Source organism: Brevibacterium sp. 50QC2O2, from assembly GCF_024580675.1.
Classification (GTDB): Bacteria; Actinomycetota; Actinomycetes; order Actinomycetales; family Brevibacteriaceae; genus Brevibacterium; species Brevibacterium moorei.
This window is the reverse complement of record NZ_JANIJZ010000002.1, coordinates 171,131-285,763: the sequence shown is the minus strand read 5'-3', so window position 1 is coordinate 285,763 and position 114,633 is coordinate 171,131. Positions and strand designations below refer to the sequence as shown.

Below are 114,633 nucleotides of genomic sequence, written 5' to 3'. Positions count from 1 at the left end.
GGCTACCTGCCCCAGCGCCTGGACCATCTCGACGATGATGCGACCCTGCTCCAAACCGTGCGGGCTGCGGCCCCGAGGGCCACGGAGCACCGCCTGCGTGCGGGCTTGGCGCGCTTCCTGTTCCGCGGTAACACGGTGCAACGGCGCGTCGGCGACCTGTCCGGCGGGGAGCGCTTCCGCATCGCGCTGGCGACCTTGCTCTTGGCCGATCCGCCCTGCCGGCTGTTGGTGCTGGACGAGCCGAGCAACAACCTCGACCTGCGCAGTGTCGATGAGCTGGTCTCGGCGCTAAGCGATTATCGCGGCGGACTCATCGTCGTCAGCCATGATGAGCACTTCCTGGACAGGCTGGGCATCGACACCCGGATCACCATGGACGAAGCCGGACTGTCGCTCCGGTGATCAGGGGCGCCACGGCCTCACCGGAACGTCACGGGTGATCCGTTGCGCGCATCGGCCCAGTTGTCGATCCCACAGTCGACGGCGAACCGGTCGATCTCCCGCAGTTCCGCTTCTGTGAAGTCGAGGTGGTCCAGCGCGTCGAGGTTCTCCTCCAGCTGGGCCACGCTCGAGGCCCCGGCGACCAGGCTGGTCACGCGCGGGTCGCGCAGTGCCCAGGACAGTGCCAGTTGGGCCAGTGACTGGCCGCGTCCGGCTGCGATGTCGTGCAGGCCCTGCAGGCGAGCGCGCACCTCGTCTGTCAGCCAGTCGGGGTTGAGCGTGCCCCCTTGGGCTGCGCGGGCGCCGTCCGGGATGCCGCCGATGTACTTGTCGGTCAGCATGCCCTGGGCCAGCGGGCTGAAGCCGATGATGCCGAAGCCCTCATCGGCGGCCGCGTCGACCAGTCCCTCGGCTTCAATCCAGCGGTTGAACATCGAATAGGAGGGCTGGTGGATCGTCAGGGGTGTGCCCAGCCCGCGCAGCAGCCCGGCCATGGTGCGGCTGTCCTGGGGAGAGTAGGAGGAGATGCCGACGTAGTGGGCGCGGCCGGAGCGCACGATGTGGTCCAGCGCGGCGGCTGTCTCCTCCAGCGGGGTGTCCGGGTCGGGCCGGTGATGGTAGAAGATGTCGACTGCGTCCAGTCCCATGCGCTCGAGCGAGCGGTCCAGGCTGGATACGAGGTATTTGCGGCTGCCGCCGATCCCGAAGGGGCCGGGCCCCATGGTCCAGCCGGCCTTGGTGGAGATCACCAGCTCATCGCGGTGCGCGGCCAGATCCTGTTTGAGGATCCTGCCGAGGTTCGCCTCCGCGGCACCCGCCGGCGGGCCATAGTTGTTGGCCAGGTCCAGATGGAAGACACCGCGGTCGAAGGCCGCGAGCACGATCTCCCGTTGCGTCTGGATGCTGCGGTCATCGCCGAAGCGCTGCCAGAGTCCCAGGGACAGGCCGGGCAACTGCAGGCCACTGCGGCCCGAACGGCGGACGGGAATGTGTGCATAACGGTCTGCTGCCGGCTGATAGCTCATGCTGCGATCCTATAGCCTGAGACGATCTGTGGCATCCGATCGAGCCGTAGCCGCGACCCGTGCCGCATACACCTCTGCGCCCCCGGCAGGACTCGAACCCGCGACACATGGGGTAGAAACCCACTGCTCTATCCACTGAGCTACGGAGGCCAAGAACCCGCGGAAACCGCAGGTCCAGGACTAGGTTACCCTGTGGGGCCCGGGGTTTCACCTCGGGCCCCACAGGTGCCGATCATCCCCGGTGGGCGTCCAGGCGTTCGGCCAGCGCGGCCTCGACCCGTTCCACCTTGCCGGTGATCTCCCCGGTGTGGCCGGGACGGATATCGGCCTTCATGACCAGGGAAACGCGCGGACCGTAGGCGGCAACGGCCTGCGTCGCGGCCTTGACCACGGCGAAGACCTCGTCCCACTCCCCTTCGACCGTAGTGAACATCGAGGACGTTTCGTTGGGCAGGCCGGAGGCCCGCACGACCTCCAGGGCGGCGGCGACGGCATCGTGGACCGACCCGCTACCCGAGGGGTCTTCCCCTCCCGAGGGCGAAACCGAAAAGGCCAGGAGCACGTCTCAGCCCTCCACCTTGATCACCAGCGCGTCGCCCTGACCGCCGCCACCGCACAGCGCCGCCACACCCAGGCCACCGCCGCGGCGTTTCAGTTCGTGGGCCAGGGTCAACACGATGCGCGCACCCGAGGCCCCGATCGGGTGCCCCAGGGCGATCGCCCCGCCATTGACGTTGACCCGTTCGGCGTCGATGCCCAGGTCCTGCATACTGGCCAGTCCCACCTGGGCGAAGGCCTCGTTGATCTCGTACAGGTCGAAGGAGTCCGCCGCCACGCCCTCACGCGCCGCGGCCTGCTTGATCGCCTGCGACGGCTGGTGCTGCAGAGTCGAATCCGGCCCCGCCGTCCAGGCGTGGGAGCGGATCTCGGCCAGGATCGGCAGACCGGCTGCGACTGCCTTGTCCTTGTTCATCACGACCACGGCTGCCGCCCCGTCGGAGATCGGTGACGCATTGCCCGCGGTGATCGTGCCGTCGGGCCTGAACGACGGCCGCAGACCCGCCAGGGACTCCGCAGTGGAATCCGGGCGGACACCCTCGTCCCGGTCGACGACGACCTCGCCCTTGCGGGTCCTGATCGTCACGGGCACGACCTCGTCGACCAGGCGGCCCGCCTCCCAGGCGGCACCGGCCCGCTGATGCGAGCGTGCGGCGAACTCATCCTGTGCCAGGCGGGAGAACTCCACGTCCCCGGCGTTCGCGTCCTCGGTCAGCGCACCCATCGCCTGGTCGGTGAAGGCGTCCCACAGCCCGTCGTAGTCCATGTGGTCGCGCAGCGGCACCGTGCCGTATTTGTAACCCTGACGGGACTTCTCCAGCATGTGCGGGGCATTCGTCATCGACTCCTGCCCGCCGGCGACCACCACATCGTATTCGCCGGCGCGCACCAACATCGCCGCGTGCGTGATCGTGTTGATGCCGGAGAGGCACAGTTTGTTCAGGGTTACCGCGGGCACGTTCATCGGAATACCGGCTTTGGCAGCCGCCTGACGCCCGGGCCCCTGACTCAACCCGGCCTGCAGCACCTGGCCCATGAGCACGTACTCGACGGCTTCGGGGTCCACGCCCGCTTTGTCAAGGGCGCCCTTGATGGCGATTGCGCCCAGGTCGACGGCGGACAGGCCGGACAGTCCGCCCAGCAGCTTTCCCTGCGGGGTACGGGCGCCCGCGACGATCACGGCTTCGGCCATATGTTCACTCCTGTTCTCCGGTCGCGGACCGGCTGCGGTCAACGACGTTGTCAATGCATTTCGGCGCGATCGAACGAGCATGCCGGCCGGGTTCGGGTGGCACCCACGGACCGTGTGACCACGCTCGCCCAGCTTAATGCACTTCCACCATCCCGGCGCCCTCCCCCACCTCCGTGGGACACGACCCGACGAATGATGGAGGTCCCAGCAATCCTCAACTTCACTCACTAGAGTTAACGGCGAAGCCAGGCCCAGACACACTAGGAGCGAACGTGACACCCCCCGAAGAGTTCCGCACGTCGATGCGCGGTTATGAGAAGAACGAGGTCGATTCCCGCATCGCGCAATTGCGCGGTGAGATCGACTCCCTGCGCAAGGCGCTGACGGATGCGCGCAGCCAGGTCATCACGGCCGATCGCGCCAAACTCCAGATCGCAGGGGAACTCTCGGAGGCCAAGGCCCAGCTGAAGAAGGCCGCGGAGTCCTCCCCGGAGTCGCAGGGTGCACCCGGCAGCCGGATCGACCATCTGCTCAAGATCGCCGAGTCGCAGGCGAGGGAGACCCTCGCCCAGGCCACCGCGGATGCGGAGACGATCCGCAACAAGGCCCGCGCGGACGCCGCCAGTTCGCGTGCGCGGATGCGCACGGAGTCCAATGACACCCTGAATTCGGCGCGCAACGAAGCCGAAGCGATCAAACAGGCCGCCGAACTGCGCGCCAAGGAGACCACAACCGCCGCGCAGACGAAGGCGGAGGAACTGGTGGCCGCGGCACAGCGCAAGGCGGCACAGCTGCGCAGCGAGGTCGAGCAGGAGGCCTCGCAGTCCCGTGAGGCGCTCAAACGGGAGCTGTCCACGACCAGGGCGGACGCCCAGAAGGAAGTCGCCGATCTGCGCACCACGGCCAAGACGGAGGCCCAGCAGTTGCGCGCCTCCGCCGCCGAGGAGTCCCAGAAGGTCAGGTCCGAAGCCGAGGCCGCTGCCAGGAAGGTCACCGAACAGGCCGAGGCCAAGGCGAAAGAACTCACCACTCGAGCAGAGAAGACGGCCGAGGAAGCCCAGCAGCGCGCCGACGCACTGGACGTCGAGCTGGCCAACCGGCGCCAGGCGCACGAAAAGGACGAACAGGCCCGCTTCGCCAAGGCGGCACAGGACAACGACCGGCTGACGAACGAGGCCAAAGCGCGTGCCGCCGAAGCGGACGAGGCCGCCACGCAGGCCGCCGCCAGGGCCGAGGCCATCCGCAAGGAGGCGCTGGACAAGGCCGACCAGATCATCGCCGATGGGAAGAAGCGCTCCCAGGAGCTCATCTCCGAGGCCCGCGCCACTGCCGAGGCGACCATTGAGGAGTCCTCGGCGGAGGCCAAGCGCAATGTCTCAGCCGCCCAGGCCCAGGTCGATCTGTTGACCAAACAGCGGCGCACCATCACAGCACAGCTCGAGCAGTTGCGCTCCATGTTCGCAGCCCCCGGGCTGTTCGACGATATCGACCTGGCCGAGGACAAGTCCGATCAGGTCAAGGCCGCGGCCTTCCCGACCGAGCGCATCGCCTCGGGTGAGGAACTCGATCAGCTCAAGGCACAGGAAGCGCCCAAGGGCGCTGCGGCACGCCCCAAGGACGCTCCCAATACCCCGTCGCCTGCCCGGGGCACCGGCGGAGTCAAGGCGAAGGGGCGTCTGCAGTCCGACGGTGGTAGCGCCAAGGACGCGGCGGCTTCCGGCGATACCGAGGCCAAACAGCCCCAGACGAAGCCCCAGGAGCAAACCGACGCACCCACCGAGTCGTTGCCCCGGAACAACAATCGGAACCGCTAAGGTCCGGGCTCTCCGAACCCGGTTCCGGCTTCAATGCCCGTCACCGCCTGCGGTGGCGGGCGTTGAAGCACGAGGTGTGCCAGTGTCTGCGGTGGGCCAGCCCGACTCCCACGCCGAATTCGTCCTCGGAACGCCAGGCCACCGTGTGGGGTGTACCCGCCGGCAAGTCCTGATTGCACCCGGGGCAGGTGTAGACCTTCCCCGATGAGTTCCCCCGTACCGACTGGACCACCCATTCGCCGTCGGGGCCCTCGACCACATGACGGATCGAATTGAGTGAGATACCCAGTTCATGGGTCTCCCTTTGCCATTTGTTCTTTCTACGCGAGTTCGAGGATCGAGGCATGTCCCCTATTTTGTCATGCGGTAGAGTGGTCTGCCGTGCGTTTGGTTGTAGCGAAGTGCTCAGTTGATTATTCCGGCCGCCTGGCCGCCCATCTCCCCGCCGCGGATCGGGTCCTCATGCTCAAGGCGGACGGTTCGGTCCTGGTTCACTCCGACGGCGGCTCGTACAAGCCGCTGAACTGGATGAGCCCGCCGGCAACCGTGCGGGTCAGCGAACCGGACGCGGAACAGGCCGCCGCCGGCGCACAGGAGATCTGGCAGGTCGAGCACAAGAAGACCGGTGACAGACTGGTCATCACGATCTTCGCCGTCCATACGGACACCAGTTACGATCTCGGGGTGGATCCGGGTTTGATCAAGGACGGCGTCGAGGCCCATCTGCAGGAATTGCTGGCCGAGCACATCGAAACGCTGGGCACCGGTTTCGCAACCGTGCGCCGCGAGTACATGACGGCGATCGGACCCGTCGACATCCTGGCCAGGGACTCCGCAGGCGGCGCAGTGGCGGTGGAGATCAAGCGGCGGGGCGAAATCGACGGGGTCGAACAACTGACGCGCTACCTGGAACTGATGAACCGCGATCCGCTCCTGGCGCCGGTCGCCGGCGTCTTCGCTGCGCAGGAAATCAAACCGCAGGCGCGCACACTGGCCGAGGACCGGGGCATCCGGTGCGTGGTGCTGGACTACGATGCGCTGCGCGGGATGGACGACCCGGAGACCCGTCTCTTCTGAGGAGCCGGGCCCACGCCCCCACCTGGGCTCTCCTCGGCCGGGGTCAGACCGTGCTCGGCTCAGTCGATGTCGAGTACGGTCGCACGCTCGATGCGCTCGATGTCGGCACCCAGGGATTTGAGCTTGTCCACGAAGAACTCATAGCCGCGGTCGATATGGCTGACCCCGGAGATCTCCGATACCCCGGTGGCGGCCAGGCCGGCAATCGCCAATGCCGCACCGGCCCGAATGTCCGAGGCCTCCACCTCGGCACCGGAGAGTTCGGGAACCCCCGTGATGAGCGCATGATTACCGTCGACGGATACCTGTGCGCCCAGCCGGGCCAGCTCGTTGACGAACCGCCAGCGCGCCTCGAACAGGTTCTCGGTGACGTATCCCTCACCATCGGCGACCGCGTTGAGCGCGATCGCGAAGGGTTGAAGGTCGGTGGGGAATCCAGGATAGGGCAGGGTGGAGATGCGCACACTGTGTGGGCGCGTCGGTCCGGTGACCCGGAAGCCACCGCCCACGGCCTCGACCCGTTCGACCACGGCACCGGCAGTTTCGAGTTTCTCGAAGACATGCGGCAACAGTTCGGTACCAGCGCCATGGACCTCGATCGAACCACCGGTGATAACGGCGGCGAAGGCCCACGAACCCGCCACGATCCGGTCCCCCACACAACGATGGGTCACCGGGTGCAGTTCGGAGACCCCTGAGATGGTCAGCTGGGACGTGCCGATCCCCCGGATATCCGCGCCCATTTCGACGAGCATCGTGCAGATATCGACGATTTCGGGTTCTTTGGCCGCATTGTCCAGCACGGTGGTGCCATCGGCCAGCACCGCCGCCATCACCAGGTTCTCCGTTGCTCCGACCGAGGGGAAATCAAGGTGAAAGTGCGTACCGTGCAGGCCATGGGGTGCTGCCGCGACGAAGTAGCCGTGATCCAGGTGGACCTCGGCGCCCATCTCCTTCAGGCCCGCTTCATGCAGATCGAGCCCGCGCGAACCGATCGCGTCGCCGCCGGGCAGGGCGACCTGGGCCCGCCCCATCCGGCCCACCAGGGGGCCCAGCACGGAGATCGAGGCGCGCATCGCACGGACCAATTCGTAGTCCGCCCTGATCCCAGGTGCCGCGGGGACGTCGATGGAGACCTCACCGGCCTGCGCATCGTAGTCGATCGTGCAGCCCAGGCGCTCGAGCAGACGGACCATGATTGTCACGTCCAGAATCGCCGGGACGTTGACGATGGTCGAGCGGCCGGGGGCCAGCAGGGTGGCGGCCATCAGCTTGAGCACGCTGTTCTTCGCACCGCGGACCTCGACCACGCCGTTCAGCCGGCAGGGCCCCGTCAACCGGAGGACCTCCATTTAAGTAAACCGTCCCATCGAATGATTGAGTCCAGGTGGCGCGGATTCCAGCCACGAGGAGAACGCCGCCAGTGGTTCACCGGCGATTGCGCAGGAAAACGTGCGGGGCGCTCCGGCGAAACCACCGGAGACGATATCGACCACGATTGCCCCGGGCTGCAGGCTCGGCTCCTCCGTCGGCTCGGGCGCGCGGCGCGCGGCGATCTCGATATCAGCGCGCGGCAGGGTCAGAGCGGGCTTGGTGTACAGCCCGAACAGTGGGAACCACTGAAAGGACTCGACGCCGAGTACGGCGAAGCCCAAACGCCAACGTGGGCGGGATTTCTCCGCGCCCACGTGCATGGTGCATTCCACAGCGCCGGGCCTTCGTGAGAGGGCCCGGCGCCGGGAAATGAGAACGGCGACGTAGACCGCTACCAGCCCTACCAACGAGAGCAGAATAATCAGTAGGTACGTAGGGTTCACGTCGCGCGCTCTTCTTATTTGATCAGCTCGGCGGAGTCCGCGGCCACCGTGACATCGTCACGGTTGACGGACAGGAAGCCTCCGTCCGAATGGACCTTCACCACATCGCCTGAGGGAGTGGTGATCGTGACCTCGCCGGGGGCCAGAACGCCCAGCACGGGCTCGTGCCCCGACAGGATGCCGATCGAACCGTCCACGGTCTTCGCCGACACCCGGGTCGCTTCGCCCGACCAAACGGCGGCGTGTGCTGCGGCCACGGTGACGTTGAGAGCCATGGATCAGTTCTCCTTCTGCAGCTCGTCGTAGTTGCGCAGAACGTCTTCGATCGGACCCACATTGAAGAAGCACTGTTCCGGAATGTGGTCGTAATCGCCGTTGCAGATGCCGTTGAAGCCGTCGATGGTGTCCTTGATGGAAACCGTCGAGCCCTCGACGCCGGTGAACTGGAGAGCGGTGTAGGTGTTCTGCGACAGGAACTGCTCGATGCGACGGGCACGGTGCACGGTGACTTTGTCCTCTTCGGACAGTTCGTCGACACCGAGGATCGCGATGATGTCCTGCAGTTCCTTGTTCTTCTGCAGGATCTGCTTGACCCTGACCGCGCAGTCGTAGTGGGCCTGGCCCACGTACAGCGGATCGAGGATGCGCGAGGTCGACGTCAGCGGGTCCACGGCCGGGTACAGACCACGCGATGCGATATCGCGGTTGAGCTCGGTCGTCGCGTCCAGGTGGGCGAAGGTCGTCGCCGGAGCCGGGTCGGTGTAGTCGTCGGCGGGAACGTAGATCGCCTGCATCGAGGTGATCGAGTGACCACGCGTCGACGTGATCCGCTCCTGCAGAACGCCCATCTCATCGGCCAGCGTCGGCTGGTAACCCACGGCCGAGGGCATCCGGCCCAGCAGCGTCGAAACCTCGGAGCCGGCCTGGGTGAACCGGAAGATGTTGTCGATGAACAACAACACGTCCTGGTTCTGGACATCGCGGAAGTACTCCGCCATGGTCAGACCGGTCAGGGCGATGCGCAGACGGGTGCCCGGCGGCTCATCCATCTGGCCGAAGACCAGTGCGGTCTTGTCCAGCACGCCCGACTCGTCCATTTCCATGATCAGGTCGTTGCCCTCACGGGTCCGCTCGCCGACGCCGGCGAACACGGAGACACCGCCGTGGTCCTGGGCCACACGGGTGATCATTTCCTGGATCAGCACGGTCTTGCCGACGCCGGCGCCGCCGAACAGGCCGATCTTACCGCCCTGCACGTACGGTGTCAGCAGGTCGATGACCTTGATGCCCGTTTCGAACATCTGGGTCTTCGACTCCAGCTGGTCGAAGTTGGGCGCCTCGCGGTGGATGGACCAACGCTCGGTGATCTCGTACGGTTCGTCGATCATCGAATCGTTGAGCACGTCACCGGTGACGTTGAAGACCTTGCCCTTGGTGACATCGCCGACCGGCACCGAGATGGGTGCACCGGAGTCGACGACCTCCTGGCCGCGGACGAGGCCGTCGGTCGGCTGCAGGGAGATGGCACGGACGATGCCGTTGCCCAGCTGCAGTTCCACCTCGAAGGTGATCTTACGCGTGCCCTCGGCCAGGTCCACGTGCGTGGTCAGGGCGTTGTAGATCGAGGGAACCGCGTCGAGCGGGAACTCGATATCAACGACCGGGCCGATAACACGGGAGATCCGACCAATGGTCCCTTGGACCTGGGGGGTTTCCGAAGTTGTGGCAGTCATGTCTACTTTCTTTTCTGCTCTCTGTTACAAGCTCACTCAGTCGGCGACCCCGGACGAGGCCAGCGCATCGGCACCGCCCACGATCTCGGAGATCTCCGCCGTGATTTCCGCCTGACGCGCGTTGTTGGCCAGTCGGGTGTACGTCTTGATCAGCTCATCCGCATTGTCCACGGCGGTGTTCATGGCCTGCTGACGCGCAGCCTGCTCGCTCGCCGAGGCGTTGAGCAGTGCGGCCAGAATACGCGATTCGATGTACTTCGGCAGCAGTGCGTCCAGCACGGCCTCCGAACTCGGCTCGAATTCGTAGAGGGGGAACACCTCGCCGCCGGCCGCCGGTGCCTGATTGCCCGGAGCCTCGGGGGCGTCCACGACCTCCAGCGGCAGCAGCCGCAGGTATTCCGGGTCGTAGGCCACGCTCGACTTGAAGCGGGTGAAGACCAGGTAGAGCTCATCGACGCCGCCGCCGGCGCTGCCTGCTTCGAAAGAACCGAGCAGCGTCTGGCCGATCTCGCGGGCGTCCTCGTAGGTCGGGGTTTCGGAGATCCCGGTCCACGAGCGCTCGATGGCACGGTCGCGGAACGTATAGTAGGTCTCCGGCTTCCGGCCGACGGTGTACAGCTTGACCTGCTTCCCCTCGGCCTGCAGCAACTCGACGAGTTCCTCGGCCTGCTTGATCACATTCGAGGAGTAGGCGCCGGCGAAACCACGGTCGGGACCCATGACGACGACAGCCGCGCTACGGACATCTTCGCGTTCCGTCGTCAACACGTGGTCGACATTCGACAGGGTCGCAACCGCCGACACCGCGCGGGTCAGGGCCTGTGCGTAGGGCGTTGAGCCCTTGACCCGCGCGATCGCCTTCTGGATCCGGGACGCAGCAATGAGCTCCATCGCCTTGAAGATCTTCCGCAAGGACGATGTGGAGCTGATCTTCGCTTTGAAGACCCTCTGCTGAGCACCCATGGAGTATTCCTTTCCTTAAGCGTCGTCGGGCAGCGCTCAGCGCTGCTTGACGATCTTCTCCTGTACGACCTCGTCCGAATCCGCGGCGTCGTGCGCCTCGGTTCCGGCTTGGACGCCAGTGGAGGATCCGGCCTGGAACTCCTTCTTGAAGTCCGTCACCGCGGTCTTGAGCTGGTCGATCAGATCACCGGACAGCTTGTCCTTGAGATCGCGGATGGTCTCCAGCAGATCCGTCTTGCGCTCCAGGTAGGCATGGAATTCCGCCTCGAAGCGCAGCACGTCGTCGACCGCCACGTCATCCAGGTAGCCTTCCGAACCGGCCCACACGGACACGGTCTGCTTCTCGGCGGGCATCGGGGTGAACTGACCCTGCTTGAGCAGTTCCATCAGACGGGCACCGCGTTCCAGCTGCTGCTTGGTCGCCGGGTCCAGATCGGATGCGAACATCGCGAAGGCCTCGAGCGAACGGTACTGGGCCAGCGAGATCTTCAGCGTGCCGGACACACCGCGCAGCGGCTTGGTCTGGGCCGAACCACCAACACGCGAAACCGAGACGCCCACGTCGACCGCGGGACGCTGGTTGGCGTTGAACAGGTCCGACTGCAGGAAGATCTGGCCGTCGGTGATGGAGATGACGTTGGTGGGGATGAACGCACCCACGTCGTTCGCCTTCGTCTCGATGATCGGCAGACCGGTCATCGAACCGCCACCCAGTTCGTCCGACAGCTTCGCGCAGCGTTCCAGCAGGCGGGAGTGCAGGTAGAAGACGTCGCCGGGGTACGCCTCACGGCCCGGCGGGCGACGCAGCAGCAGTGAAATGGCGCGGTAGGCCTCGGCCTGCTTGGACAGATCGTCGAAGACGATGAGGACGTGCTTGCCCTCGTACATCCAGTGCTGGCCGATCGCGGAGCCCGCGTAGGGCGCCAGGTACTTGAAACCGGCGGGGTCGGAGGCCGGGGAGGCGACGATGGTCGTGTACTCCATTGCGCCGGCCTCTTCGAGGTCGCGCTTCACGGAGGCGATCGTCGAGCCCTTCTGACCACAGGCGACGTAGATGCAGCGGACCTGTTTCTTCGGATCGCCCGACTCCCAGTTGGCCTTCTGGTTGATGATCGTGTCGAGCGCGATGGCGGTCTTACCCGTCTTGCGGTCGCCGATGATCAGCTGACGCTGACCACGGCCGATCGGAATCATCGCGTCGATGGCCTTCAGACCCGTCTGCAGCGGTTCCTTGACCTCTTTACGGCTCATCACGTTGGGAGCCTGCAGCTCCAGCTCGCGATGTCCCTCGGCGACGATCTCGCCGAGTCCGTCGATCGGGGCACCCAGCGGGTCCACGACGCGGCCCAGGAAGTTGTCGCCGACCGGCACGGAGAGCACTTCCCCGGTACGGTAGACTTCCTGCTCCTCCGCGATCGTCGAGAACTCACCCAGCACGACGACGCCGATCTCGCGTTCGTCGAGGTTCTGGGCCAGACCCAGCGTCCCGTCCTGGAAGCGCAGCAGCTCATTGGCCATTGCGCCGGGCAGACCGGAAACGGTGGCAATACCGTCACCGGCGGTGACGACCTTGCCGACCTCTGTCTTGTCTGCGGCCTGCGGCGAGTACGTGTCCACGAACTTGCCCAGGGCGTCCCGGATCTCCTCCGGGCGAATTGTCAGTTCCGCCATTGCGGTTTCCCTGCTTCCTTTACGTGTGTTGCGTGCGACCGTACGCGCGGCCGCGGATCAGCGTCTATTACGTGCGGTATCAGCTGGCCAGACGGCGTTTCAGTTCGGCCAAGCGGTCCTGGATCGTCGAGCTGATGACCTCGTCGCCCACCTGGACCCGCACGCCGCCGACCACGGTCGGATCGACCTTGACGTTGAGTGCGAGTTCACGACCGTAGGACTTGCCCAGTGCCGCGGCAAGCTTCTCGGCCTGGCCCGCGTCCAGCGGTTTGGCAACGGTGACATCGGCGACCGAACGGGCCTGTCGGGCCGCCAGCACCGCGCTGTACGATTCGAGGACCTCCACCACGCGTTTGCCGCGCGGGTGGGCCACCGCCTGCTTGACCAGGCTCAGCGACTCGGGGGCCACCTTGCCGGCCAGCAGGGCATCCAACAGGCCGAACTTGGCGTCGAGCCCCGCGGTCGATTCCACCGCGCGATCCAGGTCGTGGTCCGCGGCGAGCAGCCGGGTGAAGCGGAAGACCTCTTCTTCCACGGTACCCAGCGCACCCCGTGCCTGCGCCGAGGCGGCCAGGCACGTGATACCGGACTGTTCCAAACCGGTCAGCAGGTCCTGCGCGCGCACCCAGCGCAGTGCAACGATCTGCTTCGCCAGGCCAAGCGCGTCTGCCGTGACAACGGAGGAGAACAACGAGTCCAACAGACCGTTCTTCGCGTCCACCGTCAGCGCGGCGTCGGCCAGAGAACGACGCAGCGCGTAGTTCTCCGCCAGCACGCCCACAATGCCCAGCAGATCCTGGCCCAGAGCTGCGGGGTCGCCCGCTTCGATCCGGGCCGAGGCCTGCTCAAGCGCCGTGGTCAGAGAGTTCCTGCTTGACTGCAACATCACTCATCACCGGAGACCTTCGCCGGAGTCTGGGCATCCAGATCGGCGATGAAACGATCGACGACGGCAGCCGACTTGGCATCGTCTGCCAAGGACTCGCCGACGATCTTGCTGGCGAGATCCGTGGCCAGAGTGCCGACCTCACTGCGGAGTGAAACCAGTGCGGCCTGACGCTCGGCCTCGATCTGGGCCTTGGCGTTCTCGGTGATACGATCGGCTTCCGCGCTCGCGCGGTCCTTGAGTTCCGCACGGATCTTCTCACCGTCGGCGCGGGCCTCTTCGCGCAGTCGCGCGGCTTCGGCCCGTCCTTCGTTGAGCTGCTGCTGGTACTCCTGGAGAGCGGCATCGGCCTCTGCCTGAACCTTCTCCGCCTTTTCAATTCCACCCTGAATGCGCGCTGCGCGTTCGTCCAGGGTCTTCTTGAACGAGGGAATGACGAACTTCCACACGATCAAGAAAAGGACGATGAAGATTACCGCACTCCAGACGATGTCGTAGACGGCGGGAATCAGCGGGTTCTGCGCTTCTTCCGCGGCCAAAATCATCGGAGTCATTTACGGTTTGTCCTAACTCTTATTACGGCAGGAAGAAGGGGGTGGCGATGCCGATCAGAGCCAGGGCTTCAATCAGGGCGATACCGATGAACATGAGGCCGCGCAGCTGGCCGGCCATTTCGGGCTGGCGGGCGGTGCCCTCGATGGTCTTACCGATGACGAGGCCGACACCGATGCCGGGGCCGATGGCCGCGAGGCCGTAGCCAACGGTCGAAAGCGAACCGTTCACTGCTGCTTCAGCGAGAATATCCACGTTGGATGTTTCCTTTCGGTTTGGACTCCGGAGGCTTACCGGAGCGAGTAACGTCGAGCGTTACAGATCTATGGGCCGGACCTTGTCCGACGGCTGACCGGGGTCGCATGGACCCGCGGGGTCAGTGCTCGTCGGAGATGGCCTGGTTGATGTAGACGGCGGCGAGCAGGGCGAAGATGTACGCCTGCAGGACCGCGATCAGAATTTCGAGGAGGGTGACGAAGAATCCGCCCAGGATGGTGACGACGCCGAAGACCTTGAAGCCCATCGAGGCGTCGAAGAAGAAGAACCAGGTCGCCGAGAAGCACAGCACCAACAGCAGGTGGCCGACGATCATGTTGCACAGCAGTCGCAGCGTCAGCGTGAAGGGCTGGATGACGAACTTGGTGAGGAACTCGATCGGGATCATCAGCACGTGCAGCGGCCACGGCACACCGGGCAGGATCAGGGAGTCCTTCAGATAGCCGCCCAGGCCCTTCGCCTGGATACCGGCGATGTGGTAGGTGAAGTACACGACCAGGGCCAGCACCAGCGGCACGCCGATGACCGAGGCGCCGGAGATGTTGAGGAACGGAATGAAGCCGGTGACGTTCAGCCCGAGGACCATGAAGAAGATGGTGGCGATGACGGGAAGGAACTTCTCCCCGTTCTTCTTGCCCATCGTGTCCTGCGCGATACCGACGCGCACGAAGTCCCAGAGCATTTCCATGCAGGACTGGAAGCGTCCGGGGACCAGCTTCATCTTGCGCGTGCCCAGGAACAGCAACAGCCCGATGGCGATGGCACCGACCAAACGGACCAGACCGACGCGGTTGAGCTCGAAGGGGGTACCGGTGAACAGTACGCCGCCGGGGAAGAACTCACTGATGGCCGGCGCATGGAACTCCGCCAGAACTGTCATATTGCTCGCGATCGACAAATCCACTTTACGGTTAATCTCCCGGTATCAGGCCCGTCGACTTCGACGTGGCGGGCCTTGGTGGCACCCGACCGCGGTCACCCGCGGGAGGTGGTATGGCTGGTGCGTATGCGGATCTCCGCTACACACCGTAGAAACTCTACCAATTTACATGTTGAGTTCACAACTTCTTCTCAACACTTGGATGAGGTGACCCTGCTCTCAGTGGGCGTCCCGCCCCGCCTCGGGATCGACATAGGGAACACGGGCCTTGAGCATGGTGAGGACTTCCAACACGGTGGTCAGCAGGACCGCGGCGATGATGGTGAAGAAGGCGACGGGCCCGGACAGCCACTGTGCGTCCTTGATCGCCCAGATCATGATCATCAGGATGAACGCCTTGACGATGAAGGCCAGACCCAGCAGGCCTCCCAGGATTCCCACGTCCAGGTCACGTCCGAAGTACATGATGACGACGCTGAGCAGCAGGAACACTGCGGCGATTCCCGCGCCGATCCCGGCTCCGGCCAATCCACGGGAACCGGCGAACAGGCCGCCCAGGGCCAGTGAGACCACGGCCACGACGACCTCGATGAGGACGGCGCGCAACACCAGGGTACGCAGCACCGCACGCCAGCGTGACTGGACTTCGGTTTCGTTCTTCGGCATTCTCAGGAGTCCTTTCGGGCCAGGGCGCGTGCCACGCGCCTGCGCCGCAATAACGGGTAGAAGGTCAACAGCAGCGTCGCCAACAGGGCTATCACCAGTCCGGCGACCACATATCGTACGTCGAACAGCAGGAAGGCGACGCAGCCATAGGCGACCACGGCGGTCCACAGGTACATGATGAGCACGGCATGGGCATGGCTGTGCCCCAATCGCAGCATTCTGTGGTGCAGATGTTTGGCGTCGGCGGTGAATGGTGACTTGCCCGCCGCCATCCGGCGCACCACCGCCAACAGCAGATCGATCAGCGGCAGCGCCATCACCGCCAGCGGAAGCAGGATCGGCAGATAGGTCGGCAGCGCCCTGGTACTGGCCAGCGCGGCAGGGTCCACCTGCCCGGTGACCCTGATCGTCGAAGCCGCGAGCAACAGGCCGATGAGCATCGAGCCAGAGTCCCCCATGAAGATTCGCGAGGGATTGAAGTTGTGGGGAAGGAAGCCGATGCACGCGCCGATCAGCACGGAGATGATGAGCGAGGCGAGGTTGGCGTAGCTGTCCACCGCCGTGGCCCTGGCCAGCATGTACGAGTACACGAAGAATGCCGAACCGCCGATCGTCACCACCCCGGCGGCCAGTCCATCGAGCCCGTCGACGAAGTTCACCGCGTTGATCGTCACAAGGACCACGAGCACGGTCAGCACCAGGGACATCCTGCTCGACCCGATGATCACCGAGTTGAAGGGAATGGACAGCAGTGCCACCCCATTGAGCGCCATGAAGCCCGCGGCAATGGTCTGACCGGCCAGTTTGGTCAACCAGTGCAGGTCCCAGATGTCGTCGATGACGCCCAACAGGCACAACAGTGCTGCCGCGCCGGCGACACCGATAACGGGTCCCGGAGCTTCGAACAGGTCCTCCAGGAAGGGCGTGCAGCTGGCCATCAGCAGGCCCACCATCACACCGCAGAAGATCGCCACCCCGCCCAGTCTGGGCGTCGGCACGGAGTGGACGTCGCGGGCGCGCAGCGCCGCGAAGATCTGCCCGCGTTCGGCGACCCGCCTGACCATCGGGGTGACGAGATAGGAGACGATCGCCGAGACGAAGACGATGAACAGATATGCGCGCACGGATCAGCTGTGGTCGAGATCGAGCAGCTCGGGCACGATGGCCTTGAGCGCATCGTAGGAAATCGGGCCGGTGCGCACAATGCGCGGAGGGACGGCGGTCATGTCGACGATCGTCGAGGATCCCTGGCCGGCCACGGGTCCGGCATCCAGGTAGAGCGAGACCTTGTCCCCCAGCATCTCCTGGGCCCGTCCGATTTCCTCGGCGGCGGGATCACCCGAGGTATTGGCCGAGGACACCGCCAATGGTCCCGTTTTGGCCAGCAGTTCGAGGGTTAGTTCGTGGTCGGGCATGCGCAGCGCCACGGTCCCGTGGGTCTCGCCGAGGTCCCACTGCAGGGCGGGCTGGGCATTGCAGATGATCGTCAGGGCGCCCGGCCAGAATTCCTCGGCCAGGGCGATCGTCTGTTCGGTCAGGCCCTCTGTCAGCGCGTAGAGCGTATCGACCGATGGCACCAGCACGGGCGGGGGCATATCGCGGCCGCGGCCCTTGGCCAGCAGCAGATCCCGCACCCCGGCCGGCGAGAAGGCGTCTGCCGCGATTCCGTAGACGGTATCCGTCGGGACAACCAGCAGTTCCTCATCGCGGACGGTGCGCACGGCCTCGCTCAGGACCAGGTCGCGGATATCATCGTTGCGCAAATCGTAAGTGCGCGCCACAGCTATACATCCTCCAGTCGTGTGCCGGGCGTCCCTCCGGCGTCCACTGTGTTGTGGGCACCGCGCCTCCCGGATCGCCGCTCAGACCGGGGCGCACCCGGTCGTGAAACGGCTCCTCCCAGTGTAGTCGGCATGCGTGGTCACCTGGACGAAGCCCGCCGAAACGTAGGCATCCGCCACTGCCCTGGCCTGTTCCTCTGCGTGTTCCATCGCGAAAAACCCGCCGGGGCGCAGCAGTGTGCGCGCACGCGGAATCAACCGCAGGGGGAAGTCCAGGCCGTCCTCGCCCCCGCCGAACAGCGCCAGGGCCGGATCGCTCGCAGCGACCTCGGCGGTGACCCTGCCTGCCGGCACATAGGGTGGATTGGACACGACTGCGTCGAAGGGTCCACCCGCGTAGGTCAGCGCATCCCCGGCCACGATCTCGACAGAGGAGTCCCCCATGCCCTCGAACGCGGCCGCCAGATTGCGCCGCGTGTACTCCAGGGCCGCGGGCGAAAGCTCCACCGCGGTCACCGCCGCGGCCTCGAGTTCGCCGGCCAGTGCTAACGCGATCGCCCCACTGCCCGCACACAGATCGGCGATCGCAGGGGATGCCAGATGTTCCCCGGCACACCAGTCGAGGACCGCCTGGACCAGCAGTTCCGTCTCCGGGCGTGGGATGAAGACCCCCGGGCCGACCGTGAGTTCCGAATAGCGGAAGGGCGCGGTGCCGACAATGTACTGCACGGGTTCACCATGCTCCCGACGGCCCAGATAGCCGGTGAACGCGGTCACCACGGGATCGGGGACCGGTTCGCCCAGGAGACGGGCGCGGTCCAGGCCGCGCCCGTCACGGTCCCAGGCGTGCGCCAGCAGCAGCCGTGCATCGGCGGGTCCGGACGGGTGCCCGGCAGCGGCCAGGCGTTCGGCTCCGGCGGCCAGCAGTGTGCCGACGTCCACGCTCAGCCGATCGATTCCAGCCGCGCGGCGCGTTCGGACGCGCGCAGGGATTCCACGACCTCGTCCAAGCGCCCGTCGAGCACCTGATCGAGGTTGTAGGCCTTATAACCCGTCCGGTGGTCGGTGATCCGATTCTCCGGGAAGTTATAAGTCCGGATCCGCTCCGAGCGATCCACCGTACGGACCTGTGAGCGCCGCTGGTCGTTCGCCGCGGCGGCCGCCTCCTCCGCCTGTTTGGCCAGCAGACGGGCCCGCAGGATGCGCAGCGCCGCCTCCTTGTTCTGCAACTGGGACTTCTCGTTCTGGCAGCTGGCCACAATCCCCGTGGGCAGGTGGGTGATGCGCACGGCGGAGTCCGTCGTGTTCACCGACTGCCCGCCGGGTCCAGAGGACCGGTAGACGTCGACGCGCAGATCGTTCGGATCGATCTGCACCTCATCGGGTTCGTCCACTTCGGGGAACACCAGCACCCCGGCCGCCGAGGTGTGGATCCGGCCCTGCGATTCCGTCACCGGAACGCGCTGCACCCGGTGAACGCCGCCCTCGTACTTCGTCCAGCCGTAGACCCCGCCGTCCTTGGACTTCACGGCCAGCTGGATGTCCTTGTACCCGCCGAGCGCGGATTCGGTCGAATCGAGCACCTCGGTCGACCAGCCGCGGTGCTCGGCCCAGCGCTGGTACATCCGCACCAGGTCGCCGGCGAACAGGGCGGATTCCTCTCCGCCCTCACCCGCCTTGACCTCGATGATCGCGTCGCGCGCATCATCGGGATCGCGCGGGACCAACAGATCGCGCAGGTGCGCGAGCAGCCGCTCCGACTCCTCTGCCAGGGCCTCGGCCTCCGCGGCGAACGCCGGATCCTCGGCGGCCAGTTCCCTGGCCGCCTCGATATCGTCGTCCACCGCGTGCAGCCGATGATAGGTCTTGGCGATCTGGTCCAGTTCGGCATACCGCCTGCTGAGCTTGCGGGCCCGGCCGGCATTGGCGTGCACGGCCGGGTCGGCGAGCTCCGATTCGATCCGGGAGTGTTCGTCCAGCAATGACCGGACACTGGTCTCCAGGGATTCGAGATCGCCCTGCCCGGTGCTCATCAGTCGTCCGTCGCCGACTTCGGCAGCGGCGTCGTCTTCTGTACCTGCAGCAGGAATTCGGCGTTGGAGCCGGTTTCCTTGAGCTTCGAGATGAGCAGTTCGATGGCCTGCTGCTGTTCCAGTCCGGACAGCAGGCGGCGCAGCTGCCACATCACCTTGGTCTCGGTGGGCGTCATGAGGTTTTCCTCGCGGCGGGTCCCGGAACCGTTGACGTCGATGGCGGGGAAGATGCGCTTATCGGCCAGCTGGCGCGACAGGCGCAGTTCCATATTGCCGGTGCCCTTGAACTCCTCGAAGATGACCTCGTCCATCTTCGACCCGGTCTCCACCAGTGCGGTCGCCAGGATCGTCAGAGAACCGCCGCCTTCGATATTGCGCGCTGCGCCGAAGAACTTCTTGGGCGGGTAGAGCGCATTGGCATCCACGCCACCGGAAAGGATCCGGCCCGAGGCCGGCTGGGCCAGGTTGTAGGCGCGGCCCAGGCGGGTCAGGTTGTCCAGCAGCACGACGACGTCCTTGCCCATCTCCACCAGGCGCTTGGCCCGCTCGATGGCCAGTTCGGCGATGGTCGTGTGGTCGTCGGCCGGCCGGTCGAAGGTCGAGGCGATGACCTCGCCCTTGACGGCCCGCTGCATGTCGGTGACCTCTTCGGGGCGTTCGTCGACGAGCACGACCATCAGGTGGACCTCGGGATTGTTCGAGGTGATCGCATTGGCGATCTGCTGCATGATGGTGGTCTTGCCGGCCTTGGGCGGGGCGACGATCAGACCGCGCTGCCCCTTGCCGATCGGGGACACCAGATCGATCAGCCGGGTGCTCAAACCCTTCGAGGTGGTCTCCAGGCGCAGCCGCTCCTGCGGGTACAGCGGAGTCAGCTTGCCGAATTCCACGCGGCGCTTGGCGTCTTCGGGATTGAGTCCGTTGACGCTGTCCAGGCGCACCAGGGCGTCGAACTTCTCCCGCTTGCCGCTGCGTTCGCCCTCGCGGGCCTGGCGGATCGCGCCGACGATCGCATCGCCCTTGCGCAGTCCATTGCGCTTGACCATGTTCGCCGAGACGTAGACGTCACCGGAGCCGGGCAGGTAGCCCGAGGTGCGCAGGAACGCGTAGTTGTCGTGCACGTCGAGGATGCCGCCGACGGGGATGAGCACGTCATCGGGCCGGATGTCCTCATCGCCGCGCTCGCGGCGGTTACCGCGCTTGCGATCGTTGCGGCCCCGGTTGCGTCCGCGGCGATCGTCGTCGCGGTCGTTGTTGTGCCCGTTGCCGCGCTCATTGCGGTCCCCACGGTCGTTGCGGTCTCCGCGCTCATTGCGGTCATTGTCCCGGCGATTGCGGCCGTTGCCGCGCTCGTGGCGGTTGCGCGGCGCTTCCTCGGCGGGCTTGTCGGCCTCGGCCTGCGCGGCTTCCTGCTTCGCGGGCTCGGTCTTGGCCTCCTGGCGCCCTGCATCCTCGCGGCGGTCGCGGCCGTTGCGGCTGCGCGAACGGCGGCCACGCTGCGTGTCCTCGGTGGGCTGGGCGGGCTCTGCCGGGGCTTCGGATTCGGCCACGGCTGCGGGCGCGGCTGCGGCGGCCGGAGCCTCCTTGGCCGACTGCCGGGGCTTGCGCGCGCGGGTCGGCGCTCCCTCGACGGGTTCGGCGTCGGACTGCGGCTGTGCGGCCTCGGCCTGAGCCGGCTTGCGCTCGGCCCGCTTCGGGGCGGCCTGCTTGGCGGGTGCCTGCGCCGCCGGAGCGGAGGTCTGCTGGGGCTTGGCGCCGGAATTGGCAACCTGGATCGCGGCGATGAGTTCGCCCTTGCGCAGGCGGCGGTATCCCTTGATGCCGAGGCCGGCGGCGATTTCCTGCAGCTGCGGCAGGCGCAGCCCGGTCAGGCTGCCCGTGGGCGCGGATTCGGCATGAGTAGCTTCTGTCACGAAGGTTTCCTTCTCCCTCGTAGGCCGTCGCCCGCAACATATGGCCGGGCACGGCGGTGGACTCCACGCGTAATGCGTGATTGTGAGAATGGTTTGGAACATGGGTCATGTTCGAAACGCTAAGAGAAGTTCCCGTACGCCGGGCGAAAGTACCGTGGCAGAAACAACGGGGCTTGAAAGGGCTCATCCGTAGATCTTCGACGGGAACGCTATAAGTTTAACGCCTCTTGCGCCGAATAGGCGAATCGCGGTCATCACAGGTGCCTGTGATGACCGCGATCCCATACACACGACCGCCCGAGCTCAGGCCCGCGGGCCCACACTCAGTGCGGTGGCCTCGACTCCGGCCTGGCTGATTCCCACCGGCAGGAACTGCGCGGTGTCCCCCGAGAGCACGGTGACGACCTGCTCGAACAGGTCCTCCTGATCACCCAACACCGCCACCGTGGGTCCGGCCCCGGAGATCACTGCTGCCAGCCCGGCCGAGCGCAGTGCGTCGACCCGTTCCAGGGAGCGGGCCATCGCCGGCCGCCGGTAGTTCTGGTGGAGCCGGTCGACGGTCGCCTCGAACAGCAACGCAGGATCATTGCCGATCGCATGGACGAACAGACCCGCCACCGCGGAATTCGCTGCGGCGTCCGCATGCGGGACCGTGGTGGGGATGAGCGAGCGGGCAACTGCCGTGTCGAGCCGCTCGGCCGGCACGATGAGCACCGTCGAGACATCCTCGTGCACGGGGATCGACACCGATTGCGGCGCCCGATGAGAATCGATGAAGCTGATCGTCACCCCTCCGAACAGAGCAGGTGCGGCGTTGTCCGGGTGGCCCTCGAACTTCGTCGCCCAGGCCAGGCGCGCGGCAGCGCCCAGCTCCCCCAGTCCGCAGCCCTGCAACAGGGAATCCGCGACGGTGATGCCCGCTACGACTGCCGCCGCGGACGATCCCATTCCGCGCGACTGCGGGATCCGGTTGCGGCACTCCAGACTCAGCCGGGCTGCAGCGTCCAGGCCCCGCGAGGCCATGACCTCGCCGGCGACCCGGTGGATCAGGTGTGAGGTGTCGGTGGGCAACTGGCCCTCCCCCTCGCCGCGCACCCGCACCGCTTCGCGCGGGTCGATCGGCTCCGGGTGCAGGGTCGCCGATACCTCATCGCACAGGTCCAGTGCCAGGCCGAAGCTGTCGTAGCCGGCGCCCAGGTTGGCCGAGGTGGCCGGGACCCTAACCTGGACGCGCTGCGCCGCAGAGCCCACCCGCTGTGTTTTCATGGCGTCCTCCACGTGCCGTCCTACAGACCCTCGATACGAAGCACCGAGAGCACTCCGTTGACGGCGTCGAGTCCCCGCAGGGCGTCCACCGTCGCGGCCAGGGCGGACTCCCGCGCCGAGTGCGTGGCGATGACCAGCTTCGCCGCGTGCAGGTCCTCCGGGGTCCCCGGCTCGGTCAGGCGGGTCTGCTGGACCAGTTCGATCGACACGTCGTGGGCCGCGAACACCTCGGTGATCCGCGAGAGCACACCGGGCCGGTCCGCCACGTCGAGCGTGATCTGATAGTGGGTGGTGATCTCGCCGATGTCCAGCACCGGCAGGATCCTGCCCTCACCGTGCTCGTACATTCCGCGACCGCCCAACACCTTGCGGCGGGCCACGGACACGATATCGCCGAGCACCGCCGAGGCGGTCGGGGCACCGCCGGCACCCTGGCCGTAGAACATCAGCTGCCCGGCCGCCTCGGCCTCGACGAAGACCGCGTTGAAGGCCCCGCCCACCTGGGCCAGGGCGTGATCGGCCGGGATCACCGCCGGGTAGACGCGGGCCGATACGCCCTGTGTGCCATCGGCCGCCACGATGCGCTCGCAGATGGCCAGCAATTTGATGGTGAAGCCCTGGGCCGCCGCGGTAGCGATCATATCCGGGGTGATCGAGCTGATGCCCTCGACGGGCACCTGATCGATCGACACCGGGGTGTCGAAGGCCAGTGAGGCCAGGATGGCTGCCTTGGCGGCTGCATCGTGTCCTTCGATGTCGGCGGTCGGGTCGGCCTCGGCGAAACCCAGCTCCTGGGCGGTGGACAGGGCGTGGGAGAAGTCCCACCCCTCCTTCTCCATCTGGTCGAGAATGTAATTCGTCGTGCCGTTGACGATCCCCATGACCTTCGTGATCTCATCGCCGGCCAGCGAATCGCCGACCGGGCGGATGATCGGAATGGCACCGGCGACCGCGGCCTCGTGTTCCAGACGCACCCCGGCATCATCCGCTGCTGCCATGAGCTCCGCGTAGTGTGCGGCCAGCAGGGCCTTGTTCGCCGTGACCACCGAGGCGCCGGCGGACAGGGCCTTGAGGATCAGCGTCTTGGCCGGTTCCATCCCGCCCATCAGTTCCACCACGATGTCGGCACCGGCGATCGCGGATTCCGCATCGGTGGTCAGCAGCTCCCGGGGCAGTCCGGGGCGCTCGGCAGCGAGATCGCGCACGACCACGGCGCTCAGTTCCAGCTGGGCTCCGATCCGCGAACCGATGGCCGTGCGGCGGTTGAGCAGCCGGGTCGCGACCTCGGTGCCGACGACACCACAGCCGAGCAGGGTGACCTTGAGCGGATCAGTTGTCATGGATTGCATTCCTCATTCCGGGATCGGCTGCGAACAGCTGCACATAGGTTTCCGGTTCCAGCACCCACTGGACGCCGTCGGGGGCCACTCCGAGGATTCCCGGACGCAGCGCCATATTGTAGTTCGAGGCCAGTGGTCGGCAGTACGCTCCGGTGCCGGGGACCGCCACCAGATCGCCGGCACGCACATCGGCCGGAAGGTATTCATCGCGTACGACGATGTCCCCGGATTCGCAGTGCTTGCCGACGACGCGCACTACGACCGGCTGTGCCGCAGAGGCACGCGATGCGAGAGTGCACGAATAGTCCGCGTCGTAGAGCGCTGTGCGGACATTGTCGCTCATTCCCCCGTCGACCGACACATACGTCCGGATGCCGGTATCCGTGGTCACCGGTTTGACCGTGCCGACTGTGTAGAGCGTGCACACGGCCGGGCCGATGATGGACCGGCCGGGTTCGAAGGACACCACGGGCAGATCCGTCTGCGCCTCCGCGCACACCCGGGAGATCACCGCAGCCAACTGCTCGGCCATCTGCGCGGTGGGGATCGGGGTGTCCTGAGAGGTGTAGCGCATCCCGAAGCCACCGCCCAGATCGATCTCCGGCACACCGACCCCGTGAGTGCTCTGCACCTCGGCGCGCAGCTGCGCGATCCGGGCTGCGGCGATTTCGAAACCGGCCTTGTCGAAGATCTGTGAGCCGATGTGGCTGTGGAAGCCCAACAACTCGAGGTTGTCGGCCGCCACGATCCGGGCCGCGGCCTCGTGCGCGGCCCCGGTGGTCAATGACAGCCCGAACTTCTGGTCCTCGTGGGCAGTCGCGATGAAGTCGTGCGTATGCGCCTCGACGCCCACCGTTACGCGCACCATCACCCGGGCGCGGACTCCCCTGGCCGCCGCCAGTCGGTCGACCCGGTCGATCTCGGCCAAGCTGTCGACTACGATGCGCCCGATCCCCCAGTCCAGGGCCAGGGCGATCTCGGCGTCGGATTTGTTGTTCCCGTGCAGTCCCACGCCCGCCGGATCGACCCCTGCAGCTCTGGCCGTCAGCAGTTCACCGTAGGAACAGCAGTCGATGCCCATGCCCGATTCCGCCACCCAACCGGCGATCTTGGTCGTCAACAGGGCCTTGCCCGCGTAATACGAACGAGCCGAGGTGCCGATCGCGGCGAACGCGGCGGCGAAGTCCGCAACGAAACCCCGCGCACGCTCCTGCAGGTCCTCGATGTCGAGCAGGTACAGCGGGGAGCCGTACTGTGCGGCCAGTTCGTCGACCCGGTGCCCTGCGATCCGCAGGACTCCATCGGCTCCCTTCACCGCGTGCCGGGACCACAGTGAGGGCATCAGGGCGTTGACGTCATCGGGATAGGGCAGCCACACGGGCGAGGGCCCGGCGTGCATAACACCGGAGATATGAGCGGGCATGGGGGTTCCTTCTGCACGGGGCCCGGACCCCGGCCGCCGGGGCCGGGGAACCGGATTACATGTGGTCGGGGGCGCTGACGCCCAACAGGTCCAGGCCATTGGCCAGCACCTGTGCCGTCGCCCGGTCGAGTACCAGGCGCGAGGCGTGGGTCGCAGTGATCTGCTCATCCTCGCGGGGGGTGACACGGCAGGCGTCGTACCATTTGTGGAAGTTCCCGGCCAGGGCCTCGAGGTAGCGGGCGATGCGGTGGGGTTCGCGCAGTTCCGCGGCCTGGGCCACGACTCGCGGGAAATCGGCCAGAGCGGCCAGCAGCACCGCTTCGCTCGGATCGTTCAGTGTTTCCGCTGCGAAATCGGCGGCGTCGATACCCGCGGCCACTGCCTTGCGCTCGACACTCTTGGCACGGGCGTGGGCGTACTGCACGTAGTACACGGGATTGTCGTTGCTGGCAGAGCGCAGGACCTCGGGATCCAATGTCAGCGGGGAATCCGCCGGAATGCGCGCCAGCGAATACCGCAGCGCGTCCTTGCCCAGCCACTGGACCATATCCCGCAACTCGATGATATTGCCCGCGCGCTTGGACAGCTTGGCCCCGTTGACGCTGATCAGCTGGCCGATCAGGATCTCGATGTTCTTCTCCGGATCGTCTCCGGCGGCCTCCACAATCGCCTTGAGGCGTCCCACGTAGCCGTGGTGATCGGCCCCGAGCAGGTAGACGGCCCGGTCGAAACCGCGATCGCGCTTGTTGAGGTAGTAGGCCGCGTCCGCTGCGAAGTAGGTGGGAGCGCCGTCGCCGCGGATCAGCACGCGGTCCTTGTCATCGCCGAAAGTGGTCGTGCGCAACCACACGGCGCCGTCCTTGTCGTAGACATGCCCCTGCGCCCGGAGCCGGGCCACGGCGTCCTGCAGGGCGCCTGATTCGTGCAGGGTGGTCTCGGAGAACCACACGTCGAAGGCCACATCGAAGTCCCGCAGAGTGGCCTGGATGTCGGCCAGCTGCACCCGGTAGGCCTCGGCACGGACCTCGGCGTGAATCGCGTCCTCGTCCGCTGTGGCGTATTCCGGATGGGCGCGCAGCAGTTCATCGGCGATGTCCTGGATATAGGCGCCCGGATAGCCGCCCTCGGGAACCTCGCGGCCGTGCATGCGCGCCAGGACCGAATTCGTGAAGGTGTCCATCTGGGAACCGGCGTCGTTGATGTAGTACTCGCTGGTGGTCTGGGCCCCTGCCGCGCGCAGAGTCCTGGCGATCGCATCGCCCAGCGCGGCCCAGCGGGTGTGCCCGATGTGCAGGGGCCCGGTGGGGTTGGCCGAGACGAATTCCATGTTGATCTTCTGTCCGGCCAGGCTCTCGCCATGTCCGTAGCCGTCGCCGGCTGCGACGATGTCGGCGGCGAGCTTGCCGGCAGCACCCGCGGAGACGGTGATGTTGAGGAATCCGGGACCGGCGACGTCCACCCGCTCGACGCCGGGGACGCCACCGAGGATGTCGGCCAGCCGCTGGGCGAGTTCGCGCGGGTTCAGCCCTGCCTTCTTCGCCGTCTGCAGTGCGACGTTCGTCGCCCAATCGCCGTGTTCGCGGTTCTTCGGTCGTTCGACGACCAGTTTGGCCGGGACCTCGATCGGGGTTTCCAGCGTGGGATTGAGGTCAGAGATGGCCGCGACGATGGCGGTTTTGAGTTCTTCCGGAGTCACAACACCCTAGGGTATTACCTGGAGTGCGCGCAGGTCTATTCCCACCCGGGGAAGTGTCCGTATCCGGAGATGCAGAAGTCCCCCGGAACTGTGTTCCGGGGGACTTCTATCACTGTGCCCGCGAAAGGATTCGAACCTTCGACTTTCTGCTCCGGAGGCAGACGCTCTATCCACTGAGCTACGCGGGCAACAACCAGACCAGTGTATCCATAAGGTCCGGCCGATGGCAAATCGAGTCAGTGACCCTTGATGTCCTTACGTGCGGGGACGTACTCCCAGTGCCAGGGCTCATGGCTGTTGCGCTGCGCCCAATCCGGATTCTCCCAGCCATATTCCGCGGCGTGCTTCTGCAGCCAGTCCCACTGTGCGCCCGATTTGTCTGGCACGCCCCCCGCCATATCGAGGGCGATCCCCCAACCGTGCAGGGAGGTGCCGGCCTTGGCCGCGAATCCGGGCTTGCGCTGGGCCACCGAGATCTGCGATTCCAGGGACCGGTAGGAGTCGGTGATCTTCATCGACTTACCCGTGTCCTTCTTGTACGCCGCGTTCATCCGGGCGAAGGACACCGCCGCGTCGGCGCGCAGCTTGTGCCCACCCACGCCGATCTTGCACAGCCAGTCGGCGGGCAGCTGCCCATTGGTGACCTGCTGGCCGGCCGGCACCTTCCCTGAGCATCCGGGCAGTGTCTTCTTGACGACCAGCCGGGATGCGGCCTCCGCCTTCGAACCGCTCTTGCCGACGATCGAACCACTGCGATCCACTGCGCCGCCCGCCGTGCTGCCCTCATTCGAACCGGCATCCACCGCCTCGGCCTTGAGCGTGATCGTGTCGGCGCCCTTGGCGGCCTCCGCCACCCGGTCGACGGTCGTGACCGTCTCCGGTTCCTTCAGGCCGCCGCCGGTGAGCACCACCGCGGCAAGGGCCGCGCCGGCCACCACGACGGTGCCGGCTGAGGCGACGCCGATCCGCTTGCGCCGCTTGAGGCGGCGCACCAGTGACCCATCGGAACCCCGGAAACCCGGCCGATCGGCCACGGTGGCACGGACGATCTGCACATCCTCCGCCGCAGGGGACGCCTCCGTTGAAAACGATGCTGGCACCCCGGCATCCTGCGCCTGGCGCTGCTTACGAAGGTCACGCCTGCGCACGATCGGCGAATCGTCCACCTCAGTTACTCCAAACCTCGACACGGCACCCGAACCAGCGGCGCCACACAACTTTATAACGGTAGCATAACGGTTCTTCCCGTCATTGTCACCGGATTGTTATCGACACCATCAATTCACCCTCGGCCGCTGCATCACATCGTGGACTTCGCCCACCAGTTCCTCCAGCACGTCCTCGAGGAACAGCACGCCCACGGCGCGGTGATCGGCGTCGAGCACCCGGCCCACGTGATTGCCCTCGGCCCGCATCTGATCGAGGCCGTCCTCGATCTCGTCCGCGGCCCGCAGCGTCACCAGTGAACGGAAGCGCTTGTTCTGCACCGGAGCCCGGTAGAGCTCCGCGGTATCGGCGTAGAGCACGTCCTTGATATGCAGATATGACACGGGGTCACCGGTCTCATCGACCTCGATATAACGTGAGAAGCCCGTTTGGGCGACCAACCGTTCGATGTCCGCCGGGGTCACCCCGACGTTGATCGCCACCACCTGATCCATCGGAACCATGACCTCGGCGACGGTTTTATCCGAGAACTCCAGGGCGCCCTGCAACAGTCCCATATCGTCGCGCAACAGCCCCTCTGCCTGCGATTCGGCGACGATGGCCTGCACCTCCTCGACGGTATAGGCGGCGTTGACCTCATCCTTGGGCTCGATGCGCATCAGGTGCAGAACCAGGTTCGCGAAACCGTTCAACGGTGTGATCACGAAGCTGAACACACGTGACAGGAACACCAGCGGCGGTGCCAAGACCATCGCGGCCCGCCCGGCCATGGCCAGGGAGATGTTCTTCGGGACCATCTCTCCGACCACCACGTGCAGATACGTCACAACCGCCAGCGCCAGCACGAAGGCGATGACCCCCGAGGCGGCGTCCGGCAGGCCCAGCATGTGCAGCGGCCCCTCCAGGAGATGATGGATCGCGGGTTCGGCGACGTTGCCCAGGAGCAGCGAACACACCGTCACGCCCAGCTGGCAGATCGCCAGCATCGCCGAGACGTGCTCCATCGCGTGCAGGGCGATGCGCGCGGACTTCTTGCCGTCCTCGGCAGCCGGTTCGATCTGTGAGCGCTTGGCGGATACGATGCCGAATTCCGCCGCGACGAAGAACGCGTTGCCCAGCAGCAGAACAACCAGCCAGATCAGACCCCACCAGTCGTTCATGCCGGCTCCCCCGTCGTCGTGGCGCGGGCGGCGGAATCGAATTCGCGTGCCCGCTGTGAGTAGTCCGGGATCAGCCGCAGCCGCTCGATCCGATGGCCGTGCATCCGCTCGACGACGAACCGTCCATCGGGAATCGGCACGACGTCGCCCACTTCGGGAATGCGCCCGCACAGCAGCAGCACGTATCCCGCGACGGTCTCGTAGTCCGGATCCTCGGGGATGTCCATGCCGACCAGCGGGCCGACCTCGTCGGGACGCAGCCCGCCGGGCACCAGCCAGGAGCCGTCTCTGGCAGGGCGCGGGCGGACCCGCAGACGATCGTGCTCATCGGCGACCTCGCCCACGAGTTCCTCGACCACGTCCTCCAGGGTGACGACTCCCGCCGTGCCCCCGTACTCGTCGATCACCACGGCCATCTGATTGCCCCGGGCGCGCAGACGGCGCAACAGCGGGTCCAGCGCCATGGTCTCCGGGACCTCGGCCACCGCGGTCAGCAGACCACCGGCGAAGGCCTCGGCCCTGTGTTCCAGCGGCACCGCCAGAGCCTGTTTGACGTGAACCACGCCCACGATATCGTCGCGGCTGTCGACGATGACGGGGAAACGGGAGAAACCGGTCTGCCGCGCCACTTCGATCACCTCGGCTGCCGTGGCGCCCTTCTCCACCGTCACCATACGGGTGCGCGGGGTCATCACGTCCTCCGCCGTGCGCTCGGAGAAGCTCAGCGTGCGGGTGACCAGGTCCGCAGTCTGTTCGTCGAGCGTGCCCTCCTGGGCCGAATGGCGCACGAGTGCGGTGAGCTCATCGGCCGACCTGCCCGCAGAGGACTCCTCCTGCGGCTCGATCCCCATCGCGGCCAGGATCTTGTTGGCCGTGCCGTTGAGGGTCGCGATGACCGGCTTGAAGGCGACGGCGAACCAGTACTGCAATGGCACGGCCAACTGCCCGGCGCGCAGCGGCGCGGAGATGGCCATGTTCTTCGGTACCAGCTCGCCGATGACCATCGAGAGGACCGTGGAGACCGCCAGCGCGATGAACAGTGCCACGCCGTCGGCCAGTGCGTCGGGGACCGGCAGCAGTTCCAGCAGCGGCGCCAGGATCTTGCCCAGCGACGGCTCCATCAGATAGCCGGTCAGCAGGGTTGTGATGGTGATGCCGACCTGGGCCGCGGACAGCTGGGTCGACAGGTGGTGCATGCCCAGTTCAAGGTATTTCGAGCCCTTGAGACCGCGGGCCACCGCGTCGTCGACGGTGTGCTTGTCCAGTGTTAAAAGGGCGAATTCCCCGGCGACGAACACACCGGTGCCCAGAATCAGGATGAGGGCGAGTCCGAGATAGAGCCATTCCATCAGGCGGCTCTCAATCGACGTTCGCGAAGGACTGGGGTGAGGACCCCGGAATTATGTGGGTTGTGTGTTGGGCCGGCCGCAAGCCGGCCGCGACTGTCACTCGACATAGCGTTAGTGTAACCGACGCCGCGGCCCGCTTCCAGACGGCTGCACAGCTACCAGCCCTGGGACACCGGCCGGCCCTCTTCATAGCCGGCGGCCGTCTGCACACCCACCACTGCGCGCTGGGCGAACTGCACGAGGTCCGCCGCACCCGCATAGGTGCACGATGAGCGGACTCCCGCGGTGATCTCGTCGAGCAGGTCCTCGACACCGGCCCTGGCCGGATCAATGGGCATGCGCCCGGTCGAGATGCCCTCCTCGAACAGTCCCTTGCGGGCCCGGTCGAACGGGGATTCGTCCCTGGTCCGATTGGCCACCGCCCTGGCCGAGGCCATGCCGTAGCTCTCCTTGTAGCGGTGTCCCTGCGCATCGACGAACAGATCGCCGGGGCTCTCCAGGGTGCCGGCGAACCAGGATCCGACCATCACCTGGGAGGCACCTGCCGCCAGGGCCAGGGCGATATCGCGGGGGAACCGCACGCCACCGTCGGCCCAGACGTGCCCACCGCATTCGGCGGCTGCCGCCGCGCATTCGGCGACTGCGGAGAACTGCGGGCGACCCACCGCCGTCATCATCCGGGTCGTGCACATGGCACCGGGACCCACCCCGACCTTGACGATGTCGGCACCGGCGCCGAGCAGATCGCGCACCCCGTCCGCGGTGACGACGTTGCCCGCCACGATCGGCACGCCCAGGTCTGCGCCGGATACCCGGCGCAGCGCATCGAGCATCTTCTCCTGATGACCGTGCGCGGTGTCGACGACCAGGGTCGAGGCACCATCGGCGACCAGGGCAGCCGCGTGGGCGGCCACGTCCCCGTTGACCCCCACCGCCGCGGCCACCCGCAATCTGCCCGAGGCGTCGACATTGGGCCGGTAAACCGCGGCGCGCAGCAGTGAGGTCGGGGTCAGTGCGCCCTGCAGCCGTCCCACTTCGTCGACCACCGGAGCGAAGTCGACCCGGGCCTCGGTCAGCGCATCGAAACCACGCCGGCAGGAGTCCCTGTCGCCCACGCGCAGATCGGCGGCGGATATCAGGTGGGCGGGCTCGCTCATCACCGCGGAGACAGAGCGGAAGCGTTCGACCCCATTCAGCTCGGCTTCGGCCAACACGCCCAGCACCCTGTGCGCATCGTCGACGACGACCACATGCCCATGCGCACGCTTGGACATCAGGTGCAGTGCGGAGAGCACCGTGTCATCGGGGCCCACCACCACGGGGGTTTCGAACAGTGGGTGAGCGCTGCGGACGCGCTCGATGGTCGCTGCGGCCACCGAGCGCGGCAGATCCTGTGGCAGCACGGCCAGGGCTCCCCTGCGCGCCAGGGTCTCCGCCATCCGGCGCCCGGTCACCGAGGTCATATTCGCCGCGACCACCGGGGTCGACCCGCCCGTCGGATCGGCCGGGCTCAGATCCACTTCGAACCGAGAGGACACGGCAGAGCGACAGGGAATCAGGAACACATCGTTGTAGGTCAGATCATGGTCCGGCCGTTCGGTCGAGAATCGCATGCCGCCCATTATCGTCCCCGTGGTGTGTGCATCCGCCATCCGGGTTAGGCTATTGGCTAGGCTAGTAGTAGACGAAACCCATCAGACACTAGGAAGAGGGCGAATACCGCCGTGTCCGAAACGCACATCGCCGAATCGGTCGAGGATTTTGGCTCGAACGAATGGCTGGTCGAAGAGCTCTTCGACAAGTACCAGCAGGACAAGAATTCAGTCGACCCCAAGTGGTGGCCGTACTTCGAGAAGTTCGCCGCAGAAGACCGGGCAGCGGCTCCCGCCGCCTCCGGGCCCGACGCACAGCCGGCGGCCCCGGCCGCTGCCCAGCCGGCACCGGCCCGCGGCGTCGATCCCTCGGTCCAGGTCAGCGAGACCCGCAAGGCCGAGTCCAAGTCGGCGGCCTCGGCGAAGAAGCGCTCCACCGCTCCCGAGCCGGCCCCCAGCACCGAGGACGTCGCCGATGTCGTCACCAAGCTGCGCGGCCCGGCCAAGGCGCTGGCCACGAACATGGACGAGTCGCTGACTCTGCCGACGGCCACCAGCGTCCGCGCCCTCCCGGCCAAGGCGCTCATCGACAACCGCATCGTCATCAATTCGCACCTCAAGCGCACGCGCGGCGGCAAGGTGTCCTTCACGCACATCATCGCCTTCGCGGTGATCCGTGCGCTCAAGGAATTCCCCAGCCAGAACGTCTACTACGACGTGCGCGACGGCAAGCCCGTGGTGGTGGCCCCGGGCCACGTCAACTTGGGCATCGCAATCGACGTGCCGAAGAAGGACGGCAGCCGCGCCCTGTTGGTGCCGAACGTCAAGAAGGCCGAGACCCTGAGCTTCAAGGGCTTCGTCGACGCCTACGACGACCTGGTGGCCCGCGGCCGCGACGGAAAGCTGGGCGCAGCCGACTTCGCCGGGACCACCGTGTCCCTGACCAATCCCGGCGGGATCGGCACCGTCCACTCGATGCCACGACTGACCAAGGGCCAGGGCTGCATCATCGGTGTGGGCGCGCTGAACTACCCTGCGGAATTCCAGGGCTCCAGCCAGGAGACCATCAACCGGCTGGGCGTCTCGAAGGTCCTGACACTGACCTCGACGTACGACCACCGGGTCATCCAGGGTGCCGGCTCCGGCGAATTCCTCAAGCTGGTCCACGAATTCCTGCTGGGCAAGGGCGGCTTCTACGACGACATCTTCGCCTCCCTGCGCCTGCCCTACGAACCGGTTCGTTGGGTGCCCGACGTCGATGCTGACGACCAGGACGATGTGTCCAAGGTCGCACGCGTGATCGAACTGATCGACGCCTACCGCAACCGCGGCCATCTGATGGCCAATGTCGATCCGCTGGTGTACAAGCAGCGCACGCACCCGGACCTGGACATCACCACGCACGGGCTGACCCTGTGGGACCTGGAGCGCACCTTCCCCACCGGCGGTCTGGGCGGGAAGTCCACGATGCCGCTGCGCGACATCCTGGGTCTGCTGCGCGACTCCTACTGCCGCAACACCGGCATCGAGTACATGCACATCGCCGATCCGGAACAGCGGGCCTGGTTCCAGGCCAAGCTGGAGGTCCCCCACGCCGAACTCACCCGCGTCGAGCAGGGCCACATCCTGGGCCGGCTGAACGCGGCGGAGGCCTTCGAGACCTTCCTGCAGACGAAGTACATCGGGCAGAAGCGCTTCTCCCTGGAGGGCGGCGAGTCCGCCATCGTACTGCTCGACGAGGTGCTGAACCTGGCAGCCGACTCCGGAATGGTCGAGGTCACGATCGGGATGGCCCACCGTGGCCGCCTCAATGTGCTGACCAATATCGCCGGGAAGAGCTACGGGCAGATCTTCCGCGAGTTCGACGGCATGCTCGACCCCGACAGCTTCCAGGGCTCCGGCGACGTGAAGTACCACCTGGGCACCCACGGTTCCTTCACCTCGCCCGAGGGCAACACGACCGAGGTCTACGTCGCAGCCAACCCCAGCCACCTGGAGACCGTCGACCCGGTACTCGAGGGCATCGCACGGGCCAAGCAGGACCGTCACGACCTGGGCGAGGAGGGTTTCACCGTCCTGCCCGTGCTGGTCCACGGCGATGCGGCATTCGCGGGGCAGGGCGTCGTCTACGAGACTCTGAACCTCTCCGAGCTGCGCGGATACCGCACCGGCGGCACGATCCACCTGATCATCAACAACCAGGTGGGCTTCACCACTCCCCCGGCGTCGGCCCGGTCCTCCTTCTACTCCACCGACGTGGCCAAGTCGATCGGCGCGCCGATCATCCACGTCAACGGAGACGATCCCGAAGCCGTGTTCCGCGCAGCGCAGCTGGCCTTCGCGTACCGTCAGGAATTCAACCGCGACGTCGTCATCGACATGGTCTGCTACCGCCGCCGCGGCCACAATGAGGGCGACGATCCGTCGATGACCCAGCCGGTCATGTACTCCCTCATCGAGGCCAAGCAGTCGGTCCGCAAGCTGTACACGGAATCCCTGGTGGGCCGCAAGTGCATCACCCCGGAAGAGGCACAGGAAACGGTTAAGGACTACCAGTCCAAACTCGAAGCCGCCTTCACGGAGACCAAGGAGGCCGAGAAGGCCGCCGGCGACCCCGACTTCGCACTGCCCTCGCCCGAGGTCACGGATCTGGAGGCGGACAACGACTTCCCGACCGCAGTGTCCAAGGAGGTCATCGAACACATCGGCGACGCCTTCATGAACGTCCCGACCGGCTTCACCGTCCACAAGAAGCTGCGCAGCCTCCTGGAGAAGCGTCACGAGATGACCCGCTCCGGCGGCATCGACTGGGGCTTCGCGGAACTGCTGGCCTTCGGCTCACTGCTGATGGAGGGCGTGCCCGTCCGCCTGGCCGGACAGGATTCGCGCCGTGGCACCTTCACCCAGCGCCACTCGGTCCTGATCGATCACGTCAACGGCAATGAGTGGACCCCGCTGTCCAACCTCAGTGACGACCAGGCGAAGTTCTGGGTCTACGATTCGCTGCTGAGCGAATACGCGGCCATGGGCTTCGAATACGGCTACGCGGTGGAGAACACCGAGGCGCTGGTGGCCTGGGAGGCCCAGTTCGGCGACTTCAGCCAGGGTGCCCAGTCCGTCATCGACGAGTTCATCTCCTCCTCCGAGCAGAAGTGGGACCAGCGCTCCGGCCTGGTGCTGCTGCTGCCCCACGGTTTCGAGGGCCAGGGCGCCGACCACTCCTCGGCTCGCATCGAGCGCTACCTGCAGCTGTGCGCCGAGTCGAATATGACCGTCGCCCTGCCGTCCTCCGGCGCCAGCCACTTCCACCTGCTGCGCCGCCACGCGCACTCCAAGGTCAAGCGCCCGCTCATCGTCTTCACGCCGAAGTCGATGTTGCGTCTGAAGGCCGCGGCCACCCAGGTCGAGGACTTCACCACCGGCCGGTTCGAGCCCGTCATCGCGGACACCACTGTGGACGCCGCCAAGGTCGACCGGGTGCTGTTCGTCTCCGGCAAGCTGTACTGGGACCTGGTCGCCAAGCGGCAGAAGTCCGGGGACCAGACCACCGCGATCGTGCGCGTCGAGCAGCTCTATCCACTCGACGAGGACGCGATCGCCGCGACCCTGAGCCGCTACCCGGCGTCCGCAGAGCTGGTCTGGACGCAGGAGGAGCCGGAGAACCAGGGGGCTTGGCCGTTCATGCAGGCCCACCTCCCGCAGCTGCTGAACGGCCGTGCGATCCGCGTGGTCTCGCGCGCCGCCTCGGCTGCTCCGGCCACCGGCCTGAAGAAGGTCCACGAGGCCGAACAGGCCGATGTCATCGAGCGGGCCTTCGCACGGTGACCAGCCGTACGCACACCGCGATCGTCGTGGCCGGGGACGCGCTCGTCGCCGGCCACGGGGACGGTCGCGGCCTGGGATGGACCGGCCGCATCGCCGCCCGTACCCTGCCCTCGCTACCGGGTGCCCAGTTCTACTCGCTCGGCATCCACGGCGAGGACACGCAGACCTTCGCAGCCCGGGTGCTGCCCGAGGCCAAGCTGCGCTTCTCCGAGGAGACCGAGAATCGCCTGGTGCTGGCCCCCGGTTGGTTCGATGCGGTGGCCGGCATGTCCGCGGCCCGTTCGCGGCTGAATCTGGCCAACGTCCTCGACGCGGCGCTGTCGCTTGAGGTCTCGACCTTCGTGGTGGGCCCCACCCCGACGATCGATCAGGATCTCAACCGGCGGATCGGGGAGTTGAGCGCCAGCTTCTCCGATGTCGCCCTGCGACGTGGTGTGCCCTATGTCGACGCCTTCACACCTTTGCAGACGCATCCGGTGTGGCAACGCGAGCTGGCCGCCTCGCGGGACGGTCTGCCCTCCCAGGAGGGTTATGGTCTGATCGCCTGGCTGGTCCTGCACCGCGGCTGGTACGACTGGCTGGGCGTCACCGATGTACTGGGCGATAACTGACCATCCCCGGGTGACGAACGCCTCATTGACCACTTCCGAGTGGCTAAACGGCGGGTCCGTATGCGAACATTGTCAAGCAGAGCAAGGAGGAGAACACAATGAGCAAGCGCGCACGTAAGCGTCGTGACCGCAAGCGCGGTGGTGCGAACCACGGCAAGCGTCCCAACGCATGATCGTCCCAGGACGATAGACGAAGAGCCCGGTTCGGAGGATTTCCCTTCGAACCGGGCTCTTGCGTTGCACTCCAGGTCTGTCCGAGTCCCTCAGTACGACTCGTGGCCGACCCGTGTGACCACGGTCGTCCGCGTGTGGCCGGCAGTGCGTTCCACCAGGATCTGCCGTTGTATGCGTTCGCGCAGACCCGCCGGGGCCTGTTCGTCGCGACACGAGCGACGCACGAGTTCCTTCAGTGCCGCCTCGATCGAGTATTCGCGCATACAGCCCGGGCATTCCGCCAGGTGTTTGCCGATGGCACTCAGGGCCTCCTGGTCCAGCTCGCCGTCAAGGTAATGGTAGATGCGTTCCAAGGACACAGCGCGCTGCGCTTCGCAGCACCCACTCGCGGCGGGTGCGACCTCTTCCCTCTTCACTTCTTCTTCACCTCCGTATCCTTCTTCACGAATCCCCGCTGGGCGGCGTAGTCGGCCAGCATGTCCCGCAATTGCCTACGGCCCCGATGCAGCCGGGACATGACCGTACCGATCGGGGTGTCCATCACCTGTGCGATCTCCTTGTACGGCATGCCCTCGACATCTGCGTAGTAGACCACCATCCGGAAGTCCTCCGGCAGCTGGGACAGCGCCCGCTTCACATCGGAATCCGGGAGATGGTCCAGGGCCTCCAGCTCGGCCGAGCGGCCGTCGGAGGAGGAATGCCCCTGGGCGCGCGCGATCTGCCAGTCCTCGATGTTCTCGCCCGAGGACTCCTGCGGCTGTCGCTGCTTCTTGCGGTAGGTGTTGATGAACGTATTCGTCAGGATCCGGTACAGCCATGCCTTGAGGTTCGTCCCCGGCGTGTACTGGTGGAAGGCGGCGTATGCCTTGGCGTAGGCCTCCTGCACCAGGTCCTCGGCATCCGCCGGGTTGCGCGTCATGCGCAGGGCGGCGGCGTAGAGCTGGTTGACGTATTCGAGCGCATCGCGTTCGAACCTGGCCGAGCGTTCCTCATCGGTCTCGTCTGTCTGCGTCACTTTAGTCATTACCGTCAATGGTACTTCCGGTGTCGCCGCGCCCCCACGCGACCGGGTCGGGCTCTTCACCATATATTCGACCACTTCCCCTCACTGGCCTGCCGATTCCGTGCCCTGGCGTCTGCGGCCCCGGGCTCACACCGGTGCAACGGAGTACGGCGGCGGCTTATTCCAGGACCACCACGAGCGTCGCAGTGATATGCGACCCGGCGCGATCGCAGCACGCCCACTATGCTGGAGGGAGTCCAGGTGCGCTAAACCACCGTGTCCGTCGAAGGGATCAACCGTGTCACTCATCCGGCTCCTCGCCCGCCCCATGCTCGCCTCCGCGTTCGTCGCCAACGGCATCGCACGTCTGCGCCGGCCCCAGAACGCCGCACAGGCCGCCGCGCCCGTCCTCCGCCTGTTCGAAGACCGCCTGCCCAAGGCGGTTGACGCCACCCTGGTCGCCCGCAGCACCGGCGCCGCTCAGATCCTCGCAGGTTCGCTCCTGGCCGTCGGCCGGGCTCCGCGCACCTCCGCGGCGATCCTGGTCGGCACCTACGCCTTCGACCTGATCGGCGAACGTCTCGCCGCACCCGAGGACCGCCGCGCCGACGGCGGTCTGGTGGTCAAGACCTCGCTGCTGGGCGGCGCCCTGTTGGCCTCCGTCGACACCGCGGGACGGCCCGGACTCGCCTGGCGGGCGCAGAATGCTGCCGGCCACCTGCGCCGCGAGGTCGAGGCCGCCGGGGCGAAGACCCTGGACAAACTGGGAGTCCAGAACTGAACCCCGCCGCCTGGCCGGCGCCGCAGCATCCGGCTCCCGTCGTCGCCACTGTCGCCGTTCCCGGCTCGAAGTCGCTGAGCAACCGGTACCTGGTGCTGGCTGCTTTGGCCACGGGTCCGTCGGTTCTCGACGGACTGTTGCACAGCCGTGATACGGCGCTGATGATCGGTGCGTTGCGAGCCCTGGGCGCACGGATCGAGACAGACGATTCCGGGCGCGTGCGGGTCGAACCGATCCGGCCGCTCGACTCCGCCGGCGAACCCGTGCATGTGGAGTGCGGGCTGGCCGGCACCGTGATGCGCTTCGTCCCGCCCCTGGCCGCAGTACTGGGCATCCCCGCGGTATTCGACGGCGACCCCGCTGCCCGGACGCGTCCGATGGACACCGTCGCAGACGCCCTGCGCCAGCTGGGCTGCGCCGTCACAGGTGATGCGCTCCCCCTCGAGGTGATCCCACCGGACACCGCCGAATCCACAGCTGCTCCCGTGCACGTGCGCATCGACGCTTCGGCGTCCAGCCAGTTCGTCTCTGGTCTGCTGTTGGCCGGCGGCGCGCTGCCGACCGGTCTGATCATCGAACACACCGGCGCGACCGTACCATCGCGACCCCATATCGACATGACGGTCGAGGTGCTGCGTGCCGCCGGGGTCGCAGTGACCGAACCTCTGGACCACACGTGGCATGTGGCCCCCGGCCGCCCCCGGGGTCTGCAGGTCACGGTCGAACCCGACCTGTCGAATGCAGCGACCTTCTTGGCCGCGGCGCTCATCACCTCCGGTACGGTGACGGTGCCCGCCTGGCCGGACCACACCACACAGGCAGGGGACGCCATTCGTTCGATCGCCGAGGCCTTCGGCGGCTCCTGGGAACTCACCCCGGCCGGTTTGAGTGTGATGGGACCCGACAGGCTGCGTCCGGTCGACCTCGACCTGTCCGCGGTCGGTGAACTGACCCCTGTGGTCGCCGCCGTCGCCGCACAGGTCGAGGGCACAAGCCGGCTCACCGGCATCGGGCACCTGCGTGGCCATGAGACCGATCGGCTGGCGGCCCTGGCGCGGGAATTGACGAAGACGGGCGTCGATGTCGTCGAACAGCCCGCCGGGCTGACGATCACCGGACCGCCTTCACACGGCACCCGATGGGACACCTACGCCGACCACCGCATGGTGATGGCCGGGGCGCTCCTGGCCCTGTTGGTTCCCGAAACGGTGATCGCCGATCCTGGCACCGTCGCCAAGACGCTGCCGGAGTTCACCGAGCTGTGGTCGGCCATGGTGGGCAGATGAGCCGTCGGTACACGAACTTCACAGAGGACGACTACCGGGCCCGCCCGAACCGCCATGGCTCGCGCCCGCGGACCAAGGACCGGCCCCGCTTCGCCGACGCACTGGCCGCCGTCGTCGTCGCGGTCGATCGGGGTAGGTACCGCGCACGCCTGCTCACGCCGGAGCACGGCGGCAGCCGGACCGGGCCCGTCGGTCCCGGAAACCTGCGAGCCGGTGCCGCGCTGACCTGTGTGCGGGCCTCGGCGCTGCGGCGCAACGCGATCGTCCCCGGCGATGTGGTCAGGGTCGTCGGCGACACCTCGGGACGTCCGGACACACTGGCGCGGATCGTGCTGGTCGAACCGCGCGCGACCGTGCTACGACGCAGCGCGGACGATTCCGATGACAGTGAACGTGTCATCGTCGCCAATGCCGATCAGCTCGTCATCGTCACGGCAACCGCCGATCCCGAGCCCAGTGACGGGCTGATCGACCGGGCGCTGGCGGCGGCCTTCGACGCCGGCATCACCCCGATACTGGCCGTCACGAAGACCGACCTGAAGCCCGCCGACGAACTCACCGCCAGATTCTCCCAGACCGGTGCCGATATCATCGAGTGCGGACTCGACGCACAGGGGCTGCCGCGCGTGGACGAACTGCGCACGCGGCTGACCGGCCACCTGAGCGTGTTGCTGGGCCATTCCGGTGTCGGCAAGTCCACCCTGATGAACCGCTTGGTGCCCGATGTGGATCGAGCCACGGGCGCGGTCAACGACGTCACGGGCAGGGGCCGACACACCTCTTCGTCCGCGCTGGCCAGTCCCCTGCCCGGCGGCGGATGGGTCATCGACACCCCCGGTGTACGGTCCTTCGGACTCGCCCACGTCGACCCCGACAATGTGCTGGCGGCCTTCACCGAACTGGTCCCGGCCACGGCAGGCTGTCCCCGCGGCTGCACGCATTTGGCAGACGCACCGGGCTGTGCCCTTGACGAGTGGGTAGCCCAGGGCAGAGCGGGCGTCGCCGGAGTCGCCCGGTTGGCCTCGCTGCGCCGTCTCCTGGCGAACCTCGCGCCGGCCCAATGGGATCGACCCCGCAACTGAGTCCGCCGGGCTCGCTAGAGTTGGGGGTATGACAGATCTCGCATTGGCCCTCGAACTCGCACAGCGGGCCGACCGGCTGACCCTGCCCGCATTCCGGGCCCATGACTTCCACACCCAGACCAAACCCGACCTGACTCCGGTGACGGATGTGGACCGGGCCGTCGAGGCGATGATCCGCGGGGTGCTCGAACAGGAGCGGCCGGCCGATTCCGTCCTGGGAGAGGAGTACGGTGCCAGGGGCACCGCCAGTCGACGCTGGATCGTCGATCCGATCGATGGGACCAAGAACTTCGTGCGTGGCGTACCGGCCTACGCCACCCTCATCGCGCTCTACGACGGCGACACACCCCTGGTGGGCGTCGTGTCCGCTCCCGCACTGGGCCGGCGCTGGTTCGCTGCCCGTGGCCAGGGTGCCTTCCTCAGCCTCGACGGCGGCGCCCCCCAGCCCATCCACGTCTCCGGTGTCGCATCCCTGGCCGATGCGTCCCTGTCGTATTCATCGCTTGGCGGCTGGGCAGAACTCGGCCGCAGGGAGAACTTCTTGTCCCTGTGCGACGCCATATGGCGAACCAGGGCCTTCGGGGACTTCTGGTCGTATATGTTGGTCGCCGAGGGGGCAGTCGACCTGGCGTGCGAACCCGACCTGGAGCTCTACGATATGGCCGCACTGGTCCCGATCGTGTTGGAGGCCGGTGGCCGCTTCACGAATCTGCAGGGTTTCCCCGGCCCCGTGGGCCCAGGCGCCCTGGCCAGCAATGGGAAACTGCACGACGACGTTTTGGAGATGATCTAGGTGCCCGATATCAACGCCTCGCCCCTGTGGATGGACTTGGCCCGCTCGGCCGGACTGGTCGGGCCCGACGGAACGGTGGGCGAAACGGTGTTCGGGCAGATGACCCAGCTGGCAGCGGCCAGCTCGGCGGTCAATCTGGGACAGGGGGCTCCTGGTACCAACCCACCGGAGTTCCTCCTCGAGGCCGCTGCGCTGGCATCTCGCGCTGGTGCCAATCAGTATCCGCCCGGGCAGGGCCAGCCCGCCTTGCTGGAAGCGGTCTCCGCCCAGCGCGCCCGCGACTTCGGGCTCGCAGTCGACCCCGCGCAGGTGCTGGTCACCCTGGGCGTCACGGAGGCGATCACGGCGACGGTCCTGGCCCTGGTGCCCCGGGGTGGGACAGTGGTGACCTTCGAACCGTTCTACGATTCCTATGCTGCGGCGACCGAACTGGCCGGCGCCACTTTGCGCACGGTCCCCATCCGCTTCGCCGGAGAGTCCGGATTCGCGCCGGACTGGGACGCCTTCGCCGAGGCGACCGCGGCAGGGGTCGATGCCGTCATCGTCAACAGCCCGCACAATCCCACGGGCTTCGTCTTCTCGCCCGAGGATCTGCTGCGCATCCACGCGGCAGCGCAGGCCCACGACTTCTGGGTCATCACCGATGAGGTCTACGAACACCTGGCCTTCGCGCCCAACCGGCACGTTCCTCTGGCCGCCCTGGTCCCCGACTCACAGCGAATCATCAGCACCAGCTCGGCCGGGAAGACATTCAATATCACCGGGTGGAAGATCGGGTGGGTGGTCGCCCCTGGACCGGTCCGTCTGGCCATCCAGACGGTCAAGCAGTTCCTGACCTTCACCGCGAATCCCGCCTATCAACTGGCAGTCGCCCAGGCCCTGGTCGACGACCGCGGGTTCATCGCGGAAAACCACGATTCGCTGCTCGAACGCGCGCACCGACTCGCCACGGCTCTGCGCGCAGTGCCCGGACTGCGGGTGAGCACACCACAGGGCGGGTACTTCATCATCGCCGACTTCTCCGGGCTCACGGACGATGACGCCTTTACGATCAATGAGCGGCTCAGCCGTGAGTTCGGCTTTACCGGAATCCCCGTGGCAGGGCTGTGCCGGGCTGGTTCTCCTGCGGCAACCGAGTTCCGCAGCGCGATCCGCTATTCGTACTGCAAGTCACCTGCCGATGTCGCGCTGGCAGTGGAGCGCATCGGCGAGCTGGCCGCCCACGGGTTCTAGAACCGCCTCGCGCCGGATCCTCACAACGCTAAGAGAGCCGGGGCCTGCGAGTTTTCACACGTCGCAGGCCCCGGCTCTCTTAGCGCTATCAGTCGTTCAGAGCTGCGTTCAGGCCTTGGCGGCCTCAATGTCGATGCTGATCTTGACCTTGTCGCCGACCAGCAGGTCGCCGCCGGGCAGGACCACGTCGAAGCTCAGTCCGAAGTCCTTGCGGTTGATGGTGGCCGAGGCCTCGAAGCCGGCGACCGGGGTCTCCCCGCCTGTGCTCACACCGTTGAAGGAGGCTGCGAACTCCACCGACTTCGCCACGCCGCGGATGGTCAGGTCGCCGACGAGCACGAAGTCCTCACCGTCGAAGTCCTTGATCTGGGTGGCGGCGAAGGTCATCTCCGGGTATTCCTCGGCCAGGAAGAAGTCGCCGGACTTCAGGTGGCCGTCGCGCTGTTCGTTCTTGGTGTTGACCGAGTCGATCTTCGCGCTGGCGGTGATCGTGGTGTCCTCGAACTGCTCGCCGATCTCGATGGTGCCGGCGATGTCCTCGAACTCGCCGCGGACCTTGGACACGCCGGAGTGGCGGACCGAGAAGCCGAAGCTCGAGTGGACCGGGTCAATGTTCCAGGTGCCGGCGGTCAGGTTGGTGGGAAGTGCAGTCATGGTGTGCCTCCATTGCGTGGTTGCTTTGTTGTTGTACGTTCAACTACTTTAGTTCACTTTTTAACAATGTCAACCCCTCGTACGCGTCCACTCTATGACGTGCAGCACTCCGAGTGCACAACCACGCGACACCCGCGGACATAAAAAGGCCCCCACCAGGTGAAACACCTGATGGGGGCCTATCTCCGTGGCGGGGGCAGGATTTGAACCTACGACCTCCGGGTTATGAGCCCGGCGAGCTACCGAACTGCTCCACCCCGCGGCAACTCATACAACTATAGTCGCCACAGAGCCAAGCGGCAAATCGGTGCCCGCCGGTCCCCTTGCCGTTACTTCTTGGCCTCGGCCTCCGCCTTCTGAGCGGCGTCGATCGCGGCCTGCAGACGCTTCTGCGCCTGACCGTACTTCGCCCAGTCACCCGCCTTCATCGCAGCGTCGGAGTCCTCCATCGCCTGCTTGGCGTCCTTGAGCGCCTTGTTCAGCGAGGGGCTGCGGTCCGTCTTCGCGTCTCCGGACTTATCGCCGCCCGAACCATTCGAAGAACCGGAGTCCTCATCCTGCTTGTCCGTTCCGGCATCGCCGGCATCGGCGCCCGAGTTGCCGCCGAACACCTGATTCAGCGCCTCATCGAGGGTTGCGGCGAAGCCGATCTTGTCACCGAATGCCACGATCACCCGCTGCAGCTTGGGATACGACGTCTGTCCGGAGGAGCGCACGTAGACCGGCTGCACGTACAACAGGCCATCGGCCACCGGCAGAGTCAACAGGTTGCCGCTCTGGACCGTCGAATCGTTACCGCGCCGCAGGGCCAGCAGGGCCTCCTGCACCGTGGGATCGGTGTTGAAGTTGTTCTGCGCCTGTCCGGGGCCGGGGAACGTGGTGTTGCGTGGCAGCTGCAGCAGGCGCAGCTTGCCGTAGGTCTCCGCAGGCTTACCCGCCGTCGAACCCGCATCCGCATCCGCTGCCAGGAAGCCGGTCAGGTTGTTACGACTCTGTCCCTCGGTCTGGCGTGGGATGAACGTCGAGGTCAACGAGAACGCGGCCTGGTCCTGACCGGGCATCTTCATCGTCAGGTAATACGGCGGCTGGGGCGAATTGCCCTGGCTGTCCGCCGTCGGATCCACCGGGTTCGACCAGAAGTCCTGTCGGGTGTAGAACGAGGCCGCATCTGCCACGTGGTACTGCGAGAGCAGCGAACGCTGCACCTTGAACAGATCCTCCGGATAGCGGACGTGGCTCATCAAATCCCCGGACATGTCCGACAGCGGCTTGAGCATACCGGGGAAGACCTTCTGCCAGGTCTGCAGCACCGGGTCCTTGTCATCCCAGGCGTAGAGGTCGACCGAGCCGTCATAGGCGTCGACCGTGGCCTTGACCGAGTTGCGGATGTAGTTGACCTTCTCATCCGGCAGTGCCTGCACCGTGTTGCCGCTGCGCTGAGTCACCGAGTCCCGAGTCGCGTCCCCCAGGGTTTCGGGCTTGGAGTACGGGTACGAGGCACTGGTCGTGTAGCCGTCGACGATCCACTTGATCCGACCGTCAATGACCGCAGGGTACGGGTCGCCGTCGACTTCGAGGAAGGGCGCTACCTTCTCCACGCGTTCACGCGGAGCACGGTCGTAGAGGATCTGCGAATCCGGGTTCAGCGCATCGGAGAGGACGATCTGTTCATCCTGGAACTTGATCGCGTAGAGCAGTCGGTTGAACAGATTGCCCACCTTGGGGCCTCCGTCGCCCTTGAACGTGTTGTAGACCTGGCCGTCTCCCTCGTCGGAGGGATAGTCGATTTCGCGCGGGTCGGCATCGTCGGGCGCACCGACGATCGAATAGGTCGGCGAGCTCTCACCGAAGTACACGCGCTCCTCGTAGTCACCCAGGATTCCCTTGGGCGGGATGTTCGACTCCATGAAGACCGGCTGCCCGTCGTTGCCCTGCTTATTGCCATAGGCCGACACGACGCCGAAACCATGGGTGTAGACCACACGCTGGTTCAGCCAGGACGAGTCACTCTGCGAGTTCGCGTTGAGTTCGCGCACCGCGATGACCGAATCGTGGGTCTGCCCGTCGATGTGATAGCGATCCACATCGAGCTGCTCGGGGAAGGAGTAGAACGGCCGCTGCTGCTGCAGCTGCCGGAAGGTATCCGAGACCAGATTCGGGTCGAGCAGGCGGATCGAGGCCGCCGTCTCCGCATCCGAGGCCAGAGCACCGGAGGCCGCCGTGGTCTTGGGCTCATAGGACTTCACGTCCACATCGGCGATCCCATAGGCGGAGCGCGTCGCATCGATATTGCGCTGGATGTACTCGCGCTCGAGGTTGGACTCGGACGGCTGGACCTTGAACTGCTGAACCGCCGCGGGCAGACCGAGGACGGCCACCCCGCCGAGCACGAGCAGCATCACCACGGACACGATCGACAGCCGCCACACGGGACGGAATGCGTTGACCGCCAGCAGCAGGGCCACCACGGCGGCTGCAACGGAGACGATGAGCAGCGCCGGCAGGGTGATGTTGACCGCCGAATAGGTCGCACCGGTGACCAGGCCGGAATCATCCATCAGTGCCGAGAAGCGCCCCAGGAACAGACGGGCCGCCTGGCTCAGCAGCAGCAGGGCCGCGCTGATCGCCAACTGAACCTTCGCGGCTCGAGTCAGGGTCAGGCCCTTCGTCTCCGCGGGCCGGATCCCGCCCATCAGGTAGTGGGCGATGAGGCCGGCGATCACGGTCAGCAGCAGGGCGGTGCCCAGGAAGTTCACCGCGGTCTGCAGGACCGGCAGGGTGAACACGTAGAATCCGAGGTCCAGCCCGAACTGCGGATCGTCCTTCCCGAAGGGTGTGCGGTGGACGAACTCCAGCGCCTGCTTCCACGACGGGGCCAGCGCCAGACCGCCGAGCAGGCCGACCACCACGGGCACGACGATGGTCAAGCCCTTGCGCAGCGGCTCGATGGCCTCACGATAGCGATCCAGGTTCTCCTGCCGCGGCGTCGTCGGCGCATATACGGGCCGGTATCGGTGGGCCAGGAACAGCGGCAACCACACGGCCACACCCAGCAGCACGAACCCGATGAGGAACAACACGATCCGACTGATCCACTGGGTGCCGAACACCGACAGAGAACCCAACTGGTTGAACCACAGGCCCTCCGTGTAGACCTGCGAGAACGCGACGAACAGGACTAGCAGGACGACCACCGCGATGATCGTCAGGATCAGCGGCGATGGCCTGCCGCGGCGGGTGGCGCCGGCGCTGGCCGGGCGGGGTGGCGACTGTGACACGGGGTGATTCTCCTCGTCCCTGGGTAATTCCGGTTACCCCGGAACCGCCGGGGCCACGGCGACGCGTCGAACACGCGCCGGAAGCTCTTCTGTTACATCAATTCGTCCCGCAGGCCGGCAGGCCGTTGGTCCTGCCGGCCGCGATCTTCTCCACCGAAGCCCGCGCCGACTTCAGATCGTCGATGCGCACGACGTGCAGATCCGTCTGGGCTGCGGCCTCGAGGACCTCGGCGCAGTTGTCCCGCGGTGCCAGGAAGTACTCGTTGCCGGCGGCCGCTGCGGCCGCGACCTTCTGTCTGGCCCCACCGATCGGTTGGACGGTGCCGTCGGCCGTGATCGCGCCAGTGCCCGCGATCGGCTTACCGCCGGTCAGATCACCGGGGGTCAGCGCGTCGATGATCGTCAGCGCGAAGATCGTTCCGGCCGATGGCCCGCCCACGCCCTCGACGTTGTACTTCACCGTGACAGGAAAGTCGTACTTCTGCCCCAACACGATGCCCAGGGCGAACTTCCCGTCCGTCTGCGTCGGCCTGATCGTCACCGTCTTCTTCGTCTTGCCGCGCTGGATGGTCAGATCGACGGGGCGGCCCTTGGCGACCCGGGTCTGGACGGTTTTGGCTCCGGCGTTATCCCCGGACACCTGACTGGAATCGATTTTGAGAATGCGGTCATCCGGCCGCAGTGTGCCGTCGGCCGGGCTGCCGGGGGTCACCTGCGCTACTGCGAGTGCCGAGCCGAAATCGACGCCCAGTTCGGTCAACGCGGCCGCCGTCGCCAGATCCTGCGAGGATGCCATCTCCGCGGTGTTCGCGGTATCGACCTCTTCGGCAGTGGTCGTCAGGGGGTAGTAGGCCTCCTTGGGCAGGACCGTGTCGTGCCCGGCGATGACCGATTGCACGGCCTGGGATGCGTTGACCCGGCGTCCCGGCCCGCCGACCACACCGACTGTGAGCATGTCGAGTTGCCCCGACAGCGGATACGTCTTCATCCCCGTGATGCTCAGCAGTGGGGTGTGATCGCCCTCGCCGGTGCCACCCAGGGTGTTAAACACCGGGCCTGGCTTCTGAATCATGTAGGGGACGGGGACGACCAGTGCACAGATGATGAGCAGATAGGTCAGTACACCCGGCAGAGACGACTTCCCCGTCGCCCCCTTTCTCCCGCTGTGACCCGTCTGATCTGCTGAAAGACTCACGTTGTGCCTATCCCGTCCTGAACATCCGCCGCGCCCGTAGGGCGCCCCTGTAGTCTAATCCACCAAGGCACACTGCACGAATCCCCCGGTTGCGCACAGGGGATGTTTCGCCGTGAACGAAATACCCGGTGCACCGGCGCCGGAACGGAAGGAATCGCCAGGACGACTCGTTACCCTTGAGGAATCGAGGAAACTCCGTACCAGCCATCCGGAAGGGGCCAGCATGACCGACCGCAACGAGGATAAAGACCGTCCCGACGACGAGAACAATCCGTTCGGTGACATGTTCGCGATGTTCTTCGGCCCCGACGGCAAGCCCGCGGGTCAGATGCCCGGAGGAATGCCCCTCGATCCGGCCATGCTGGGCGGCTTCATGCAGAACCTGCAGAACATGATGGGGGCCCAGGCGGGTCCCGACACCGTGATCCGAGCCGCCACGGGTCACATCCCGACGCCGGACCCGACTGTCAGCACCGAGCAGACCAAATTGGTCGAGGAGGCGTTCCGCCTGGCCGAACTCTGGCTGGGCCAGGTCATCGACTCCCCCGCGACTTCGTTCAACGGCCGGGCATTCAACCGGCGGACCTGGGTCGAGCAGACCGCCGCCGGCTGGTTGGAGCTGACCGATGCGGTGAAGACGAACATGACCTCGGCCCTGACCCGATCGCTGGGCGCCCAGGTGCCCGAGGAGATGCGCGGGTTCCTCGCCGGTGCCCAGCAGATCTTCGGCTCGATGGGTGCCCAGATGTTCGCAACGCAGCTGGGACAGGCCCTGGGCAACCTCTCCGGCAGCGTTCTCACGGGGACCGAATACGGGCTGCCGGTGACCGCCGACGGGGCCCCGGCCCTGATCGCCGTCAACCTGCCGGGCGCTGCCGCCTCCATGGGCGTCGACGACGAGCAGCTGCGGCTCTATCTCGCCGTGATGGAGCTGGCACACATCTGGCTGTATTCCCGCGCCCCGTACCTGGCCGGTCATATCAGCACGGTCCTGGCGAAGTACGCCTCCAACATCGAAGTCGATTTGGACGGGCTGCAGAATCTGGCCGGCGACATCGACCCGGGGAACTTCGACCCGGCGAAGATCCAGGAGATCAGCGAGCAGATCGGCGGGAACCTGTTCCGCCCCCAGGACAATCCGGCACAGCGCGATGCCCTGGAAAGCCTTGACGTCCTGCTGTCGACGATTGCGGGTTGGGTCGAGGTCGTGACCTATGAAGCGTGCAAGGACCTGCCACAGCGGGACCTGCTGCGGGCCGGCATCCGGGAGCGCCTGTCGATGACCAGCACCGCGGACCAGGCCTTCGAAGACCTGTTGGGGCTCAGGCTGCAGCCAACGCGCATCAAGGACGCCTCCACCCTGTTCGGCTATCTGCAGCAGACAGAGGGCGCGGCAGCCCGCGACGCCGTCTTCACCCACCTGGACGATCTACCCCAGCAAGCGGACCTCGACGACCCACTGGGCTACCGCGAGCGCCGCACGGCCGGCTGGGAGGGGGATGCGGACTTCGACGCCGCGCTCTACCGGCTCCTCGACGAGGAGGGCGGCGGCGAGGGCAGGGCGAAGTGACCCTCCCACCCGGAGGGAATGCCACGGCCTGGGCTCGGATCGCCGCCTTGCTGCGGCGGGCCGATCCCGCCATGAGTGAACCCGGGCACGCTCACAGAATCGCCGGTTTCATCGACCGGACCGGGGATGCCAGCGGGGTCAGGGCCAATCCGGTCCACGTCACCGCCAGCTGCCTGGTCGTCTCCCCCGACTTCGACCGGGTCCTGTTGACCCTGCACCGCAAGGCCCGACAGTGGTTGCAGTTCGGCGGACACCTGGAGGCCGGCGATGCCTCCGTGCTCGAGGCCGCCGTGCGCGAGGCCCGGGAGGAGTCCGGAGTACAGGGCCTGGAACCCGCGGTGGACCTCCCGGTGTCCGCGAGCATCCACGAATTGCCCGCGTCCTTCGGCACCTGTCGGATACACGCCGACATCATGTACGCCGCGGTTCTCGATCCCGCCGAACCGATCGCGGCCTCCCCGGAATCCCTGGAGATCGGGTGGCACCGGCTCGATGCACTACCGGAGGAGACCGCACCCGACATCGTCCGCCGCCTGCCGGGGATACTCCCCCGGATCCGCTCCGCGCTGGGCCGCTCCGGCACTTCCTGAGCCGTTCACGACCCCGTTGCGAACGACATGCCCGCGCTGAAGCCCTCCAGATACGTCTGCGCTTCCCCGGTCCGCGGATAGCGGGCGGTCAACTCCTTGAAACGCGCCGAGTGGTCCGCCTGGCGCAAGTGGGCGAGTTCGTGGACCAGCACGGAGTCCAGCACCCAGTCGGGAACCTCGCGCAACATGTTGGACACCCGGATCGCCCCGGTCGCCGGTGTCGTCGAGGCGAACCGGCTGCGCTGATTTTCGACCCACACGACGCTGGCCGGGGCTATGCCATCAGCGAAATAGCACGTGTTCAGCTCCAGCGTCCGCTCCCACAGCTGGGCGTCCGACTGCCGTGGCCGGCCCCGCCGTTTCTCCAAACGGGTGATGAGTTCGGCTATCTGCCCCAGATTCCCCTCGGGCCGCCAGCGCTGGGGAACCGCCAGCACCCAGGATCCCGGGGCCCCGGTCAGGGAGATCGTTTTGCGCCGGCGCGCCGACCTGCGGATCTCGATGTCGCCGGCCTCCAACAATGCGCGCACCTCAGTGGTATCCATGGCATCGAATCTACCCTCGGGCACCGACACATCCCCATTCCCGGGCTCCTTTATCACACAAGCACAGCCGCACCCGGCTTGACGCGCCGGTGTGTCTGGCAATAGTTTTGATGTGCGGGCTGCACAATGCCCGGCGGCCGTGGACAAGGGGAAGGTCCGTGGACGCCCTGGGTGCGGTCCGAACAAACGGAACGGGCGTCGCCCGGGTCGACGCCATCGACTCGGTCGGCGCCCGCATCCGTTCCCCCACCCGGCCGGCGCGGTGCGCGTGCCTTTCCGCGACCGTGCGTCACCTTGTCCACAGATTTCACCCCTTCCCTTCCCCTGCCGTGGACCAGACCGTACCGTTGTGCACACGGAGGTCACCATGTATCGAACATTCACATCCCTTCCACTGGTTTGGATCGATGAGAACAGCATGCAGATCGGGAGCGAAGATCCCGTCTACGTCGATGGGCTCAGCGCTGCAGACGTGGAACTGATCAACCGGCTGAGGTTGGGCCTGGGCACCGCGGAACTGGATGCCGCCGTGTCCAGGGCGGGAATGGACGCGGACCGAGCGGCCATGCTCCTGGGCCTGCTGGACCAGGCGGGTGCCCTGGTCCCGGCGGAGTCAGCACCCGGCGACCCGGCAGGACAACACGTGCAGGCACTGGCTGCGGCCACCGGCCACGACCCAGCGGCCCTGGACCGGGAACTGGCCGCGACACGTATCGACATCGTCGGTCCCCTGGCCGAATCACTGGCCCCGGTACTGCGCAGGGCCGGGCTCGACGCGCACGCGCTCAGTGGAGAGCCGACGGGCCCGAATCGGGAACAGGTGGTCGTGCTCACCTCCTTCCTGGCCGCAGACCTGTTGAGCGCCGCGGCCCTGGTGGAGCAGGACATTGCGCACCTGCACGTGGTGTTCGGCGAGGCCAGCACCAGAATCGGACACATCATCCGCGCGGGTCGGACACCATGCTCGGGTTGCCTGGTCGAAGCGGCCATGGACTCCGACGATTCCTGGTTCGAGTCCTGGAGGGCCCTGCGCACCTCCAGCTGGCGGGCCGACCAGCTCGACCCCGTCCTGCACGACCTCGGCGCGGCGCACCTGGCCGGCCATCTGAGAGCGGCTCTGCTGGGGCTCAAGCCCGCGGACACCGGACTGCGCCTGAGCCTGCCGTTGGGCCAGGCGGAGGACGTCACTGTCGGCTTCTCCCCATCCTGCCCATGCCGCATCCCATTGGCAGTGCCCACCCGTCCCCCAGCCGGCTGAGCCGTGATCCCGACCTCAGCCGGCGAGCACCTCCAACAGGCGCGTGCCGTAGCGCTCGAGTTTGACCGGTCCGATCCCTGGGACCAGGGCGAGCTCCCGTTGCGCGGTCGGCCGCAATCGTGCGATCAGTTCGAGGGTCGACTCGGTGCACACCATGTATGCGGGAACCCGCTCCACCTCCGCCTGCTCCGCGCGCCATGCCACCAACCGGTCGAACACGGCCCGGTCCACCGGGCCCGCACACTCCTCGCACCGACCCAGTGCCTTCTGTGCCGGGGTGTCGAGCACCCGATTGCAGTTCGTACACCGGAGTTCGCGCCGGGCCCGCGGCCTCGGCGCCGGTGCTGTGTGCCCGGTTGAACCGGGCCCTGGCACACGGGTCTCCTGGACGAACCGCGAGGGCCTGCGCCGGTTGACCTGGCTGCGTTGACGCGCCAGCGACCAGCTGAGCTCGACCTCGTCCCTGGCGCGGGTCAGCGCCACGTAGAACAACCGCCGTTCCTCCGCGATCTGCCCCGGACTCCGGGCATAGGAGATCGGCAGAAGCCCCTCGGAGAGCCCCACCAGGTATACGACCGGCCATTCGAGTCCCTTCGCAGCGTGGACGCTGGCCAGGGTCACGCCGTCCACGGCCGGTGCGAACTGGTGTTCCCTACGATCGTCGAGTTCCACGACGAAAGCGCTCAGCGGCACCGGCAATTCGTGTTCGGCCTGCATCTCGTCCGCCAGGTCGACCAGTGCGCTCAACGACTCCCAGCGTTCGCGCACCCGTCCCCCGGCCGTCGGCGCGCTCGTGGTCCATCCGACGCCGGCCACCAGCTCGCGCACGGCCTCCGACAGGGGTGTGGTGCCGGGGACGCTGCGCTGGTTGGCGCGCAGCACGGCGATCGCCTCCTTGACCTCGCGCCTGGCGAAGAAGCGCTCGCCGCCGCGCAGCACATAGGAGATGCCGCGGCGGCTCAGCGCTTCCTCGAAGGCCCGACTCTGGCCGTTGGTGCGGAAGAGCACCGCGATGTCCCCGGCCCGCCGGCCCGCCGCGATCTGGCCGGCGACGGCCTCCGCCACGCCCATCGCCTCGGCTTCGTCATCGGGATATTCCGTGTACCGCACGGGCCCGCCACCGGAGCGCACCGGCTGCAGCACCAGGGGTTTACGGCCGGTGTGTGCCAGGATGCGATTGGCAGCCGCCACGATCGGCGGGCACGAGCGGTAGTTGCGCACCAGGGAGACGGTCCGCACGTTCTCCAGGCGATTGGGCAGGCCCAAGAGGAATCCATCGCGCGCCCCCGCGAAACTGTAGATCGTCTGAGCCGGATCGCCGACCACGCACAGTGAGTCGCGCCGGCCCAGCCAGCGCATCAGCAGATCGAACTGCAGGGGCGAGACGTCCTGGAACTCGTCGACGACGAAGTGGCGGTACTGTTGGTGGATTTCCGCCGCGATGTCCTCGCGGGTGCCCAGAATCCCATCGAGGACCAGCAACACGTCTTCGAAGTCCAGCAGGCGTCCACGCGATTTCAACTCGCCGTATGCCGTCATGATGCGCACCATGGCCGCAGCGTCGATTCCCTCCGGCAGTTCCCGGTGCCCGGCCTGTGCAGCGTATTCCTCCACACCAATCAGGCTGACCGCGGCGAATTCGATCTCCGCTGCGACATCGCGCACCGTCTCACGTTCGACCTCGAACCCGGATTCGGCCATCGCCCTGGCGACCGGCCCCGCTTTAGCGGTGATGAGCTGGGGGAAGTCCCCCTCCGCGAACCTCGGCCAGAAGTAGCGCAACTGCCGCAGGGCCGCCGAATGGAAGGTCCGCGCCTGCACCATCGGCACTCCCAGGCCCCGCAGGCGCGAGCGCATCTCCCCGGCCGCCTTGGCCGTGAAGGTCAGTGCGAGGACGTGTCGGGGGTCGATACCTCCTGTGGCCGCCCCATAGGCGATCCGGTGGGTCATCGCCCGCGTCTTACCGGTTCCGGCGCCCGCGTGGACTACCAGGGGCCCGCCGGTGTGCGTGGCGACCTGCGCCTGTTCGGCGTCGAGACCGGCCAGCAGGGCATCGGGGTCCAGCCCCTCAGTGGGCGCGTGCCCCTGCGTCACCGATCACCAGCCAGCCAGGACTCGATGATCTGGCCGGCGATCGACACGGTGCCGGGCAGTCGCATAGTGCCAGCGGCGCGTTCGGCCAGTAGTTCCTTCCGCGTCACCCACCGCAGTCCGGCCATCTCATCGCGGTCGGGACGCGCGTCACGGGACTCCGCCGTGGCGAAGAAACCCAGCATGAGAGAGGAGGGGAAGGGCCACGGCTGGCTGCCGACGTACACAGGGGAATGACAGACCACGGAGGCCTCCTCGAACACCTCGCGCACAACCGCGCGCTCCAGCGTCTCACCGGGTTCGACGAAACCGGCGAGCAGGCTGTAGCGGTTTGGCTCCCAGAGTGCGTTGTTTCCCAGCAGCAATCGTTCGACCCCGGCCGAGTCCGTGTGCACGACGGCCATGATGACCGCAGGGTCGGTCCGTGGGAAGTGTTCGGATCCGGTGGTCGGGTCCCGCCTGACCCAGCCTCCCGCGACCGGTGTGGTGGGCAATCCGTTGCGCGGGGAGTGGGTGTGCGACATATGCCAGTTGTTCACTGCGACCAGTGCGCACGCCAGGCCCACATCCAGGTCGCTCAGTTCCTCCGCCAGACTGCCCAGGTCGACCCAGTGGGGCCGCACCGAGTGCAACCCGGATGCCGGGGCGTCGAGCATGTCCTCGGCATCCAGGGAGTGATGGACGTCCAGATGGGCGTCCAGCGCGTCCCGGCCCGCCTGATCGAGGCCGATGCCCACGTAGTCCACTCCCTGGTCCAGACCCAGGTAGATGCGGGTGCCTGTAATGGTCGAGGCTTGGGCCAGATACTCGTCGGGGCCCATCGTGCACAGACTACCGGCGGCGACCAGCAGGTAGCCGTGGTCGGCGAAGACCAGCCGGGTCGTGTCACGGGCGAGAACATCGGCTAAGTCCCCATCGGTTCCACGGGCGGTGTGATTGCGAGCGGCCAGATGCCGACCCAGGCTGGCCGGCTGCAGTGGTTCGGCTTTCATGTCCCCCACGATACCGCCGGAATCGACAACACACCCGCCGGGCACCAGGGCACAGCGGAGCCGGTGTCGTAGATTGGTGGGGTGGATAACCTGCCCCTGCATATGGCCGCCGCCGCCTCGCATCTGGTCGACGGACTCTCTCCGACCCAGTTCAGCGTGCTGGACGGAACCGATCGTCTGCGCGTGCTCGTGGGCGACGGGGACCGCTTCGTGCTCGCCTCCCTACTCGATCCGACGGACGCCCTCGAAGCCCAGACCGAACAGGTCGCGGCCGCGGTACTGCGCACGATCCTGCCGTCCGACTCCCCGGCCTTCCCGGAGACTCTGGCGGCACAGGATCTTAAGCCCGGCATCTGGTCGCTCGACCGGGAATACGAGTTGCGCATCACCCGCCCGCTGCCGGGGACTCCACTGTCGACTGCGGCATTCACCGAGCACCCGGGCCTGGTCGACTCACTGGCGCGATTCCTGGCCCGCCTGCATACCGCGGATGTCGCCGCCGTCGCCGATGCCGGCCTACCGACCCGGGAACCCCTGGAGGTCCGCGATTCGCTGTTGGCCGAGCTGGACCGTGGTGCCCAGACCGGGAAGGTCCCCGGTGCCTTGCTGCAGCGCTGGGAGGAGACTTTGGAGACCGCGGCCGTCTGGCACTTCCTACCGGCGGTACTCCACGGCGATTTGGGCATCGACGCTCTGCGGACCACGGGTGATGACCTGGTGGCGGTGACCGATTTGGCCCGGGTCCGGGTGGGCGATCCGGCCCATGATCTGGCCGGCGTGGCGGACCTGATGTCGACCGAGGACTTCATCCGACTGCTCGACGTGTATCTGGCCGAACGCCGGATGGATGACCCGTACCTGGTGGAACGGGTCGGCTTGGTCTCCGAAATGGGAGTGTTGGGCCTGTTGCTGGCCTGTGCCGACGCCGATGACGCCGAAGGAGTTGACGAGGCCGTCGAACTGCTGCGCTCGCTGGCCGAACTGCCGGAGGACGCGCCCGAGCCGGGCCCGGGCGTCACCGCCGACTCCTCCGCGGCCGAGGCCGCGGAGGAGTCCGAGACCGGTGTCATCGACCGGCCGTCATCCGTTCGAGCAACAGATCGGGATCCGGCAGGTCCGCAGGCCTGACGATCCGGTTGTCGCCCAGATAGAAGAACGTCGCGGTGACCGGCCGGCCGGCGAACCTCGGCATCGCCTCCACCGCCCGGGCGTAGACGGCCAGCTGCACGGCTCTGGCCTGGAGTTCTGCTCCCGTGACCGAGCTGCCCGTCTTCCAGTCCACGACCTCGAAACCGGTCTCCGTGGGGAAGACCGCGTCGATCTTGCCGGGAATGCGCATCTGTGCTCCGGCTTCGCCCAGGATGAGCTCGAACGGCAGTTCCACTGCGACGGGGACCCTGGAGGCGAATTCGCTGGCCAGGAATGTCCGCTGCAGCCGGGTGAAACGATCCTGCAGCGCAGCGGGCAGGGATTTGCGGGACTGCGGGTCCTCGAAGTCCTGCAGCGTGGCCTGTCCGAAGTAGTTCTCCACCCAGGCGTGGAACGCGGTTCCCAGCGCCGCCTGCGGCACGGGGCCGGTTGGCATGGGGCGGATCAGTTCGGCGGCGAAGGCCTCAGGGTCCTGCGCATAGCGCACTGCCGCGGTGGCCGAGAGCCGACCGGGCAATCGGGTGGGGTCGAGCGCGTTCGCCCGCTGCGCCAGCAGGTCGGCTGCAATATAGGCCAGATGTCCAGGGGCATCGGGGCCCCCGCCGCCGTGCGGGGCGCTGCGAACCAGTTCGCCCAGCTCCAGTTCCCCGGCGCTGCGGTAGACCCGCGCCTTGTGTGACCGGATCCGCAGGAGTGCGCGGTCCTGCGGGGTCGGCCACTCATAGGACTCTGCGCGTTCGGGCGCCTCTTCGTCATTGCCCGGCAGAACGGGATCGTCCCAGCCCAGCGCCGTGGCGGCATCGTAGACGTAGGGCGAGAGTTCATTGGCCCTGGTCCGCCCGGAGAACGTCGCGGCGCCCAGCCACAGTGAGCGCTGGGCCCGGGTGACAGCCACATAGGCCAGCCTGCGTTCCTCGGTTTCATGATGGTCCTCCAGGGCGTCGGCGAACCGTTCTCTGAGGGCCTTGAGGTCCTTGCTCGCACCGGCGCTTAGGTCCATGGCGGGAAATGAGGCGGCGTCCCCGCGCAGCGGGTAGGGCAGGGCCTCGGCCTGCAGCCAGCCCGTTTTGGTCCGCAGTGTGGTCGGTAGGTCGCCCACCACCATATGGGGAATCGCGACATGGTCGAATTCCAGACCCTTGGACTTGTGGATCGTCATGATGATCACCGCCCCCGATTCCTTGTCGAGCACCTCGTCCGGTTCGTCCAGGCCACCCGTCTGCGCCGCCAGTTCGAGCCAGGACAGATAGCCGGCCAGATCGGTCCCCGGCTGGTCGGCCAGCAGATTCGCCGCGGATGCCGTGAACACATCGAGTGCCACCAGATGTGGTGCAGCACGCTCGGGGCCCAGTGCCCTGGCCTCCGCTTCGATGCCCAGTCCGTGGACGATCTCCCGGATCAGGGCCGGTACCGGGACCCGCCTGGCGCGCAACCGGCGCAGGGACACCGCCAACCGTCCGATACGGGAGGCCGCCGCGTCCGACAGACCCGAGCGTTCGATGTCGGAGCGCAGGGTACCGCGCCCTGCGGGATCGGCCAGTTCGTCGATCACCTCGACCACGCCGAGCGCGGCCGCCGCCTCATCATCGGGATACGCCTGTGCCAGGCGGTCGGCTCTGGCCCGCCGCAGCCGTTCGAGGGCGGCGATATCGGCAGGGCCCAGACGACACACCGTCCCGGTCAGCAGGCGCATCGCCTCACCGCCGGCTGTCGGGTCGGCGATCACCGTCAACGCGGCGAAGACGTCGCGGACGAACGGGTCCTCCAGGGCGCCTGCCCTGCCCACGATGTGGGTGGGAACACCGCGGGCCGTGGCAGCCGCCGCGACTTCGAACATGTGGGCGCTCTTGCGACACAAAACGGCCCGTGAGCCGCTCCGCCCTATGAGCCAGTCCAGCAGCTGGGCCATCTGATCGCTGCCCACTCCCGGCACGGCCGCCCCGGTGGTCAGGGCCTGCTCGACGGTTCCCGTCTTCCAAGTGGCCAGTGGGCCGGGCAGGCCCTGCGCATCCGGCTGGTCGGGGGCGCGCAGTTCGCCGCCGGAGCCCCGGTTGGGGATCCGCGATGAGATCTCATTGGCCACCGCGAGCACACTGCTCGGATTGCGCCAGCTGATGCTCAGACTCCGCACCCTGGCGCGGGTGCCGGGCAGGCCGAATTCGACGGGGAATTCGTCGATGTTCGACGCCGAGGCCCCGCGCCAGCCGTAAATGGCCTGCCGGGGATCGCCCACGGCCGTCACCGGCAGACCGCCGAAGAGTTGCTTCAACAGCCGCACCTGCGTATCCGAGGTGTCCTGGTATTCGTCGAGCAGCACCACCTGCCAGCGAGCGCGTTCGGCGGCGTGGGCCTGCGGGTCCGCATCCATGATCCGGCAGGCGAACGCCACCTGATCGGAGAACTCCATGCCCGCTGCCGCCCGCTTGGCCAGGCGGAAGCGTTCGACCAGGCGGGCCAGCAGGAGTTTCTCCCGGAGCTTCTCCAGGATGTCCGCCGCGCCGTAGTCGCACAGCAGGTCGACCAAGGCGTCGAGCCGCGAGCGCTCAGGGTCGGGGCCCAGGCCCGCGCCCATGAGTTCGTCCAACCGGATGGCATATGCTTCCTTGGCCTCTGCCGGAATCCGTTTGCGGGCGACTGCCCTGGCCACGTCCACGTCGGCGAAATAACGCCGATAGCAGGCATAGATGTAGTCCTCGAGTTCCGCAGCGTCCACCAGGTGTTCCGACATCTGGGCGGACAGGGCACGCACTTTGGCGATCAGGCCGGCCCTGGCCGCTCCCGCCGGAACCTCCGCGGTACTCGCCCGATCGATCACGCGCCCTGCCAGTTGGATCGCGGAGGCGTCGTCGAGGACCCGGGTGTCCTCCTCGATGCCCAGTGCCATACCGTATTCGCCCACCAGCGCGGCGGCATAGGAATTGTAGGTCTGCACTGTGGGCACATCGAGGCCGACGAGTTCGTCATCACGACCCGACTCCCCCACCGCCAGGCGGAATTCCCACAGGTTGTCGCGGATCTTGGCGGCCAGTTCCGCCACCGCCTTCCGAGTGAAGGTCAGGCCCAGAATCGCATCTGCCGGGACCAGGCCGTTGGCGACGAGGAACAGCACGCGCTGGCTGATCACCGTGGTCTTGCCGGAGCCGGCACCAGCGATGACCACGCTCGGCTCCAGCGGGGATTCGATGATGGCGATCTGTTCTGCGGTGGGCGGGTCGATCGCGTCGGCCGGATCCCGTCGGGAGTTGAGAATCTCCACCAGGTCCAGGGCCGAATAACGGATCCTCCCGTGCGCCGGGTGGTCGTAGCCCCCGTGTCCGCTGTTCATTCGTCTTCTCCTCCCGCATAGGCCGGGCACGATGAGCGCACGGGGCAACCCGCGCAGGTCTGGCGCGAGGGGCTCGCGGTGAACACCGGCGAGCGCATCCCGCGCGCAGTGGCGGCGACCAGCGCCCCGGCCCAGCCCGGATCGTCCGTATCGGCCAGCGCCGGCTGTGGTCTGACGTTCGCGGGCACCCCGCGACTGAGCGTGTCCGAATAGCGCAGGAACACGAGTTCACCGCCCCCGGGCACAGCACTGTCCAGATCGGCCTGGGCCCCCTCGTCGGTGAATGTCACACGGTGGCCGGGGGTGTCCAGGGCCGCTTGATAGGTGGCCAGCTGCGGATTCACCCTGGCCTCGGCGACTGTGGGCTTGCGCTTGCCGGTCTTGAAGTCGACCACGTAGAGCCGACCGGCCGAGTCCTTCTCCAAGCGGTCGATCCTTCCGCGGATGACCCATGGCCCGTCTTCGGAATCGCGGGTGTCCTCGGCGCTGACCGCGCCCTCCACGCCCACCAGGGTGTACCCGTCCGGCGCGCGCCCTGAGATGTAGTCCTGCAGATGGTCGAGCATCTCCAGGCCCGTGGCGTATTCGCGGTCGCGCTCCCATTCGGAGGGGTAGTCCAGTTCGGCGAAGCGCCGGTCGAAGGATTCGCGCATGTGCAGCAGGCCACCGCGCGGAAATTCCTCCGCGATAGCGTGGATGATGGTCCCGAGGTGCTGAGCCCTGGTGTCGCTGCTCTGCCCACCGTGGCGGGTGAGCAACCAGCGCAGTCCGCAGGTGTGGAACAGTTCGACCGTCGATGGACTGATCCGGGCTATCTGGCCGGGCTCCAGCAATGGGTCACGACGGCTGAGCTCCTGCCAGTCCAACCAGCCGGCCGGATCGGCGTCCGCCACACCCGCCGCCGCCAGCGACTTCAACAGAACTGCCCAGCGGCCCTCCTCTTGACCGGTCGCTGCGGCTTCGAAGGCGTAACGGGCCAGGGCCGCGGTTTCCATCAGCGTCAGCGGTTCACTCCACGCCGGGTCCCAGGCGATGGGTTGGGCCGTAGCCCACTCCGGGTCCCCGGTGGCAGCGGGCGCGCCCACCTGGGGCTCCTCCGTCACGCCGTCCGGTTCCGCCCCGGCGGTGCTCTGTCCGGCCGGGTCGTTTTCGGCTGCGTCGTTTTCGGCTGCGTCGGTCCCGCTGTCGCGGGGACCGCGCGGCAGGTCCCCGCCGGCCTCCCTGTGGCGGGCCAGGGCGGCCTGTGCCGTGCGGAAGAACACACCCGGTTGGGCATCCCCGTCGTCGACGGCCAGCAGGACCAGTTCGTCGCGGGCCCGGGAGAAGGCACACAGGGCCAGGCGGGCCTCATCGGCGATCGTGGCGCGGCGCCGCGCCCGGTAGGCCTGTTCCGCCGCTTGTTCCGGGGCGATCCCGCGGAGCACATCGAGGAGGTCCTCGGCGGAGAAGATGGAGCCTCGGACCCGCGGGTTGGGCCAAACCCCGTCCTCCAGGTCGACTACGACGACCCGGGAGAAATCGGTATGGGCGACCTGCGCTGCCGCTGCCACCGCGACATGGTCCGCTTCCGCGCGTTTGGCCAGGGAGTCCTGGGCGAAGCGCTGTTCGAGTACATCATCGGCGAACCCGCGGGCGTCCAGCGCCCCGCGCTCGCTGAACTTCTCGGCCAGTGTCATCAACCGCAGGACCGCATCGAGCCTGTCGTGGGAGGCGTCCGCTGGATCGCGCAGGGCGGCGGCGCGCCAGGCCCTGTCCACCCGGGCCGCGCGCCATATCGCCCACAGCGCGGTGTGCGGATCGTGGCCGCGGTGCTTGGCCGCTGCCCGCAGCATGCGATCGACCTGGCGCAGCGGAGCGGGTAGTTCGGCCTCGGGGAGTTCGCGCAGGGCGCGGACCAGCAGCGGCTCGGCTCGGATGGGGGCAGTCGGGGCCCCGGGCCGGAGGGGATCTTCGACCGGCGCCGGACCCGCCTCCGCTGCGCCGCCGTCCGGGAGCTCCGATTCCACAAGCGGCTGATTTCCCAGCCGCGCCAGGGCCGCCAACAACTCCCGGTTGAGACCGCGCAGGGCGATCGCATCGAGGCCGGCGTAGACGCCGGTGAGCAGTTCCGTGATGACCGCGTCCAGGGCCCCAGGATCGGATCGATCCGCCCGCAGGATGCGCAGCAGGGGTGCTGTGGCGGGGTCGACGCCCAGGGCCAGGTCAGCGCCCGCCACGGGGATCCCCAAGTATCCCAGTTCCGCTTCGAGTGCCCGTGCCGTCCCCGAGGTCCGGGTCAGCACGGCCATCTCCGTCCATTCCACGCCCTCGTCGCGCTGCCAGGAGCGCAACCGGGCCGCCACGATCCGGCCGAGTTCCGCTGACGACTCCGCCGTGGCCGTGTACACCCGGGAGTCCCCGCCCGGCAGCATGCCGGCACTGCGCGGAATGTGACCGAGTTCCAGGCGGGTCGACACGCGGCGGGCCAGGTCGTCGCCGACCGTTCGCACACCGCCGGCCCCACGTACCCCGGCGGCGGCCTCGTCGAGCACGTGCGGAACCGTGTGAAAGGGGTTCCCCGGCCGGGTGAAGGCGTCGAGCAGGTCCCCACCCGCACCGCGGAACCCCTGCGAGGCGGAGTCGGGCGAGGCCAGCAGACACAGGCGCACGCCCAGGGCCGCCAGTGTCGTCAACATCCGCAGCGCAGCATCCGGCACGTCCTGCCCCCCGTCGATGACGATCGTGCGCGGCAGGATCTCCGCGGAGAAGGTGGGAGCCGAACCGGCCCGCACGCCCGCCTCTGCCTGGTCCTGGAGGACCCAGCGGGCCTGTTCGAACACTTCTGCAGTGTCCACTCCGCCGAATCCGGGCACCGCCAGCAGGTCCTCGTAGTCCTGCATGATTCGGGCCACACAGTCCCATTCGGGTCGGCCGTGGGTGAGGGCCGCCTGCTCCACCGCGTCCGGGGTGAAGCCCCTGCCCATGAGTTCGTTGAGCACTTCGCGCAATTGGTTGCGGAACGCAGTGGTCCCCCGCACTTCCGGGGTGAAACGCTCCGGCCAGGCCGGCGGCCGGGACAATCCCGAATCGTAACCCGCCAATAGACCCGCGAGCAGATTGTCCTGGTCCGGTCCGCTGATGAACTTCATCGCCGAACCGTCGCGCACTGCCGCCTGGGCACTGACCAGGCCGAAGGCGAAGGAGTGGACACTGCGCGCGGCCGGACCGGTCCGGGGCGCTGGTGCACAGGCACCCGGGGCAGCCACCGGAGCCGGTCCCAAGGTGTCGCGCAGGGCCGCGGCGGCATCGCGGTTGGGCGTGAGCACCAGTACCTCGTCCGGATTGTGGGCCGCGGCCAGCAGTCCCGCGAACAGGGATCCGACGACCGTGCTCTTGCCCGTGCCGGGGGCTCCGATCACGCAGGCGTGCCGCCCGGCGAGCAGGTCGGCCAGGCAGGCCTGTGCCACCGCATCCAGACCGGTGGGTCCCGCACTGGGTTCCACCGGGGGGTCCTGGGGACTCGGCTGGGCCGGGCTGAAGGGTAATGGGTCCATGCGCCCATTCAATCACCGAGGGCTGACACGGCCCGATCGGCTGACTCCGGCTGCCCTGCCGCACGCCGGTTTTCGACCATCGGGATCCCGGGCCACCGGTTGCGCTGGCGGCGAAAACCCTGCGTAGCCGAGCACGGCGGGGAATGCCAAGGCCGGCCCGGCGCTTAGGCTTGGAGACAACAGCGACCGTTTTCTACACCGGTGGAGGTATGAGGAACATGGAGATCAAGATCGGCGTACGCCAGAGCAACCGTGAGCTGGCGCTCGACTCGCAGCTGACGGCCGACGAGCTCGCGACCAAGGTCGATGGGGCGCTCAAGGACGGCACCACCCTGGTGCTCGAGGATGCCAAGGGCCGCAAGGTCATCGTGCCGGCGGCCGCCCTGGCCTATGTCGAGGTCGGCGCGGAGACCCCCGGCCGGGTGGGCTTCGGCATCTGAGGCGTTCCGTCCGACGCGGAGGCGGTGGGTACGATGGCCGATCGGCCGCCGTACCCACCGCCTCCGCATTTCCGGCTCAGGCGGTCAGCCCCAGGACCGACATGCGCCGTGAGTGATTGCTCATGATGTGCTGGCTGAGTTCCGTGGCCGCTGCCGATTCCGTCGGGAAGACGCCGGGCAATTCGCGCACGCGGCGCAGGGATTCGGCCACCAGCTTGCGGCCCCACAGGGCCAGCCTGCTGGAAAGGACCTGATCGGCCGCGACTGCGGCGCCCAGGCGGGAGGCCAGATATTCTACCGGACGTGTATCATCTAAGACGGCGGTGGCGACTGCACGGCTGTCGGCATCCAACTGGTCCAGAGCGGCCCGGGCGAAGTCTTTGAGAATCTCATCGTAGACATAGCCCTTCATCAGGCTCTCGTACCAGTCGGTGGGCTTCGTCCGCTCCATGAATGCGGCGAAGGACGGCCGGGCCGCCTCCATCAGTGTGACGGAGTCTCCTCCGAGCTCGGTGATGCGGGCGTCAAGATCCTCGAAATGTGCAAGGCACCACCCGGCCATGCGGGCCAGATCCACGGTGTCACGGACGTCGGGGGCGAACTGGGCGTCGGTGGCCAGACGTTCGAAGGCGGCCAATTCGCTATAGGCCAGGGTCGCGAGCGTCTCGATACCCTGCCGGGGCGGCTGTTGATCAGACATGCCCCCTAGCCTATCCGCCGGATGACTACGTGCGTGCTCCCACGGGTACGCACCTTGAGGAGTGAACGTGACAGATATCGACAACGACGCATCCGCGCCCATCGGCACGGAGGACGTCTTCGCCGCGGACACCGCGCAGCTTGACGAGCAGTCCGCACAGGCCACCCCGGCCGAACCGACATTCGCCGACCTCGGAGTCGCAGGGCCCATCGTCGCGGCCCTGGCTGAGGCCGGCAAGGAACACCCGTTCCCCATCCAGTCCCTGACCCTGCCGGTGGCCCTGACCGGAGCCGACATCATCGGCCAGGCCAAGACCGGCACGGGCAAGACCCTGGGCTTCGGCATCCCCCTGCTGCAGCGGGTCATCGCCCAGGGCGAGCCCGATGCGCCCACCGGTGCGCAGCGGATTCCGCAGGCGCTCGTGGTCGTGCCGACCCGCGAGCTGGCCAAGCAGGTCGCCGAGGACCTCGTCGAGGCCTCGACGAAGCGCGATCTGCACGTTGTGACGATCTACGGCGGCAAGGACTTCGAACCGCAGATCGAGGCCATCAAGGCCGGCGCCGACGTGGTCGTCGGCACCCCCGGCCGGCTGTTGGACCTCTACGGCAGGCGGATCCTGCGCCTGGACGGAGTGGCCACCGCGGTCTTCGACGAAGCCGACGAGATGCTCGACCTGGGCTTCCTGCCCGATGTCGAACGAATCGTCGCAGCGCTTCCCACGAACCGCCAGACCATGTTGTTCTCGGCCACGATGCCCGGCCAGGTCATCGCCCTGGCCCGGCGCTATATGAGCCACCCGACCCATATCCGCGCCCACGATGCCGGCGATACGACGCAGACGGGCAAGAACACCAAGCAGCTGGTCTACCGGGCCCATGCGATGGACAAATCGGAAATGGTCGCGCGCATTCTGCAGGCCACCGGCCGTGGCCGGACCATCATCTTCGCCCGCACCAAGCGCACCGCCGACCGGCTGGGAGAGGAACTGCGCGATCGCGGTTTCAACGCCCGCCCCCTGCACGGGGATCTGAACCAGCAGATGCGTGAGAAAGCACTCAAGCAGTTCCGCGAGGGCCAGGTCGATGTGCTGGTGGCCACCGATGTCGCCGCACGCGGCATCGACGTCGACGACGTGACCCACGTCATCAACTACCAGTGCCCCGATGACGACAAGACCTATGTCCACCGGATCGGACGGACGGGCCGGGCCGGACACTCAGGCGTCGCGGTGACGCTGGTCGACTGGGACGATGTGCCCCGTTGGAAGCTCATCAACCGCGAGTTGGGGCTCGACCTCGAGGAACCGGTGGAGACCTACTCCACCTCGCCGCACCTGTATGCGGATCTGAACATCCCGGAGGGCACGAAGGGCCGGCTCAAGCGGCAGCGCCCGACGGCCGGGCAGGACGCCGAATCCGGTGCCGGCCACTCCCGCAGGCGCGAGGGCGGTTCGCACGGCTCCCGGCGCTCGCGCGGATCGGACTCCCGGCGCAGGCGCCCCGCAGGGGATGCGAAGACCGCAGGGGACGCCCCGGCCGCCGACGGGGAACAGTCGGCCGCGCCGAAGAAGCGCAGGCGTCGTCGCACCCACGGTGGCAAGTCCGGTGAGCAGGCCGCAGCCAACTGACCGTCCGAAGTCTTGAGAATGCCGCCGTGCACACGAGGTCGTCCTCGTGTGCACGGCGGCATTCTCGCGTTGTGGCCCGGGGTCCCGGCTCAGCGGGGCAGGACCAGGTCAGTGCCCCTGCCGGCCTCGGCGATGCGCATGAGCATGTCACGGGCCGTGGTGTGTTCGGCCAGCCGGTTCGGCTTGCCCGCCCCGTGGTAGTCCGAGGAGCCCGTGATGATCAGGCCGTGCTCCCCCGCCAACCGGCGCAGCCGCTGGCGGGCGGCCGGCGGATTGTCCCGGTGGTCGACCTCGATCCCGTCAAGGCCCGCGGCGATCAGCTCGCCGAAGGCACGATCGGGCACCACCCGGCCACGTGCGGCTGCCAGGGGGTGGGCGAAGACGGCGACTCCCCCGGCATCGTGGATCAGGCCGATGGCCTCGAGCGGATCGATCGCCTCGAGGGGGACGTGGTATTTCGAACCGCCGCCCAACAGCCCGGCGAAGGCCTCTGACCGGGTGGCCACGGCGCCGATGCGCACCAGCGCGTCCGCAATGTGCGGCCGTCCCAGGGTCGCATGTTCACCGGCCAACTCCAACAGGCCGTCCCAGGTGATCGGATAGTCCTCGGCGATCCTCTCGACCATGATGCGGGTGCGTTCCTCCCTGGCCCTGCGGGCGTGCCCGATCACCGCGGTCAGTTCGGCTCCGGCGGGTTCGTGCAGATAGCACAGCATGTGCACCGTCACCCCCTGGTATCGGGTGGAGACCTCGACGCCGCGCAGCAGGCCAACGCCGAGGTCCCCGGCGGCGGCCAGGGCCTCACCCCAGCCGGCCGTGGTGTCGTGGTCGCTCAGCCCGATGACATCGACGCCGGAGTCCACGGCATCTTCCATGAGTTCTGTTGGGGATTGGGTGCCGTCGGAGAAGCGGGAGTGCGTGTGGGTATCGACGATCATGCTGACATTGTATGGCGCCCAGCCGCCTCCGGGCGGCAGCTGCGGCGGAGCCGGGCCGGCGGCTGTGGCGCGTCGAACCCCCGAACCCGGGGTCGCCCGGCGGTCGCGGGCCCTAGACTGGGATATATGAGTGAGTCAGTATCCCAAGAGTCGAATCCCGAATCAGTCCAGGACATCGCAGACCGCGTGAACAACCGGTCGCGCCGCCCGCAGTCCCAAGCGTTCCGCGACTTCATCGCCACCGGCTGGTCACGCCCGGAGAACGATCCGGAGCCCTTGGGTGCGGCGTCCTACACCCCGGCCCGGCGCGCCGCGGTATCCGCAGCCTTCCCAGGCGAGCGCATCGTCGTGCCGGCCGGCGGCTACCGGGTCCGCAACAACGACTGCGACTACAAGTTCCGCGCCCATTCGGCCTTCATCCACTTGACGGGCCTGGAGATGGATGCGGAGCCCGACGCGGTGCTCGTCATGGAGCCGAATGATCACGGCCACGACGCCACTTTGTTCTTCGCCCCACGCGCCGGCGCGGACACCGAGGAGTTCTTCTCCGATTCGCGCTATGGCGAATACTGGGTGGGACCGCGGGAGGACCTGGAGTCCATGCAGCGCCTGACCGGAATCCCCTGCCGCAATATCGCAGAGGCCCCCGATGCGATGACCAAGGACCTGGGCGCGATCTCCGTGCGCGTGGTTCGCGAGGCCGATGCGCAGATCACGGAATCGATCGATGTGGCGCGCACCCAGGTGCAGGCCGATCTGGTCGCGGCCGCAGCAGGCGACGACGAACTGGCCCAGGGCCTGTCCGAGCTGCGCCTGCTCAAGGACGAACACGAAATCGCCCAGATCCGCCAGGCCATCGACATCACGCGCGCCGGTTTCGACAATGTGATCGAGCGCCTCCCCCAGGCGATCGGCCATCGGCGCGGCGAGCGCGTCATCGAGGCGGCCTTCGACCTGGCCAGCAAGGTTGAGGGCAACGGCGTCGGCTACGACACGATCGCGGCCTCGGGCAACCACGCCTGCACCCTGCACTGGGTGAAGAACACCGGCAAGGTCACGCCAGGCGATCTGGTGCTCATCGACGCCGGTGCCGAAGCCGATTCCCTCTACACCGCCGACATCACCCGCACCCTGCCGGTCGACGGGCACTTCACCGAGGCACAGGCGAAGGTCTACGACGCCGTGCTCGAGGCATCCCGGGCGGCCTTCGCGAAGGCCGCAGAACACGTCGACCACCCGGTGCGCTTCGGCGAGATCCACGACGCGGCGATGAACGTCATCGCACACAAGCTCGAGGAATTCGGAATGCTGCCGGTCAGCGCCGAGGAATCGCTGTCTGCGACCGGTCAGCAGCACCGCCGCTGGATGGTCCACGGCACCAGCCACCACCTGGGCCTGGACGTCCACGACTGCGCGCAGGCCAGGGCCGAGATGTACACCGACGGCGTGCTGGAGCCCGGCATGGTCTTCACGATCGAGCCCGGCCTGTACTTCAAGGCCGAGGACGAACTGGTGCCCGATGAGTTCAAGGGCATCGGGGTGCGCATCGAGGACGATGTGCTGGTGACCGCGGACGGCGTCGAATCCCTGTCCGCCGGCTTCCCGAAGACCCGCGCCGAGGTCGAGGCCTGGGTCCAGGGCAAGTAGGCCACAGCCTGGCACACAGCACGGCGGCCCGGAACCGAATCGGTTCCGGGCCGCTTGTCATCTCCGTGCCCGGCGCGCGATGTGACGCGCCCAGAGCAGCTCGAGCAGCCACAGAACGGCGTACAGGATCAGGCTGTAGGCGCACAGGGGAAGTCCGAAGAACACCAGCGCCTCCACCCCTTGTGCGACGAAGCCCTCCGCCGAGTTCCGAAACGAGAGGGATCCGCAGAGAAAGGCCAGCGCCAGGTGGAGGATGACCGCCAGGACGAGGAAGGCCACCTCGCCGGCGCGGCGCAGGAACGTCACGATCACCGATGCGACGATGGCCGGGACGAAGCTCACCGCAGTGTAGAAGACGGCGTATCGCGCAGGCTGGTGGACATCGGTGCCCGGCTGTATATACGCGAGCCAGACGAGGATCCCCGGTACGAGGAACGACCAACAACGGGCAAGGGAGAGCGCGCGAAGCGCGATGGGCTTGTCCACGCGGCCTCCTTCCCCTTCGCTTCGGTACATACTGTACCCATGGACACCCCACTTCTGTTCCCCGGCCGTTCGGTCGCCTCACTGACCGATGTCTCCCTGGGCCACTGGGCCGCCGCGTCCGGATCGACAGGCTCGACCGTCATCCTGCCCGCACCCGGCACCACGGCCGGCGTCGATGTGCGCGGTGGGGGTCCGGCCGTCCACGAGTCCGCGATCCTGGCACCCGGCACCCTGTCCTATGGAGCCGATGCGATCCTGCTCACCGGCGGTTCGGCCTTCGGCCTGGCCGCGGCCCGCGGAGTCCAGGACGTGCTGGCCGAATCCGGGGTCGGCTCTCCCGTGCCCGGCGGCATCACGGTGCCGATCGTGCCGGCCGCTGCGATCTTCGACCTGGGACGCGCCGCCACACCCACCGAACCGCCGGGTCTGGCAGCGGGCGCCGCGGCCGCCCGCGCCGCCCTGACGGCCCGTCGCACCACAGCCGGCGATACCACTGTGTTGGGTGAGGCGGGATCGGTGGGCGCCGGCCTCGGGGCCTGGTGTGACCGTGGTCTGTACCGTGGCGGTCTGGGGCATGCGCTCATCACCCTGGGCGAGGTCCAGGTGGCGGCACTGGTCGTGGCCAATCCGTCCGGTGGACTGCTCGATGCCCGTGGCGAGCTCAACGCCGCGGGTGTGCTGGCCGATTTCGGAATCGGCCTGCCCCGCCTGACCGGCACCGAACGCGCGGCGCTCGCCGCCGAACGGGAGCGGCGGCAGCGGAGTGCACCTGCCGATTCCCCACGCAATACGACGATCGCCTGCATTGTGACGAATGCGCGCCTGGACACCGCCGAGGCGACCCGCCTGGCCGCTACGGCTCACGCCGGGCTGGCCAGGGCGGTCCGGCCCTCGCACACCCTGTTCGACGGGGATACCGTCTTCGCCCTGGCCTGCGGGACGCAGGAGCTGCCCGAGGATTCCCCACGGGACCTGGCACTGACTGCGCTGGGGGCGGCGGGAGCCGATGCGCTGTCCACTGCGATCGTCGACGCGGTGCTCAGGGTGCCCGCCGCCGGCGCTGTGACGGATCCCACCGCGCCCCGACCGCTGGCCTCGTTCGCCCCGGACCTTGCCGCAGCCTGGGCCGGATTGCGGAATTGATCACGTTCCGCCGACTCGCCCGTTCGGTAGGCTAGGGACGTGAGTGGAACCGGAAATCGAGTCTTCGTAGCCCGCCTGGCGGGCACCGGCGTATTCGACCCCGTAGGCGACCAGGTGGGCCGGGTGCGCGATGTCGTGGTGGTCTTCCGCGCCTCCATCAGACAGCCGCCCAAGGCCATCGGCATCGTCGTCGAGGTCCCGGGGCGCAGGCGGGTCTTCGTGCCGATCGGACGGGTGACCAATATCGACCCCGGCGGCGTGCAGATCACCGGTCTGGTCAACATGCGCAGGTTCCAGCAGCGCAATTCGGAGACCCTGGTGCTCGGCGATCTGCTCGACCGCAGGCTCAAACTGCGCGAGGACGGCACCTGGGTGCAGGTCGAGGACGTCGCGATCGAATTGCAGCGCAATCGCGAATGGGAGGTCTCGCGCCTGTTCGTGCGGCGCCCGTCGGTCAAACGGACCTTCGGCTTCCGGCACCGCGGCGAGACCCTGCAGGTCGACTGGTCCGATGTCGACCACCCCAAAGAGGACTTGAAACAGGAGGCCACGCAGTTCATCCAGGCCTATGAGGACGCGAAGCCGGCCGACCTGGCCGATATCCTCACGGAGATGCCGGTCAAGCGCAGGCTGGAGATCGCCAGGGAACTGGGCGACGAACGCCTTGCAGACGTGCTCGAGGAACTCCCGGAGACCACCAGTATCGAGATCGTGGGCGCTCTGGACATGGAGCGCGCTGCCGACGTGCTCGAGGCGATGGATCCCGACGACGCCGCAGACCTGCTGGGTGAGCTCTCCGATGAGCGCGCCGAGGAGCTGCTCTCGGCGATGGAGCCGGAGGACGCCAAGGACGTGCGCACCCTGCTGTCCTACGACGAGGACACCGCCGGCGGCCTGATGACCACCGAGCCGGTGATCCTGGCCCCCGAGACCACGGTGGCCGAGGCTCTGGCCCACGTCCGCCGTGAGGAACTGCCTGCGGCCCTGGCCGGCGCCGTGTTCGTGTGTAGGCAGCCCCTGGAACCGCCCACGGGCAAGTACCTGGGCATGGTGCACATCCAGAAGCTGCTGCGGGTGCCACCACAGGAGGCGATCGGAGAGATCATCGACGATGAGATCGACCCCCTGCGGACCGAGGCCTCGATCGCGGAGGTCAGCCATACCCTGGCCGCCTACGACCTGGTTTCGATCCCGGTGGTCGACGACACGGACCATTTGGTCGGGGTCATCACCGTCGACGATGTGCTTGACGAACTGCTGCCGGAGGACTGGCGGGCCCACCGCCACGACGATCACGACGATCCGGAGGACCCGGTGACGCGACAGGAGGTGCCACATGGCCGAGGATGAGCGGAAGGCCGCGCAGCCCAACTCCCTGGACACCCCGCGTTCCAAGGGCCGGGGGCTGCCCCGACTGTCGGTCAACCCCGATATGTTCGGCCGCATCGCCGAGGCGATCGCCCGTTTCATGGGCACACCCGCCTTCCTGTTCTGGATGACGGTGATCTGCGCGGTGTGGCTGGGCTGGAATTCGCTGGCGCCCGAGGAATGGCAGTTCGATCCGCGGGCCATGAACTTCACCCTGCTGACCCTCATCCTGTCCCTCCAGGCGTCCTATGCGGCCCCTCTGCTGCTGCTGGCCGACAACCGCTCGGCCGACCGGGACCGGATCGAATTCGAAAACGACCGGCGCCGCGACGAGCGCCACCTGGCCGATACCGAGTACCTGATGCGCGAGATGTCGTCCCTGCGCATCGCCATGCGGGACATGGCCGGCCGTGATTTCATCCGCTCCGAGCTGCGCGATCTGCTCGAGGAGATCGAGACGACCCACCAGGAGACCGTGACCACCCTGACGCGCGAATACGAGGAGCGCATCACCCGTCTGGTCGATCAGCGCACCGGACTGGCCGATGCCCTGACGGCTTCCGGCGGGGACCCGGACCGGGTCATCGCCGACGTAGATGCGGCCGCCGCAGCGGCCGAACTGGAGGACCACGGTGACTCCTGAACCGGCCCGGGGACCTGTTCCCCACAGCGAGGCGCCCAGCGCAGAGGATCTGCACGCGGCCCTGTCCCGCGTCATCGACCCCGAGCTGCGTCGTGACATCGTCAGCCTGGGCATGGTCGCCTCCGCCGAGGTCGACGAGGCGGGTACCGCGCACGTCGAGGTCCTGCTCACCGTCCCCGGGTGCCCGCTGAAGGACACGATCAGCCGGGACGTCCACACCGAATTGGCAGAGCTGCCCGGCCTGGCCGAGGTGGACCTGAAGCTGGGGGTGATGAGCGCCGAACAGCGCAAGGGGCTGCGCGAGAAACTGCGCGCCCCCGGTGGTAAACGCCTCGTTCCCTTCACCCAGCCGGACTCCCTGACCCGCGTCTACGCGATCGCCTCGGGCAAGGGCGGGGTCGGCAAGTCATCCCTGACTGCGAACCTGGCCGCTGCCATGGCTGCCGACGGATTGCGGGTGGGCGTGGTCGACGCCGACATCCACGGGTTCTCGATTCCCGGGATGTTCGGACTGCGCGGCAAACCCACCAAGCTCGACGATATGATCCTGCCGCAGGTCGCCCACGGAGTGAAGGTCATGAGCATCGGCATGTTCGTCGACCCCGGTCAGGCTGTCGTATGGCGCGGTCCGATGCTCCACCGTGCACTCGAACAGTTCCTCACCGATGTGTTCTGGGGCGACCTCGACGTTCTCCTGCTGGACCTGCCCCCGGGCACCGGGGACGTTGCGATCAGTGTGGCGCAGTTACTGCCGAATGCGGAACTGATCGTCGTCACGACCCCGCAGCAGGCCGCGGCGACCGTCGCCGAACGCGCCGGCGCGATCGCCAGGCAGACCAAGCAGCGCGTTGCCGGAGTGGTGGAGAACATGTCGTATCTACAGCTGCCGGACGGCACCCGGATGGAGGTCTTCGGAACCGGTGGCGGTGCGCAGGTCGTCGCCGGACTGGCCCGGATCACCGACCAGGACGTGCCCCTGCTGGGCAGCGTCCCGCTGGAGCCGAAGCTGCGCGAGGCCGCAGATGCGGGCCTTCCCGCTGTGCTCGATGCCGCCGCCCGGCAGACGCCGGCGGCACTGGAAATCTCCCGTATCGCCCGCGGCCTGAGCCACCGCGCCCGCGGACTGGCGGGCAGGTCGCTGCCGCTGAATCTGGGCTGAGCCGGCGGCTAGGTGGCGTCCGGGTCGAAGGGTGCCGCCTGGCTGGTGTCGCGCAGCCTGGCCTGTTTCGCATAGCGCTGGATCGGCGACTCCTCGACCAGGGTGGCCTGCTGTTGAGCGGACTCCGAGGCCCGGGCGGCCGCCGCACTGGGCGCATCGTCCTCGGCCAGGGCTTCCTTGACGATGCGCCGGGGATCGTACTGCCGGGGGTCGAGCTTCGCCCAGTCCACCTCGTCGAACTCATCGCCCATGTCCTTGCGCAGGTCATCGCGGAGGCCCTGCGCCTGGGATTTCAGCCCCCGGACCAGGTCGCGCAGCTGCTGAGCGTACTCCGGGATCCGCTTGGGGCCGATCACGATGAGGGCAACGACGACGATGATGACGAACTCGGTGCCGTTGATGCCAATCATGGCTCCATTCTAGTCCGTGCGTGTGCAAGACTTGGACGGTCATGGATGATCTTGTGGTGGAAAGAGTGCTGCGCTGTTGTGAGTGCGTGCCAGCGGGCCGCCTGGCCACCTACGGGATGGTGGCCAGACTGGCCGGGACCTCGCCGCGGCTGGTCGGCCGGATCATGTCCGTCTACGGGGCGAACGTGAGCTGGTGGCGCATCGTCAATGCCCGTGGGGAGCTGCCGGCGGCCCTGGCGGTCAGGGCGCGGCCCCACTGGGAGGATGAAGAGGTCGCCCATGTGGGGACCAGAGCCCGCCTACCGGAGCACCGGGTCGACGAGGCGACATGGGCCGCGGCCTGTGTGACTGCTCTCGCCGATCTGCCCGCAAGGTGATCGACGGCATTACACTTGAGTGTCGGACCCGCGGTGGGTCCGCATGTGGCAGTTGAAGGAGTGCGCGTGTCAAGAGACTGGGCGGGCCAAGCTCGTTACGCCGACCGTTTCAACGCCGCCGACCCGGTGGTCGAAGCCGCTCGCCAAGTCGCAGACGATTATGCGTGTGAGCCGCTGTCACCGACGAGTTCGAAGATTCTGGAGTTCCTGACGCGCCTGGCCGCGCCGGCCGCCGCAATCGAAGTCGGCACCGGCACGGGGGTGTCCGCGTTGAGCCTTCTGCGCGCCATGCCCGCCGGCGGAATACTGACCAGTATCGATGTCAGCGCTCCCCGCCAGGCGGTGACCAGGGAACTGGCCGACCTGGCGGGTATCCGGGCGCACCGCCTGCGGCTGATCACCGGTCGTGGGGAGGACGTCCTCGCCCGGCTGGCACGGACAGCCTACGAGTGCGTGTTCATCGATGCCGATCCGCTGTGCTACGACAAGTTGATCCCGGTGGCGGTGGATCGACTGGCCCCGGGCGGGCTGTTGATCATCAACGACGCCCTGCTGTCGGGGGCCGTCGCCGACCCACGTGACCGCAGTCCGCGGGCAGCCGTGATGCGCACAGTGCTGGCGCTCGTTTCCACCCGCGCCGATCTGGAGAGGCTCATTCTGCCCGTCGATGCGGGCCTACTCGTTCTGCAACGGCATCCGCAGCAGGGGTGAGGAGTTCCTCGGGAAAAGTCAGGGGCGGTACGGGTTGTCCCCGTACCGCCCCGACCTTCGTCAACAGGTTCTCAGATCACCTCGGCGAGTACCGAATGCAGCGACTGCGCCTCCTCAGGGGTGATCTCGATGACCAGGCGGCCCCCGCCTTCCACCGGCAGGCGGAGAACCAGCCCGCGACCTTCTTTGGTGACTTCGAGCGGGCCGTCACCCGTACGGGGCTTCTGAGCTGCCATAAGAGCACTTTCCCTTTCAATTGATATGAGTACCGTGAACGCGTACCCCTCTTATTATCCACTATCGGCAGGGTAACTGCTACCCACACACCGATGCGACCGCCTGATTTCCCACCCGGGCACTCCCCCGACCCCGGGATCACGGCGGCTGGATAGAGCCAGGGCTGAAGGCCCAGAGATACTGCACGAAGACGATCTGCAACACCGTCGCCAGGACGAGGACCACGATTCTATTGGTCCAGGACCGGGACTTCGCCAGGACCAGCGACAGGGGGAACATCGGCAGCATCAGCCGCAGTGTCGAGGTCTGCGGAGTGAAGAACAGCAATAGGTAGACCACATAACAGGAGACGAACAGCTGGCCGGTGAGTCCCATCAACCGACCTGCCGGGCCGAAGATCATTCCGGCCAGGCCCACGAGAAGCACGGCCAGGAGGACCGGCCCCCAGGATCCGGCCAGCTCCTCCGACATCCTCACCCATTGGACGAAGACCTGTGAATGCCCGGTCCACGCGGATTCGGTATCGAAGTAGGCCCGCGGTTGCCCGGTGACGATCCAGGCCGCCACAGGATGGACCAGTGCCGCACAGCAGGAGAGCACGCCCAGTGCCCACGAGCACACGATCTGGGGAACCGGATATGCCTCGTCGCGGCGCCGGATGCTGCGCGATACCAGGTGGACCAGCATGAAGAAGGAGAACGCCACCCCGATCGGCCGGGACAGGTCCATGAGGAACACCACCGGGATCGCCCACAGGTAGTGCCGCCGGGCGACCAGCAGGAGGGCCCCGGCCAGTAGCAGGAACGTCAGCGCCTCGGCATAGCCGGTGTTGAATACGACTGCTGCGGGAAAGAAGAAGGTGACGGCCAGCCCGGTCAGGGCCTGCTCGGCGCTCGCGTGCAGCCGGAACAGATGGAGCACCAACACGGCCGCCCCGGCGGCGTACAGAGTGGACAGCAGCGGTGACACCAGTTGGTAGTCAAGGCCGGTGACCTGAGCGGTCCATCCGGCCAGCCAGGGATGCAGAGGATAGAAGGCCCAGGAGCTCTGCCCCACGGAACCGTCCTCGCGCAGCGGCAGGACGCTCGGATAGCCCTCGGTGGCGATCCTCTCATACCAGCCGGCATCCCAGAAGTTCAGAAAGACGCGCAGTGGGGCGCTCTCGCCCTCGGTCCACCAGGACGGTCCCTGGCGCCGTGCCGCGGCGGCCATGATGAACAGCGATACCACCCGCGACGCAGCGTAGACGGCCAGCGCCTGGAGCCAGACGGGCAGTGCCAGAAGCCATGTCCCCAGCCGGTCCAGACCGGACCGGCTGAGCGTCCGCGGGAAGAGCCCCACACCCTCATCGGCCGCATAACGAGTCCGTTGCCCCCGCTCACGGCTGCGCTTCCGGGCTGCGGCCGCCTCCCACCGCAGGGGAACCCTCTCAGGAATCGGACGGCTCCTTGGGGACTGGGGCGAGCTGCGCGGGCGCCGCCTGTGCACCGGTCTCCAGCTGGGCCTCGAGCTCCGCGATCCGCAGCCGGCACCCGTCCAGGACCGCATCGACCTCGTCGGGCCGGTAGCCGCGCAGCGCCGGGGTGAAGCGCAGGGTCGACAGTTCCTCGGGTGCGAAGCCCTCCGGCAGCGCGGCCACCGGTACCGAGGTGGTCTCCTGGGACATGGGTTGATTGAACACGCCCAGCGACCCCGCCAGGGCCACGACCAGGACGAAGAGTGCCGCTGCGACTCCGATGACTAGCCAAATGGACATGCGCTCATTCTTTCACATCCGCCGGCTCACACCAGCCCGCGCAGCGCCCGGCGCGGTGGCCGGGCCCCGGTGATCGCCAGAACCATGTCGATGACCTGCCGTGTTGCGGCCACATCGTGGGTGCGGATCAGCCCCACGCCCGCTTCGATGGCCAGGGCCGTGGCCGCCAGTGTCGCAGGCAACCGTTGGGCGGGGGTGTCCACGCCCACGGATTCGCCGACGAAGTCCTTCCGGGAGATCGCCAGGAGGACGGCATGGGCACCCGCGCTCAGGCGCGGCAGTTCGCGCATCACCTGCAGGGACTGGTATGTGTTCTTCCCGAAGTCCGGGGTGGGGTCGACGATGATGCGCTCATCGGGCATGCCGGCCGCCCGAGCCCGCTCCACCAGCGCTGCCAGGCCGGTGTCCAGAGCCCGTGCGAAGTCCGGACTCGCCAGGCCGTACCGGTTGCGGTGGGCATCGGTGCGCGGATCGAGGCCGCCCGTGTGCGAGCAGACCAGGGCACAGCCGCCGGCTGCGGCCACTCGGGTCAGCTCGGGATCGTAGCCCGCCCAGGTGTCGTTGATGATCAGGGCGCCGGCGTCGATCACCGCGGCACCGACCTCGGCGCGCCAGGTGTCGACGCTGATGACGAGTTCGGGCAGTTCTGCGCCGACCGCCGCCACGATGGGCGCCACCAAGTCGATCTCCTGGGAGGCGCTGACCGCGGGGCCGCGTCCGGCGCGCACTCCCCCGATGTCGACGATCGTAGCGCCGGCCTCCCAGGCGGCACGGGCCGCGGCGACCGCCGCGGCGGTGGATGCCGATGACACGTAGAAGGAGTCGGTGGACCGGTTGACGACCGCCATGATCGCCGGATTCCCCGGCCCCGCCTGACAGCCGGGCAGGTCCAGGCGAGCCGCGGACCCGGTTACCCGGTGCCGGCCCGCAGTCCCCGCGTCCGGCGCACTCATGCCCACGGCGCCACGGCCGCGGGCTCGAGGAAGCTCAGCAGGGCCGAGGCGGCCGCGGTGATCTGTCCCGCCGGGGCGTGCTCATCGGCTTTGTGGGCGAACAGGGCGTCGCCGGGACCGAAGTTGACTGCGGGGATGCCGAGTTCGGAGAACCGGGCCACGTCCGTCCACCCCAGCTTGGCCGCCGGCGTCGAACCGATCCCCGGCAGGCCGTCCAATGCGGCGATGAACGCCTGGGCCGCCGGCTGGTCCAGGCCCGGCCGCGCGCCGGCTGAAACGTCTGTCACGCGCAGCTCATAGCCGGCGAAGAACTCCCGCAGCCAGGCCTCTGCCTCTTCCGGCGACTTATCGGGGGCGAAGCGGTAGTTCACGGTGACCGTGCACAGGTCGGGAACCACATTGCCGGCCACGCCACCGGATATCCCCACGGCAGACAGGGACTCGCGGTAGTCAAGGCCATCCACGCGCACGGTCTGTGCGGTGTGCCCGGCCAGGCGGGCGAGGATCGGGGCGGCCAGGTGAATCGCATTGACGCCCTTGAAGGCACGGGCCGAATGTGCGCGCACGCCCCTGGTCGTCACCTCCACCCGGATGGTGCCATTGCACCCACCCTCGATCCCGGCATTGCTGGGCTCGCCCAGGATGGCGAAGTCACCGGCCAACCAGTCGGGGTGGTTGCGCGCCACCCGGCCCAGCCCGTTGAGGGACGCTGCGACCTCTTCATGGTCGTAGAACACCCAGGTCACGTCCCGCACCGGATCCCGTAGGGCCGCGGCCGCGGACAGCTGCATGGCCACCCCGGATTTCATATCGCAGGCCCCTCTGCCCCACACCACACGTTGTCCGTCGAGCTCGCGCATCTCCGCTGGCACATTGTCCTCGATCGGCACCGTGTCCAGGTGGCCCGCCACGATGATCCGTTCGGCCGCACCCGTCCGGGTCGCAGCAACCAGGGCGTCGCCGTCGCGGCGGATCTCCAGGGGCGTGCCCTGGGCCGAAATCAGCTCAAGCAGTCCGGCCACCGCATCGGTGATCCGGCCCTCGTCGCCGGAGACGGAGGGGATGTCGCACAGTGCCAGGGTCAGTGCGGTCGGGTCGTCCAGGAGCCCTGCCAGGGCCAGGGTATCGGGGTTGTTCGGCGTCAAAGCAGTCATACCGTCCATCCTAGCCAGGGTGCTCGCCGTGGACCCGGAAACCGCTAGGCTTGTCCTATGACTTCACGTTTCGTATCCGGCGTCGGCCTTGCCACCGTGCACTCCGGCCGCACGCTCTCCGTCTGGTATCCCGCACCCCGTTTCGCCGAGGACGCCGAGGTCGCCCTGACCCTGGCCGAGCAGGCGGTGTCCGAACTCGACTTCGTGCCGCTGACCGGCACCGACTCCGACCGTGGCGTCGAGAAGTCGGTCGTCACGGTGACGGTGGACTTGGACGCGGCACCTGCCGATGCCGCTGACGCCTATCTGCGCCTGCACGCACTGTCCCACCGTCTGGTCCGTCCCAATGAACTCAACCTCGACGGACTGTTCGGCCGTCTGGAGAACGTGGTGTGGACGAACCACGGCGCCTGTGCCCCGGAGGACTTCGAGGCGACCCGCGCCCGCCTGTCGGTACACGGGCAGGTCAACGTGTACGGGGTCGACAAGTTCCCGCGGATGACCGACTTCGTCATCCCCGACGGGGTCCGCATCGGCGACACCGATCGGGTCCGCCTGGGCGCCCACCTGTCGCCCGGCACTGTGGTGATGCACGAGGGCTTCGTGAATTTCAACGCCGGCACGCTGGGCACGGCGATGGTCGAGGGCCGGATCTCCCAGGGCGTCGTGGTCGGCGACGGCACCGATGTGGGCGGTGGCGCCTCCATCATGGGGACCCTCTCCGGTGGCGGGACCCAGCGCATCACGCTGGGCGAGCACACCCTGTTGGGTGCAAACGCCGGCGTCGGGATCTCCCTGGGCGACGATTGCGTGGTCGAGGCCGGGCTCTACGTCACGGCCGGCACCCGGGTGCTGCTGCCCGCCGACGGCGACAAGGTCGTCAAGGCCTTGGAGCTGTCCGGGACGGACAATATGCTGCTGCGGCGCAATTCGATCACCGGTGGCGTCGAGGCGCTGCCCAGGACCGCGGGTATCAGCCTCAATCCGGACCTGCACTGAACCGACCGTTACCGCTGAAGGCCCCCGGCCGATGACGAACCATCGTCATCGGCCGGGGGCCTTCAGCATGCGGCAAGCGCTGCGAGAACCGTCCAGAGCTCGGGGTCCGGGAGCTCAGCGCTCCGCGATCGGGGTGTAATCGCGCGCTGCAGAGCCAGTGTAGATCTGGCGCGGACGGCCGATCTTGCCCTCGGGGTCGTTGATGCCCTCACGCCACTGCGCGATCCACCCGGGCAGGCGGCCCAGGGCGAAGAGCACGGTGAACATGTTCGTCGGGAAGCCCATCGCCTTGTAGATCAGGCCCGTGTAGAAGTCCACGTTCGGATACAGGCTGCGGGAGACGAAGTAGTCGTCGGCCAGCGCGATCTCCTCGAGCTTCATGGCCAGGTCGAACATCTCGTCGTTCCCGCCGAGCTTCTCCAGCACCTCGTGCGCGGTCTTCTTCACGATGGCGGCGCGCGGATCGTAGTGCTTGTACACCCGGTGGCCGAAGCCCATCAGACGTACGCCCTTCTCCTTCTTCTTCACCCGCTCCATGTACTTCTCTGCGCCGTCGTCGCTCTGTGCGATCTCCTCGAGCATTTCGAGGACCGCGGAGTTGGCTCCGCCGTGCAGCGGGCCCGACAGGGCATTGATGCCGGCGGCCACGGACTGGAACAGGTTGGCCTGGGCGGACCCGACCAGACGCACGGTGGAGGTGGAGCAGTTCTGTTCGTGGTCGGCGTGCAGGATGAGCAGCTGGTCCATCGCCTTGGCGATCACCGGGTCGACCTCGTAGTCCTCGGACGGGAAGCCGAAGTTCACGCGCAGGAAGTTCTCGACCAGGTTCAGATTGTTGTCGGGGTAGACCACGGGCAGGCCCTGGCTGCGCCGATGCGCCAGAGCCGACAGGGTCGGCATCTTCGCCAACAGACGGACGCTGGAGATGTCGATGGCCTGTTCGTCGAAGACATCGAGCGAATCTTGGTAGAAGGTCGACAGTGCGTTGACCGCGGACGCCAGCATCGGCATCGGGTGCGCGTCATAGGGGAACGCCTGGAAGAAGCGACGCAGGTCCTCGTGGACGATCGTGTGCTTGCGCACCCTCTGGTCGAAGGCCGCCAACTGTTCGGCGGTGGGCAGTTCGCCGTACATGAGCAGGTAGCTCACCTCGACGAACGAGGATTTCTCGGCCAGCTGTTCGATGGGGTATCCACGGTAGCGCAGAATGCCCTCATCGCCGTCGATGTAGGTGATGGCCGAGGACAGCGAAGCGGTGTTCGCGAATCCGGGGTCATAGGTTACCTTGCCGGTTTCCTTCAGCAGGGAGCCGATCCGCAAGCCATCGTTTCCTTCGACAGCATCGACTTGAACGAGCTCGAGTTCGGAATCACCCACCCGCAATACGGAATCCGCCGACATATTCTCTCCTCTGCGTTGACTGCATGGAACCCTCTTGGGGCCTCATGGAAGACTACCGTTATTCAGCACAAACTCTAAATCTGTACTCAAACTTCTCCGATTCTAGACAACCCTCGAATCGTGGGGAGTATGAGGTTCGCCCTGCGGACGCGGCCGGGCGGATCAGATTGGCCCGCTCAGGACCTGGCGGCATCGCGTAGCCGCGTCGCCGCGGCCAGAATGCGCTCATCGGTTGCCGTCAGGGCGATCCGCACGTGTTGGGAGCCGCCTGCCCCGTAGAACTCACCGGGACCGGCGATGATGCCCAGTTCTGACAACCGGCCCATCGTGATCCAGCAGTCCTCGCCCGCAGTGGCCCACAGGTAGAGGCCTGCGCTCGAATGATCGATTCGCAGGCCGAAGGCCTCGACTGCCGGATACAGGGTGTTCCGACGGGCGCGGTAGACCTCTTTCTGGGCCAACACGTGAGAGGTGTCCTGCAGGCCTGCGACCATCGCGGTCTGGATGGGGCCGGGCACGATCATCCCCGCGTGCTTGCGCGAATTCGTCAGCTCCGCGATGAGCTCGGCATCGCCGGCCGCGAAGGCCGCGCGGTAGCCTGCCAGGTTCGACTGCTTGGACATGGAGTAGACGCTGAGCACACCGGTGTAGTCGCCGTTCAATGCCGAGAGCACGCTGGGTGCCGGTTCCTCGGACTCCCAGTTGAGCAGGCCATAGCATTCGTCGCTGGCGACGACGACCCCAGCCCGGCGGGCCCGCTGGACCACCCGGGCCAGCAGCTCGGCGGGCAGGACCTCGCCGGTGGGATTGCCCGGGCTGTTGATCCACAACAGTCCGATGCCCTCCAGGGAGGCGCCGGCGGCGATGTCGCGGACGTCCAGGCGGACGCATTCGACCCCGGCGATCACCGCGCCCATCTCATAGCTGGGGTAGGCCGCTGTCGGTGCCGCGACCTTCAACCCCATCTGGCGCAGGCCCAGCAGGGTGGGCAGCCAGGCCACGAGTTCCTTCGAGCCGACGGTGGGCAGGACCTGGGTTGCGGGATCGAGTTCGATCCCGTGCCACTGCGCGTACCAACCGGCGATCGCCGCGCGCAGCTGAAGCGTACCGGCCGTGGTCGGGTAGCCGTGCGAGTCAGCGCCGGCGGCCAGGGCCTCCTGGATCACCTGCGGTGTCGCATCCACCGGGGTGCCGATCGACAGATCGCATACACCGTCCGGGTGCGCCGCGGCACAGTCCCGGTAGGGGCCCAGCTTGTCCCAGGGGTATTCGGCCAAGTGCAGCCCGAAGTCCGCGGAGGTCCTGTGCATGTTCATAGTCCTTCAGTCCTGGTTCTGCGGGGGGAGGTCGGCGATCATCGGATCGTCGGAACCGATGTTACCGAGTTTGGCGGCGCCGCCGGGCGAACCGATCTCATCGAAGAAGTCGGCGTTCGCCCGGGTGTAGTCCTCCCATTCCTCGGGCACATCGTCCTCGTAATAGATGGCCTCGGTGGGGCAGACCGGTTCGCAGGCGCCGCAGTCGACGCATTCGTCCGGATGGATGTACAGGGTCCGTGCACCCTCGTAGATGCAGTCGACCGGGCATTCGTCGATGCACGCCTTGTCCTTGATGTCGACACAGGGCTGTGCAATGACATAAGTCACGTGAGTCTCCTCGGATGAGCGGATAACACAACGCCACCAGCGTACTCCCCGGTAGGCTTGGACATAAGTAAGTAGGGCCTAGTGCGCAGCCGGTCGTCCACCGGCCGCCGACCCTCCCCCGACACCGAAGAAGGTCTCCATGCTCGAACCCCGGATCGGTATGCGCATCGTCGTCCGCAGGCGCATACCGGACGGTTCCACGGATGTGCTCGGAGAGGTCGCCGCCGTCACCGACGAGGCGATCTCACTGGCCACGATGACGGGCCCGCAGACGGTGCACCGGGCGGAGGTGGAGCTCATCCACGAACTTCCGCCGGCCCCGCAGGCTGCGGGCCCCCTGCACCGGATCGTTTCGGCGGCCGATCTGCGCAAGGTCTCGGCCGCGGTCTGGCTGCCGAACGATGTGGCCTGGCTCAACGCCGACAATCTGCGCGCCGAGGCAGCGGGTGCCGCCGGCGAAGCGGGCGTCGCGGATGCCGCGACCGTCCAGACCGGCTGGCTGTTGCGCGCCGCCGGCGGGGTATCCTCCCGCGGCAATTCGGCCCTGCCCCTGCCCGGTTCGGGTCTGGAGGCGGGCCAGGCACTGGACCTGGTCCAGCAGTGGTACCAGGACAGGGGCCTGCCGGAGACCGTTCACATCTACTCCGGTCGCGGCACGCATGCCCTCGACGAGGCCTGTGCTCCCCTGGCTCCCCTGTTCAAGGCAGGGGGCTTCTCGCCCAGCGAACCCACGCTGACGCTGACAGCGGATACCGCCGCCGCTGCCGGCGTGGACGCAGCCCAGGCCGTGCCGACGCCGGCGGGCCTGCAGATCGTATTGGCCGATGCCCCGCACCAGGTCCACTTCTCCGCCTGGGGATATGGGGCCGAGGATGAGCGCCGCGCGCAATTCGCGCAGTTGGTGACATCACCACAGGACTTCACGATCCTGTCCGCTGTGGCGACCCATCCGGACGGGTCGAAGTCCCTGGTGGGCACCGCGCGCCTGGCGATCGCGATGAAGTGGGCGGTCGTGTCGAATCTGGTGGTGGCGCCCGGCCTGCGCCGCAGGGGTGCCGCCCGGTCACTGGTACGCACGGCCGCCCACCTGGCGGCCCGGCGCGGAGTCCGCTCGGTGATGGCCGAGGTCGCAGCCGGCAATGCGGCTTCGCTGGGCCTGTTCGCGTCCCTGGGGTTCACCGAGCACCACCGGTACTGGTACGCCAGGATGGCCTCGGCGAACTAGCCGGGGTCCCGTCCGGCGCGCAGGTTCAGCGCCGCGCCGCCGGCAGTTTCAGGGACTTGAGGGTGAAGGCCTCCACCACGGCGATGATCATCGGACCGAACAACCAGGCCAGGCTGCGCAGGGTGCCGGTGACCAGCAGGTCGTGGCCGGGCCACAGTGACTGCTGGCTGAACAGGAATGTCACCCCGGAGACCACGATGGCGAAGAGCAGCACGACGAGGGTGGAGCGGTAGGTGTTGGCCAGATGCCACATGGCCACACCGGCCATCGCCAGGGACAGGACGACGCCCCAGGGCAGGATCACCGCCTGACCGGCCAGGTCCACTGCGGTCGCGTTAAGGTGTTGCAGGGTACCCAGGACCGCGACGATTACCGCCAGCAGCAGTGTGTACAGATAGCCGGCGATCCCGGGGCGTCCGGCTTTCGCCTCCCGAGCGGCCGCTCGGGCCTGACCTGGCGACATGCCGGACAGGGCGGGAGCGGAATCGAGCCCGATGACGTCGAGCACGCTCATGGCGTGGTCGACCGCGCGGGGTACCGCGCCCACGCCCGAGGCCGTGAAGTACTCAACCGCGCCGATTCTCTGGCCGATGCCGTTGGACAGGGCGAAGAACTCTCCGCGCACCGTTATCTGGGTGGCGTGGGCGGCCATCGCGGCTGCCTTCTGCGCGAATACCCCCTGCACGTCCTCGGCCACAAGAGGGGTGCCCTCGGCCGCGATTGTGGGAGCCGAACCGGCGGCGAAACCGGTCTCGGCGAAGCCCGGCTGGCGCGGGTCGAAAGCCGCTTCCGCCTGCTCGGCGGGGACCTCGGTGTACAGCAGGACGGGGGCCGCGTCCGTTGGCAGGGCGGAGACCGCGGCGACGGTGGCATCATGGGCCCGGCGGTGATCGGGATGGCCATAGCCCCCGCCGGGCCCATAGGTGACGACCAGGTGTGGGCGCAGCTGCGCGATAACGGCACCGATGTAGGCAGCGACCTGGGCTACGGGTGCCGCGCACAGCGCTTCCCCGACCATCGCGGGGTCGGGTGCGGCGTGCCCGTCGGCGCCCCACACCATGCCCGAATCCTCGAACCTGCGCACGGGCCGGCCGGGGCCTGCTCCCCCGGGTTCGCCGGCGCCGAGGAAGCGGTGGTCGGTGACCCGCAGTGCCCGCATCGCCGCGGCCAGTTCACCTTCGCGATGGGCCGCGAGTGCGGCCCGGCGACCCTCCAGGTGAAGGGAGTCCTCGCCGATCACCTCGCCGCCCTCGCCGCGGGTGCAGGTCAGCAGCGTGACCTGGGCGCCCGCGGCGATCAAGCGGGCCATGGTGCCACCGGTGGTGATCGACTCATCGTCGGGATGAGCGTGCACGAACAGCACACGGGCGGCCTGCTCACCGGTGACCTGGGCGTTCAACGGGGCGTCCTGAACGGATTCGGGCACTGCGGCTCAGAACCTCTCAGGCGTTCTGACGGCGACGGGCGCCGGCGGCCTTGTGGCGTTCCTTGCCGTCGAGGATCACCTTGCGGATGCGCACGAAGGCCGGGGTGACCTCCACGCACTCGTCCTCATTGGCGAACTCGAGGGATTCCTCCAACGTCAGCTTGCGCGGGGGCGTCAGGGCCTCGAAGGAGTCAGCCGTCGCCGAACGCATGTTCGTCAGCTTCTTCTCCTTCGTGATGTTGACGTCCATATCGTCTGCGCGCGAGTTCTCGCCGACGACCTGGCCCTCGTAGACCTCGGAGGTCGGTTCGACGAAGAAGGAACCGCGCTCCTGCAGGTTGATCATCGCGTAGGGGGTGACGACACCGGCCCGGTCGGCGACCATCGAGCCGTTGGTGCGGAATTCGATCGCACCGGCCCAAGGGGCGTAGCCGTCGGCGATCGAGTTGGCGATGCCGGTGCCCTTGGTGTCGGTCAGGAAGCGGGTGCGGAAGCCGATCAGGCCGCGCGCGGGGACCCGGAACTCCATCCGGACCCAGCCGGTGCCGTGGTTCGACATCGCCAGCATGGTGCCCTTGCGGGCGGCCATCAGCTGCGTGACATTGCCCAGGAACTCCTCCGGCACGTCGATCGTCATGATCTCCATCGGCTCGTTGAGCTTGCCGTCGATGGTCTTGGTGACGACCTGGGGCTTGCCGACGGTCAGCTCGAAGCCCTCACGGCGCATCTGCTCGACCAGGATGGACAGGGCCAGTTCACCACGGCCCTGGACCTCCCAGGCGTCGGGGCGTTCGGTCGGCAGAACCTTCAGGGACACATTGCCCACGAGTTCCTGATCCAGACGGTCCTTGACCATCCGTGCGGTGACCTTCGTGTTCTTCTCGCGGCCGGCCAGCGGCGAGGTGTTGATGCCGACGGTCATCGAGATCGCCGGATCGTCGATCGTGATCGGCGGCATGGGCCGCGGATCCTCCAGGTCGGTAATGGTATCGCCGATCATGATCTCCGGAATACCAGCGATCGCGACGATGTCGCCGGGACCGGCGGTTTCGGCGGGAACCCGCTTCAGCCCCTGGGTCTCCAGCAGTTCGGTGACCTTGGACTGGGTGATGGTGCCATCACCGTGTGCCCAGGCGACCTGCTCGCCCTTCTTCAGGGTGCCGCCGTAGATGCGCAGCAGGGCCAGACGGCCCAGGAACGGGCTGGCGTCGAGGTTGGTCACGTGGGCCTGCAGCACACCGTCGTCGTTGTACGCCGGGGCCGGGATGTGCTCGAGGATCGTGGCGAACAGGGGTTCGAGATCATCGTTGTCGGGCAGTTCGCCGTCGGCGGGCTGGGTGGTGCTGGCCGCGCCGGCCTTGCCGGAGGCGTAGACGGTGGGCACGTCGAGGACGGCGTCGACATCCAGGTCCGGGTGTTCCTCGGACAGGTCGGCGGCCAGGCCCAGCAGCAGGTCCTGGGTCTCTTCGAGCACACCGTCGATCCGGGCGTCGGGACGGTCGGTCTTGTTCACGACCAGGATGACGGGCAGGTTCGCGGCCAGCGCCTTGCGCAGCACGAAACGGGTCTGCGGCAGCGGGCCCTCCGAGGCGTCGACCAACAGCACGACGCCGTCGACCATGGACAGGCCGCGCTCGACCTCGCCGGAGAAATCGGCGTGCCCCGGGGTGTCGATGACGTTGATGACGACGGGGCCGTCGGTTGCACTCTTGCCGTTGTAGAGCACCGAAGTGTTCTTGGCCAGAATGGTGATGCCCTTTTCGCGTTCCAGGTCACCGGAGTCCATGACGCGTTCGGCAACCTCGCCGTGTTCGCCGAAAACGCCGGTCTGGCGCAGCATGGCGTCCACCAGGGTGGTCTTGCCGTGGTCGACGTGGGCAACGATGGCGACGTTGCGTCGGTCAGCCCGGCGCGAGGTGTGTTCAGTCATGGAGTCCCTTACTTAAGACAGATTGACAAGCGCACCGGTGACTGCCGCCGCGCTCACGGTTCATCGCGCCCGAACCCAGGGCACGGGCGCGCCATAGTCAATTGTACGCATCCGGTCAAAGGGACAGAATGCCCAGCACCGCCCAGACCAGTGCGATTCCCGCCACAGCAACCGCCCACGGGATCCATTGGCGCACCGGAGGGGTCGGGTCGATGCGCGGGTCGTCCAGCGCGCCCAAGGTGCGCAATGCGGAGAAATAGTCCACCACCGCCTGCGCTTTGGGGTCCGGTACCGCGCTCACCGCCTTCTTCTTCTGCCCCTCCTGCTGCCGGGGGCGTCGCTTGGAGCCGGGCAGGGCCCAGGCGGAGTACTTGCGTTCCCACCGAGTGTGCACAGTCAGCCCGAAACGCAGGTCGAAGGATTCCACTGCCGGCCAGGGCAGCGTGGTGACACTGAAGACGTTGACTATTCGCAACCCGGCGGGGCTCAGTTCGACCCGGGGGAAGTAGAAGGCCAACCAAACCGCGGCGCCGAAGGCCAGCGGGATGCCCGACAGGGCGATGGCGTCGGCGGGCCCGGCCTGGACGAACAGGGACACCACCGCGACCACGACGATCACCGCGGTGATCCAGCACAACGGCGCCGAGCCCCCGGAGCGCAGCGTCTGCAAAAGAGCGATATCACTGCCCGGCAGGGTCTGGGCGGGTTCTGGTCCGGTGTCTTCAGGCATGTCCTGCACTCTATCCAATCCGGTTTCCCGGCCCGTGGCTCCCACACTCGAAATGTGCTGTTTCCCACATTCCGACATAGACTTGCGGGATTGTGTCTACTGTGCATTCCATCACGGGCATAATCGGAAGAAACTCCCAGAGAACACTCCGGGAGCGCTTGGGGAAGATCCCCATCCCATGAAAGGACGACAACGTGAAAAAGCGTTTCCTCAGCGCGGCCGCGCTCACGGCGACGGCCGCCCTGCTGCTGGCCGGGTGCACGCCCAATAACGGAGGGTCGGGCGCGTCGGCCGAAGGCGGCAAAGACAATGCCGAGGTCAAGGTCATGTGGAACGAGCCCCTGCGCTCGGTGAACAACAACACGACCACCGGCAACGCCACCGCGAACTCGAACATCATGTACATGATGGACGATGCCTTCAAGTACTACGACAAGGACCTCAAGCTCCAGGACAATGAGAGCTTCGGCAAGGTCGAGAAGGTCTCGGACAATCCTCTGAAGATCAAGTACACGATCGCCGACACGGCCAAGTGGTCCGATGGCACGCCCTATTCCGCCGCGGACCTCGTCCTGGCCTGGGGCGCCTTGAGCACTAACTTCAACACCAAGGATCTGACGAAGGTCCAGGACGAAGAGGGCAATGTCAAGAAGCAGAAGGGCGAAACGGTCGTCTTCAACGCCGCAGACCCCGGCGTCGCACTGATCAAGAAGTTCCCGGAGATCGGCGCCGACAACAAGTCGGTGACCTTCGAGTACTCCAAGCCCTTCGCCGACTGGGTGAACAATCTGACCACCACCGATTCCGGCCTGCCCGCCCATATCGTGGCGAAGAAGGCCCTGGGCATCGACGATGCCACCAAGGCCAATGAGGCCGTCCTCAAGGCCTTCAAGGACAAGGACGACAAGCCCCTGGCGAAGATCGCGAACACCTGGAACAACGGCTTCGACTTCACCAAGATGCCCAGTGATCCGGACCTGTTGGTGGGCACCGGGCCGTTCAAGATCGCAGACTTCCAGGAGAACCAATACCTCACGCTGGAGCGCCGCGACGACTACGAGGGCGCCCGCAAGCCCAACGTGCAGAAGATCACGATCCGCTACAACGAGGATCCGACCGCCGCGGTCCAGGCCCTGCAGAACGGCGAGGTCGACATCATCCAGCCCCAGGCCACCGCGGACATCCTCAAGTCCGTCCAGGGCCTGGACGGGGTGCAGACCGACACCGGCGACGACGCCACCTACGAACACGTCGATTTGGTTTTCGACAATGACGGCCCCTTCGACCCCAAGACCTACGGCGGGGACAAGGACAAGGCACTCAAGGTCCGTCAGGCCTTCCTCAAGGCGATTCCGCGCGAGAAGATCGTCACCGACATCATCAAGCCGCTGAAGGACGACGCCGCCGTGCGCAACTCCTTCACCCAGGTGCCCGGATCGCCCGACTACGACCAGATCGTCAAGGACAGCGGGATCGAGAACGCCTTCGGCAAGCAGGACATCGACGGTGCCAAGAAACTGCTGGCCGAAGCCGGCGCCTCCAAGCCCAAGGTCCGCATCATGTACGGCAAGGGCAACGTCCGCCGCGAGCAGGAATTCCAGCTGATCAAGGAATCCGCCGAACAGGCCGGATTCCAGATCGTCGACGGCGCGGACGCCCAGTGGGGCCAGCACCTGCAGCAGATCGACAAGTACGATGCCTCGCTGTTCGGTTGGCAGTCCACCTCGACCGCGGTCACCGAATCCGATGCGAACTTCCGCACCGGCGCTCAGAACAACTACGGCAAGTACTCCAATAAGGCCGTGGACAAGCTTTACGACCAGCTGCAGACGGAACTCGATCCCGCCAAGCAGGCGCAGATCGAGGGTCAGGTCGAAAAGCACCTGGTCGACGACGGCTTCGGCATCACGCTCTACCAGTTCCCCTCGATCACCTCGTATAAGAACACCCTGCAGGGCGTCTCCAATATCACCGTGGCACCCACGATGTTCTGGAACTTCTACGACTGGAAGATGCAGTAACAGCAGGCACACACGAAACACCCTGCATCCGCACCCCGCGGATACAGGAGTTGGCGGCCCGCATCCGATCCCCGGATGCGGGCCGCCGTGCATTCACCCCTCGGACGGAGCATGCGTTTGCCCAGTTCAGCCCGGTCACAGACCACATGAATATGACGGTCATGTAACGCCATAGGATCTCCACGTCACAGATTGTGCGAACGACCACATTGTGGAATAGAGTGGCGTTACTCATGCACCGTGCATCGGGCTCCCACTCCTTTCACAAGTGAGGGCTTCGGGCACGGGGACCCGGATCCTCCGGTCATCTACTGGGTCGAAACGACCCGTACCTACGAAAGGAGAAGAAGTGAAGAAGCGCTTCTTGTCTCTCGGTGCGGCAGCCGCCGCCACCGCCCTGCTGCTGTCCGCCTGCACCCCGAACAACGGCGGTGGCGATGCCTCCGCTGATGGCGGCGGCAACGGCGATGCCGAACTCAAGGTGATGTGGAACCAGTCGTTCTACTCCTCGAATATCAATTCCTCCACGGCCAACGCCGTCGCGAACTCGAACATCAAGTACTTCACCGACGACGCCTTCAGCTATTACGACCATGACCTCAAGGTCCAGCCGAACACCTCCTTCGGCAAGGTCGAGAAGGTCTCCGACAGCCCCATGAAGGTCAAGTTCACGATTGCCGACACGGCCAAGTGGTCCGACGGCACTCCCTATTCGGCTGCCGACTTGGTCCTGGCCTGGGGCGCCCAGAGCACGAACTTCAATACGAAGGACGCCGCCAAGGTCGCCGATGATTCAGGCAACGTCAAGAAGCAGAGCGGCGAGAACGTCGTCTTCAACTCCGCCGACCCCGGCATCGCCCTGATCAAGAAGTTCCCCGAGATCAGCGATGACGGCAAGTCCGTGACCTTCGAATACTCCAAGCCCTTCGCGGACTGGGAGATCACCCTGAGCCAGCAGGACTCCGGCCTGCCCGCCCACATCGTGGCGAAGAAGGCCCTGGGCCTCGACGATGCCACCAAGGCCAACGATGCCGTCCTCAAGGCCTTCAAGGACGACGACAAGGCATCCCTGACCAAGCTGGCCAATGTGTGGAACACCGGCTTCGACTTCACCAAGCTGCCCAGCGATCCGGATCTGCTGGTGGGCACCGGTCCGTTCAAGATGACGGAATTCCAGGAGGGCCAGTTCCTGACCCTGGAGCGCCGCGATGATTATGCGGGCGAGCGCAAGCCCGACTTCAAGAAGATCACCTTCCGCTTCAACGAGGATCCGACCGCCGCGGTCCAGGCCCTGCAGAACGGCGAGGTCGACATGATCAACCCGCAGGCCACCGCGGACATCCTCAAGTCCGTCAAGGCAATCGACGGGGTCAACGTCCTCAACGCCGACGGCGCCACCTATGAACACGTGGACCTGGTCTTCGCCAACGGCGGCCCCTTCGACCCCAAGACCTACGGCGGGGATAAAGAGAAGGCCAAGAAGGTCCGCAAGGCCTTCCTGCAGACCATCCCGCGCGAGAAGATCGTCAATGACATCATCAAGCCGCTGAAGGAGGACGCGCAGGTCCGCGATTCCTTCATCCAGGTGCCCGGGTCCCCCACCTACGACCAGATGGTCAAGGACGGCGGCTGGGATGCCGCCTATGGCAAGGTCGACGTGGACGGGGCCAAGAAGCTGCTGAGCGAGGCGGGGGTCTCCAAGCCCAAGGTCCGCCTGATCTACGCGAAGGGCAACGCCCGCCGTGAGCAGGAGTTCCAGCTGATCAAGGAATCCGCAGAACAGGCGGGCTTCCAGGTCGTCGACGGCGCCGATGCCCAGTGGAGCGAGCACCTGCCCGACACCAGCCGTTACGACGCCTCGCTGTTCGGCTGGCAATCCGAGAACACCGGTGTCTCCGCCGCGGACGCGAACTTCCGCTCCACCGGCCAGAACAACTACGGGAAGTACAACAACCCGGAGGTCGACAAGCTGTTCGATCAGCTGCAGGGCGAACTCGATCCGGCCAAGCAGGCCGATATCAGCGGCAAGATCGAAAAGCACCTGGTCGACGACGGCTTCGGCACCACGATCTTCCAGTTCCCCGAGGTCATCGGCGTCAAGAACACCATCGAAGGCGTGAACTCGACCTCCGTGGCGCCTACGCTGTTCTGGAACTACTTCGACTGGAAGGTCCAGTAGACCGCCGGGAGGCGGACACATAATCGCATATCGAAGATGAACCGGCGGCGGTGGACCCGACCCACTACGGGGTCCGGGCCCACCGCCGACGGACCGTCAGCGAAGGAAATATCATGATCAAATACCTTCTGCGACGGTTGGCATCCTCCTTGGTCGTCATGATCATCGTGACGTTCATCCTCTACGTGTTGACCGATCTGGCGATCGATCCACTAGCGGATCTGAGGGAGTCGACCTCGCCCAGCAAAGAACAAGACATCGCGAACCGCATCGCACTGCTGAACCTGGACGTGCCCTCACCCGTGCGCTACCTCTGGTGGCTGGGCGGGGTCGGGTCCTGTGTGATCGGCAGATGCGATCTGGGGCTCGCGTGGAAGACCAACCAGCAGGTCACCGACATGCTGCCGGCGGCCGTCGGCACTTCGCTGAAGCTGGTGTTCGCCGCCACGATCATCGCCATCATCCTGGGCGTGTTCGTCGGCCTGGTCTCGGCTCTGCGCCAGTACACGAGTTTCGACTACGTGATCACCTTCATCACGTTCCTCATGTACTCCCTGCCGGTCTTCTGGGTCGCCGTGCTGCTCAAGCAGTACGGTTCCATCGGGTTCAACAACTACCTGCAGAACCCGCAGACCAATTGGCCGCTGATCATCATCGCGGCCGTGGTGCTGGGCTTGTTCTGGATGGGCGCGATGGGCGGTTCGATGCGCAGAAGGCTCATCAACTTCGCAGCGGCCCTCGTCATCACGCTGGCGGTCCTCATCTTCATCTTCACCACCGGCTGGCTGAACAACCCGGGCATCGGCATCGTCGGCTCCCTGGTGCTGTCCCTGGCAGGCGCCGTGGTCACCACGCTGCTGTCGACCGGGCTGGAGAACCGCAGGGCCCTCTACGCCTCACTGACCACGGCAGTGGTGATGGGCGGGGTCATCTACTATGCGATGCAGTGGTACTACCATTTCTTCAATCCGACCGTCTGGCTCATCATCGCCTTGACCGTGCTGGCCGTGCTGGCCGGAATGGCGATCGGCCTGGCCTTCGGCGGGCCCGATAAATGGCAGTCGGCCAGGACCACCGGTATCGTCGGCCTGATCTCCGGCGTCATCATCTTCATCGACCAGGCCATGCAGTACTGGGGGCAGTACTCCAAGCTCTCGCAGATCTCCGGCCGCCCGATCCGCACGATCGGCGCCAGCGAACCGGGCCTGCAGGGCAACTTCTGGATCCACACCCTGGACACGTACACCCACCTGCTGCTGCCCTCGATCGCCCTGATCCTCATCTCCTTCGCCACCTACACCCGCTACACCCGCGGATCGATGCTGGAGGTCATGAACCAGGACTACATCCGCACGGCCAGGGCCAAGGGCCTCAACGAGCGCACCGTCATCATGCGCCATGCCATGCGCAATGCCCTGCTGCCATTGGCCTCGATCGTCCCGGTCGACGTCATGTCCATCATCGGCGGTGCCGTGATGACGGAGACCGTGTTCGGCTGGGCCGGCATGGGCAAGATGTTCTCCGATTCCCTGGAGAATGCGGACATCAACCCGCTGATGGCCTATATCCTGATCACCGGCCTGTTGGCGATCGCCGCGAACCTCGTGGCGGACCTCGTCTACGGCATCCTCGATCCCAGAATCCGGGTGACAGCATGAGTACTCCAATGCAAGATCCTTCGAAGCACGAAGGCGACACCATCCTCGAAGGCGAAGGCGCGATCGAAGCGCAGGAGACCGCGGGCAAGTCCCAGGGCCAGATCGTCCTGGGCAAGTTCCTGCGCCACAAGGGCGCCATGATCAGCCTGGTCGTGCTCATCGTCGTGCTGCTGTTCTCCTTCTCAGCCCAGGGCGTGGGAGCCATTCCCGGCTGGTGGAAGTACAACCACTACAACACCTCGGACGTAGTCGACGGCGGCGCCCCCAGCTGGAGCCTGTCGCACTTCTTCAACCTGGGCGACCATCCGTTCGGCCAGGACGACATCGGCCGCGACAACTTCGCCCAGGTCATGAAGGGCGTCCAGACCTCCCTGATGATGATGGTCATCATGGGCGCGGTCGCGCTCATCATCGGCGTCATCGTGGGGGCACTCGCCGGCTACTACCGCGGCTGGGTAGACAATCTGCTGATGCGCATCACCGACGGCTTCGTCATGCTGCCGACCATCGTCGTCGGCGCGATCCTGGGTGTGTTGGCCGGCCATATGGACTCCCCCGCCCTCTTGGCGGTCACCCTGGGCGCCATCATGTGGCCCGGCCTGGCGCGTCTGGTGCGCGGCGAGTTCTTGAGCCTGCGCGAACGCGAGTTCGTCGATTCGGCCCGGGTGGCCGGTGCCAGCGACTTCCGCATCATGTTCAAGCACATGCTGCCGAACTCCATGGGCGTCATCATCGTCAACACCACGCTGCTGATGAGCCAGGCGATCGTCCTGGAGACCGCGCTGAGCTTCCTGGGCTTCGGCGTGCACTCCCCCCAGGTCTCCCTGGGCCAGCTGATCAACCAGTACCAGGGTTCGTTCGCAACCCGTCCCTGGCTGTTCTGGTGGCCGGGCCTGTTCATCATCATCATCGCGCTGTGTGTGAACTTCATCGGTGACGGCCTGCGCGACGCCTTCGATCCGCGCCAGCGCAAGATCCCGTCCTCGCGCCAGATGCGCAAGGCCGAGCGCGCCCTGCGGGCCGCCTCGAACCTGGCGGAGCCCTTCAAGATCGGCAAGCCGCTGGCCGCCACACAGGGCGAACCGGATCCGGGCGGATCCGGCGGGGACACCGAGGACGGGCAGAAGGGACGGAACTGACATGGCCGATACGAATACAAAGTCAACGGGCAAGCGCGGACAGACGATCCTGACGGTCGACGGCCTGGGAGTGAGGTTCTGGGTCGGCGACGAATGGTTCACAGCCGCGGACGATCTGCACTACACCCTGCACGCCGGCGAGGTCTTGGCCATCGTGGGCGAGTCCGGCTCTGGCAAGTCCCAGTCCTCGATGTCGCTCATCGGTCTGCTGCCCAAGAACGGACGCGCCACCGGTTCGGCCCGACTGGGCGATAAGGAGCTCATCGGCATGCCCGATGAGGAGTTGCAGAAGATCCGCGGCAAGGAGATCTCCGTGATCTTCCAGGAGCCGATGACCGCGCTCAACCCGGTCTACACCGTGGGCTTCCAGATCATGGAGGTGCTGCGCACCCACTTCGCCATGGGGCCCAAGGAGGCCAAGGAGAAGGCGCTGAATCTGATGCGCATGGTCGAGATCCCGGAGTACGAACGCCGTTTCGACCATTATCCGCATCAGCTCTCCGGCGGTCAGCGCCAGCGCATCATGATCGCCCAGGCCCTGGCCTGCTCGCCCGGCCTGCTGATCGCCGACGAGCCGACCACGGCCCTGGACGTGACGGTCCAGGCCGAGATCCTCAAGCTCATGCGTGAGCTGAAGGACAAGCTGGATTCGGGCATCATCCTCATCACCCACGATATGGGCGTGGTGGCGGACATGGCCGACCACATCCTGGTGATGCGCGCGGGCCGTGTGGTGGAGAACGGTCCGGCCGAGCAGATCTTCCACGATCCGCAGCATCCGTACACCAAGCAGCTGCTGGCTGCGGTGCCCCACCTGGGCAAGGAGTCGGATGCCCCGGCGGCTTTCGGCTCGGAGGGCGCGGCCGATGTCCGCGAGGCCGAACACCAGGACGCCTCCTGGATCCCGGCGAACGTATCCCTGGATTCCAAGGAGACGATCTACCATCCCGGGTCGCAGCCGTCGACCGCCGATGTCGCGCTGCGCTTCACCGACGCCGCGATCGAATACCCCAAGGTCGGCCGGACGCCTGCGTTCCGGGCCGCCCACCACATCGACCTGACCATCGCCCCCGGCGAGGTCGTGGGCCTGGTCGGTGAGTCCGGCTCGGGCAAGACGACGATCGGGCGCGCGGCCCTGGGCCTGCTGCCCGTAGTCGAGGGTTCCATCGAGGTCAACGGCCACGACATCACGGGACTGGGCGATAAGCAGCTGCGGCCCTACCGCAAGGAAGTCGGCATCGTCTTCCAGGATCCGGGTTCCTCGCTCAATCCGCGTCTGCCCGTCGGTGAGAGCATCGGCGAGCCGATGATGCTCCACGACGGCATCAAGGGAGCGGAACTGAGCAAGCGGGTCGAGGCCCTGCTGGACTCCGTCGAGCTGCCCCGCTCGATGCGTAACCGCTATCCGCACGAGCTCTCGGGCGGTCAGCGCCAGCGCATCGGCATCGCCCGTGCGCTCTCGCTCAAGCCCAAGCTGCTCATCGCCGACGAACCGACGTCCGCCCTGGACGTCTCGGTACAGGCGAAGGTGCTGGAGCTGTTCAAGGGGCTACAGCAGGAATACGGCTTCGCGTCGCTGTTCATCACCCACGACCTGGCCGTGGTCGAGATGCTCTCCGACCGGATCGCCGTGATGCGTCACGGATACCTGGTGGAAGTCGGGCCCAGTGAGGATGTCGTCGCGAACCCCGTGCACCCGTACACGCAGCGCCTCATCGCAGCCGTTCCGGTGCCCAACCCGGAGGAGCAGCGACAGCGCCGTGCGGCACGCGATCTGCTGATCTCGGCAACCAGCGAGGATGTCGCGGCCAAGTGATCCGCGCCGGCTGGGACCGGCAGTCACAGGTAACAGGGCAGGGGCCCCGGGAACGATTCCCGGGGCCCCTGCCCTGTTATCCGGTCGAGTGTTTACACCGACGATGGTTCACCGGTCGCCGGTCCTCACCTGCCACGGGTCCTCACCAGCGGCGGGCCAGCCATTCGGGCACGTGCGGGCGCTCCGCCCCCAGGGTGGTGGTATCGCCATGGCCCGGCAACACCAGCGCGTCATCGGGGTACACCGCGAAGATCCGCTCCTGCAGGTCCGCCATCAGGGAGTCGAAATCGGCTTCGTTCCAGGTCTTGCCCGGCCCGCCGGGGAACAGCGAATCACCGGAGAAGATGATCGTCTGTGCACCGTCGGCCAACACATAGGCGATCGACCCGGGGGTGTGCCCGCGCAGTTTCACCGCGTGCAGGGTGAAGCCGGGGAAGACCAGGTCCTCCAGGTGGTTGATCTGCCTGTCCACCTGCGCACCGGATTCCTCGGCCACCGCCTGCGCGTCGTCGGCTCCCGCATAGACGGGAATCGTATTGCCCTCGGCCCCGTTGCCCGCGATTTCGGCCAGGGCCCTGACATGGTCCCAGTGCCGGTGGGTTGTCAGGATCGCCACCGGTGCGGTACCCGAGCCGGCAGCGATGAGCTCGCGGATCGCCGGAGCGTCCGCCGCCGCATCGATGAGCACCTGTGCACCGGTGGCCGCCGAGGTCAAAAGATAGACGTTGTTTTCCATATCGGAGACGCTGATCCAGCGGACCGTGACGTCGCCCAGTGTGATTGTCTGCATATCGGCAGCCTAGTGGATGCGACCACGGTGGGGCACGGCCCGGTGTGCTAGTTTCGATTCGGGCGCCGACCGCGCCAGCCGACGAATGGCAACGTACCGGCCCACGCGCAAAGACGTTCCCCCGAATTCCCATGACCGATTTATCCTCCGGTGCGGCCTGGCTGGTACTCATCGCCGCCGGAATGTGCGAAATCTTCTGGGCGGCCGCCCTGGCAGCCCGCAATACGCGCTTGATCTGGCGCATCGTCTTCTACTTCCTGGGATCCCTGTTGTCCCTCGGCGGCCTCGCCTGGGCGCTGACTGCCATCGACGTGACAACCGCGTACGCCGTCTGGGTGGGAGTGGGCGCATTGACCGCGATTGTCTATTCGGTGGTCCGTGGCCGCGAACGCCTGAGCGTTCTGCGCTGCCTGTTCATCGCCTGCCTGCTGGGCGGGGCGGTCGGACTGAAGGCGGTGGGCTGATGAGCACCATGCAAAGCCTACGAGCTTACTCCCCCACCAAGGCCTGGGCGTGGCCGATCCTCATCGTCGCCGGGATGTTCGAAGCGGTCTGGGCACACGCCCTAGACGCCGGGCTCTTCCACCCGTGGAATCTGGCTGGCTTCGTCATCGGCATGGCCCTGTCCGTGGGCGGCCTACAGGTGGCGATGCGCAGGATTCCCCTGGGCACCGCCTATGCCGTATGGGCCGGTGTCGGCACCGCCGCGACCGCGGTCTGGGCCGCCGTGGCCGGTGAGCCCTTCAGCATCGCGAAGATCCTCTTCCTGGCCCTCGTCCTCATCGGCGTGGTCGGCCTCGAACTCACAACCCCCGCCGAAGACGACCGGTGACCTACCAGCGACCACGGGTGTATTGCGGCGGGTAGGGTGCTGCGTGCCAGTCAAGGCCCAGTTCGTGTGCGGCGCGCTGCGGCCAGGCGGGTTCGCGCAGTGCGGCCCGGCCGATTAGTGCGATATCCGCCTGACCGGTGACCAGCAGGGATTCCGCCTGGGCGGGTTCCGTGATGAGCCCGACCGTGCCGATGGCCGGCACGGCCCCTGCGGCCGAGGCTCCTGCCGACTGCGCGCGGGCGGCCAGTTCCGCTTTGATCCGCGCGGCCAGGGGTACCTGATAGCCAGGACCCACCGGAATCCGCGCCGGGGTGTTGCCGGAGCTCGACACGTCGATCATGTCCACCCCGCGCTCGGCCAGCCAGCCGGCGACCGTCACCGCATCGTTAAGCGTCAGCCCACGGGCGGTGGGATCGGCCGAGTCGTCCGCTTCGTCGAGCCATTCGGTCGCGGATATCCGGACCAGGAGCGGACGGTCCTCTCCCAGTTCCGCGCGCACCAGGTCGACGGTGTCCAGCAGGAGCTTGGCACGGCCGGCCAGATCACCGCCGTAGGCGTCGGTGCGCCGGTTCGAGATCGGCGAGAGGAACTCGTGGAGCAGATAGCCGTGGGCCGCGTGCAGCTGCACGGTGTCGAACCCGGCGTCCACGGCCCGGCGCGCGGCGGCGGCGAAGGCGCGGGAGACCTCGGCGACTTCCCCTGTCGTCAGTTCCCGCGGTGTGGCCAGGCCCGGATAGGGCAGGACCGATGGCCCGACCGGCTCCCATCCACCGGCGGATGCCGGTGCCACCCCCGTGGGCTCCCCCACGAATCCCCGGTAGGTGCCCGCCTTGCGGCCGGCGTGGGCCAGCTGTACGGCGATGGCGGCACCCTGCCCGTGGACGAAGTCGACGATCGGCCGCCAGGCATCGCGCTGGGCGTCGTTCCACAGGCCCGCATCCTGCGGGGAAATACGGCCCTCGGGCACGATGGCGGCGGCTTCGGTGATGAGGAGGCCGAAGCCCCCTGTCGCCCTGGCGCCCAGGTGCACCAGGTGCCAGTGGCCCGGCATCCCCGTACCGGTGGGCGATGAGTACTGGCACATGGCCGGCAACCAGATGCGGTTGCGCACCGTCAGGCCGCGCAGCGTGATGGGTTCGAACAGATGGGTCGGATTCGCTGAGTCAGTGGGCAAGGAAGAACTCCTCCAAGTGGTCGGCGACGAGTTCGGGGTGTTCGGCCAGGCACAGATGGGCCGAATCCGGGATGGTGACGAACTTCGCGCCGGCAATCCGGTCTGCCAGGGATTCCATCAGCTCCGGGGTAGCCCCGGGGTCCTGAACCCCCGCGATGTAGAGTGCCGGCACGGTGATGGCCTGGGTGCGACCGGTCAGGTCGTAGCCCGCCAGGGCCCGGCACGCCGCCGCGTAGGCAGCATCATCGGTGCCGGCGAGCATTTCGAGCACGATCCCGGCGGTCGGATTGTCCTCGTCGAGGAATCCGGCGGCGAACCACCGGTCCGCTGTATCGGCCACCAGCGAACGCGTCCCGTCGCGCAACACCTCGGCCGCCCGGTCGAGGTAGGTCTGCGGATCGCCGAAGCGCTCCTGGGAGCACAGGACGGCGACCGAGGCCAAGCGCTCAGCATGGTCCAGGGCCAGGTGCTGGGCCACCCCGCCGGAGATCGAACAGCCGGCGAAGTGGAAGGTGTCGAGTTCGAGCTCATCGGCGATCACCACCACACCGGTGGCGAGGTCGGCGACCGTATAGTCCAGCTCTCCCGCCCGGGCCGCCGCCCGGTTCTCCACGTCCAGACCGTGGCCGGGCAGATCGTAGGTCACGACGCGGAACTCCTCGGCCAGTCGGTAGGCCACACCGGCCCAGACGGCGGCGTGCGCACCCAGGGGCGGACCCAGGATGACGGTGGGAGCGTGGGTGTATTCGGGGTTGAGCACCGAGTACGTCAGTTTCAGCATGGCTCCACGCTACCGCAGGCCCTCAGCCCAGGCGTCCGCCCGACTCCTCGAGGTAGCAGGCAGAGCACAGGGATTCGTACGTCGCTTCGACCCCGTCGATGGCGACCTGGTCGCCGGCGAAGACGAACCGGCCGTCGATGCGGCGGCCGTTGAACATCGCCTTGCGCCCACAGCGGCAGATCGTCTTGAGTTCTTCGAGGGTGTGCGCGATCTCCAGCAGCCGGGCCGACCCGGGGAACGCCCGGGTCCGAAAGTCAGTGCGGATGCCGTAACACATCACGGGGACCCTGCGCAGCGTCGCGATGCGCATGAGTCCATCGATCTGCTCGGGCGTCAGGAACTGCGCCTCGTCGATCAGCAGGCAGGCCACCGGTGGGACACCGCCGACCGATTCCAGCAGTGCGTCGTGGGCGATCATCCCGGCCTCGTCGTTGAACAGCGCTTCGACGTCGTCCTCGGCCCCGATGAGGAAGTCGACGGCGCGGGTCACGCCCAGCCGCGACATCACCTGGCCCGCGCCCTTGACGTCGACTGAGGGTTTGGCCACCAGCACCCGCTGGCCGCGTTCCTCGTAGTTGAAGGCGGCCTGCAGCAGCGCCGTGGACTTCCCCGAATTCATCGCGCCATAACGGAAGTAGAGCTTGGCCACGGGCTGTCGGACTCCTCTGGGTCGTACGCGGGACCCCGGCCGCAGGCGCGCGGGTCGTATCGAGCGCCGGACGGCGCGCCTCCCAGAGTAACCCACCCGATAGACTGACCGTGCTTAAACCCTTAAGAACGATCTGGAGTGGTTCTTCACTATGGCAAAGATCATGTACACCCGGACGGATGAGGCGCCGCTGTTGGCGACCTATTCGCTCAAGCCGATCATCGACGCATTCGCCCACAAGGCCGGTGTCGGGGTCGAGATGCGCGATATCTCGCTGGCCGGACGCATCCTCGCACTGTTCGCCGACCGTCTGCCCGCCGAGCAGCAGCGCCCCGACGCGCTGGCCGAACTCGGTGCACTGGCCAAGACCCCCGAGGCCAACATCATCAAGCTGCCGAACATCTCGGCATCCGTCCCCCAGCTCAAGGCCGCGGTGAAGGAGCTGCAGTCCCAGGGCTTCGACATCCCGGACTACCCGGAGGAGCCCTCGACCGACGAGGAACGCGACATCCGCGCCCGCTACGACTCGGTCAAGGGTTCGGCCGTCAACCCGGTTCTGCGCGAGGGCAACTCGGACCGCCGCGCCCCCAAGGCCGTGAAGAACTTCGCGAAGAAGCACCCGCACTCGATGGGCGAATGGTCCAAGGACTCCAAGACCAACGTCGTCACCATGGGCCACGACGACTTCCGGTCCAATGAGAAGTCCGTCATCCTGCCCGCCGACGATGTGCTGACCATCCGCCTGACCGACGCCAAGGGCGACGTGACGGTGCTCAAGGACGGCCTGAAAGTGCTCAAGGACGAAATCATCGACGGCACGTTCATGAACGTCGCCAAGCTCGATGAATTCCTCACCGAGCAGATCGCGGCGGCCAAGGAAGCCGGCGTGTTGTTCTCCGTGCATCTGAAGGCCACCATGATGAAGGTCTCCGACCCGATTCTGTTCGGCCACGTCATCAAGGCGTTCTTCCCGACCGTGTTCGCCCAGTACGGCGCACAGCTGGCCGAAGCCGGGCTGTCGGCCAACGACGGCCTGGGCGCGATCCTGGCCGGCCTCGACGAGCTCGACGCCGACACCGCCGCGGCCATCCGCGCCGAGGTCGACAAGGCCTTCGCCGACGGCCCCGCACTGGCCATGGTGAACTCCGCCAAGGGGATCACGAACCTCCATGTGCCCTCCGATGTGATCGTCGACGCCTCGATGCCGGCGATGATCCGCGTGGGCGGCAAGATGTGGAACAAGGACGACCAGACGCAGGACACCCTGGCCGTCATCCCCGACTCCAGCTACGCCGGCGTCTACCAGGCCGTCATCGAGGATTGCCGCGCCAATGGCGCCTATGACCCGTCGACCATGGGCGATGTGCCCAATGTCGGTCTGATGGCGCAGAAGGCCGAGGAGTACGGCAGCCACGACAAGACCTTCGAAATCCCGACCGCTGGCACCGTCGAGGTCGTCAACGCCGCCGGCGAGGTGCTGCTGAGCCACGAGGTGTCCGCCGGGGACATCTGGCGCGCCTGCCAGACCAAGGACGTGCCGGTGCGCGACTGGGTCAAGCTGGCCGTCACCCGCGCCCGCCTGTCCGGGACCCCCGCGGTGTTCTGGCTCGATGAGACCCGCGCCCACGACCGCAACCTCATCGCCCGGGTCAACGAATACCTGGCCGAGCACGACACCGACGGCCTGGACATCCGGATCATGAACCCGGTCGAGGCCACGAAGTTCTCCGTCGAGCGGATCCGCCGCGGCGAGGACACGATTTCCGTGACCGGCAATGTGCTGCGCGACTACAACACCGACCTGTTCCCGATCCTGGAACTGGGCACCTCGGCCAAGATGCTCTCCGTCGTTCCGCTGATCGCCGGCGGCGGCCTGTTCGAAACGGGTGCCGGCGGTTCCGCCCCGAAGCACGTCCAGCAGCTGGTCGAAGAGGGCCACCTGCGCTGGGACTCCCTCGGTGAGTTCTTCGCCATCGCCGAGAGCTTCCGCCATCTGCTCAACAATGAGGGCAACGAGCGCGCCGGTGTGCTGGCCGACACCCTGGATGCGGCCACGGAGACCTTCCTGGGTGAGAACCGTTCGCCCTCGCGCAAGGTCGGCGAGATCGACAACCGCGGCAGCCACTTCTACCTGACCCTGTTCTGGGCCGAGGAACTAGCCAAGCAGACCACGGACGCCGAACTGGCCGAGGCCCTGGCCCCGGTCGCGGCCGAACTGCGCGCGAACGAGGACACCATCGTCTCCGAGCTGTTGGCGGCTCAGGGGCAGCCAGTCGACCTGGGCGGCTACTACAACCCGGACGATGCTCTGGTCACCGCGGCCATGCGGCCCTCGCAGACCTTCAACCGGATCATCGACGCGCTCGCCTGAGCGGTCGGCGGCTGACGCCGTCCGATAGTCGGCACACGGGCCCGGTCCCACTCCGCGTGGAGTGGGACCGGGCCCGTGTGTCGTTGATAGGGTTCTGCCATGGACGAATCCACAACACCCGCAGACGAGAACTCCCCAGTCGACCCGCAGGAACAGCTGCCCGGGCGAGAGGTCATCGCGGCATCGGACCGGACCGGGTCGCCGGACGCCCTGGAGCCGACTCAGCCAACCGGCGAGGACGGCCCCGAAGCGCCTACCGAAGCCGAGGTCGTTCCCCCGGTCACGGTGCCGGGAACCTCCGGGCTGAGCATCGGCATGTGGATCTCGCTCATCGTGGGCGCAGTCGTGCTGGTGCTGCTGCTGGTCTTCATCGTGCAGAACAACGAGGCCGCGGTCTTCCACTACTTCGGTTGGGAGTTCAGCCTGCCCCTGGGCGTTGCGATCATCCTGTCCGCCATCGCCGGCATCCTCATCGCCGGCGTTGTGGGCAGTGTGCGGATCATGCAGCTGAGTCACCGCCTGCACAAGGTCGGCAAGGCTCTGAAGTAAGCCGGCGACCGCTCGGGGCGCGGGCGGGCAACCGCCCGGTTCCACCCGCCCGCCGGGTGCTCAGTCCAGTTCGGTGTGCGCCTCGAAATCCACCCGCGCACCGTGTTGTACGGTGCGCGAGACCGTACAGTACTTCTCGTGTGAGAGCTGCACCGCCCGCTCCACGGTACCGGCGGCCTTGCGCCCGGCCTCCGTGTCGGGGAACGCCAAATCGAACGACAGATGCACGTCGTCGAGTCGATTGGCCCCGTCCTCTGTGACCTTGCGGGCGGCAGCCGTGACATCGAAGCGGTCCGGTTCGCCGCGCCTGCTGGTCACCACGTCGACGTCGATCGAGGAGCAGCCGGCGATCGCGGCCAACAGCAGTTCGACGGGGCTGAACAGTTCCTCGTCGCGCCCGAACTCGAGCGTGTTCCCCGATGCATTCCGGGCCAGGTATCGGCCCTCTGCAAGGCGGGTGATCGTCACTGAGCGCAGCTCGTCAGTGGGCAGGTCGTTCTGGTTTTCGGTCATGACCCGATTGTCCCACGTGCGAACGGCGATCTGTGCCCGGTCCACGCGAGGGCGCCGTGCCCCGTTAGAGTTCGGAGTATGGGAACCAGAATCTCCGATACGGCCCTGGTCTTCGAGGGCGGCGGCATGCGCGCGGCCCTGACCAGCGCCTTTGCGGTGACCCTGTTGGAACAGGGCATCGATTTCGATTGGGTGGCGGGTATCAGCGCCGGTGCTTCGAATGCCGCGAACTACGTCTCCCGCGACGCCAAACGCACCCGCAGGTCCTTCGTCGACTTCCCCGCCGATGAGCGCTTCGGAGGATGGCGCAGTTTCAGCCGGGGCCAGGGCTATTTCAATGCCCGGTACATCTACCGGGAGACCTGCGAGCCGGGTATGGCCCTGCCGTTTCACTGGCGGGATTTCCAGGACAATCCCGCCGATATGCTGTGCGTGGGCTTCGATGTGCGCACCGGCGCGGAAGTGGTGTGGTCGAAGGCGGACTATGCGCGGATGGACGATCTGATGGCCAGAGTACAGGCATCGTCGACCATGCCGGTCATCATGCCTCCGGTGGACATCGACGGCAGGCTCTACGTCGACGGGGCCATGGGCGCTGATGGCGGTATCCCCCTGACCCTGGCACAGGAAGCGGGGTTCGAGCGCTTCGTCATCGTCTTGACCCAGCAGCGCGATTACGTCAAGGAGCCGGTGGGCATGCGTTCCTTCCTGCGCACCCACTTCCGGAGCTATCCCCGCCTGGTGGAGGCCATGTTCACCCGCCATGAGCGCTACAACGCGACCAGGGAGCGGATCTTCGAGCTCGAACGGCAGGGCAGGGCACATATCTTCGCACCCGAGGTGATGCCGTTGAAGAACAGCACCCGTGACCTGTCCCGCCTGGCGGCGGCCCATCGGCTGGGCCTGTCGCAGGCCAGGCGGGAGCTGCCCGCGCTGCGCGAGTTTCTGGGCCTTGCGCGCCCCTAGAGATCCTCGACGTACATCCAGCGTCCGGCCCGGCGAGCGAAGGTGGAGACGCAGTGCATCACACCCGGGCCGGCCCCGGCCCCGACGTAGTGCGCGGTGAATTCGACGGTGCCGGTCTTGTCCTCGGCTCCCCCTCCGATCACCCGGCCGAGCTCCAAGCCGGTCCAGCGGGTATCGGCGTCGCTCAGCCGGCCCGCCGGCCGGGTGCGGGGGTGCCAGGTGCGGAACAGATGGTCCTCATCGGCCAGCGCGAAGGCCGTATAGCGCGAACGCATCAGGGACTCGGCCGTTTCGGGCCAGCGGGCACCGGAAAGGGCCGGTCCGCAGCAGTCTGCGAACGCGGCCCCCTCTGGTTTCCCGCCGCACGGGCAGGTGCCCGCCAACGGGTTGTCGATCATGCGGCCTTGACGGCTTCGACGGCGGAATCGTAGTCCGGCTCGGTCGTGATCTCCGGGACCAGTTCGGTGTAGACGACCTTGCCATTGGCGTCGGCGACGACGACCGAGCGGGCCAGCAGGGCGGCCAGCGGGCCGTCTTCCATGGTCACGCCGTAGTCCTGTCCGAAGCCGGAGCGGAAGCCCGAGGCGACGATGACGTTGTCGATGCCCTCTGCCCCGCAGAAACGGGCCTGGGCGAACGGCAGGTCGTTGGACACGCACACTACGGTGGCGTCGAGGTCTGCGGCGAGTTCGTTGAACTTGTGCACGGAGGCCGCGCACACACCGGTGTCCAGCGACGGGAAGATGTTCAGGACGAGCTTCTTGCCGGCCAGATCGGCCGAGGTCACGGGGGCCAAGTCGCCGCCGACCAGTTCGAAGGCGGGCAGGTCCGCGCCGACTGCGGGCAGCGAGCCGGTGGTGTTCACGGGTGCGGAATTGAATGCGGTAGTAGACATACCCCCATCCTGCCCCGGATCGCTCGGCATTTCCAGTGGCGCGCACGCCATATACTTGGCCGGTATCCCGTGAGCCGAACCGGAGGAGGGCCATGAGCGGAGGCTTGTTCGCGCTGCTGGACGATATCGCGACCCTGACGAAGATGAGCGCCGCACACGTGCGCCCCCTGGCCGATGCGGCGGTGTCCACCAGCCTGAAGACGACCGGGGTCGTCGTCGACGACGCGGCTGTGGCCCCGCAGTTCGTCGAGGGCATCAAGCCCTCGCGCGAACTGCCCGTGATCGGCCGGATCGCGCTGGGCAGTGCGATCAACAAGATCCTCATCATCCTGCCGGCGGCGCTGCTGCTCAGCCAGTTCGCACCCTGGGTGCTCACCCCGCTGCTGATGATCGGCGGGAGCTATCTGTGCTTCGAGGGCGCCGAGAAGGTCTGGCACTGGCTGCGCGCGGGCTCCGACGGTGCCGCCGGAGCCGCATCGCCCGTTCCACCTCCGGCGGCCCTGCGCGGGCCCGAGGCGGAACGGGCGATGGTGCGTCAGGCGGTGACCACCGATTTCATCCTGTCCACGGAGATCATGGTCATCAGCCTCTCCGAGGTTGCGGGACAAGCGTTCTGGGACCGCTTCACCACTCTTGTCATCGTCGCCCTCATCCTCACCGCCCTGGTCTACGGGGTGGTGGCCGTGATCGTGAAAATGGACGATGTGGGCGTACTCATGTATCGCAGGGGTCGCACACCCGCGGGCCGGGCCTGCGGTGGATTCCTGCTCTGGGGCATGCCCAGACTGCTGACGCTCCTGTCGGTCGTGGGCACCTTCGCCATGCTGTGGGTGGGAGGCCACATCCTGCTCAAGGGGACATCCGACATGGGCTGGCCGGTGGCCTACCACGGCGTCGAGCACCTCGCCGGGCTCGTGGCACAGGCCACCGGCTTCCTGGGACCCGTCCTGGGCTGGTTGACGGAGACGGGCTTCTCCTTGCTCACCGGCCTCGTCTGGGGCGCATTCCTACTGGCCTGCTGGACGGGCATTGCCCGGCTGGTGCGGGCCGGGTCCGCTTAGCGGATCTCGGTACCGGAGGTCTCCGGCGCGAGGAAGATGGATAGCACGAAGCCTACCGCGGGGAAGGCCGCCAGGATCAACAACGTTCCGTTGACTCCCAGGCCCGCCATGCACAGCGGCATGACGTAGGTTGCGGTCGCCGCCCCCAGCCGACTCATCGATGCGGCGAAGCCCACTCCGGACGACCGCATCTTGGTGGGGAACATCTCCGATGGGTAGACGAACTGGAGGTTGTTGCTGCCGGCTGAGACGAAGAGCACCACGCCTATGACTCCGGCCAGCAGGACGACCGGCGCATGCGGGAACAGGCCGATGACGGCCAGACCGGCCGCAACGACGGCGAAGGTCCAGATCACCAGGGTGCGACGTCGGCTGGCGGCCAGGATCCAGATGAAGGCGATCGCGCCGGCCAATTCGAACAGGTTCATGATGAGGTCACGGGCATCGCCCTCGGGGATGCCCACCTGGGTGAGCACCGGGGCGATGAACGTCAGGATCGCGAATACCGGGGCCACCTGGCAGATCCAGAACAGCGAGGCGTAGATGGTGTGCGCAAGGTACTTGGGGCTGAACAGTTCGCGGAAGTGGCTGTGTTCGACGCGTTCGGTCGGAGGCAGCTCGGTGCCGGCGGGCCAGTGCTTGTCGAGGATCTCCCTGGCCTGTTCATCACGGCCCTGGGACACCAGCCACTTCGGCGACTCGGGCAGGCCCATGCGCAGCAGGGCGACGATGATCGCCGGGATCGCACTGGTCGCCAGGATGATCCGCCAGTTGCTCCCGGAGAAGTGCAGGGAGATCAGGGTAGCCGGCACGAAGCCGACGAACCAGACTGCGTTGAGCGCCCCCAACATGAAGGAGCGGTTCTTCGCGGGAACGAATTCGGACAGCAGCGCTGCACCCACAGCGTATTCGACGCCGATCGCGACGCCGAGCAGCAGGCGGTATCCCACCAGGTCCCATTGCGAGACCGCCACCAGTTGGAGCAGGGAGAGGACGACGAAGGCGACGAGGTTCCACTGGAACACCGTCTTACGACCGAAGCGGTCGGCCAGACGGCCGAAGAACAGGCCTCCGATGAAGATGCCGATCAACGCGCTGGCGCCGATCAGGCCCTGCGACAGCAGCGACAGCCCCAGTTCCTCGGTGGCCGGCGGGATGGCCCCTCCGACGATGCCCAGAATGTACCCGTCCAGGAACGTTCCGCCCAGTGTGCAGAACACCGCCAGGGTGTGCAGGCGGCTCCACGGCGCGTTGTCCATGGTGCGCGATTCGGTTTCCGTCTTCACGGCGGCCGTGGGTCTCCCCAGCTTCACCGATGACATGTACCCCTCCTCGATTCTCACAAGTCGGCCTGTTGACCGACCTTTTCACGCTAGCCCTCGACCGGACCTGCGCAAATCGAGTTTTCCGGCAGGCGAACCTGCTGGAGATCAGTAGGTATATACCCAAGGACAGTATTTTCCCGACACCATAAGAGGGCTGAATCGTTATCTTCCCGTTATATTGATCTCAATATATGAGCGGTTGTTCTATTTTTAGACATAGAAAAACCGGCCCGCGGACATCGTCCACGGGCCGGTCGGAGGGGAACTACTGCCCGGTCTCAGGCCTTTTCGCGCACCTGGCGTTGAATGCGCGCCAGCATCCCGCTCATGCCGTTCAGCCGCAGCGGGCTGACCAGGTCGGTGATCGACAGGCGCAGCGGCATATCGGCGGGCACCCGCAGGACCTCGGCCACCGAATGGCCGTCCAATCCCTCGGACAGGATGCCGGCGAAGCCGCGCGTGGTGGGCGCCTCAGGCGGCGCGGAGAAGAACAGGTGCACGGTGCCTCCACCGGCCTCGGCCCCGGGTTCCACCTCGACCAGCACGAAGATCGGCGACTGGCATTCGGGCACTGGCTCGAGCAGGTCGGGATCGTCCTGCAAACGCTGCGGCAGCTCCGGCAGTTCATCGGAGAACTCCAGCAGCAGTTCCAACCGCTGTGCGGCCGGCGTTGCGGCGAAGTCCTCGGCGATCTCCTGCAGCCCGCCTGGCAGCGACTCCTGCTCGCTCATTTCGCCTCACCCGGCTGTTCTCCGCGCACGATGGGCACGCCCACCGCATTGCCCCATTCGGTCCACGAACCGTCGTAGTTCTTCACATGGGCGAATCCCAGCAGATGGTTCAGTGCGAACCAGGTGTGGCTGGAGCGCTCGCCGATCCGGCAGTAGGCGATGATGTCATCGTCGGTCGTGTACCCCAGATCGCGCAGGTACAGGTCTTCGAGTTCTGCACGGGACTTATACGTTCCGTCCTCGGCAACCGCCTTGGCCCATGGCACGGACTTGGCGGTGGGGATGTGCCCACCGCGCAGCGCGCCCTCCTCCGGATAGTCCGGCATATGCGTGCGCTTGCCCGAATACTCGTCTGGGCTGCGCACATCGATCAACGGAGTATTGCCGATGGCCGCGCGGACCTCGGGCAGGAAGGCCCGGATGGCGGCGTCGTCGCGGGCGACGACGGGATAGTCCGTTGCGGTGATCTGTGGTTTGGCCCGGGTCAATTCGCGGCCCTCGGCCTCCCACTTCTTCCGGCCGCCGTCCATCAGCCTGACATCTGCGTGGCCGAACAGGGTGAAGACCCACAGGGCGTAAGCGGCCCACCAGTTCGTCTTGTCCCCATAGACGACGATCGTGTCATCGCGGGAGATGCCCTTGGCACTCATCAGGGCGGCGAACCCTGTGCCGTCGACGTAGTCGCGGGTCACGGGGTCGTTGAGTTCGGTGTGCCAGTCGATCTTCACCGCGCCGGGGATGTGCCCGGTCTCGTACAGCAGCACGTCCTCGTCGCTTTCGACCAGGACGACACCGGGGTCGTCCTTGTGCTCCGCCACCCATTCGGTGGTCACGAGCCGTTCGGGGTGGGCGTATTCGGCGAACTTGGGATCCGAGGTGTCTGCGGGAATGGTGCCCACGATGCTTCCTCCTAGTGCAGGGCTTTGTCAGCCGGGTATCCGGCTTCCACTTCAGCGTTCAACGATAATGAACTATTCCTTCCGGTGCGCGGCGGGCGTCGCGTCGGGTCATCGGGCAGTGCCACGGGACTGCATCACCGATCCGCGCTGCGGTCCAGGAACGCGCGCACGGCGGAGACGAACTCCGCCGGCTTCTCCGCATGCACCCAGTGTCCGGCGCCCTTGATCGTGATCTTGGTGCAGCGCGGGAAATACCGTCTCATCTCCGCGGTGTAGGCGGGCAAGACGTACGAGCTGCGCTCGCCCTTGATCCACAGCACCGGCCCCGGATACGGCCCGGTGTGCGGATCGGGGAAGTCCGCCAGACGATCGAGGGAGGCGTGCAGCAGGGCCAGGTTCGGCTGCCAGGCGAACCTGACCGCGCCGGTGTCGTCACGGCTCGGCCGCAGATTCTGCAGGAGGAAACCACGGGTGGCCAACTGCGGGACGGGGCCACGCAGCTGCTCATCGGCCTGCGCCCGGCTTTCCAACCGGTCCAGGTCGATGGCCTCCAGCGCACCCAGCAACTTGTCGAAGTCCTCACTTCCCGAAGCGCGCACCGGAGAGATGTCGACCACTATCAGGTGCGAGATCAGATCCTGGTGCCGCAGGGCCAGCTCCATCGCGACCTTGCCACCCATCGAATGACCCACCAGCACGACCGTGCCCGGACCCTGCGGTTCCGCTGCCAGCCAGGAACGAATCGCCGCGGCTGCGGTATCTGCCATGCGGAAGTAGTCGAAGGTCTTACTCCACGGAGATTGGCCGTGATCGGGCAGATCGACCAACAGCGAGGTGTAGTCATCGGAGAGGTCCTTGGCGATCCGGGTGAAGTTCTTGCCACGGCCCATCAACCCGTGCAGGAACACCATGCGGCCCGGCCCGCCGGGGACCGTCTGAGTGTGTAAGCTCATCACACCTCCAGGCTAGCCCGCCGGACGCTCATTGCCCGGCCCGGGGCGACTACACTGCACCTGTGCACCCCGATCAGAGATCCCGTCCGGCGAATGCCCCGTCTTCCACTGCGGCGCCCACTACCCGCGAACGAGTGCTGGCAAGGCTGCGCTGCCCGGTCTGCGCGGAACCGCTGCAAGCGGCCGAACACGATCTGCGCTGCCCTGCCGGCCATAGTTTCAACATCGCCCGGCAGGGGTATTTCGGCCTGCTCTCCGGCTTCAAGGCCACCAGCGGAGACGATGCCGCGATGGCGCTCGCCCGCGATGCGTTCCTGGCATCGGGAGCCTACGCTCCGCTGGCAGCCGAGGTCGCAGCCCAGGCCGCGGCCGTCATCGGACCGGCTGCCGATCCCTTCATCGTCGAGGCCGGGTGCGGCACCGGCTACTATCTGGCCAAAGCCCTCGAACGGATCCCACCGGCCACCGGTTTCGGATTCGATACGGGCGTGCGCGGCCGGCGCCTGGCCGCGCACGCCCACCCGCGGGCTGCGGTCGGCTCCTGGGACGTGTACCGTCCCTTCCCTCTGGCGAAGGCCTGCGCCGATGTCGTCCTCGATGTCTTCTCCCCGCGCAATCCGGCTGAGTTCCGACGTGTGCTGGGGCCTACCGGCGGGGTCGTCATCGCCCGGCCGACCGCGCAGCACCTGCGCCAGTTACGCGCCGAAGTCGTCGATATGGTCCACATCGATCCGGCCAAGGAGGCCCGCCTGCACAGGGCTTTCGACTCTGACTTCACGGAGACCCACAGCGCCACCGTGGAATTCGATATCCATCCCGATCTGGACCAGGCCCGCGCCCTGGTGGCGATGACGCCCTCGGCCAGGCATCTGGATCCGGCCACGCTCACGGCCGCACAGGTACCCGAGGTGATCACCGCCTCGGTGATTGTCAGCACATGGCGCCCCCGCGGCTGAGATTCCGGCGCGCACTGCCCGCACCGGTGCACTACCCTGGAGGGCATACCCTTTTCATCAGCCCAATCGGGAGGAACACGTGGCCTATCACGCAGATTCATCGGACCTCGACACCAAGGAAATCCTAACGTGGGAGACGTTCGGCACGGGTTCGCGTGAACTCGCACAGCAGATCGTCGACTCCGGATACACCCCCGACATCATCATCGCCGTGGCCAGGGGCGGCCTGTTGCCGGCGGGCGCCCTGTCGTACAACCTCGGTGTGAAGCTCTCCGATGCGATCAACGTCGAGTTCTACACCGATGTCCACGAGACCCTGCCCGATCCCGTCCTGCTCGCACCCCTGCTGGACACCGAATCGATCGCCGGGAAGAAACTTCTGGTCGTCGACGACGTCGCCGATTCCGGCCGCACCCTGGCCCTGGTACTGGACCTGCTGCGCAGCCACGGTGCCGACGTCAAGTCCGCCGTCATCTATGCGAAGTCCGCCTCGGTCGTCCTGCCCGACTATGTGTGGAAGCGCACCGATGAGTGGATCGTCTTCCCCTGGTCGGCGTTGCCCCCGGTCGAACCCCAGCAGGCCTGAGACAGGTTGTGATTGTGGGCCCGGCACCGTTGCAGGTGCCGGGCCCACAATCGTCTACTCAGTCCAGATAACCCTCGACCTGGTCTGCGGGACGCTCCCGGGCCAGGTCCGGGTTCTCACCGGCAGCGCGCAGCGCCTGGCGCCGCCGCAGGAGGTCCCAGCACCGGTCCAGCTGGATCTCGATGCCCTTGAGCTCCTGCATCTCCTCTTGCGAGGAGATCTCCTTGCGTTGCAGCTCGGCGCGCAGTTCGTGTTCACGTTCGACCAGCTGTGAGATGTCGTCATGAATGCTCGACTCGTTCATGTTCCGATTGTCACACAGTCCTACTGCACTGTCATGCGTCGAACTATCCTGGTCCCATGCGCATGCGAAGACCCTCTCCCCTGGGCGGTCGCAGGCCCCGGCGCGCTGAGCTGGCGGCCTTCGCCACAGTCGACTCCCCCGCGGTCGACGACCTCCTCCCCGATCCCGGGTGCCCACTGCGGATGCTCATCGTGGGAGTCAATCCGGGCCTGTGGACCGCAGCGGTCAACGCCCCCTTCGCGCACCCGGGCAATCGTTTCTGGCCCTCCCTCCACGCCGCCGGCCTGACCCGCCGCAGGGTCGACGCCGCGGCGGGACTCCTCGACTCCGACGCCGAGGATCTGCTGGCGCGCGGGGTCGGGATCACGAATCTGGTCGGCCGGGCCAGCGCCAAGGCATCCGAACTGACCCGCGATGAGCTACGGGCCGGGGCGCGCTGCCTGATCAACCGGCTCCCCGAGCTGCGACCGCGCAGCGTGGCCATCGCCGGCATCACCGCGTTCCGGCAGGCCTTCGATCTGCCGCGGGCCGTGCTGGGGCTCCAGGACCCTGCGCTGGTCCCCGGCTGGCCCCGAAGCGTCCGGCTGTGGGTCGTGCCGCAGCCCAGTGGCCTCAATGCGCATGAGAATGTGGAGTCCCTGGCGGAGAAATGGCTGCGGGTTTGGGATGATTCGGCACAGGATTCCGTAGCGGATTCGGAATCACCGGGCTGATTCGAGTACCCCTCCAGTGTTTTGTGACGTAACCTGAAGTACGTATCCAGAAACGTTCCGCTCGGACCCGGGAGGTGAGCATGCGCAATGCCGTCTTCTGGTCGATTTCCGGCGCGAGCTGGTTCCTGGTGATCGGCGTGTCATGGGCTGTCCTCGAACACCGCAACGGACTGCCCGTTCCCATCGCTTTCGGCCGGGCCGCCTATTTCGTCCTCATCCCCGCCTTCCTCGCCGCCTGCACCGCGGTCCTGTTGTGCCGGGCCCGGCCGATGCTGCAGTGGATCTGCTCGTCCCTGGTCGCGGTCCTCGCAACGGCCGGGCTCGCGTGGATCTTCGACACCGCCAACGATCTGGGCTTCTTCGGATATGCCGATTTCGCCTGGATCATCTACGGTCTGCCCATCGTGGCGGTAGCAGGCGGTGCAAG

The 114,633-nt window shown here is 66.9% G+C and carries 106 protein-coding genes and 3 tRNA genes (2 of these 109 only partly in view); 41 read left to right on the top strand and 68 right to left on the bottom strand.

Features of this window, described 5'->3' with window-relative positions; translation table 11 throughout:
• A protein-coding gene (locus NQ038_RS02780; protein WP_257061821.1) for an ABC-F family ATP-binding cassette domain-containing protein crosses the window boundary here: on the top strand, positions 1 to 402 show its 3' portion. It extends 1,203 nt beyond the left edge of the window; only the last 402 of its 1,605 coding nucleotides appear in the window; its start codon lies off the left edge, out of view; it ends in the stop codon at positions 400 to 402.
• Positions 403 to 419: 17 nt separating this feature from the next.
• Here the strand turns inward: NQ038_RS02780 and NQ038_RS02775 are convergent, their stop codons facing one another.
• The 4 genes from NQ038_RS02775 to NQ038_RS02760 form a co-directional block, all read right to left on the bottom strand.
• Positions 420 to 1,466, bottom strand: coding sequence for an aldo/keto reductase (locus NQ038_RS02775; RefSeq protein WP_257047254.1), 1,047 nt, complete (start codon positions 1,464 to 1,466; stop codon positions 420 to 422).
• 77 nt (positions 1,467 to 1,543) lie between these two features.
• Positions 1,544 to 1,616 (bottom strand) — tRNA-Arg (locus NQ038_RS02770).
• An 82-nt stretch (positions 1,617 to 1,698) separates the two neighbouring features.
• A complete protein-coding gene (locus tag NQ038_RS02765) occupies positions 1,699 to 2,028 on the bottom strand; it encodes a thiamine-binding protein (RefSeq protein ID WP_257058364.1) in 330 nt (109 codons plus the stop codon).
• Positions 2,029 to 2,031: 3 nt separating this feature from the next.
• On the bottom strand, positions 2,032 to 3,216 hold the full coding sequence (locus tag NQ038_RS02760; RefSeq protein WP_257061820.1) for an acetyl-CoA C-acetyltransferase: 1,185 nt from the start codon (positions 3,214 to 3,216) through the stop codon (positions 2,032 to 2,034).
• A 272-nt stretch (positions 3,217 to 3,488) separates the two neighbouring features.
• Here NQ038_RS02760 and NQ038_RS02755 point away from each other — a divergent pair, with 272 nt between their 5' ends.
• Positions 3,489 to 5,030 (top strand): cell division protein, encoded by a 1,542-nt coding sequence (locus tag NQ038_RS02755; protein WP_257061819.1) that lies wholly within the window; start codon positions 3,489 to 3,491, stop codon positions 5,028 to 5,030.
• 40 nt (positions 5,031 to 5,070) lie between these two features.
• On the opposite strand, the gene NQ038_RS02750 is transcribed toward NQ038_RS02755, so the two are convergent.
• Entirely contained in the window at positions 5,071 to 5,376 is a 306-nt protein-coding gene (locus NQ038_RS02750; protein WP_257047251.1) for a hypothetical protein, read from the bottom strand.
• A 35-nt stretch (positions 5,377 to 5,411) separates the two neighbouring features.
• On the opposite strand from NQ038_RS02750, the gene nucS reads away from it, so the two are divergent.
• On the top strand, positions 5,412 to 6,107 hold the full coding sequence (gene nucS / locus NQ038_RS02745; RefSeq protein WP_257047250.1) for an endonuclease NucS: 696 nt from the start codon (positions 5,412 to 5,414) through the stop codon (positions 6,105 to 6,107).
• 59 nt (positions 6,108 to 6,166) lie between these two features.
• On the opposite strand, the gene murA is transcribed toward nucS, so the two are convergent.
• The 25 genes from murA to NQ038_RS02620 all read right to left on the bottom strand — a co-directional run bounded on the left by murA (position 6,167) and on the right by NQ038_RS02620 (position 32,292).
• The gene (gene murA, locus NQ038_RS02740; protein ID WP_257061818.1) at positions 6,167 to 7,459 is read right to left on the bottom strand and encodes a UDP-N-acetylglucosamine 1-carboxyvinyltransferase; all 1,293 of its coding nucleotides are present in this window, start codon (positions 7,457 to 7,459) and stop codon (positions 6,167 to 6,169) included.
• Positions 7,460 to 7,924: a DUF2550 domain-containing protein gene (locus tag NQ038_RS02735; RefSeq protein ID WP_257047248.1), complete on the bottom strand. Its 465-nt coding sequence runs from the start codon at positions 7,922 to 7,924 to the stop codon at positions 7,460 to 7,462.
• Positions 7,925 to 7,938: 14 nt separating this feature from the next.
• Positions 7,939 to 8,199, bottom strand: coding sequence for a F0F1 ATP synthase subunit epsilon (locus NQ038_RS02730; protein WP_257047247.1), 261 nt, complete (start codon positions 8,197 to 8,199; stop codon positions 7,939 to 7,941).
• Positions 8,200 to 8,202: 3 nt separating this feature from the next.
• Positions 8,203 to 9,657, bottom strand: a complete 1,455-nt coding sequence (atpD, locus tag NQ038_RS02725) for a F0F1 ATP synthase subunit beta (RefSeq protein WP_257047246.1) — start codon at positions 9,655 to 9,657, stop codon at positions 8,203 to 8,205.
• Positions 9,658 to 9,693: 36 nt separating this feature from the next.
• Positions 9,694 to 10,620, bottom strand: coding sequence for a F0F1 ATP synthase subunit gamma (locus NQ038_RS02720; protein ID WP_257047245.1), 927 nt, complete (start codon positions 10,618 to 10,620; stop codon positions 9,694 to 9,696).
• A gap of 36 nt (positions 10,621 to 10,656) precedes the next feature.
• On the bottom strand, positions 10,657 to 12,291 hold the full coding sequence (gene atpA, locus NQ038_RS02715) for a F0F1 ATP synthase subunit alpha (RefSeq protein ID WP_257047244.1): 1,635 nt from the start codon (positions 12,289 to 12,291) through the stop codon (positions 10,657 to 10,659).
• Between the two features lie 79 nt (positions 12,292 to 12,370).
• A complete protein-coding gene (locus NQ038_RS02710) occupies positions 12,371 to 13,177 on the bottom strand; it encodes a F0F1 ATP synthase subunit delta (protein ID WP_257047243.1) in 807 nt (268 codons plus the stop codon).
• Complete coding sequence (locus tag NQ038_RS02705; RefSeq protein WP_257047242.1) at positions 13,177 to 13,731, bottom strand: F0F1 ATP synthase subunit B; 555 nt, start codon at positions 13,729 to 13,731, stop codon at positions 13,177 to 13,179. Before NQ038_RS02705 ends, NQ038_RS02710 begins: the two co-directional genes overlap by 1 nt.
• Before the next feature lie 22 nt (positions 13,732 to 13,753).
• Positions 13,754 to 13,984: a F0F1 ATP synthase subunit C gene (atpE, locus tag NQ038_RS02700; protein WP_257047241.1), complete on the bottom strand. Its 231-nt coding sequence runs from the start codon at positions 13,982 to 13,984 to the stop codon at positions 13,754 to 13,756.
• A gap of 121 nt (positions 13,985 to 14,105) precedes the next feature.
• Positions 14,106 to 14,885, bottom strand: coding sequence for a F0F1 ATP synthase subunit A (gene atpB, locus NQ038_RS02695; RefSeq protein WP_257061817.1), 780 nt, complete (start codon positions 14,883 to 14,885; stop codon positions 14,106 to 14,108).
• A 219-nt stretch (positions 14,886 to 15,104) separates the two neighbouring features.
• The gene (locus tag NQ038_RS02690; protein WP_257047239.1) at positions 15,105 to 15,551 is read right to left on the bottom strand and encodes a hypothetical protein; all 447 of its coding nucleotides are present in this window, start codon (positions 15,549 to 15,551) and stop codon (positions 15,105 to 15,107) included.
• Positions 15,552 to 15,553: 2 nt separating this feature from the next.
• Positions 15,554 to 16,675: an MraY family glycosyltransferase gene (locus NQ038_RS02685; protein ID WP_257047238.1), complete on the bottom strand. Its 1,122-nt coding sequence runs from the start codon at positions 16,673 to 16,675 to the stop codon at positions 15,554 to 15,556.
• 3 nt (positions 16,676 to 16,678) lie between these two features.
• Positions 16,679 to 17,332, bottom strand: coding sequence for an L-threonylcarbamoyladenylate synthase (locus tag NQ038_RS02680; RefSeq protein ID WP_257047237.1), 654 nt, complete (start codon positions 17,330 to 17,332; stop codon positions 16,679 to 16,681).
• A gap of 81 nt (positions 17,333 to 17,413) precedes the next feature.
• Positions 17,414 to 18,274, bottom strand: a complete 861-nt coding sequence (gene prmC / locus NQ038_RS02675; protein ID WP_257061816.1) for a peptide chain release factor N(5)-glutamine methyltransferase — start codon at positions 18,272 to 18,274, stop codon at positions 17,414 to 17,416.
• A 2-nt stretch (positions 18,275 to 18,276) separates the two neighbouring features.
• Positions 18,277 to 19,365: a peptide chain release factor 1 gene (gene prfA, locus NQ038_RS02670; protein WP_257047235.1), complete on the bottom strand. Its 1,089-nt coding sequence runs from the start codon at positions 19,363 to 19,365 to the stop codon at positions 18,277 to 18,279.
• Positions 19,365 to 21,278 carry a transcription termination factor Rho gene (gene rho, locus NQ038_RS02665; protein WP_257061815.1) on the bottom strand — a complete coding sequence of 638 codons (1,914 nt, stop codon included), beginning with the start codon at positions 21,276 to 21,278 and terminating at the stop codon, positions 19,365 to 19,367. Before rho ends, prfA begins: the two co-directional genes overlap by 1 nt.
• 303 nt (positions 21,279 to 21,581) lie before the next feature.
• Positions 21,582 to 22,544 (bottom strand): homoserine kinase, encoded by a 963-nt coding sequence (gene thrB / locus NQ038_RS02660; protein ID WP_257061814.1) that lies wholly within the window; start codon positions 22,542 to 22,544, stop codon positions 21,582 to 21,584.
• A gap of 20 nt (positions 22,545 to 22,564) precedes the next feature.
• On the bottom strand, positions 22,565 to 23,884 hold the full coding sequence (locus NQ038_RS02655) for a homoserine dehydrogenase (protein ID WP_257047231.1): 1,320 nt from the start codon (positions 23,882 to 23,884) through the stop codon (positions 22,565 to 22,567).
• Positions 23,874 to 25,307, bottom strand: coding sequence for a diaminopimelate decarboxylase (gene lysA, locus NQ038_RS02650; protein ID WP_257061812.1), 1,434 nt, complete (start codon positions 25,305 to 25,307; stop codon positions 23,874 to 23,876). The genes NQ038_RS02655 and lysA overlap by 11 nt, the downstream gene beginning before the upstream one ends.
• A 55-nt stretch (positions 25,308 to 25,362) precedes the next feature.
• Entirely contained in the window at positions 25,363 to 27,003 is a 1,641-nt protein-coding gene (argS, locus tag NQ038_RS02645; protein ID WP_257047228.1) for an arginine--tRNA ligase, read from the bottom strand.
• Between the two features lie 115 nt (positions 27,004 to 27,118).
• Positions 27,119 to 27,191 (bottom strand) — tRNA-Arg (locus NQ038_RS02640).
• Positions 27,192 to 27,239: 48 nt separating this feature from the next.
• Positions 27,240 to 28,169, bottom strand: coding sequence for a M15 family metallopeptidase (locus tag NQ038_RS02635; RefSeq protein ID WP_257047226.1), 930 nt, complete (start codon positions 28,167 to 28,169; stop codon positions 27,240 to 27,242).
• Between the two features lie 111 nt (positions 28,170 to 28,280).
• Positions 28,281 to 29,330, bottom strand: a complete 1,050-nt coding sequence (locus tag NQ038_RS02630) for a hemolysin family protein (RefSeq protein WP_257061810.1) — start codon at positions 29,328 to 29,330, stop codon at positions 28,281 to 28,283.
• Positions 29,327 to 30,679 carry a hemolysin family protein gene (locus NQ038_RS02625; protein ID WP_257061809.1) on the bottom strand — a complete coding sequence of 451 codons (1,353 nt, stop codon included), beginning with the start codon at positions 30,677 to 30,679 and terminating at the stop codon, positions 29,327 to 29,329. The genes NQ038_RS02630 and NQ038_RS02625 overlap by 4 nt, the downstream gene beginning before the upstream one ends.
• 155 nt (positions 30,680 to 30,834) lie before the next feature.
• Positions 30,835 to 32,292, bottom strand: coding sequence for a GuaB1 family IMP dehydrogenase-related protein (locus tag NQ038_RS02620; protein ID WP_257061808.1), 1,458 nt, complete (start codon positions 32,290 to 32,292; stop codon positions 30,835 to 30,837).
• A gap of 111 nt (positions 32,293 to 32,403) precedes the next feature.
• Between NQ038_RS02620 and NQ038_RS02615 the strand changes: the two genes are divergently transcribed.
• The 3 genes from NQ038_RS02615 to NQ038_RS15545 all read left to right on the top strand — a co-directional run bounded on the left by NQ038_RS02615 (position 32,404) and on the right by NQ038_RS15545 (position 36,880).
• Entirely contained in the window at positions 32,404 to 36,096 is a 3,693-nt protein-coding gene (locus NQ038_RS02615) for a multifunctional oxoglutarate decarboxylase/oxoglutarate dehydrogenase thiamine pyrophosphate-binding subunit/dihydrolipoyllysine-residue succinyltransferase subunit (RefSeq protein ID WP_257061806.1), read from the top strand.
• Positions 36,093 to 36,707 carry a GDSL-type esterase/lipase family protein gene (locus NQ038_RS02610; RefSeq protein WP_257058333.1) on the top strand — a complete coding sequence of 205 codons (615 nt, stop codon included), beginning with the start codon at positions 36,093 to 36,095 and terminating at the stop codon, positions 36,705 to 36,707. The genes NQ038_RS02615 and NQ038_RS02610 overlap by 4 nt, the downstream gene beginning before the upstream one ends.
• Positions 36,708 to 36,805: 98 nt before the next feature.
• Entirely contained in the window at positions 36,806 to 36,880 is a 75-nt protein-coding gene (locus NQ038_RS15545) for a 50S ribosomal protein bL37 (RefSeq protein WP_104061284.1), read from the top strand.
• Positions 36,881 to 36,970: 90 nt separating this feature from the next.
• On the opposite strand, the gene rsrA is transcribed toward NQ038_RS15545, so the two are convergent.
• Complete coding sequence (rsrA, locus tag NQ038_RS02605) at positions 36,971 to 37,297, bottom strand: mycothiol system anti-sigma-R factor (protein WP_373456769.1); 327 nt, start codon at positions 37,295 to 37,297, stop codon at positions 36,971 to 36,973.
• Positions 37,294 to 37,968: a sigma-70 family RNA polymerase sigma factor gene (locus tag NQ038_RS02600; protein ID WP_373456768.1), complete on the bottom strand. Its 675-nt coding sequence runs from the start codon at positions 37,966 to 37,968 to the stop codon at positions 37,294 to 37,296. The genes rsrA and NQ038_RS02600 overlap by 4 nt, the downstream gene beginning before the upstream one ends.
• Positions 37,969 to 38,182: 214 nt before the next feature.
• On the opposite strand from NQ038_RS02600, the gene NQ038_RS02595 reads away from it, so the two are divergent.
• The 5 genes from NQ038_RS02595 to NQ038_RS02575 are packed head-to-tail and all read left to right on the top strand — an operon-like array spanning position 38,183 to position 43,059.
• Positions 38,183 to 38,665 (top strand): DoxX family membrane protein, encoded by a 483-nt coding sequence (locus tag NQ038_RS02595; protein ID WP_257061799.1) that lies wholly within the window; start codon positions 38,183 to 38,185, stop codon positions 38,663 to 38,665.
• Positions 38,662 to 39,951 carry a 3-phosphoshikimate 1-carboxyvinyltransferase gene (gene aroA / locus NQ038_RS02590; RefSeq protein ID WP_257061838.1) on the top strand — a complete coding sequence of 430 codons (1,290 nt, stop codon included), beginning with the start codon at positions 38,662 to 38,664 and terminating at the stop codon, positions 39,949 to 39,951. Before NQ038_RS02595 ends, aroA begins: the two co-directional genes overlap by 4 nt.
• Positions 39,948 to 41,033: a ribosome small subunit-dependent GTPase A gene (gene rsgA / locus NQ038_RS02585; RefSeq protein WP_257047218.1), complete on the top strand. Its 1,086-nt coding sequence runs from the start codon at positions 39,948 to 39,950 to the stop codon at positions 41,031 to 41,033. The genes aroA and rsgA overlap by 4 nt, the downstream gene beginning before the upstream one ends.
• 28 nt (positions 41,034 to 41,061) lie before the next feature.
• Positions 41,062 to 41,826, top strand: a complete 765-nt coding sequence (gene hisN / locus NQ038_RS02580) for a histidinol-phosphatase (RefSeq protein WP_257047215.1) — start codon at positions 41,062 to 41,064, stop codon at positions 41,824 to 41,826.
• Complete coding sequence (locus NQ038_RS02575; RefSeq protein WP_257061797.1) at positions 41,827 to 43,059, top strand: aminotransferase class I/II-fold pyridoxal phosphate-dependent enzyme; 1,233 nt, start codon at positions 41,827 to 41,829, stop codon at positions 43,057 to 43,059. It abuts the gene before it with no gap.
• A 108-nt stretch (positions 43,060 to 43,167) separates the two neighbouring features.
• On the opposite strand, the gene NQ038_RS02570 is transcribed toward NQ038_RS02575, so the two are convergent.
• From NQ038_RS02570 to NQ038_RS02555, 4 genes are all read right to left on the bottom strand, one after another.
• On the bottom strand, positions 43,168 to 43,713 hold the full coding sequence (locus NQ038_RS02570; RefSeq protein WP_257047213.1) for a YceI family protein: 546 nt from the start codon (positions 43,711 to 43,713) through the stop codon (positions 43,168 to 43,170).
• A 188-nt stretch (positions 43,714 to 43,901) separates the two neighbouring features.
• Positions 43,902 to 43,975, bottom strand: a tRNA-Met gene (locus NQ038_RS02565).
• A gap of 67 nt (positions 43,976 to 44,042) precedes the next feature.
• Positions 44,043 to 46,991, bottom strand: coding sequence for a UPF0182 family protein (locus NQ038_RS02560; protein ID WP_257047211.1), 2,949 nt, complete (start codon positions 46,989 to 46,991; stop codon positions 44,043 to 44,045).
• A gap of 97 nt (positions 46,992 to 47,088) precedes the next feature.
• The gene (locus NQ038_RS02555) at positions 47,089 to 48,063 is read right to left on the bottom strand and encodes a PDZ domain-containing protein (protein WP_257061791.1); all 975 of its coding nucleotides are present in this window, start codon (positions 48,061 to 48,063) and stop codon (positions 47,089 to 47,091) included.
• 346 nt (positions 48,064 to 48,409) lie between these two features.
• On the opposite strand from NQ038_RS02555, the gene NQ038_RS02550 reads away from it, so the two are divergent.
• Positions 48,410 to 49,756: a zinc-dependent metalloprotease gene (locus NQ038_RS02550; protein WP_257061789.1), complete on the top strand. Its 1,347-nt coding sequence runs from the start codon at positions 48,410 to 48,412 to the stop codon at positions 49,754 to 49,756.
• Between the two features lie 71 nt (positions 49,757 to 49,827).
• Entirely contained in the window at positions 49,828 to 50,346 is a 519-nt protein-coding gene (locus NQ038_RS02545) for an NUDIX hydrolase (RefSeq protein ID WP_257061787.1), read from the top strand.
• Between the two features lie 5 nt (positions 50,347 to 50,351).
• Here the strand turns inward: NQ038_RS02545 and NQ038_RS02540 are convergent, their stop codons facing one another.
• Entirely contained in the window at positions 50,352 to 50,891 is a 540-nt protein-coding gene (locus tag NQ038_RS02540; RefSeq protein ID WP_257047207.1) for a M48 family metallopeptidase, read from the bottom strand.
• Positions 50,892 to 51,309: 418 nt separating this feature from the next.
• On the opposite strand from NQ038_RS02540, the gene NQ038_RS02535 reads away from it, so the two are divergent.
• Positions 51,310 to 52,149, top strand: coding sequence for a hypothetical protein (locus NQ038_RS02535; RefSeq protein ID WP_257047335.1), 840 nt, complete (start codon positions 51,310 to 51,312; stop codon positions 52,147 to 52,149).
• Between the two features lie 15 nt (positions 52,150 to 52,164).
• On the opposite strand, the gene NQ038_RS02530 is transcribed toward NQ038_RS02535, so the two are convergent.
• Entirely contained in the window at positions 52,165 to 54,243 is a 2,079-nt protein-coding gene (locus NQ038_RS02530; protein WP_257061786.1) for an ATP-dependent DNA helicase UvrD2, read from the bottom strand.
• Positions 54,240 to 55,232: an NAD(+) diphosphatase gene (gene nudC, locus NQ038_RS02525; protein WP_257058471.1), complete on the bottom strand. Its 993-nt coding sequence runs from the start codon at positions 55,230 to 55,232 to the stop codon at positions 54,240 to 54,242. Before nudC ends, NQ038_RS02530 begins: the two co-directional genes overlap by 4 nt.
• Positions 55,233 to 55,313: 81 nt before the next feature.
• Here nudC and NQ038_RS02520 point away from each other — a divergent pair, with 81 nt between their 5' ends.
• A complete protein-coding gene (locus NQ038_RS02520) occupies positions 55,314 to 56,360 on the top strand; it encodes a phosphotransferase (RefSeq protein ID WP_257061785.1) in 1,047 nt (348 codons plus the stop codon).
• On the opposite strand, the gene NQ038_RS02515 is transcribed toward NQ038_RS02520, so the two are convergent.
• Positions 56,299 to 59,706 (bottom strand): ATP-dependent DNA helicase, encoded by a 3,408-nt coding sequence (locus NQ038_RS02515; protein ID WP_257061778.1) that lies wholly within the window; start codon positions 59,704 to 59,706, stop codon positions 56,299 to 56,301. The genes NQ038_RS02520 and NQ038_RS02515 overlap by 62 nt on opposite strands.
• Entirely contained in the window at positions 59,703 to 63,239 is a 3,537-nt protein-coding gene (locus NQ038_RS02510) for a PD-(D/E)XK nuclease family protein (RefSeq protein WP_257061776.1), read from the bottom strand. Before NQ038_RS02510 ends, NQ038_RS02515 begins: the two co-directional genes overlap by 4 nt.
• 218 nt (positions 63,240 to 63,457) lie before the next feature.
• Between NQ038_RS02510 and NQ038_RS02505 the strand changes: the two genes are divergently transcribed.
• On the top strand, positions 63,458 to 63,679 hold the full coding sequence (locus tag NQ038_RS02505; RefSeq protein ID WP_257058462.1) for a DUF3107 domain-containing protein: 222 nt from the start codon (positions 63,458 to 63,460) through the stop codon (positions 63,677 to 63,679).
• A 76-nt stretch (positions 63,680 to 63,755) separates the two neighbouring features.
• Here the strand turns inward: NQ038_RS02505 and NQ038_RS02500 are convergent, their stop codons facing one another.
• Positions 63,756 to 64,379 carry a ferritin-like domain-containing protein gene (locus NQ038_RS02500; protein ID WP_257047200.1) on the bottom strand — a complete coding sequence of 208 codons (624 nt, stop codon included), beginning with the start codon at positions 64,377 to 64,379 and terminating at the stop codon, positions 63,756 to 63,758.
• A gap of 67 nt (positions 64,380 to 64,446) precedes the next feature.
• On the opposite strand from NQ038_RS02500, the gene NQ038_RS02495 reads away from it, so the two are divergent.
• Positions 64,447 to 66,006, top strand: coding sequence for a DEAD/DEAH box helicase (locus NQ038_RS02495; protein ID WP_373456767.1), 1,560 nt, complete (start codon positions 64,447 to 64,449; stop codon positions 66,004 to 66,006).
• Positions 66,007 to 66,095: 89 nt separating this feature from the next.
• On the opposite strand, the gene NQ038_RS02490 is transcribed toward NQ038_RS02495, so the two are convergent.
• The gene (locus tag NQ038_RS02490) at positions 66,096 to 66,944 is read right to left on the bottom strand and encodes a PHP domain-containing protein (protein ID WP_257047199.1); all 849 of its coding nucleotides are present in this window, start codon (positions 66,942 to 66,944) and stop codon (positions 66,096 to 66,098) included.
• Between the two features lie 126 nt (positions 66,945 to 67,070).
• Here NQ038_RS02490 and NQ038_RS02485 point away from each other — a divergent pair, with 126 nt between their 5' ends.
• Positions 67,071 to 68,591 (top strand): aminopeptidase P family protein, encoded by a 1,521-nt coding sequence (locus NQ038_RS02485; RefSeq protein ID WP_257047198.1) that lies wholly within the window; start codon positions 67,071 to 67,073, stop codon positions 68,589 to 68,591.
• 57 nt (positions 68,592 to 68,648) lie between these two features.
• Here NQ038_RS02485 and NQ038_RS02480 read toward each other — a convergent pair whose 3' ends face one another.
• Complete coding sequence (locus NQ038_RS02480) at positions 68,649 to 69,077, bottom strand: hypothetical protein (RefSeq protein WP_257061775.1); 429 nt, start codon at positions 69,075 to 69,077, stop codon at positions 68,649 to 68,651.
• Positions 69,078 to 69,116: 39 nt separating this feature from the next.
• On the opposite strand from NQ038_RS02480, the gene NQ038_RS02475 reads away from it, so the two are divergent.
• Genes NQ038_RS02475 through NQ038_RS02460 form a run of 4 tightly spaced genes read left to right on the top strand, consistent with a single transcriptional unit; the run spans position 69,117 to position 73,390 of the window.
• Positions 69,117 to 70,220, top strand: a complete 1,104-nt coding sequence (locus tag NQ038_RS02475) for a P1 family peptidase (protein WP_257061773.1) — start codon at positions 69,117 to 69,119, stop codon at positions 70,218 to 70,220.
• A 39-nt stretch (positions 70,221 to 70,259) separates the two neighbouring features.
• Positions 70,260 to 71,570 (top strand): magnesium transporter MgtE N-terminal domain-containing protein, encoded by a 1,311-nt coding sequence (locus NQ038_RS02470; protein WP_257047195.1) that lies wholly within the window; start codon positions 70,260 to 70,262, stop codon positions 71,568 to 71,570.
• Complete coding sequence (locus tag NQ038_RS02465) at positions 71,557 to 72,231, top strand: DUF1003 domain-containing protein (protein WP_257061772.1); 675 nt, start codon at positions 71,557 to 71,559, stop codon at positions 72,229 to 72,231. The genes NQ038_RS02470 and NQ038_RS02465 overlap by 14 nt, the downstream gene beginning before the upstream one ends.
• The gene (locus tag NQ038_RS02460; protein WP_257061771.1) at positions 72,221 to 73,390 is read left to right on the top strand and encodes an Mrp/NBP35 family ATP-binding protein; all 1,170 of its coding nucleotides are present in this window, start codon (positions 72,221 to 72,223) and stop codon (positions 73,388 to 73,390) included. The genes NQ038_RS02465 and NQ038_RS02460 overlap by 11 nt, the downstream gene beginning before the upstream one ends.
• 8 nt (positions 73,391 to 73,398) lie before the next feature.
• On the opposite strand, the gene NQ038_RS02455 is transcribed toward NQ038_RS02460, so the two are convergent.
• Entirely contained in the window at positions 73,399 to 73,800 is a 402-nt protein-coding gene (locus NQ038_RS02455; RefSeq protein ID WP_257047192.1) for a twin-arginine translocase TatA/TatE family subunit, read from the bottom strand.
• Positions 73,801 to 73,841: 41 nt separating this feature from the next.
• On the opposite strand from NQ038_RS02455, the gene NQ038_RS02450 reads away from it, so the two are divergent.
• Both NQ038_RS02450 and NQ038_RS02445 read left to right on the top strand, forming a co-directional pair.
• Complete coding sequence (locus NQ038_RS02450) at positions 73,842 to 74,177, top strand: MGMT family protein (RefSeq protein ID WP_257047191.1); 336 nt, start codon at positions 73,842 to 73,844, stop codon at positions 74,175 to 74,177.
• Positions 74,178 to 74,243: 66 nt separating this feature from the next.
• Positions 74,244 to 74,888, top strand: coding sequence for a class I SAM-dependent methyltransferase (locus NQ038_RS02445; protein ID WP_257061770.1), 645 nt, complete (start codon positions 74,244 to 74,246; stop codon positions 74,886 to 74,888).
• A gap of 71 nt (positions 74,889 to 74,959) precedes the next feature.
• Here the strand turns inward: NQ038_RS02445 and NQ038_RS02440 are convergent, their stop codons facing one another.
• From NQ038_RS02440 to dapE, 5 genes are all read right to left on the bottom strand, one after another.
• Positions 74,960 to 75,124 (bottom strand): DUF3117 domain-containing protein, encoded by a 165-nt coding sequence (locus tag NQ038_RS02440; protein ID WP_257047189.1) that lies wholly within the window; start codon positions 75,122 to 75,124, stop codon positions 74,960 to 74,962.
• A gap of 139 nt (positions 75,125 to 75,263) precedes the next feature.
• Positions 75,264 to 76,466: a hypothetical protein gene (locus tag NQ038_RS02435; RefSeq protein WP_257061769.1), complete on the bottom strand. Its 1,203-nt coding sequence runs from the start codon at positions 76,464 to 76,466 to the stop codon at positions 75,264 to 75,266.
• Positions 76,467 to 76,554: 88 nt separating this feature from the next.
• Positions 76,555 to 76,881, bottom strand: a complete 327-nt coding sequence (locus NQ038_RS02430; RefSeq protein WP_257061768.1) for a DivIVA domain-containing protein — start codon at positions 76,879 to 76,881, stop codon at positions 76,555 to 76,557.
• A gap of 26 nt (positions 76,882 to 76,907) precedes the next feature.
• Positions 76,908 to 77,834 (bottom strand): dihydropteroate synthase, encoded by a 927-nt coding sequence (gene folP, locus NQ038_RS02425; protein ID WP_257047186.1) that lies wholly within the window; start codon positions 77,832 to 77,834, stop codon positions 76,908 to 76,910.
• Positions 77,831 to 78,988 (bottom strand): succinyl-diaminopimelate desuccinylase, encoded by a 1,158-nt coding sequence (dapE, locus tag NQ038_RS02420; protein WP_257061767.1) that lies wholly within the window; start codon positions 78,986 to 78,988, stop codon positions 77,831 to 77,833. The genes folP and dapE overlap by 4 nt, the downstream gene beginning before the upstream one ends.
• 57 nt (positions 78,989 to 79,045) lie before the next feature.
• On the opposite strand from dapE, the gene dapD reads away from it, so the two are divergent.
• On the top strand, positions 79,046 to 79,987 hold the full coding sequence (dapD, locus tag NQ038_RS02415) for a 2,3,4,5-tetrahydropyridine-2,6-dicarboxylate N-succinyltransferase (protein ID WP_257061766.1): 942 nt from the start codon (positions 79,046 to 79,048) through the stop codon (positions 79,985 to 79,987).
• Positions 79,988 to 80,101: 114 nt separating this feature from the next.
• Here the strand turns inward: dapD and NQ038_RS02410 are convergent, their stop codons facing one another.
• From NQ038_RS02410 to fdxA, 3 genes are all read right to left on the bottom strand, one after another.
• Entirely contained in the window at positions 80,102 to 81,388 is a 1,287-nt protein-coding gene (locus NQ038_RS02410; protein ID WP_257047183.1) for a citrate synthase, read from the bottom strand.
• A 176-nt stretch (positions 81,389 to 81,564) separates the two neighbouring features.
• Complete coding sequence (gene dapC / locus NQ038_RS02405) at positions 81,565 to 82,704, bottom strand: succinyldiaminopimelate transaminase (protein ID WP_373456766.1); 1,140 nt, start codon at positions 82,702 to 82,704, stop codon at positions 81,565 to 81,567.
• Positions 82,705 to 82,710: 6 nt separating this feature from the next.
• Positions 82,711 to 83,034, bottom strand: a complete 324-nt coding sequence (gene fdxA, locus NQ038_RS02400; protein ID WP_257047181.1) for a ferredoxin — start codon at positions 83,032 to 83,034, stop codon at positions 82,711 to 82,713.
• Positions 83,035 to 83,173: 139 nt separating this feature from the next.
• On the opposite strand from fdxA, the gene NQ038_RS02395 reads away from it, so the two are divergent.
• Positions 83,174 to 84,259 carry a GNAT family N-acetyltransferase gene (locus NQ038_RS02395; protein WP_257061764.1) on the top strand — a complete coding sequence of 362 codons (1,086 nt, stop codon included), beginning with the start codon at positions 83,174 to 83,176 and terminating at the stop codon, positions 84,257 to 84,259.
• Positions 84,260 to 84,284: 25 nt separating this feature from the next.
• On the opposite strand, the gene NQ038_RS02390 is transcribed toward NQ038_RS02395, so the two are convergent.
• The 3 genes from NQ038_RS02390 to NQ038_RS02380 all read right to left on the bottom strand — a co-directional run bounded on the left by NQ038_RS02390 (position 84,285) and on the right by NQ038_RS02380 (position 88,345).
• Positions 84,285 to 85,685, bottom strand: a complete 1,401-nt coding sequence (locus NQ038_RS02390; RefSeq protein ID WP_257047179.1) for a PIG-L family deacetylase — start codon at positions 85,683 to 85,685, stop codon at positions 84,285 to 84,287.
• Between the two features lie 16 nt (positions 85,686 to 85,701).
• A complete protein-coding gene (gene typA / locus NQ038_RS02385; protein ID WP_257047178.1) occupies positions 85,702 to 87,615 on the bottom strand; it encodes a translational GTPase TypA in 1,914 nt (637 codons plus the stop codon).
• A 115-nt stretch (positions 87,616 to 87,730) separates the two neighbouring features.
• The gene (locus NQ038_RS02380; protein WP_257047177.1) at positions 87,731 to 88,345 is read right to left on the bottom strand and encodes a PH domain-containing protein; all 615 of its coding nucleotides are present in this window, start codon (positions 88,343 to 88,345) and stop codon (positions 87,731 to 87,733) included.
• A 194-nt stretch (positions 88,346 to 88,539) separates the two neighbouring features.
• Between NQ038_RS02380 and NQ038_RS02375 the strand changes: the two genes are divergently transcribed.
• The 5 genes from NQ038_RS02375 to NQ038_RS02355 all read left to right on the top strand — a co-directional run bounded on the left by NQ038_RS02375 (position 88,540) and on the right by NQ038_RS02355 (position 97,158).
• Positions 88,540 to 90,366: an ABC transporter family substrate-binding protein gene (locus tag NQ038_RS02375; protein ID WP_257047176.1), complete on the top strand. Its 1,827-nt coding sequence runs from the start codon at positions 88,540 to 88,542 to the stop codon at positions 90,364 to 90,366.
• A gap of 349 nt (positions 90,367 to 90,715) precedes the next feature.
• Positions 90,716 to 92,545 carry an ABC transporter family substrate-binding protein gene (locus tag NQ038_RS02370; RefSeq protein ID WP_257047174.1) on the top strand — a complete coding sequence of 610 codons (1,830 nt, stop codon included), beginning with the start codon at positions 90,716 to 90,718 and terminating at the stop codon, positions 92,543 to 92,545.
• 113 nt (positions 92,546 to 92,658) lie between these two features.
• On the top strand, positions 92,659 to 94,203 hold the full coding sequence (locus NQ038_RS02365) for an ABC transporter permease (RefSeq protein WP_257061763.1): 1,545 nt from the start codon (positions 92,659 to 92,661) through the stop codon (positions 94,201 to 94,203).
• Positions 94,200 to 95,342, top strand: a complete 1,143-nt coding sequence (locus NQ038_RS02360; RefSeq protein WP_257047172.1) for an ABC transporter permease — start codon at positions 94,200 to 94,202, stop codon at positions 95,340 to 95,342. Before NQ038_RS02365 ends, NQ038_RS02360 begins: the two co-directional genes overlap by 4 nt.
• A 1-nt stretch (position 95,343) precedes the next feature.
• Positions 95,344 to 97,158, top strand: coding sequence for an ABC transporter ATP-binding protein (locus NQ038_RS02355; protein ID WP_257061762.1), 1,815 nt, complete (start codon positions 95,344 to 95,346; stop codon positions 97,156 to 97,158).
• A 142-nt stretch (positions 97,159 to 97,300) separates the two neighbouring features.
• Here the strand turns inward: NQ038_RS02355 and NQ038_RS02350 are convergent, their stop codons facing one another.
• The gene (locus NQ038_RS02350) at positions 97,301 to 97,948 is read right to left on the bottom strand and encodes an MBL fold metallo-hydrolase (protein WP_257061758.1); all 648 of its coding nucleotides are present in this window, start codon (positions 97,946 to 97,948) and stop codon (positions 97,301 to 97,303) included.
• A gap of 131 nt (positions 97,949 to 98,079) precedes the next feature.
• On the opposite strand from NQ038_RS02350, the gene NQ038_RS02345 reads away from it, so the two are divergent.
• Positions 98,080 to 98,412, top strand: coding sequence for a multidrug efflux SMR transporter (locus tag NQ038_RS02345; RefSeq protein WP_257061756.1), 333 nt, complete (start codon positions 98,080 to 98,082; stop codon positions 98,410 to 98,412).
• Positions 98,412 to 98,780 carry a multidrug efflux SMR transporter gene (locus NQ038_RS02340; RefSeq protein WP_257047169.1) on the top strand — a complete coding sequence of 123 codons (369 nt, stop codon included), beginning with the start codon at positions 98,412 to 98,414 and terminating at the stop codon, positions 98,778 to 98,780. The genes NQ038_RS02345 and NQ038_RS02340 overlap by 1 nt, the downstream gene beginning before the upstream one ends.
• A 1-nt stretch (position 98,781) precedes the next feature.
• Here NQ038_RS02340 and NQ038_RS02335 read toward each other — a convergent pair whose 3' ends face one another.
• Genes NQ038_RS02335 through NQ038_RS02325 form a run of 3 tightly spaced genes read right to left on the bottom strand, consistent with a single transcriptional unit; the run spans position 98,782 to position 101,384 of the window.
• On the bottom strand, positions 98,782 to 99,954 hold the full coding sequence (locus NQ038_RS02335; protein WP_257061754.1) for an NADH:flavin oxidoreductase/NADH oxidase: 1,173 nt from the start codon (positions 99,952 to 99,954) through the stop codon (positions 98,782 to 98,784).
• Entirely contained in the window at positions 99,944 to 100,735 is a 792-nt protein-coding gene (locus NQ038_RS02330) for an alpha/beta fold hydrolase (protein WP_257061753.1), read from the bottom strand. The genes NQ038_RS02335 and NQ038_RS02330 overlap by 11 nt, the downstream gene beginning before the upstream one ends.
• Before the next feature lie 22 nt (positions 100,736 to 100,757).
• Complete coding sequence (locus tag NQ038_RS02325) at positions 100,758 to 101,384, bottom strand: thymidine kinase (RefSeq protein ID WP_257061752.1); 627 nt, start codon at positions 101,382 to 101,384, stop codon at positions 100,758 to 100,760.
• Between the two features lie 151 nt (positions 101,385 to 101,535).
• Between NQ038_RS02325 and NQ038_RS02320 the strand changes: the two genes are divergently transcribed.
• Positions 101,536 to 103,755: an NADP-dependent isocitrate dehydrogenase gene (locus NQ038_RS02320; protein WP_257061751.1), complete on the top strand. Its 2,220-nt coding sequence runs from the start codon at positions 101,536 to 101,538 to the stop codon at positions 103,753 to 103,755.
• A gap of 99 nt (positions 103,756 to 103,854) precedes the next feature.
• The gene (locus NQ038_RS02315) at positions 103,855 to 104,304 is read left to right on the top strand and encodes a lipopolysaccharide assembly LapA domain-containing protein (RefSeq protein ID WP_257047163.1); all 450 of its coding nucleotides are present in this window, start codon (positions 103,855 to 103,857) and stop codon (positions 104,302 to 104,304) included.
• A gap of 60 nt (positions 104,305 to 104,364) precedes the next feature.
• Here the strand turns inward: NQ038_RS02315 and NQ038_RS02310 are convergent, their stop codons facing one another.
• On the bottom strand, positions 104,365 to 104,817 hold the full coding sequence (locus NQ038_RS02310; protein ID WP_257058429.1) for an OsmC family protein: 453 nt from the start codon (positions 104,815 to 104,817) through the stop codon (positions 104,365 to 104,367).
• A gap of 78 nt (positions 104,818 to 104,895) precedes the next feature.
• On the opposite strand from NQ038_RS02310, the gene NQ038_RS02305 reads away from it, so the two are divergent.
• Positions 104,896 to 105,783, top strand: coding sequence for a patatin family protein (locus tag NQ038_RS02305; protein ID WP_257061750.1), 888 nt, complete (start codon positions 104,896 to 104,898; stop codon positions 105,781 to 105,783).
• Here NQ038_RS02305 and NQ038_RS02300 read toward each other — a convergent pair.
• Positions 105,780 to 106,181: a YchJ family protein gene (locus NQ038_RS02300; protein WP_257061749.1), complete on the bottom strand. Its 402-nt coding sequence runs from the start codon at positions 106,179 to 106,181 to the stop codon at positions 105,780 to 105,782. The two genes, NQ038_RS02305 and NQ038_RS02300, sit on opposite strands and share 4 nt — an antisense overlap.
• Entirely contained in the window at positions 106,178 to 106,678 is a 501-nt protein-coding gene (gene tpx / locus NQ038_RS02295) for a thiol peroxidase (RefSeq protein WP_257047159.1), read from the bottom strand. The genes NQ038_RS02300 and tpx overlap by 4 nt, the downstream gene beginning before the upstream one ends.
• A 92-nt stretch (positions 106,679 to 106,770) precedes the next feature.
• On the opposite strand from tpx, the gene NQ038_RS02290 reads away from it, so the two are divergent.
• Positions 106,771 to 107,739: a DUF808 domain-containing protein gene (locus NQ038_RS02290; RefSeq protein ID WP_257061748.1), complete on the top strand. Its 969-nt coding sequence runs from the start codon at positions 106,771 to 106,773 to the stop codon at positions 107,737 to 107,739.
• On the opposite strand, the gene NQ038_RS02285 is transcribed toward NQ038_RS02290, so the two are convergent.
• From NQ038_RS02285 to NQ038_RS02270, 4 genes are all read right to left on the bottom strand, one after another.
• Positions 107,736 to 109,061 (bottom strand): MFS transporter, encoded by a 1,326-nt coding sequence (locus tag NQ038_RS02285; RefSeq protein WP_257047156.1) that lies wholly within the window; start codon positions 109,059 to 109,061, stop codon positions 107,736 to 107,738. The genes NQ038_RS02290 and NQ038_RS02285 overlap by 4 nt on opposite strands.
• 281 nt (positions 109,062 to 109,342) lie before the next feature.
• The gene (locus NQ038_RS02280; RefSeq protein WP_257047155.1) at positions 109,343 to 109,795 is read right to left on the bottom strand and encodes a SufE family protein; all 453 of its coding nucleotides are present in this window, start codon (positions 109,793 to 109,795) and stop codon (positions 109,343 to 109,345) included.
• On the bottom strand, positions 109,792 to 110,697 hold the full coding sequence (locus NQ038_RS02275) for a sulfurtransferase (protein ID WP_257047323.1): 906 nt from the start codon (positions 110,695 to 110,697) through the stop codon (positions 109,792 to 109,794). Before NQ038_RS02275 ends, NQ038_RS02280 begins: the two co-directional genes overlap by 4 nt.
• A gap of 131 nt (positions 110,698 to 110,828) precedes the next feature.
• Positions 110,829 to 111,647, bottom strand: coding sequence for an alpha/beta fold hydrolase (locus tag NQ038_RS02270; RefSeq protein WP_257061747.1), 819 nt, complete (start codon positions 111,645 to 111,647; stop codon positions 110,829 to 110,831).
• Between the two features lie 62 nt (positions 111,648 to 111,709).
• On the opposite strand from NQ038_RS02270, the gene NQ038_RS02265 reads away from it, so the two are divergent.
• Both NQ038_RS02265 and NQ038_RS02260 read left to right on the top strand, forming a co-directional pair.
• The gene (locus NQ038_RS02265) at positions 111,710 to 112,603 is read left to right on the top strand and encodes a putative RNA methyltransferase (RefSeq protein WP_257061745.1); all 894 of its coding nucleotides are present in this window, start codon (positions 111,710 to 111,712) and stop codon (positions 112,601 to 112,603) included.
• A gap of 79 nt (positions 112,604 to 112,682) precedes the next feature.
• On the top strand, positions 112,683 to 113,189 hold the full coding sequence (locus NQ038_RS02260; protein ID WP_257061742.1) for a phosphoribosyltransferase: 507 nt from the start codon (positions 112,683 to 112,685) through the stop codon (positions 113,187 to 113,189).
• A gap of 58 nt (positions 113,190 to 113,247) precedes the next feature.
• On the opposite strand, the gene NQ038_RS02255 is transcribed toward NQ038_RS02260, so the two are convergent.
• Positions 113,248 to 113,493 carry a DUF2630 family protein gene (locus NQ038_RS02255; RefSeq protein ID WP_257061741.1) on the bottom strand — a complete coding sequence of 82 codons (246 nt, stop codon included), beginning with the start codon at positions 113,491 to 113,493 and terminating at the stop codon, positions 113,248 to 113,250.
• 56 nt (positions 113,494 to 113,549) lie between these two features.
• On the opposite strand from NQ038_RS02255, the gene NQ038_RS02250 reads away from it, so the two are divergent.
• Positions 113,550 to 114,206: a mismatch-specific DNA-glycosylase gene (locus tag NQ038_RS02250; RefSeq protein WP_257061739.1), complete on the top strand. Its 657-nt coding sequence runs from the start codon at positions 113,550 to 113,552 to the stop codon at positions 114,204 to 114,206.
• 74 nt (positions 114,207 to 114,280) lie between these two features.
• Positions 114,281 to 114,633 carry the 5' portion of a hypothetical protein gene (locus NQ038_RS02245; protein WP_257047149.1) on the top strand. Its footprint extends 34 nt past the window's final position, so only the first 353 of its 387 coding nucleotides appear in the window; its start codon is at positions 114,281 to 114,283; its stop codon lies off the right edge, out of view.

Excerpts from the sequence above, each read along its gene's own strand:
- NQ038_RS02365 (WP_257061763.1), top strand. The coding sequence starts at position 92,659 with ATGATCAAATACCTTCTGCGACGGTTGGCATCCTCCTTGGTCGTCATG.
- NQ038_RS02320 (WP_257061751.1), top strand. The coding sequence starts at position 101,536 with ATGGCAAAGATCATGTACACCCGGACGGATGAGGCGCCGCTGTTGGCG.
- NQ038_RS02350 (WP_257061758.1), bottom strand. The coding sequence starts at position 97,948 with ATGCAGACAATCACACTGGGCGACGTCACGGTCCGCTGGATCAGCGTC.
- NQ038_RS02330 (WP_257061753.1), bottom strand. The coding sequence starts at position 100,735 with ATGCTGAAACTGACGTACTCGGTGCTCAACCCCGAATACACCCACGCT.
- lysA (WP_257061812.1), bottom strand. The coding sequence starts at position 25,307 with ATGCCCGCTCATATCTCCGGTGTTATGCACGCCGGGCCCTCGCCCGTG.
- NQ038_RS02305 (WP_257061750.1), top strand. The coding sequence starts at position 104,896 with ATGGGAACCAGAATCTCCGATACGGCCCTGGTCTTCGAGGGCGGCGGC.
- NQ038_RS02450 (WP_257047191.1), top strand. The coding sequence starts at position 73,842 with ATGGATGATCTTGTGGTGGAAAGAGTGCTGCGCTGTTGTGAGTGCGTG.
- NQ038_RS02345 (WP_257061756.1), top strand. The coding sequence starts at position 98,080 with ATGACCGATTTATCCTCCGGTGCGGCCTGGCTGGTACTCATCGCCGCC.
- dapD (WP_257061766.1), top strand. The coding sequence starts at position 79,046 with ATGACTTCACGTTTCGTATCCGGCGTCGGCCTTGCCACCGTGCACTCC.
- nudC (WP_257058471.1), bottom strand. The coding sequence starts at position 55,232 with ATGAAAGCCGAACCACTGCAGCCGGCCAGCCTGGGTCGGCATCTGGCC.
- NQ038_RS02285 (WP_257047156.1), bottom strand. The coding sequence starts at position 109,061 with ATGTCATCGGTGAAGCTGGGGAGACCCACGGCCGCCGTGAAGACGGAA.
- NQ038_RS02455 (WP_257047192.1), bottom strand. The coding sequence starts at position 73,800 with ATGATTGGCATCAACGGCACCGAGTTCGTCATCATCGTCGTCGTTGCC.
- NQ038_RS02655 (WP_257047231.1), bottom strand. The coding sequence starts at position 23,884 with ATGACAACTGATCCGCTCAAGGTCACCCTGCTCGGCTGTGGTGTCGTC.
- NQ038_RS02705 (WP_257047242.1), bottom strand. The coding sequence starts at position 13,731 with ATGACTCCGATGATTTTGGCCGCGGAAGAAGCGCAGAACCCGCTGATT.
- tpx (WP_257047159.1), bottom strand. The coding sequence starts at position 106,678 with ATGTCTACTACCGCATTCAATTCCGCACCCGTGAACACCACCGGCTCG.
- NQ038_RS02485 (WP_257047198.1), top strand. The coding sequence starts at position 67,071 with ATGAGTGAGTCAGTATCCCAAGAGTCGAATCCCGAATCAGTCCAGGAC.
- NQ038_RS02360 (WP_257047172.1), top strand. The coding sequence starts at position 94,200 with ATGAGTACTCCAATGCAAGATCCTTCGAAGCACGAAGGCGACACCATC.
- NQ038_RS02475 (WP_257061773.1), top strand. The coding sequence starts at position 69,117 with ATGGACACCCCACTTCTGTTCCCCGGCCGTTCGGTCGCCTCACTGACC.
- NQ038_RS02760 (WP_257061820.1), bottom strand. The coding sequence starts at position 3,216 with ATGGCCGAAGCCGTGATCGTCGCGGGCGCCCGTACCCCGCAGGGAAAG.
- NQ038_RS02395 (WP_257061764.1), top strand. The coding sequence starts at position 83,174 with ATGCTCGAACCCCGGATCGGTATGCGCATCGTCGTCCGCAGGCGCATA.
- atpD (WP_257047246.1), bottom strand. The coding sequence starts at position 9,657 with ATGACTGCCACAACTTCGGAAACCCCCCAGGTCCAAGGGACCATTGGT.
- NQ038_RS02505 (WP_257058462.1), top strand. The coding sequence starts at position 63,458 with ATGGAGATCAAGATCGGCGTACGCCAGAGCAACCGTGAGCTGGCGCTC.
- NQ038_RS02550 (WP_257061789.1), top strand. The coding sequence starts at position 48,410 with ATGACCGACCGCAACGAGGATAAAGACCGTCCCGACGACGAGAACAAT.
- NQ038_RS02290 (WP_257061748.1), top strand. The coding sequence starts at position 106,771 with ATGAGCGGAGGCTTGTTCGCGCTGCTGGACGATATCGCGACCCTGACG.
- NQ038_RS02340 (WP_257047169.1), top strand. The coding sequence starts at position 98,412 with ATGAGCACCATGCAAAGCCTACGAGCTTACTCCCCCACCAAGGCCTGG.
- atpB (WP_257061817.1), bottom strand. The coding sequence starts at position 14,885 with ATGACAGTTCTGGCGGAGTTCCATGCGCCGGCCATCAGTGAGTTCTTC.
- NQ038_RS02630 (WP_257061810.1), bottom strand. The coding sequence starts at position 29,330 with ATGAACGACTGGTGGGGTCTGATCTGGCTGGTTGTTCTGCTGCTGGGC.
- NQ038_RS02440 (WP_257047189.1), bottom strand. The coding sequence starts at position 75,124 with ATGGCAGCTCAGAAGCCCCGTACGGGTGACGGCCCGCTCGAAGTCACC.
- NQ038_RS02545 (WP_257061787.1), top strand. The coding sequence starts at position 49,828 with ATGAGTGAACCCGGGCACGCTCACAGAATCGCCGGTTTCATCGACCGG.
- atpA (WP_257047244.1), bottom strand. The coding sequence starts at position 12,291 with ATGGCGGAACTGACAATTCGCCCGGAGGAGATCCGGGACGCCCTGGGC.
- NQ038_RS02720 (WP_257047245.1), bottom strand. The coding sequence starts at position 10,620 with ATGGGTGCTCAGCAGAGGGTCTTCAAAGCGAAGATCAGCTCCACATCG.
- NQ038_RS02555 (WP_257061791.1), bottom strand. The coding sequence starts at position 48,063 with ATGATTCAGAAGCCAGGCCCGGTGTTTAACACCCTGGGTGGCACCGGC.
- NQ038_RS02730 (WP_257047247.1), bottom strand. The coding sequence starts at position 8,199 with ATGGCTCTCAACGTCACCGTGGCCGCAGCACACGCCGCCGTTTGGTCG.
- NQ038_RS02500 (WP_257047200.1), bottom strand. The coding sequence starts at position 64,379 with ATGTCTGATCAACAGCCGCCCCGGCAGGGTATCGAGACGCTCGCGACC.
- NQ038_RS02750 (WP_257047251.1), bottom strand. The coding sequence starts at position 5,376 with ATGCCTCGATCCTCGAACTCGCGTAGAAAGAACAAATGGCAAAGGGAG.
- folP (WP_257047186.1), bottom strand. The coding sequence starts at position 77,834 with ATGAGTGCGCCGGACGCGGGGACTGCGGGCCGGCACCGGGTAACCGGG.
- NQ038_RS02620 (WP_257061808.1), bottom strand. The coding sequence starts at position 32,292 with ATGCGATTCTCGACCGAACGGCCGGACCATGATCTGACCTACAACGAT.
- NQ038_RS02430 (WP_257061768.1), bottom strand. The coding sequence starts at position 76,881 with ATGTCCATTTGGCTAGTCATCGGAGTCGCAGCGGCACTCTTCGTCCTG.
- prfA (WP_257047235.1), bottom strand. The coding sequence starts at position 19,365 with ATGAGCACCGGGCAGGGCGATCTCGAATCCCTGGAGACCAGTGTCCGG.
- NQ038_RS02510 (WP_257061776.1), bottom strand. The coding sequence starts at position 63,239 with ATGGACCCATTACCCTTCAGCCCGGCCCAGCCGAGTCCCCAGGACCCC.
- murA (WP_257061818.1), bottom strand. The coding sequence starts at position 7,459 with ATGGAGGTCCTCCGGTTGACGGGGCCCTGCCGGCTGAACGGCGTGGTC.
- NQ038_RS02570 (WP_257047213.1), bottom strand. The coding sequence starts at position 43,713 with ATGACTGCACTTCCCACCAACCTGACCGCCGGCACCTGGAACATTGAC.
- NQ038_RS02775 (WP_257047254.1), bottom strand. The coding sequence starts at position 1,466 with ATGAGCTATCAGCCGGCAGCAGACCGTTATGCACACATTCCCGTCCGC.
- NQ038_RS02380 (WP_257047177.1), bottom strand. The coding sequence starts at position 88,345 with ATGCCTGAAGACACCGGACCAGAACCCGCCCAGACCCTGCCGGGCAGT.
- NQ038_RS02600 (WP_373456768.1), bottom strand. The coding sequence starts at position 37,968 with ATGGTGAAGAGCCCGACCCGGTCGCGTGGGGGCGCGGCGACACCGGAA.
- NQ038_RS02690 (WP_257047239.1), bottom strand. The coding sequence starts at position 15,551 with ATGCCGAAGAACGAAACCGAAGTCCAGTCACGCTGGCGTGCGGTGCTG.
- NQ038_RS02625 (WP_257061809.1), bottom strand. The coding sequence starts at position 30,679 with ATGGAATGGCTCTATCTCGGACTCGCCCTCATCCTGATTCTGGGCACC.
- NQ038_RS02300 (WP_257061749.1), bottom strand. The coding sequence starts at position 106,181 with ATGATCGACAACCCGTTGGCGGGCACCTGCCCGTGCGGCGGGAAACCA.
- NQ038_RS02465 (WP_257061772.1), top strand. The coding sequence starts at position 71,557 with ATGGCCGAGGATGAGCGGAAGGCCGCGCAGCCCAACTCCCTGGACACC.
- NQ038_RS02310 (WP_257058429.1), bottom strand. The coding sequence starts at position 104,817 with ATGACCGAAAACCAGAACGACCTGCCCACTGACGAGCTGCGCTCAGTG.
- thrB (WP_257061814.1), bottom strand. The coding sequence starts at position 22,544 with ATGAAAACACAGCGGGTGGGCTCTGCGGCGCAGCGCGTCCAGGTTAGG.
- dapC (WP_373456766.1), bottom strand. The coding sequence starts at position 82,704 with ATGAACATGCACAGGACCTCCGCGGACTTCGGGCTGCACTTGGCCGAA.
- rsgA (WP_257047218.1), top strand. The coding sequence starts at position 39,948 with ATGAGCCGTCGGTACACGAACTTCACAGAGGACGACTACCGGGCCCGC.
- NQ038_RS02490 (WP_257047199.1), bottom strand. The coding sequence starts at position 66,944 with ATGATCGTCGATACCCACACGCACTCCCGCTTCTCCGACGGCACCCAA.
- NQ038_RS02280 (WP_257047155.1), bottom strand. The coding sequence starts at position 109,795 with ATGAGCGAGCAGGAGTCGCTGCCAGGCGGGCTGCAGGAGATCGCCGAG.
- NQ038_RS02315 (WP_257047163.1), top strand. The coding sequence starts at position 103,855 with ATGGACGAATCCACAACACCCGCAGACGAGAACTCCCCAGTCGACCCG.
- hisN (WP_257047215.1), top strand. The coding sequence starts at position 41,062 with ATGACAGATCTCGCATTGGCCCTCGAACTCGCACAGCGGGCCGACCGG.
- NQ038_RS02355 (WP_257061762.1), top strand. The coding sequence starts at position 95,344 with ATGGCCGATACGAATACAAAGTCAACGGGCAAGCGCGGACAGACGATC.
- NQ038_RS02255 (WP_257061741.1), bottom strand. The coding sequence starts at position 113,493 with ATGAACGAGTCGAGCATTCATGACGACATCTCACAGCTGGTCGAACGT.
- NQ038_RS02535 (WP_257047335.1), top strand. The coding sequence starts at position 51,310 with ATGCAGATCGGGAGCGAAGATCCCGTCTACGTCGATGGGCTCAGCGCT.
- NQ038_RS02710 (WP_257047243.1), bottom strand. The coding sequence starts at position 13,177 with ATGTTGCAGTCAAGCAGGAACTCTCTGACCACGGCGCTTGAGCAGGCC.
- dapE (WP_257061767.1), bottom strand. The coding sequence starts at position 78,988 with ATGACTGCTTTGACGCCGAACAACCCCGATACCCTGGCCCTGGCAGGG.
- typA (WP_257047178.1), bottom strand. The coding sequence starts at position 87,615 with ATGACTGAACACACCTCGCGCCGGGCTGACCGACGCAACGTCGCCATC.
- NQ038_RS02515 (WP_257061778.1), bottom strand. The coding sequence starts at position 59,706 with ATGAACAGCGGACACGGGGGCTACGACCACCCGGCGCACGGGAGGATC.
- NQ038_RS02270 (WP_257061747.1), bottom strand. The coding sequence starts at position 111,647 with ATGAGCTTACACACTCAGACGGTCCCCGGCGGGCCGGGCCGCATGGTG.
- NQ038_RS02250 (WP_257061739.1), top strand. The coding sequence starts at position 113,550 with ATGCGCATGCGAAGACCCTCTCCCCTGGGCGGTCGCAGGCCCCGGCGC.
- NQ038_RS02540 (WP_257047207.1), bottom strand. The coding sequence starts at position 50,891 with ATGGATACCACTGAGGTGCGCGCATTGTTGGAGGCCGGCGACATCGAG.
- NQ038_RS02410 (WP_257047183.1), bottom strand. The coding sequence starts at position 81,388 with ATGTCGGCGGATTCCGTATTGCGGGTGGGTGATTCCGAACTCGAGCTC.